This window comes from Nonomuraea sp. NPDC049695 (assembly GCF_040674955.1).
In the GTDB taxonomy this organism is placed as follows: domain Bacteria; phylum Actinomycetota; class Actinomycetes; order Streptosporangiales; family Streptosporangiaceae; genus Nonomuraea; species Nonomuraea helvata.
Genome location: NZ_JBFANV010000019.1, coordinates 1 through 112710, shown reverse-complemented (window position 1 = coordinate 112710; position 112710 = coordinate 1). Strand labels below are relative to the sequence as shown.

The window sequence follows — 112710 nt, the reverse complement described above, 5'->3', positions numbered from 1 at the left end:
CGACGAGGGCGCGCAGCATGGCCGCGTAGGCCGCCGGGTCGAGGGGCGGCGAGGCGGGCAGCAGGTCGGTGGCGCGGGTGGAGCCCCACGGCGAGGACGCGCCGAGCGTGAACCAGAGCTCGGTGCCGTCGTCGACCTGGTCGAGCACGGCGTCCACCGCGGACCAGTCGTAGCGGCCGGGCTCGGGCTCGAGCTGGGACCAGTAGAAGAACACGCGTACCAGCCCGGCGCCCAGCTCCCTGGCCTGCGGCGCGAAGGTGTCGGGCTTGACGATGAGGCCGTACTGGAGGCCTCGTACCACTCCTAGTCGGATGTCCATGACCCGACGGTCGCCGGACGCCCTGGCAGAACGCTGGCAGCGCCCTGTCAGGGCGTGCGCAGGCGGACCGGGCCGAACAGGCCGGTGCTGCGCTGGCCGGGGAAGACGAAGTGCGTGGGGCTGACCTCGTCCAGGTACGGGGCGAGCGTGCCGAGGACGAGGACCTCGACGGTGTTCTCACCCTCGTCCAGCAGGACGTCGAAGGTGTAGGGCGAGCAGACCCTGATCCCGCAGGGCCGCCCGTTCACCGTCACCTCGGCCGTCCCCCGGACCCTGCCGAGGTCGACCACGCCCGGCCCGGCGGGAGCGGCGATCGTGGTGCGGTAGCGGACGCCGCCGCTGTAGCCGGACAGGCCGCGCTCCTCCCAGTCGCCGAGCCGCATGCGGCCGGGGCCGCAGGTGAAGCGGACGGGGCCGGTCAGCTCCCCGGTGACCTCGAGCTCCGTTCCGCGGATCCGTACGGGACCCGTCGCGTCCGCCTCGATCCCGGTCACGCCGGGCGGCGGGTCGAGCAGGAAGCGCTCGACGGCCGGACGGCCGCCGGGCACGGTGAACGTGGCGGGCAGGGCGGTGGGGAGACCGTCGAGCCAGCCGGCCTCGGGCAGCGGATGTGGCCGGGTACGCAGGTGGAGCGCGGCCGGGTCGCCGTGCTGGCGCCGACGTACGCGCGGGCGCGACGTCCAGCCGGGTCCGGAGACCGCGAGCCCGTCCACGAGCACCCAGCCGCCGGACTCCACGGTGATCGTGTTGTCACCGGGCCGGAGCAGCCGGGTCACGTCGTAGCGGCGCACCCGGGGGATGTCCGCCTCCTCGTACGGGTCGAACCCGCCCTGTCTGCCCGCCTCCTCCCCGTTGACCAGCACCCGGCAGAACGCGGTCGAGGCCACCTGCACCGGCTCGTACGGCGGCTCGCCGACGTGCACGGTGGTCTCCATGGGCCCGCTGATCCACTCGGGGCGGTCCGCGTCCGACGGGTCGGCGACCAGGCAGGCGTAGGCCCGCAGGTCGAGCCGCTCGTCGGGGATCAGTCGCAGCTCCAGCAGGTGTTCGCCGGGCGCGACCGGCGAACGCGAGACCGCGGCGTACCCGGAGTCGTCCAGCGGCAGCTCCTCGCCATCCAGCCACACGGTCTTGGCCGCCCCGGCCCCGACCGCGAGCCAGCCGGTGCCCGGGACGGTGAGCACGCTGCGGAAGCGCGCCTCCTCACCCGCCTCCACCTGCCCGAACGCCACGAACTCGCCCGGCACGTGGCCCTTCGGTCCGAGGGTCTCCCGGTGGACCGGGTCCTTGCGCAGCCCGCGCGAGGGCGACCACACCGAGGGCGTCCACGGCCCGGCTCCCACTCGCTGCTCCCCTCGGGGCGCGAAGGTGGCGTGCGCCGCTTCGCCGTCCGGGGTGCGCAGCGTCCAGCGCTCGACGGTGGCCTGCGTGCCGAAGTCCGCCCACGTGTCGTCGAGCGTCGGCACCAGCTCGACGTCCCACTCGTCACCGAGGTCCACCTCTTGGGGGTACGACGAAGGCGAGGACACCTCGGAGGCGGTCCCGTCGAAGATCAGCAGTGCGGCGGGCCCGTCGTCGAAGGGCACGACCACCTCCACCGCGTCGCCGTCGCGGGTGTGCGGCAGCGCCCGGGTCTCCCCGCTGAAGGGACTCGCCAGCAGCGGCGTCCCGGACACGCCCCGGACCTTGACCCGCATCTCCTTGGCGTAGCGCCCCGGGTCGAAGGAGACGGTGGCGTCCAGCCAGCCCAGCTCGACGCCGCGCTCCTCGGGCCGGCCCACGCCGATCCTGCTGGCCATGGGATGCGTGGCGGTCAGGAACACCAGCGTGGTCTCGCCGATCTCGCGCACCAGGGGCGGCACGGGTGCCTCGACCCGCCGTTCGAGCCCGGCCAGGGCCTCCCCCAGCTGCTCGCTCGTCTCCACGAAAGCGGCCGGCAGCCCTTCAGGCAGCGTGCCGACCGCGACCAGCAGCCCGCCGTCGGCGGCGAACTCCTTCAGCCGGGCGGCCACGTCCTCGTCGAGCACGGTGACGGCGGGCAGCACGATCGCCCGGTACGCCTCGGTGGAGACGGACAGCCGGCCGCCCTTGACGCTCGCCCGCCGTATCGAGTCCTCGTCGATCACGTCGGCGTCGAGGCAGAGCCGGTCGAGCACGCCGGGCACGGTCGCGAACCAGGCCATGTCGCCCACGATCTCGCGGTAGACCTCCTGGGACCGCGCGGCCTCGGGAGAGACCGCGTCCAGGGAGGTGCCAGCCTGCGACGTCGCGGAGGGCAGGACAACCGCGACGTCGCAGGCGTGGCGGCCCAGGGAGAGCGCCGCGCACAGGCGGGTGACCGCGTCGGCGAAGACGCGGTGGTGCCGCCAGTACGGCTGGCGCCAGTCGGTCGAAGGGGGCGCCCACTCCCACCAGCCGCGCCTGGTCGTGTAGTAGACGGCGTGCGGGTTGTAGAGGTTGGCGCCGGCCCGCAGCCAGGGCAGCAGCCAGTCGAAGGTCTCCTCGAGCGTGCCGCCCCAGCCGCTGGAGTGGAACGCCTCGATCCAGGTGCGCGGCCTGCCGTACAGGTGGGCGAGCGAGGAGTGCAGGCGCGCGTCGCCGTGGTGGTCGGAGCCGGGCGCGCTGAACCAGCGGTGGGTACGCGCGTAGTCGCCGTACAGCCGCACCCCGTCCACGGGATGCCCGGCGCGGGCCGGGTCCTGCTGGTCGCAGCCGTTGAGCAGGCCGTGGCGTTCGTGCCAGGCGGCCAGCGGCCGGAAGAACGCCTCCTCGGCCAGTTCGGCGCGGGTGAGCTGGTAGGCGTGCCAGTCCGGCTCGTCGAGCGAGAAGGGCCTGCCGCGCCGGGCCGCGTACTCCTCGGCGAACGTGGCGGACCAGGTGGGCAGGGTGGGCAGTTCGTCCTGGAACGACCCCGCGATCACCTTGCCGAACCAGTGGCCGACCCGGCGCTCGAACTCCCCGTGCACCCGGTCGAGCAGCACCGCGCAGGCGTCGCGGGACAGGTAGTCGAAGCCGCGCGTCGAGACGGACCCGTCGGCGGCCAGCCACTGACCGGCGAACTCCGGATGTTCCTGGACGAGCCGGGCCTGCAGGTCGGCGCCGGAGAAGCCGAGCTGGTCGTAGAACCACAGGTACGCGCCCAGCTCGAAGGCGTCGGCGCAGACCCCGTCCAGCAGCTCCCACCACGCCTCGGACAGGAACGGCGGGTCGTCGGCGTCGGAGCCGAACAGCGGCCCCGACGGCGCCAGGTTGAGGATGACGAGGTTGCGCACTCCCCCGGTGACCAGGCGCTCCATCTGCCAGCGCAGCCGGTCGCGGCGGAGCGGCTCGCCGCTCCACCACCAGATGGCCGCCGGGGAGAACTCCCGCGGCGGGTGGCGCAGCACCTCGAAGACGGTCATCCCTTGAGCCCGCTCGCGAAGCCCTTGATGACATAGCGCTGCAGCGCCAGGAAGACCAGCACGATCGGCAGGGCCCCCAGCACGAGCCCGGCGAAGACCAGGCCGTGGTCGGAGACGTACTGGCCGACGAAGGCGAAGACGCTGACCGGGACCGTCTCGAACCCGGAGCCGCCCAGGTAGAGCAGCGGGGTGAAGAAGTCGTTCCAGATGAAGACGGCGTTGAGGATGAGCACGGTGCCGGTGATGGGCCGCAGCAGCGGGAAGATCACCCGGGTGAAGGCGGTCAGGTGCGAGGCGCCGTCGATCTGGGCGGCGCTGGCGTAGTCGCGGGGCAGCGCGCGGATGAAGCCGGTGTAGAGGAAGACCGTGAAGGGCAGCTGGATGCCGGTGTAGAAGAGGATCATCCCGGCATGCGTGCCGATCAGCCCCAGGTCGGTCACCAGCTCGTAGAGCGGGATCATGCCGAGCTGGAACGGCAGCACGATGCCCAGCAGGAAGAGGATGTAGAGGCCGTACCCGAGCCGGGTCTGCACGCGGGCCAGGAAGTAGGCGGCGAACGAGCCGAGCGCGATGAGCGCGAGCAGGCTGACGACGGTGATCACCGTGCTGTTCACCAGCGAGGGGCCGAGCGCGGCGGCCGTCCACGCCTTGCCGAAGTTGGCCAGCGTGGGCGGGTTCGGCAGCGCCAGCGGCGTCTGGGAGATCTGCGCCGGGTCCTTCAGCGACAGGGAGACCAGCGTGTAGACGGGGAACAGGAACGCCACCGCCACCGCGATCATCACGATCTCCAGCAGGAACGTCCTTCTCATGCGGTCACCTCGCGGTTGCGCAGGTAGTAGACCTGGATGAGGGAGACGGCCGCCACGAACAGCGCCAGCACCAGCGCGATGGCGGTGCTGTAGCCGAACTTGCCGAACACGAACGCCTGCTTGTACAGCACTGTGGACAGGGTCTCCGTGGCGTAGCCGGGGCCGCCGTTCGTGGCGGCGAAGATCTGGTCGAAGAGCTTGAGCCCGCCGATCGTGGAGAGCATGAGGTTGATCGTCACAGCCGGGGCGAGCAGCGGCCAGGTGACGTAGCGGAAGCGCTGGAACGTGCCCGCTCCGTCGATCATCGCCGCCTCGTGCAGCTCCTTGGGCACGCCCTCCAGTCCGGCCAGGAAGATGACCATGGAGTAGCCGGCGTACTGCCAGACGACCATGCCGGCGATCGACCAGAGCGCGACCGACGGGTCGCCCAGCCAGTCCACCTGCAGGCCGAGCAGCCCGTTGAGGCCGGCTGACGGGTCGGGGTTGTAGACGTACTTCCACAGGAACGCCACCATGACCGGGCTGACGACCACGGGCGCGAAGAAGATCACCCGCAGCAGCGCCCGGCTCTTCAGCTTGGCGTTGACGCCCAGGGCCAGCAGCAGGCCGACGCCGTTCTGCACGGCCACGATGGCCACGGTGAGCAGCAGCGTGTTGCCGATCGAGCCCATGGCCTGCTCGTCGTGCAGGAGCGTGCCGAAGTTGGCCAGCCCGACGAAGGACATGTCCTGGCCGATGCCGCTCCAGTCCGTGAAGGCGTACACCACGCCGGCCGCGGCCGGGTAGAGCACGACCAGCGCGTAGACGACGAGGGCGGGCGCGGCGAACAGCCAGGACGGGGAGGCGGCGCTGAAGCGCCGCCTCCGCCGCGAGACCGCCGACCGGCGCCGCATGGTCAGGGAAGTCACTTCTTGTATGCCTCGTCCATCTTCTTCAGTGCCTCGTCGATGCTCGACTTGCCGGCCAGCAGCTCCTGGATCACCGCGAAGTGCACGGGCTGCACCTCGGCGTTGGGCCAGCGCTGGTCCATGAACGGCACCGCCCGGTCCTTGGTGAACGGCAGGAACGACTCCACGGCCGGGTCGATGGTGGACGAGGCGTCCTGGGTGAGCGGGATGGCGGCGATGGCCTTGGCCCAGGCGTTGATGTTCTCCTGCTTGCCGAGGAAGTCGATGAACGCCTTGGCCTGCTCGACGTTCTTGCTCTTGGCGTTCGCGCCGAGCCCGACGACCACGCCCGCCGGGATCCACACCTGGTTGGCGTCGTCGGCCCCGGGCACCGGGAACATCGACAGGTCGTCGGGCGAGGAGGCCGCCTTGCGGAAGTCGGGCAGCACGGCCGACACCTGGATCGCCATGCCGGCCTTGCCGGTGGCCACCATCGAGATCTGCTGCTCGAACGTGGTGCCGTTCGGCTTGTCGTTGAAGAAGCCGCGCTTCTGCAGCTCCAGGTACATCTCCATGGCCTGCCGCCAGCCCGACTGGGCGAACGTGGTCTGCCCGGCGAGCTGCTTGTCGTCGAACGTCGGGTCCTTGGCGTAGACGGTGGAGGGCACCAGCGCGTACGTGATGAGCTGGGTGACCCACGGCGTCTGCGCGCCCAGCGCGATCGGCACGATGCCGGCCTTCTTCAGCTTGTCGCAGACGGCGAGGAACTCCGTCCACGTGGTCGGCGGCGCGTCCACGCCCGCCTTCTGGAAGGCCTTCTTGTTGTAGACGGCGCCGATGACCGACGAGCCGGCGGAGTAGATGTAGGTCTTGCCGTCGAGCTGGAAGGCGGGCTTGAAGCCGGCTGGGATCGTCTGCGTCCACGCCTGGGCGGACAGGTCGGCCAGCAGGCCGGCCTTGGCGATCTGGCTCATGGACATGGCGCTGCCGTTGCCCGGATAGACCACGTGCAGGTCGGGGCCGTTGCCCGCGCCGAGCTGGGTCCGTACGGAGGTCTGCACCTGGTCGGTGGGGGCGTACGAGGCGGTGAGCCGCACGTCCGGCTTGACCTTCTGGTAGGCGGCGATCAGCTCGTCCAGCGGCGCCTTCTGGTCGGCCACGCCCACGGCCTTCAGGTCGACGGCCGCCGCCCCTCCTCCTCCGGTCGTGGCGGTGGTCTCGGGCTTGGTCGAGCAGGCGGTGGCCGCCGCCGCCACCGCGAGGCCCCCCATCATGCGGAAGAACTGGACCCGGCTCATTCGGGCGTCGCGCAGATCGGTCATGTCATGTCTCCTCGCCCGGCGCTGGGGAGCCGATACGAACGTTTTAATGACGGGCCTGTTAAGTTAACAGCCAACATTGTTAAATCTGAGGGATGTCGGGAGGCTACGAGTCGCCCGAGGCGGGTGTCAAGAGTAGGATCCGCAACCGTCGTAACGAGGGTGAGGGCTTTGGTGAAGTCGCGGCAGCACACCTCCGGCAAGTCCGCCCGGTGGCGGGACATGGCCGAGCACATCGTCCGGCGGGGCTCGGCCACGGTGACGGAGCTCGCGGAGAGCTTCGAGGTGAGCGTCATGACCGTGCACCGCGACCTCGACGAGCTCGAGCGCCAGGGCATGGTGCGCAAGGTCCGCGGCGGCGTCACCGCCCAGGCCTCCAACGTCTGGGAGAGCAACATCGCCTACCGGCTCCAGGCGCACACCCCGGAGAAGGACGCGATCGCCAGGGTGGTGGCCGGGCTGATCGAGCCGGGCAGCTCCGTCATGCTCGACGACTCCACCACGGCGCTGGCCGTGGCCCGCCACCTGGGCGAGCTCGCGCCGCTGACCGTCCTGACCAACTTCCTCGAGGCGATCAGGCTGCTCGCCGGCACGCCCGACATCCGGCTCATCGCGCTCGGCGGCGAGTACCACGCCACCCACGACTCGTTCCTCGGGCTCGGCTGCGTGGACGCGGTCGAGGCGGTCAGCACGGACGTGGTCGTGGTCTCCACCTCGGCGGTCTCCGACGAGTACGCCTTCCATCAGGAGCAGGAGATCGTGCTGGTCAAGCGGGCGATGCTGCGCTCCGGCACGCGGCGGATCCTGGCCGTGGACGGCTCCAAGCTGGCCAGGGTGGCCCTGCACAGGGTCGCGCCGCTCGACGACTTCGACGTCGTCGTGGTCGACTCGGGCGCGCCCGCCGAGATGCTGCAGCGGCTGCGCGACCGGCACCCGCGGGTCGAGGTCGCCGAGTTGTAACAAGATTCTCTGTGATTTGTAACTTAAGCCTTGTTAAGACCTTGCCTGCTTGCTACAAAGTGAGGGCTTTCGCCCGCTTTCGCCCCCCATATGAGGAAGCAGCATGCACACGCGCCGATCATTCCTCGGTCTCAGCGCTTTAGCCCTGGCGTTCAGCACCGACCTCGCCGACCCGTGGACGGCCGGCGCCACGGTCAAGGGCGACTATCCCTTCCAGCTCGGCGTCGCCTCCGGAGACCCGCTGCCCGACCGGGTGATCCTCTGGACCCGGCTGGCGGTCAGGCCGCTCGAGCCGCTGGGCGGGCTGCCGTACAACAAGATCAAGGTCGATTGGGAGATCGCGGAGGACGAGGGCTTCACCCGGCGCGCGGGGCACGGCTCCGTCTGGGCCGCCCCCGAGTACGGCCACTCGGTCCACGTGGACGCCAAGGGCCTGCGGCCCGGCCGCGAGTACTTCTACCGCTTCCGCACCGGCGGCGAGCTCAGCCCGGTGGGCCGCACCAGGACGGCGCCCGCGCCGAGGAGCAGCCCCGAGTCGCTCCGGCTGGCCTTCGCCTCGTGCGCGTCCTGGCAGGACGGCTACTACTCCGCCTACCGCCACCTCGCCGAGGAGCAGCCCGACGTGGTCTTCCACCTCGGGGACTACATCTACGAGTACGGCATCGTGCCCTCGGGCGGTAACCGCAACACGCCGGTGCCCGAGCAGTTCCGGGTGCAGTGCGACACGCTCGACCGCTACCGCGTCCAGTACGGCCTCTACAAGAGCGATCCCGACCTGCAGGCCGCGCACCATGCGGCGCCGTGGATCGTCACCTGGGACGACCATGAGGTGCTCGACAACTGGGCGGGCGCGTACGGCCCCGGCGGCGAGGTGACCGAGCAGGACTACCTGGTGATCCGGGCCAACGCCTTCCGCGCGTACTGGGAGAACATGCCCATCCGGGTGCCCGCCGTGCAGGGGCCCGACGCGCGGATCTACCGCCGCTTCTCCTTCGGGGACCTGGCCGAGTTCAACGTGCTGGACACCCGCCAGTACCGCGACGACCAGGTCTGCGGCGACGGGCAGCAGATCGACTGCGCGGAGCGGCTCGACCCGGCCCGCCAGATGCTCGGGGCCGAGCAGGAGAAGTGGCTGCTCGACGGCCTGGGCGCCTCCCGCGCCAAGTGGAACGTGCTGGCCCAGCAGATCGCCATGATCCAGCTCGACTACGACGCGGGGCCCGCGCAGAAGCTCAGCATGGACCTCTGGGACGGCTACAAGGCCGCCAAGGACCGCGTGCTGAACGGCATGGTCGAGCGGCAGGTCAGCAACCCCGTCGTGCTGACCGGCGACATCCACTACAACCTGGCCGGCGAGCTCAAGGCGAACTTCGACGACCCCTCGTCGCGCACGGTCGGCGTGGAGTTCGTCGGCACCTCGGTCACCAGCGGCGGCAACGGCAACGCGAGCACCGGCCTGCCCGCCGGCGGCACCGACCCGGTCAACCCGCATCTCCGCTTCTCCAGTTACCAGCGCGGCTACGTGTCCTGTGAGGTCACCAGGAGCCAGTGGCGGGCGGACTTCAAGGTGGTCCCGTACGTGGACCGGCCCGGCGCGCCGGTCTCCACCAGGGCCAGCCTCGTGACCCTCGACGGCGTGCCCGGCCTGCACGCGCTCTGACAGGAAGGACCGATCATGCGACTCCTCACCGCCGCGCTGGCCGCCGCCACCGTCCTGACCGCCACGGCCGCGGCCTGGCAGCCCACCGACCCCCCGTCGGTCCCCTCGGTCAAGATCAAGCCGGGGACCTCCAAGGGCACCGGCAGGCTGACCCCGATCGCCGGGTCCGACCGGGTGGTCGCCCCGCTCGGCGTGGACCCGGCCTGCCCTGCCAAGATCGAGATCGGCATGCGCAGCGACGCCAAGGCGCCCTCGTACGCGAACCTGTCCGTGGAGATCGACCAGCCGCTGACCGCCTCCCGCTCGATGCTGACCAGCTACCTGCCGCCCGGCTACGAGCTCGGGGCGAAGCTGCTGATCGCCGTCCCGCCCACCACCTCCGAGGGTTCGTACGCGCTACGGCTCAAGACCCCGAGCCAGACGCTGTCCGTACCGGTGCAGGTGGTGACCCTCGACCAGCTCGACAACGGCGGCAATGTCGCGCTCCGCCGTCCGGTCACCGCCTCGTCCCAGCACACCAACGCCAACTACCCGCCGTGCAGCGTCGCGGACGGCGACGCGGGCTCCAACGGCTGGGCCGGCGGCAACGGCTGGAACGACGCCACGGCCAGGGCCTGGCCCGACACGGTGGCGATCGCGCTCGGCGGCGCCAAGCAGATCTCCCGTGTGGACCTCTACACCCTGCACACCGAGCGCTACCCGGCCTCGATCTTCGGGCTGCGCGACTGGGACGTCCAGGCGGGGCTGAACGGCCAGTGGCAGACGGTGGCGCAGGTCCGCGGCAACACGGCGGGCAACGTCCGCTCCGACTTCACGCCGGTGACGGCGGACGCGGTCCGCATCGTCGCCCTGGCCTCGAACGGCGCCAACGACTACACCCGCATCACGGAGGTGGAGGTCCGCTAAGAGAAAAATCTTCGCCAGAGCGCTGAACCTGTCCATCGGGGGCCTTCCCGTTCGTCGTGAGGGTGTCACGAGAACAACGGAGCGCCCCCGAGTGGGCGCTGGACAGGAAGGCGCGTCATGCCCGATTTCCTCGCAGCCACCTATGCTCTGCGCCCGCGCAACGACTTCGCCCGCTCCGCGCTGCCCAACTCCCCGGTCAGGCAGCGGAAGACCAGGAGACTTCGGCTGCCTTTCGGGAACGTGCTCATCAGGCGTACCGTCGAGCCGGTCAACTAGGAGGAGCCATGCGGTACGTGATGTTCGTCTGCGACAACGACTCCGTCGGGGTGCCCATGGAGGACGCCGACCCCACCGCATGGGTGCGGGAGATGGACGGCCGGGGAGTACGCCTGCAGGGCGCCCGTCTGAGGCCCGGCAGTGATGCCACGACCGTCCGGGTGCGTGGCGATGAGGTGCTGCTGTCCGACGGGCCGTTCGCCGAGACGAAGGAGCAGATCGGCGGTTTCGACCTGATCGAGTGCGACAACCTCGACGAGGCGATCGAGATCGCGTCCAAGCACCCCTCCGCCAGGTTCGGCTGGGTCGAGGTGAGACCGCTGTGGGAGCAGTGAGCCTGGCGGGTGCGGAGAAGTCGTTGTGGCGGGAGTGACGGCTGAGGTCGAGGCGGCCGTCGCCGAGGCCTTCCATCAGGAGTGGGGCCGCATCGTCGCCACCCTCATCCGGGTGACCGGCGACTGGGATCTGGCCGAGGAGTGCGCACAGGAGGCCTTCGCGCTGGCGCTGGAGCGCTGGCCGCGCGACGGTCTCCCGAGCCGCCCCGGCGCCTGGCTCACCACGACGGCGCGCAACCGGGCCGTGGACCGGTTGCGCCGCAGGTCGATCGAGGCGGCCAAGCTGCGGGAGGTGGCCACGGCGGCGGCCGTCGAGACGTCCGGTGATGACGCCTTCGGCGCCGGCGACAGCGGCGTCCAGGACGACCGGCTACGGTTGATCTTCACCTGCTGCCACCCGGCGCTGCCGCTGGAGGCGCGGGTGGCTCTGACGCTGCGGACCCTGACCGGCATGACCACGGCCGAGATCGCCCGCGCCTTCCTGGTCACCGAGGCGACGATGGCCAAGCGCCTGGTCCGGGCCAAGGGCAAGATCAGCAATGCCGGCATCCCGTACCGGGTGCCGCCGGCCCACCTGCTGCCGGAGCGGACCGGCTCGGTGCTGGCCGTCCTGTATCTGCTGTTCAACGAGGGCTACTCCGCCAGCACGGGCAGCGACCTGGTGCGGTGGGACCTGTGCGCGGAGGCCATTCGTCTCGCCCGCCTGCTGGCGCGGCTCATGCCGGACGAGCCCGAGGCGTACGGCCTGCTCGCGCTCATGCTGCTGCACCACTCCCGCCGCGCCACCCGCGTCGACGCCGCCGGCGGCCTGGTGACCCTGGAGCGCCAGGACCGTACCCGATGGAACCGGGCCGAGATCGACGAGGGCGTCGCCGTCCTGGAGACGGCTCTCCGGCATGACAGGGCGGGACCGTACCAGTTGCAGGCCGCCATCGCCGCCTGCCATGCCACGGCCGCCGACGCGGCCGACACCGGCTGGACGCGGATCGCCGAGCTCTACCGGCAGCTGGTACGGGTCGTACCGTCGCCGATAGTACGGCTGAACCAGGCAGTCGCCGTCGCCATGGCCGACGGCCCCGCGGCGGGCCTCGAGCTGGTGGAGACCCTCCACGCCTCCGGCGAGCTGACCGGCTACCACCTGCTGCCCGCCACCCGCGCCGACCTGCTCCGCCGCCTCGACCGCCGCGCCGAGGCCGCCCGCGCCTACCGCGAGGCGCTCGACCTGGCTCCCACCGAGGCCGAGCGCCGCTACCTGGCCGACCGGCTCGCCGAGACCGTTCCCGGCGGCGAAGCCTGAGGTGACGCGCTTTTCGCCAGGGTGCTACGGAACGGCGCTCACCAGGCCGGCCGGACCTCGCTGAACAGCCGGAGCGTCACCGGCCGCAGCCGCCACCTGGGCCAGCGCAGCTGCAGCGGGGAGAACGAGGCAGCCAGAACGATCTTCAGGTACGAGTCTCCGGCACGCCCGAAGGGCACCTGGACGCAGAGCCCGGACACCCTGGTGACCGCCTCCCGACTGCCGAGTCGCAGCCGGCCGACCCCTCGCACCTCGGGTCCGCCGTCGAGGCTCACCGAGTCCCAGAAGAGGGGCTCAGGCATCCCCGGGAAGGCGAGCCGCAATCTGAAGCCCGCCAGCGATCCGGCCGGGCTCAGGTAGAAGGAGCCGTGGAAGGCACGCGTCCCGGCGCCCGTCGACAGGATCGCCTCGCTGGCGTCCATGGCGATCCGCCAGGCGCCGGGATCGGTGTAGGAAGCTGGGGCCAAGGTTCACCTCGCTGTGGAGTGCGCCGCACCTATCAGGCCCCGCCCGCTGAGACGACGCCTACTAGAGAAGACGTCATTCCTCCTTCAAGTGTGACATCTCCCCCGCCTTGGCCCGGTTGCCCCAGCCCTCCCTCGCGCAGGCACAAAAAAACGGGCCTGAGCCCGCACTGGTGCGGACCCAGACCCGTGACGCGCGTCAGGTCAGGCGGCGACGATGTTCTCCGCCTGCAGGCCCTTCTGGCCCTGGACGACGTCGAAGGACACCTTCTGGCCCTCGGTCAGCTCACGGTAGCCGCCGTTGGCGACGATGTTGGAGTAGTGGGCGAAGACGTCGGCGCCGCCGTCGTCCTGCGCGATGAAGCCGAAGCCCTTTTCGGCGTTAAACCACTTCACGGTTCCTGTAGCCATGTCGATCTCCTCAAGATACGTACGTTGATGGGCCGGAATTCACGACTCGAATCCCGTGTGTCGCCGTGTTGAGCCCATCCGGAGATGACCGGTTAAGAAAAAACGCGCCTGACGATCCTGCTCTGTCAGGCGCGCACAAAGTCTTTTATGGGTACCACAACTGCAACTCCTGTTAGTCTAGCACACGTCCCCGGTTACCCCGCCACCGGCAGGCTGCGGTCCAGACCGGTGATGCGCAGCAGCTTCGACATGAACGGGCGGGGCGAGGACAGGGCCACGGTGATGCCCATCGGCCGGGCGCGCTGCTGGATGCCGACCATGACGGCCAGGCCGGAGGCGTCGCAGAAGGACACCTCGGACAGGTCGAGGATGAGCAGGCTCGTGCTGGACTTCAGGATGTCCAGCAGGCGCGAGCGCAGCGCCGGGCTGGTGAACATGTCGAGCTCGCCGGACAGGCGGACGGTGGTCGGCGCCGACGGATCGCCTCTGCCGAGCGGGAAGGCGTCGACGACGGTCACGCGATGCTCCGATCGGCGAAGAGACGCAGCCGGTTCCCGGCGGGGCGCACCTTCCGCGTCCTGGTCGGCGACGTGTCCGCCCTCGTTCTCCCATCCGGCCAGGTCGTCGGCCTCAGGTGGGCCGGCGGGCCTGAGAGCGCCGGGCGGGCCCGCTGCCTGGTCGGGCACGGCGTCGCACGGAACGACCAGCAGCCTGACGGATCGACCTCCCTCGAGGGTCAGGACGATCAGGTGCGGATCGCCCCCGCGCAGGCAGTCCACTCGGATCTGCCGGTCACGGGCCGGGATGAGGTGCGGGATGTCGTCCCAGGCATCGGCATGCAGGCCGACGCGCACCGTGATCCGGCCCAGCCGCTGGTCGGCCGCGGCGATGAGGCCGGGCAACTCGGCTGCGGCGTCGCGGGAGTACGGCCACCACGTTCCGTCCCTGGCGCTCTGCCGGTCAAGAACGGGATCCAGCCAGAACCGGACCGTGGAGCGCGTCCCGGCGACGGCGCTCGACGGTGCGGGATGCAGTGTCGATGTCATGATCGTCGGCCTGTCTGGATCTGCACGGTCCCGATAGGGCCCAGGGCCGGGGGCGACGCCGACCTGAATGCCAACGTGCGAAAAGTCCTCGGTGTTTTCAGAATATCCCCGGATTCCGAAATCATATTCTTTCAGAAGTAAAATGCCGGTCAGCGGTGGTACGCGAGGCTGTGGACGGGGTGCTCGCCCTCCGTCTGCAGGCGGTATTCCTGTCCGGACCTGGCCCGGTTCTCCTCGATGACCCGCTCGGACGGCGCCTTGTCGCCGCCCATCAGCGCGTCCTGCATCTTCTGGAAACGCTCGTGGGCCTCCTGGACGTACCCGGTCCCCAGGGTGGTGTAGTCGATCTGGGTGGCGATCAGCTCGCGCAGGTACGCCTTGTTCGGCTCGAAGGTGACCGGGGCGGGCAGTTCGGGAGCGCACACCTGCTCGGGCTCGCGCCCGTCGTGCCGCTTGAACAGCTCGCCGGCCAGCCGCAGGTGCTCCAGCTCCATGTTGAGGTGGAGCTCCCAGATGTTCTTCACCCTGGGGTCGGACTCGGTCTCCATGAACGAGTAGTACATGTAGCACTCGTTGTACTCGTGGTTGAGCAGCATCTCCCACCAGCTCTCGCCCGGGTCCACCAGCGATTCGTAGTGGGTGACGTGCTCCTCCTCGATCAGGCCGATCTCCTGGTAGAGCTGGCGCGCGATCGGCTCCATGTACATGGGGCCGACGTTCATGTAGAAGTTCATGGTCTGCTGCTCGGCCGCCATGATCGTGAGCGCGTGCAGCTTGGAGATGGGCGCGGTGGTGCTCCGGTCGTACGGCTCGCGCACGTTGTCCACCGGGTCCCGATGATGCAGGTACGTCGGCCGCCCCGGCATCACCTCGGTCAGCCCGTCCACGATCTTCTCGGCCTTTCTGCGCTCGATCATCTCGTACAGGTTCGCGTACCGGTAGAGATGGTCGAAGTCCTCCAGCACCCCGAACTGGTAGGCCTGCTTCAGGTACCCGTCCGGCTCCATCCGCGCCACCCACGCCGTCAGGTCCACCGCCACCTGCTCATAGGCGAGCGTGGTCTCCAGCACCGACGAGACCCCCGGCAGCAGCCAGTTGACCACCTTCTGCTGCTGCGCCTCGATGTAACGCACCCGCGCCAGCTGCTGCTTGAGGTCGATGTTGGGGCAGTGGCGGGCCAGGTGGTGGCTGAAGAAGATCGCCTCCGTCTCGATCCCGTTCATCGCGATGATCCGGCACCGCGTGTACGGGTCGGCGTGGTCGGGATCGATCGGGTCGACGTTCAGCTCCCGCCAGTTACGCAGCTGATCGTCCAGCGGGATGCCCCGCTCCCGGAGTGGATTGAAGGTCATGTGAACAGCGCTCCTTCGAGGCAGGCCGACGAACGTCGGATTGCGGCCTACCCGGGGCAATCTCCGCACTACACCGCCGGAGGCCCCAGAGATGGCAATGCCCCCGAGACGGTCACCACCGCCACATCCCCACCCGTACCGGGACCCCGGGAGAGGCGTGCATGAGCGGCGGCCCGGAAGGCGCGGGCAGCCCGGCGGCCTGGAGCAGGCTCTGGTCCAGATCGGTCAGCTCGGCCCGGCGCAGCGGCCACGGCGGGTGCTCCACCGGCGCCGCCGCCAGCCGGCCGGCCACGCGGGTGAACAGCAGGAAACGGTCGGTCAGGAAGCTCGCGATCCCGTCGCGCTCCTCCCTTTCCACGGGCAGCCCCGCCTTCACGTCCGCGTCGCACCACGCCTCGCCGCGCCCCGGCCAGAGCCGGCTGCACCGGTAACGCGTGTGGGCGCCGTCGGAACGTACCGACATGTCGGACCAGAAGTACGGCAGCCAGTAGCCGGCGCGGCCTCCGAGCGCGGCGGCGAGCCGGCCGGCGTCCAGCGACAGGAACCAGATCCCGCTGCGCCCCCGGCCGTCGCGGACGTAGGTCCGCACGTTGGTCTCCGGGAACGTGGACAGCACCGGCACGGTGGGCGTGCCGGTCAGGCGTACCCCTTCCATGCGGAACGGCGTCAGCCCCACCCAGGCCGCCCCGTCGTAGGTCTCGACCGTGAGGCAGCCCGGCACCAGGCGCCGTACGAGGTCCGGCGGGTAGCGCCAATGGATGAAGGTGATGTCCGACCAGCGGTGGTACATCACCGGCCGGGCAACACGAGGAGACGGCACCCCGCATATCTGCCCGTCAACAGCATCGCCATTCCCGGGCAAAAGCGGAAAGGATTCTTCCGCAATGGGGCCTAGCGTTCTTCCCATGGCAGAGCAGAGAGAGATCCGCCCCTTCCGTATCGAGATCCCGCAGGCCGACCTGGACGACCTCCGGTCCCGGCTGGCCGCCACGCGCTGGCCGCGCTCGCCGCAGACCGCCGACTGGAGCCGCGGCGTTCCCGCCGCCCACCTGAAGCGGCTCGCCGACTACTGGGCCACCGAGTACGACTGGCGCGCGCAGGAGCGGGCGCTGAACGCGGTTCCGCAGTTCACGACCGAGATCGACGGACAGACGATCCACTTCTTCCACGCCCGCTCCCCCGAGCCGGACGCGCTCCCGCTCATCCTCACGCATGGCTGGCCGAGCTCCCCCGTGGAGTTCCTGAAGCTGATCGGCCCGCTGACCGACCCGCGCGCCCACGGCGGCGACCCGGCGGACGCCTTCCACGTGGTCGTGCCGTCGTTGCCCGGCTACGGCTTCTCGAACCCCATCGGCCAGGGCGGCTTCAACCTGTTCGGCGTGGCGCGGGCCTGGGCCGAGCTGATGAGCAGGCTCGGGTACGAGCGGTACGCGGCGCAGGGCACCGACGTCGGCACCGGGGTGATCGGGATGCTGCCGATGGTGGATCCGGGGCGCGTGGCCGGCCTGCACCTCACCGGCACCGGTGCCGCCCCGCCCTTCGGTCCCGCGCTCGAGCTCGAGGAGTTCTCGGCCGCCGACCGGGCCCGGGCGGAGCGGTTCAACAGGTTCAGGGAGGAGGGCATCGGCTACCTGCACATCCAGGCCACCCGGCCACAGACCCTGGCCTACTCGCTCAACGACTCCCCGGTCGGTCAGCTCGCCTGGATCGTGGAGAAGTTCGCCGAGTGGACCGACCCGGCCTCGGCGCTCCCCGAGGAGGCCGTCGATCTGGACCAGCTGCTCACCAACGTCAGCCTCTACTGGTTCACCGGGTCAGGGGCCTCCACCGCCCACGCGGTGTACGAGGGGATGCGGGCCTGGCGGGCCTTCGCGGCGCAGCAGGAGCCGGGCCCGCAGGCCGAGCACTCCGGCCCGCCGGTGGGGGTGGCCGTCTTCGCCGCGGACTCCACGATCCGCGCTCTCATGGACCCTAAGGGGGAGATCGGGCACTGGTCGGAGTACGACCGGGGCGGCCACTTCGCCGCGATGGAGGTTCCGGACCTGCTCGTCGACGATATCCGGACCTTCTACCGGGGCTTGCGCTGACCGGAACCTCACGCCGGGCGCCCGCCGTCACGCACGGGCAGCGCCGCTTCGAGCCGGTAGTGGCCGCCCCGGGACGTGGTCGTGAGGCGGCCGCCGCGGGCGGCGAGGCGCTCGGCGAGGTTGGCGACCCCCTGGCCGGGTTCGACGGTGCGGCCGGTGACGCCGTCGTCGGTCAGGCCGTCGTCGGTCACGCCGCCGTTGGTCACGCCGTTGTTGGTCACGCCGTCGTTGGTCAGGCGGAGGCGTACCTGGTCGTCGTCGGCTGACAGGACGATCGTCACGTGGCGTGCCTGGCTGTGCCGCAGCACGTTGGTGACGGCCTCGCGGACCACGACGGCGAGCAGGGCGTCGTCGGCGCCCTCCGGCGGGGGTCCGGTGTCGATCCGGACCGTCGCGCCGGAGGCCTCGAGGATCTCGCGCGCGGAGTCGAGCTCGGAGCGCAGCCGCAGCGCGGGCTCGCGCTCGCCGGGGATGGCACGCAGGTCGGCGAGGGCGTCGCGGGCCACGGTGACGATGCCGGCCAGCTCGGCCTCAGCACGGGCCGGGTCGCGGGCGGCCAGCTCGGCCTTCACGGTGATCGCGGACAGGCAGTAGCCGATCAGGTCGTGCACGTCCTGGGCGATCCTGCGCCGCTCCCGTGCCGCCGCCAGCCCGGCGAGCGCCAGCCGCGACTCGCGCACCTGGTAGACCAGCCGGGTCACCGCGGTCAGCCCGTAGAACATCGCCGACATGCCGCCCACCTCCAGCAGAGCGGCCGGTACGCCCGCGAGCGAGCCGTACCGGATCACGAGCACGATCGGCACGCTGCCCACCACGACCGCGTAGAGCGCCCACGCGATCCGCCACGAGGGGATCACGATCAGCAGCGCGGCGGCGGCCCACCCGACCAGCTGGTAGTACGGGCGGTGCGGCTCGAGCAGCGGCAGCCACGCGATCACCAGCTGGGCGGGCAGCGTCCAGGCGGCGTGCCGTGGCCACGTGCCGGGAGTGCGCGGCAGCGCGTGGTACGCCTGCAGGGCGACGACCGCGAGAACCGCGGCCCAGTACGCCACCCGCAGCCCGACCGGCACCTGCGCGCGGGCCACGACGATGATCGCGGCGACCGGGACCCACAGGTAGACGACGGTCAGGATGGGCACCGCGAGGCGCGGGGTCAGATCGCCGACCGGCGGCATGGGCGCCGGCTCGGGCCGCCGCCTGGCCTGCTGCGCGGCCTGCCGGGTCAGCGGCGGGATCTCCTCGGCGCGCCCGGCGGCGGCCAGCCCGATGACGCCGGACAGCACGGAGCCGAGCACGGTCTCCAGGGTGTGACCGGCCCGCTCGCGCTCCTCGGCCACCGTCCGGGCGGCCAGTTCGGCCCGGGTGGCGTGCAGCTCGTCGCGCAGGTCGCTGAGCCGGGTCAGGGCGAAGACGACCAGCCCCTGCGTGGCCGTGTTGCCGACGGCGTTGACCCAGACGTAGGGGTCGGCGCCGAGGTTCAGCAGGCCCGCGGCGGCCGCCACGCAGGCGAGGAGCACCCAGCGGAGCGGGCCGCGCGCGACCAGCAGCGCGGAGGCGGCGAAGAACGCCGAAGGGCCGCCGAACGGCACCGGCCCCGCCCAGGCGAACAGCACCGCCTGTCCCGCCACCAGCCACCAGCCCCGCAGCCGCCTGGTCCGCGGTAACGAGCACAGGACCTGCAGGCCGAGGGAGAGCAGGGCCGGCACGCCCGGCAGGCCGGCCGTCGGGGGGATCGTGAGAAGGACGAGCACCACCAGGATGATGAGCGTGGACACCCGTTCCCCACCGCGACACGATCTTCAGCGTTCCCGCCAAAGCATCCCACAGGCCGTGCCGCGCTCCCGCGTACGGGTTCAGCCGAAGACGCCTCCGACCATGCCGTAGCGGTACGCGACCACCATGAAGGCCACCGTGACGAGCGCGAACGCCGTGTACGAGATCCGTCCCGCCGGCCCCCACCACCCCTTCCACCAGGCGGCCACGGAACAGGCCGCGACCCCGCCGCTGAGGACGAACGCCGTCGAGGAGGAGATCAGGGCGACCGTGAGGAGCGGAGACCCGAGGAAGACGGCGTCGGTGGGCGCGACGGCGATCGTGGCGGCGAAGCCGTACGCGAAGACCAGGACGAGCGCGCTGGTGAGCCAGGCGAGCCACCACGCCGGCCGGTGCCGGGCCGGCCGCCGGCGGACCCTCCGTACGAGCGCCGCCACCGGCATCCCGAGCGCGGCGACCAGGAACGCGGTCAGCCCCGCGTAGACCAGCCACACATGGAGCGCGGCGCCGGAGCGCTGGAAGGTGGCCGCCTCCTCCTGGTGGCCGCCGGCGAGCAGGCCGTGGCCGTCGAAGGCGATGCGTTCCTGGCCGCCCCGCTCGGCGAACAGGCCGGGGCCGATGAGCTGCCACGTCTGGTCCGGCTTGGCGGGGTCGCGTGACAGGCCGGTCGTGGTGATCGTCCCGTCGCCCGTGGACTCCACGGTCACGGTGTTGAACAGCGTGCCGGCCCGCAGGAGGTCGCCGCGGATCCTGGTCGAGGTGTACGTGCCCGCGTACGCCGAGGTGTCCCCGCGCACCGGCCGCGGATCGTCCGCCCGGCCCGGGAAGTAGCGGTCGACGATCCGGGTGATCAGGTCGTTGGCGGCCGTCGTGGAGTCCTCGCCGTTGTAGACGACGTAGACGCCGCTCCTCTGGTCCGGCAGCAGGGCGAGGACGTGGTGGAAGCCGTTGATGTCGCCGCCCTTGGAGAAGATCCGGTGGCCGTTCCTGGACAGCTCCTCGAGGCCGTACCCCATGCCGGGGAGCCGCTCGTCCTGCGTGTAGTGGCGGCGCATCATGGTGGCGCCGATGTTCCCGCCCAGCCGGGGGTCGTCGCCGAGCAGCGCGGCCATCAGGCGGCCCATGTCGGCGGCGGTGGTGACGGGCCCGGTCCCGGAGGCGGGCGACCCGTAGTAGCGCTTGTACGGAACGTCCCCGTTGTACCCCTGGGCGAGGGTGGCGGTCAGCGGGCCGGGCAGCGGCGCGGCGAACGACGTGCCCGTCATGCCGAGCGGCGCCAGGATGTGCTGCCGTACGTACTCGGCGAACGGCTCTCCGGAGGCCACCTCCACCAGGTGGCCCGCGAGGTTGTAGGCGTAGTTGTCGTAGGCGAGCACGGTCCCCGGCGGGCGCACCCGTTCCGGCTGACCGTCCTCGACCACCTTCGCCAGAGGCGGGGCGGCGGCGGGATCGTCCCAGGACGAGCCGAGCACGTCGTCCTCGAACCCGGCCGTGTGGGTCAGCAGGTGCTCCAGGGTGACCGGCCGTCCGGGGAAGGTGTCCTTGATCTTGAAGCTCTTCAGGTACGTGTTGACGTCGGCGTGCAGGTCGAGCCTGCCCTGCTCGACCAGCTGGAGCGCGGCGATCGCGGTGAACGTCTTGGCCGTCGAGGCCGTGAAGAACCCCGTGCGGGCCGCGTCGACCGGGACGCGGTTCGCCAGGTCGGCGTAGCCGTATCCCTTGGCGAACACCTGCCGCCCGCCCGACACCACCGAGACCGCCGCGCCGGGGATCCCGTGCTCGGCGAGCTGCGCCGGCACCACCTCGTCGACCAGCGTCCCGACGCCTTCGAGGTCCGTGGCGGCGGCGGCCGTACCGCGGAGGCCGGACACCAGCAGCGCGGTCGTCAGGCCGAGGAACAGGGCTCTCTTCATACCTCCAAGATCGCGAGGCCGGACGGTCACGGACCAGTGCCTGGCACCTCGATCCGGTGTGTGAAATACACGAACCGGACACCGGAAATATCATGGTCCTTTCTGCTTCGGGGGGAGTCGAGGGTGATCCGGGTGCTGCTGGCCGAGGACATGCACCTCATCCGGGGCGCGCTGGCCTCGCTCCTGCGGCTGGAGCCCGACATCGAGGTCGTCGCCGAGGTGCCGTCCGGGGACGGGGTGGTGCCCGCGGCCCTGGAGCACCGGCCCGACGTCGCGGTGCTGGACGTGCAGATGCCCGTCATGGACGGGATCGAGGCCGCCGCCGAGCTCGGGAAACGGCTCCCCGGCTGCCGGGTGCTCATGCTCACCCAGCTGGGCCGCCCCGAGGTCCTGCGCAGGGCGCTCGCGGCCCGGGTCGGGGGCTTCATGCTGAAGGACGCTCCGCCCGCCGACCTCGCCGCGGCCGTGCGCCGCGTCCACGCCGGTGAGGCGGTGATCGATCCCGCCCTCGCCGCGGCGACCATCACGGCCAGGGAGAGCCCGCTGTCACCGCGCGAGGTGGACGTGCTGCGCCTGGCCGCCGGGGGCGACGACCTCGCGGAGATCGCGGCCGCGCTCCACCTGACGAAGGGCACCGTCCGCAACTACCTGGGGGCGATCGTCACCAAGCTCGACGCCCGCAACCGGCTGGACGCCGTCCGGATCGCCACCGAAGCCGGCTGGCTCTGAACATTTCGCAAAAGTCCGAAGAATGGCGGTATGAGCGGCGATCAGGGCTAGCCTGCCGTTCCATGATGTACGGCCCCCAACAGCCACCGTTCCACCCCTCGTATCCCCCGCACCAGCCGCCGCCCGCCTCCGCGCCGCCTCCCGTGGTGATCGACGTCGGCGGTGACGCCAAGGTGAAGGCGCTGATCGGCGGGTCCGTCGCGGGGGTCATCGGCCTCATCGCGATCTTCTCCGCGTTCACCGGGCAGACGACGGGCGGCTCGGGCTCCGCGGTCGTGGTGCTGATCCTCGGGCTGGTCTTCCTGTTCATCGGGCTGCTGCCGATCATCGCCTGGCGCAAGATCAGCCGGCCGCGCCGGCTCGTCTTCGACGGCTTCGGCGTGCGCTGGGACGACCCTCAGGGCAGGCCGTGGGCCGTTGCGTGGAACGAGCTGTCCGGGGTGGGCATCTCGCGTACGCAGCAGCGCCGGGTCAAACTGGCCGACCACCTGATCCGCAGGACGATGGTCCGCCTCGACCTCTTCCCCGCCGACCAGGGCTTCCGCACGCGCCATCCGGACATGGAGCACCTGTGGGAGTTCCACACGGTCAAGAACGGCTACCGGCTCCCGCTGGGCTCGAATCCCAAGTACATCCCGGTCATCGAGCACGCGATGCGCCAGTACCGCCCGGCCGTCTACCTGGGCATCCGCGACGAAGGCTTCATGGTGGGCCTGGTCTGAGCCCCGGCCCGCCGCCTCGTCAGCCGAAGTCGATGAAGACGGTCTCCTTCTCGCCCTGCAGGTGGATGTCGAACCGGTAGACGCCCTCGCGCTCCTCCACCGGCACCAGCGTCCGCCTGCGCTCCGGGGGCAGCGAGTCGAGGAAGGCGTCCTGGCCGAAGTAGATGCGGGTGTAGAGGTGGTGGAGCAGGCCGCGGGCGAACACGCAGACGCTGATGTACCCGGTGCCCGGCGGCAGCGTGCGCAGGGTCCAGCGGCCGTCGCCGTCGGTGGGCACCCGGCCGAAACCGGTGAAGTCGACGCCGTGCCTGCCGAGCGGCGTGCCGCTCACCGGGTCGCGCCGCAGCGTGCCCGGCGCCCCCCGCAGGCTGCCGGACGGGTCGGCCTGCCAGAACTCCAGCAGCGCGTCGGGCACCGGCTCGCCCGCGCCGTCGTACACGTAGCCGTGGACAGTGATGCCCCCGTCGGCGATGTCGCCCCCGCGGGGGATCGGGAGCGCGAAGCCGTAGAACGGGCCCACGGTCTGGGAGGGGGTGGGGTTCATCGGCCCTCCTCCATCCAGGTCGCGGCGGGACCGTCCAGCACGATGTCCCACCGGTAGCCGAGTGTCCACTCCGGCACGGACAGGCCGTGGTCGTAGGCGCAGACCAGCCGCTGCCTGGCCCGCTCGTCGGTGACGGAGTTGAGCACGGGGTCGTACGGGAACAGCGGATCGTTCGGGAAGTACATCTGCGTCACCAGCCGCTGCGTGAAGGCCGTGCCGAACACGGAGAAGTGGATGTGCGCGGGCCGCCAGGCGTTGACGTGGTTGCGCCACGGGTAGGCGCCGGGCTTGATCGTGGTGAACGTGTAGCGGCCCTCGTCGTCGGTCAGGCAGCGGCCCACGCCGGTGAAGTTGGGGTCGAGCGGCGCGGGATGGTCGTCACGCTGGTGCAGGTAGCGGCCGGAGGCGTTGGCCTGCCAGATCTCCACCAGCTGGCCGCGCACCGGGCGGCCGTCGCGGTCCAGCACCCGCCCCTGCACGGTGATCCGCTCCCCCAGCGGCTCGCCGAGGTGCTGCCTGGTCAGGTCCGAGTCGAACGGGCTGACGTCGGCGACGCCGAAGACCGGCCCGGTCAGCTCGGCCGCCTCCGGGTCCTTCAGCGCGACGAGCGGCTGCTTGGGGTGGCGCAGCACGCTGCTGCGGTAGGGGGCGAAGTCCCGATCGGGGTGGTCGGCCGCCGCTCCGCCGCGGGCCGCGTGCACCTCGGCGATCTCGCGGTCGATGTCGGCTTGGGTGAGGGGCAAGGTCATGTACGGCTACCTTTCCAGGACTTCCAGGACGACGACCGGGCTCATGTGCGGCTACCGTTCCAGGACGACGGCCAGGCCCTGGCCGACGCCGATGCAGAGGGACGCGAGCCCGGTGCCGGAGCCGGCGGCGGCGAGCCGGTGGGCCACGGCGCCGGTGATGCGGGCGCCGGAGGCGCCGAGCGGATGGCCCAGGGCGATGGCGCCGCCGTCGGGGTTGACGATGGCGGGATCGAGCTCGGGCAGCTCGGCCAGGCAGCCGAGCACCTGCGCGGCGAACGCCTCGTTCAGCTCGACGGTCCCGAGGTCGCCGAACCCCTTGCCCGCCTTGGCCAGGGCCTTCCGCGACGCCTCGACCGGGCCGAGCCCGAAGTAGCGGGGCTCGAGCGCGCTCGCGGCGCTCGCGGTGATCCGCGCGAGCGGCTCGCGGCCGCGCAGCCCGGCCTCGTCGGTCAGCAGCAGCGCCGCCGCGCCGTCGTTGAGCGGCGAGGCGTTGCCCGCGGTGACGGTGCCGTCCGCGCGGAAGACGGGTTTGAGCCGGGCGAGCTTGTCCAGGCCGGTGTCCTCGCGGATGCCCTCGTCCCTGGTCAGGCCGGCGATGGGAGCGATCTCGCGCTCGAACGACGCCTTGGCCGCCTTCTGGTGGCTGCCCAGCGCGTACGCGTCCTGCTCCGCCCTGGCGATGCCGTGCCTGTCGGCGATCAGCTCGGCGCCCTCGCCCAGGGGCACGGTGTGCTCGGCGGGCATCTTCGGGTTGACCAGCCGCCAGCCGAGCGTCGTGGAGACCAGCTCCTGCCCGCCCGCGGGGAAGGCCCTGTCCGGCTTGGGCAGCACCCACGGGGCCCGCGTCATCGACTCCACGCCGCCGGCGATCACGGTGGAGGCGTCGCCGAGGGCGATCATCCGGTACGCCTGGATGACGGCCTCCATGCCGGACCCGCACAGCCGGTTCACGGTCGCGCCCGGCGTGGTCACGGGCAGCCCGGCAAGGAGCGCGGCCATGCGGGCGACGTTGCGGTTCTCCTCGCCCGCCCCGTTGGCGTTGCCGAGGATCACCTCGTCGGGGGCCTCGACGTCGTTGCGCTCGGCGATGGCCCTGACGACGTGCGCGGCCAGGTCGTCGGGCCGGATCCCGGCCAGCGCCCCGCCATGGCGGCCGAACGGCGTGCGGACCGCGTCCACGACGTACACGGTCTTCATGCGAGAACCTCCGTCTCCGTACGGTCGCGCAGCTCGGCCACGCTCACCCCGGGCGCGGTCTCCACCAGCCTCAGCCCGTCGCCGGTGACGTCCAGCACGCCGAGGTCGGTGATGATCCGGTGTACGCACCCCTTCCCCGTGAGCGGCAGCGAGCACTCCTCGACGATCTTCGGCGTGCCGTCCTTGGCGGTGTGCTCCATGATCACGACGACCCGCCGCGCGCCGTGGACCAGGTCCATCGCCCCGCCCATGCCCTTGACCAGCTTGCCGGGGACCATCCAGTTGGCCAGGTCGCCGCGTGCGGAGACCTGCATCGCGCCCAGCACCGCCACGTCGATGTGCCCGCCGCGGATCATCCCGAACGACAGCGACGAGTCGAAGAACGCCGCGCCGGGGAGCACGGTGACCGTCTCCTTGCCCGCGTTGATCAGGTCGGGGTCCAGCGCGTCGGGGGCCGGGTAGGGGCCGACGCCGAGGACGCCGTTCTCCGAGTGCAGGATCACGTCCACGTCCGGCGGCAGGAACGACGGGATGCGGGTGGGCAGACCGATGCCGAGGTTGACGTAGTCGCCGTCGCGCAGCTCGGCGGCGGCCCGCGCGACCATCTCGTCCCTGGTCCAGCTCACGAGGTGGTCCTCCGCTCGATGCCCTTGTCGGCCGCCTGCTCGGGGGTGAGGACGAGGACCCGCTGGACGAACACGCCGGGCAGGTGGACCTCGTCCGGTTCCAGCTCGGTCAGCTCCTCGACCTCGGCGATCGTGACCCGCCCGGCCATCGCGGCGAGGGGGTTGAAGTTGCGTGCGGCCTTGTTGAAGACGAGGTTGCCGTACCGGTCACCCTTGGCCGCCCTGACCAGCGCGAAGTCGGTGGTGATGCTGCGCTCCAGCACGTACTGGCGGCCGTCGAACTCGCGGACCTCCTTCGGCGGGGAGGCCGCCGCGACCGTGCCGTCCGGGTGGTGGCGCAGCGGCAGGCCGCCGTCGGCGACCGGCGTGCCGACCCCGGCGGGGGTGTAGAAGGCGGGGATGCCGGCGCCGCCCGCGCGCAGCCGCTCGGCCAGGCTGCCCTGCGGGGTCAGCTCGACCTCCAGCTCCCCTGCCAGGTACTGCCGGGCGAACTCCTTGTTGTCGCCGATGTACGAGGCGGTCACGCGGGCGATGCGCCCGGCCGCCAGCAGGACCCCCAGGCCGCCGCCGTCCACTCCGCAGTTGTTCGACACCACGCCGATGCCGGTCACGCCGGTGTGGTGAAGAGCCTGGATCAGCACGTTGGGGATGCCGCTGAGGCCGAAGCCGCCGACCGCGAACGACGCGCCGTCGCGCACGCCCGCCAGTGCCTCCTCGGTGGTCGCGACCACCTTGTCTCTCCGCACGACGCTCCATTCACCCGGGAGTGTTCGCATAGTGAATATTAGTTCACTATTGTGCTGTCGAGTATGCGTACGGGACCGCGTTCATGTCAAAGCCCTTGATCGGGCGGAGAGGAGGGCCGGATGGAGGCCGCAGGCACCCTGGAGCGCGGCCTGACCGTGCTCAGGGCACTCGTCGCCGGCCAGGCCGGGCGGGCGCGCGCCACCGATCTCGTACGCGCCACCGGCCTGGCCAGATCGACCGTCGACCGCGTCCTGGCCACGCTGGTCCGCCTCGGCTACGTCCGGGCCGAGGGGCGGGACATGCTGCCTGCGCCGCCGCTGATGGAGCTGGGCGAGGCCTATCTCGCCTGTGACGGACTGCGCGACTCGCTCGCGCCGCCGGCGGAGCGGCTCGCGGAGGAGCTGGACGAGTCCGTGTCGCTGGCCGTCCAGGACGGTGAAGGGGTGCGTTTCATCGGCCAGTTCACCCGGCGGCGCACCATGTCGGTCGCCTTCCGGGTCGGCGACCTGCTGCCCGCCACCCGCTGCGCCGCCGGCCTGGCCCTGCTCGATCCGTCGGCGCCGTGGGCCGAGGACGACCAGCTCATCGAGCCCGGCCTGATCGCGGTCGCGGTGCCCGTACGGGATCCGGAGGGGCGAGCGGTCTGCGCGGTGAGCGTCGTCAGCCACACCAGCCGGCACACCGCCGCCGGACTGCGCGACTCCGTGCTCCCCCGACTGCGCAAGACGGTCGCGGCCATGGAGGCGGCCCTGGCGGAGCCGCCGTCCCCGCCCCGCCCGCGGCCGGCCGCCCCGGATGTCTCGCGCGCCACCAAACAGGAGCTGGGTGCGGAGTTCCTGCAGTCGCTGGCCCGCGGGCTGGCCGTGCTGGTGTCGCTCGGCTCGGCCCGCGGGGGGCTCAGCCTGGCCGATGCCGCCAAGGCGACCGGGCTGCCGAGGGCCACCGCGAGGCGGTCGCTGCAGGTCCTGGAGCGGATGGGCTACGCCGCCTCCCGCGGCTCCCGCTTCGCGCTGCTCCCCAAGGTGATGGAGCTGGGCTACGCCTCCCTGTCGGAGCGCACGTTCGGCGAGGTCGTCCAGCCGCACCTGGCCGACCTGGTGGCCCGGGTGCACCAGTCGGCCTCGGTCGCGGTGCTGTCCGGCGACGACGTCCTGTACGTGGCGCGCGTGCCCACGGTGAGCATCATGACCGTCGACATCACGGTCGGCACCCGCTTCCCGGCGTACGCCACCTCCATGGGCCGGGTGCTCCTGGCGGACCAGCCCGAGGAGCGCCTGGCCGGCATCACGCCGGAGCGGCTGACCCGCCACACGATCACGTCACCCGCCGGGTTGCGTGCCGCCGTCCGGCAGGCCGCCGAGGACGGCTATGCCCTGGTCGACCAGGAGCTGGAGGAGGGAGTGCGGTCGATCGCCGTGCCGGTCCGCGGCCGGGACGGACGGGTGGTCGCGGCCGTCAACGTCGCCACCCACGCCAGCCGCGCGAGCCGGGACGACCTGCTCCGCGACGTACTGCCCGCGCTGACCGAGACCGCCGCCAGGATGACGGCCGACCTTCGGCACATCCCCGCGGGACCGTGACGCCGGCCTCAGCAGATCAGTCGCGTACGCCCATCGCCCCTCTCGGCGGCGCGATCAGGCCGTACATGACCAGGGCGCAGAGCGCGATCGAGACGATGGACCACACGGGGAAGGCGACCATGAAGGCGAAGTGCCCGATCATGGCGAGCCCGGCCAGGATGACCCCGACCACGCGGGCCCACATCTGCCCGGCCAGCACGCCGACCCCGGTGGCGAACAGCAGCACGCCGAGCGCCAGCCAGATCCAGCCCCACGCGGTGTAGTTCCACACCAGCAGCCGCCCGCCGGGCGTGACGAAGAAGTACGTCTTGAACAGGGCGATGACGCCTTCGATGATGTTGAAGACGCCCAGCACCATGGCGAGCGTGCCGGCGAATCCGAGCCAGCCGGAGAAACCGGCACCAGGGTGAAAGGCCCGTCCGAACGGTGTTGACGTCGTCATGATCGTCTCCTTCCCGGTGAGTGGAAACCTCCGGGCGATGCATCCATGCCCGAAATGCCCGGCAGCAACAATGCCCGTCGGCAAAGCTATGTCTCCACCTGGGCAAAGGCGGATCAAAATCGAGCCAAGAGCCTTTTACTTATTTTTCTGAAAAAAGAGAGACCCTTGGCCGACATATCCGTTTGAAAAACGACAAAGTGCAGTGGTAACCGTTCACCGAATAATGTGGGTTGTGGAGGCTCGGCCACCCGCGACGCGGTGACCCGAGCACCTGAGTCGTTGGAGCATTCATGACCATGACCGCACCGACCGTCTCGTGTCGGCTGCCCGCGGAGCTCAACAGCTTCGTCGGCCGGCGGCACGAGATCGCCGAGGTCAAGCGGCTGCTGTGCGAAGCCAGGCTGGTGACGCTCGTGGGCGTGGGCGGCGTCGGCAAGACGCGCCTGGCCCTGCGGACCGCGTACGACCTGCGGCGCAGCTTCCACGACGGTGTGTGGCTGGTGGAGCTGGCGGCGCTGGAGAGCCCCGACCTGCTCGCGCAGACGGTGGCGGAGAGCCTGGAGATCCAGGACCGTTCCGTACGACCGTCCCTCGAGGTGCTCGTCGACCACCTGCGTGACAAGCAGCTGCTCCTGATCCTGGACAACTGCGAGCACCTGATGGAGGAGTGCGCCGTGATGGCGGAGACGCTCATGCGCTCCGTGCCCGAACTGCGGATCCTGGCGACCAGCCGGCAGTCGCTCGGCGTCGCCGGGGAGCAGACGATGCCCGTGCCGACGCTGCCCATCCCCGACTGCAACGGCTCGTGTCCTTCCACCGAGTCGCTGAAGAAGTTCGACGCGATCCGGCTGTTCGAGGAGCGGGCCCAGGCCGTGCTCCCGGGATTCGAGGTGTCCGAGGCCAACCAGGAGATCGTGGCGCGCATCTGCCGGCGGCTCGACGGCATCCCGCTGGCCATCGAACTGGCGGCCGTGCGGCTGCGGGCGATCTCCGTGGAGCAGTTGCTGGCCCGGCTCGACGACCGGTTCCGGCTGCTCACGACGGGCTCGCGTACGGCCATGCCGCGCCAGCAGACGCTGCGGGCGCTGATCGAGTGGAGCTACGGACTCTGCACCGAACAGGAGCGGCTGCTGTGGGCCCGGCTGTCGGTGTTCTCCGGCGGTCTCGACCTGGAGGCGGCCGAGCAGGTGTGCTCGGGGGACGGCATACTCGCCGACGAGATCGTCGACCTGGTGGTCGGCCTGGTGGGCAAGTCGGTGCTGGCCCGCGAGGAGCACGGGCCGACGGTGCGCTACCGGTTGCTGGAGACGATCCGCCAGTACGGCCGCGAACGGCTGCGCGAGTCCGGCGAGGAGGCGGAGCTCAAGGCCCGGCACCGCGACTGGTGCCACGATCTCGTGACGCGCGCGCAGCGCGAATGGTTCGGCCCCAACCAGGTGGCCTGGTTCAGGCGCCTGCACATCGAGCACGGCAACCTCCGCACGGCGCTCGACCACTGCCTCACGGCGCCGGGCGAGGCGGAGCGCGGCCTGGCCATCGCCACGGCGCTGCGGTTCTACTGGATCGCGGCCGCCTCGCTGCGCGAGGGGCGCGGCTGGCTCGACCGCCTGCTCGCCGCCGACGGCGAGCCGACCTCCGCCCGCGCCGGCGGCCTGTGCCTCAACTCGCGGCTGGCGGTCCTGCAGAGCGACTTCGCGTCGGCGACGCGGATGCTGGAGGAGTGCCACAGCCTGGCCACGCGGCTCGGTGACGCGCGCATCCTCGCCGGCGCCGCGTACGTCTCCGGCCTCGCGGCCCTGATCCAGTGCGACTTCACCGGCGCGGTCACCTTCCTGAGCAAGGCGGTCGAAGCCCACCGCGAGGCCGGCGAGGCCATGGGCATGGTGAACGCGCTGCTCTACCTCGCCACCGCCCATTCGCTGCTCGGCCACTCCGATCAGGCCGAGGCCCAGTACAAGGAGTGCCTGGCACTCTGCGAGGCGCGCGAGGACCACTGGTTCAGGTCGTACACGCTGTGGGTGTACGGGATCGAGCTGTGGCGGCAGGGCGACACGGCCAGGGCGGTCGAGATGGAGCGGGAGGCCATCCGGCTCAAGCGGCCCTTCGACGACCGGCTGGGCATCGCCCTGTGCATCGAGGCGCTGGCGTGGATGGCCGCCGACGGCACGACCGAGCGGGCCGCGGTGCTGTTCGGCGCCTCTCAGGAGAGCTGGCGCTCGTTCGGCGCTCCCCTGCTCGAGTACCTGTCCGGCTACCACGACGCCTCCGAGGCGCTGGCGCGGGAGCGCCTCGGCGGGCGCGCGTTCGAGGCCGGGTTCCGCAAGGGCACCGGACTCACCTCCGCCGAGGCGATCGCGTACGCCATGTGCGAGAGCGCCCAGGTGGCCGAGCCGGCGCCCAAGGCGACCTCGCCGCTCACGCGGCGGGAGATGGAGATCGCCCAGCTCGTCGCCCAGGGCATGACCAACAAGGCGATCGCGTCCCAGCTGGTCATCGCGCAGCGCACGGCCGAGGGGCACGTCGAGCACATTCTGAACAAGCTCGGGTTCAACTCCCGGGCCCAGATCGCGGCCTGGGTCTGCGAGCAAGGAGAGCTCCTCGCCGGGAGGACCCCATGAAGGCCGGCTCCGGCCTGCTGACCGACAAATCCAGCTTCGTCGGCCGGACGCATGAGCTGTGCGCGGTGCGGAAGATGCTGAGCAAGGCCCGGCTGCTCACCCTGACCGGCGTGGGCGGCGTCGGCAAGACCCGGCTGGCGCTCAGGGCCGCGGACGTCCTGCGGGAGGCGTACCAGGACGGCGTGGAGGTGGTCCAGCTCGCCACGCTGGAGACCGGCGACCTGCTCGAGCCGGCGGTCGCCACGGCGCTCGGGCTGCGCGACGGCAGCCCTGACCTCATGACCGTGCTGCAGGACTACCTGGCGGGCCGGCGGATGCTGCTGGTCCTGGACAACTGCGAGCATCTGAGCGCGTTCTGCGCCCCGTTCGTGGAACGGCTGCTGCGGGTCGCCCCGCGGCTGCAGATCCTGGCGACCAGCCGGCAGAGCCTGGGGGCGTACGGCGAGCAGGTGCTGAGGGTCGCCCCCATGCCGATCCCGACCCCCGGGGCCACCCTGCGGGAGATCGCCCGCCAGGACTCCGTGCGCCTGTTCGTGGAGCGCGCCGGGGGCGTCGTGCCCGGCTTCACGCTGCACTCCGGCAACATGGCGTGCGCGGCTCGGCTGGTGCAGCGCCTCGAAGGGATCCCGCTGGCGATCGAGCTGGCCGCGGTACGGCTGCGCACCCTGCCGCTCGAGGAGCTGACGCGCGAGCTGGACGAGCGGTTCGACGTACTGGCCGCGAAGGCTCCCACCGCGCTGCCCCGCCACCAGACGCTGCGCGCGACCATCGACTGGAGCTTCCGCCTCTGCTCGACCGGCGAGCGGCGGCTCTGGGGCCGGCTCGGGATGTTCCCCGCCGGGGCCGACCTGGAGACCGCGGAGGCGGTGTGCTCGGGCGAGGGCATCGACCGCCTCGACGTGCTCGATCACCTGGCCGGGCTGGTGGACAAATCGGTCCTGGTCAAGGACGGGCCCTGCTACCGCCTGCCGGAGAGCCTGCGCGCCTACGGCTGCGAACAGGTGTCGCCCGCCGAGCTGCGGCAGCTGCGCAGGCGCTACGTCGACCATTACCGGAACCTCGTGGAGCGGCACCGGGTCGACGAGATGGTCCCCGAGCAGGTGGATCGCTACCTGCTGCTGCAGCGGGAGCTGCCCAACATCCGCGTCGCCCTCGAGGCGTGCGTGAGTGAGCCGGCGCTGGCTCCCGTGGGAGCGGGCGCCGCGGCGGCGATGTGGTGCTTCTGGCTGCTCGCCGGCTCCCTCACCGAGGGCCGCTACTGGCTGGAGCGCGCCCTCGAGCATGTGCCGGACGAACACCCGGTACGGGCTGCCGCGCTCTGGGCCGACAGCATGCTCGCCATCCGCCAGTGCGACCTCGTGGCGGGGATGCCGAAGCTGCACGATTCCATGGCCATGGCCCGCGAGGCGGGAGACCAGAAGCTGCTGGCGCACGCCGTCCGCACCGCGGGCGTCGCGGCGTTCCTCGCCCACGACGCCCGGCGCGGCCTCGCGCTGATGCGGGAGTCCCTCGACATCCACCGCTCCATCGGCGACCTCGACGGTGTCATGTTCGCCCTCTATGTCGGTTCCACGTACGGCTCCAGCGAGGACCCGCGCCAGGCCGCCGAGTACGGCCGGCAGCTCCTGACCCTGTGCGAGCGGCAGAACGCCCTGGTCTTCCGCGCGTACGCCCAGCTGGCGCTCGGCGTCGCCCACTGGAACCTGGGAAACACCGCGCAGGCCGAGGCGCTGGTGACGACGGCCACCGAGTTCACCGCGGGGATCAACGACAGGTGGTGCCTCACCCAGTGCCTGGAGGTGCTGGCGTGGATCGCGGGCGCGCGGGAGGAGCACGACAGGGCCGCCGAGCTGCTGGGAGCGGCGCACGCGATGTGGCAGGCGGTGGGGGCCTCGCCCGAGTGGATGAACTATCACACGAAGTGGCACGAGCGCTGCACGCGACAGGCGCGCCGCGCGCTGGGCGGGCCGGCGTTCGCGGCGGCCTTCCGCCAGGGGGCGAGGCTCAGTCCGGAGCGCGCCGTGGCGTACGCGCTGGGCGGCACCGCACAGACGCGCGCCGGACGACCGGGTATGTGAGACCTGCCGGCGCCGAAACGCGCCGCACGGCGGTGCGTGTGAGACCTTCCCGACGAAGGCCGCGCGGTCAGGGTCGGGGCGAGAGGCGGAAGACGCGCAGCTCGCGGCCGGAGCGGTCGGTGTAGCCCTGGTAGAGCGGCCAGAAGCGGGTGAGCGCCCGCCACGCCTCCTCGCGGTCGGCGCCGGCCAGCAGACTGGCCGTCACGGGGATGACGCGCCCGCGGAAGGTCACCGTGGCCTGCGGGGTCTTGAGCAGGTTTCCGCTCCAGGCGGGGTGGTGCTCCCGGCCGAAGTTGCTGCCGACCACCAGGAAGGTGCCGCCGTCCTCGGGCAGGCAGGCCAGCGGGCTCTCGCGGGGCTGCCCCGACTTGCTGCCCGTCGTGGTGAGCAGCAGGTGGGGGATCATCTGGTCGCCCATCAGGACCCGGCCGCCGGTCACGCGGTTGACGAAGCGGTCGAGAGGCGGGACGATCTTGGGCGCGACCCGGGCGAAGCCCCTGGTGCCCGCGAGCCACTGGAAGAACGGGCGCAGCCCGGCGCTGACCCGAGCCCTTACCCCGCCGCTGGGCTGCTGCTCGACCACGGTGACCTCACGTCCGGTTCAGGGGTGGCACTGCTGACGGGGGCCAAGAATACTTCCCAACCAAGCGATAGGTCTACTCCGGATCGGCGCAGCACCGCTCAGGCGGCCGGCCGGTCGATCCGGTAGAGGTAGTGAGCGGGCCCGTGGATCGGGTTGTCCGGTTCGAGATCGCACTCCGCGATCCGGCGCATCCCGGCCTTCTCCAGCGCCCGCCACGAGGCGCGGTTGGCCGCGGAGACCGGCACCATCACGCAGGAGGCGTCCGGCAGCTCCTCCCACGTCCGCTCCACGACCGAACGGATCATCTCCGTCCCGAGTCCCCGGCCGACCTGGTTCGGATCGCCGATGAGGTAGTCGATGGAGACCGTGCCGTCAGGGACGGGGACGACGGCCGCCAGCTCGTCCAGGTAGTGCGGGTAGTCCGCCAGCCGCGACCGCTGGACCAGGCCGAGCGGCCGCCCGTCGAGGAACACGAGCAGGTCCTCGGACGGCTCCTCTCCCCTGGCGGCGGGGCCGAAGTCGCGCGCCACCGCCTCCGCCGAGGTCTCGTGGTTCCACCACAGCGCCACGTGCGGCCGCTCCAGCCACGTGCGCAGCAGGGGGAAGTCCTCCTGGCCGAGTCGACGCCATGTGATCATCAGGACGCTCCGGGCGTGAGGTGCCGGCGAACGACGCTGACGCTAGCAACGCACGCCAACCGTCAGCATCCGATTATTTGATCAAAGGTCACGCCAGGCCGGTCAGCGGTGCGGACCAGGAGCCGATGAGCTGCAGGGCGGTTTCGGACGGGGAGCCGGCCTCGGCGGTGTAGGTGATGAGCACCTGGTCGGGTTCGTCCGGGATGCGGAACGTCTCGTGGTCCAGGGTCAGCTCCCCCACCAGCGGATGATGGAAGGTCTTGCGGCCGTGGGTCTTGTCGACGACGTCGTGCTCGGCCCACCAGTGGCGGAAGTCCTCGCTCTTCATCGACAGCTCGCCGACGAGCGCGGCCAGCACCGGGTCGCCGGGGTACGCGCCGGCCTTGAGCCGCAGGTACGACACGGTCTCCTTGGCCTTGATGGTCCAGTCCGCGTACAGGTCCTGGATACCGGGGTCCAGGAAGATCATCCGGCCCCAGTTGCGCTGCTCCGCGGGCAGCGCGTCGAAGTCGGTGAACAGCGCGCGGGCCATCTGGTTCCAGGCCAGAACGTCGCAGCGCCTGCCCACGATGTAGGCGGGGACGTCACGCGCCATCTCCAGCAGCCGCCGCAGCCCCGGCCTGACCCGCTCCGGCGGCGGCGCGTGCCGGGCCGCGCGCCGGCCCGGGCCGCTCAGATCGCGCAGGTGCGCGCGCTCGGCCGCGTCCAGCCGCAGCGCGTTGGCGACCGCGTCCAGGACCTCGGCCGACACGCCGGGCGCCCGTCCCTGCTCCAGTCGTACGTAGTAGTCGACGCTCACCCCCGCGAGCTGGGCCAGCTCCTCGCGCCGCAGCCCGGGAACCCGCCTCCGGCCCGTCGAACGCAGGCCGACCTCGTCGGGGCTGACGCGGGCACGGCGACTACGCAAGAAAGCCGACAACTCTGCACGTCGATCCATATGGCCAAGTATGTCGGAATAGGCGGCCCTCAGGGTGGTCCTGTCCGACCCACCCTGCCACGCTCCCCCACCGCCGCCCAACGTCAGCCACGCCCGCCGCCCGACGTCAGCGACGCCCGCCGCCGCCCGTGGTCAGCCACGTCCACCGCCTGCGCTACCCAGCGCATAGGCCCGCCATGGCCTCCCACAGCGGCGGGCAGCGACCACGCCGGTCGCCGACAACGCAGCCACCTTGGACACGCCCACCACCGGACGCGCCGAACACGCCAACCGCGGATTTACCGATGGCGCCGCTCCACGGCCAACCACCGCCGGACACCCCGGTGCACGCGCTCCGGCGACGTCCGGTGGGCCATCGGGCAAGACGCCCCGGGGTAGCGCCTGCGCGGGATGAGAGGCGACGAGCCGAAGGGCGGGTCGCCGTGGCCCTTGGCGCAAAGGCGGGTTCAGCGCCCCGCGTCCGTGGCCGAGGACCTGGGCCGGGCGCCGAGGGCGCCGAGCAGGTAGTGGCGCTGGCGCAGGGTGAGGTCGCCGATGCTGGCGCCGCTGCCGATCCCGCCCTTCCGCAGCACTCTGGTGATCTCGGCGGCGCTGCGCCCCGGCAGGGCCCGCAGCAGCGACTCGACGTCGGCGCTGATGGTCGTCAGCTCGCTGCGTGACAGCAGGGCCTCCACGCCGAGCTGCCCGCCCGCGACGGCGGCGCGCAGCTCGGAGGCCGTCATCGGCATCGGCTCGCGCGGGGGTTCGGGCCGGGGGGACGGAGTGGGGGTGGGTTGGACGAGCAGCCCGCCCGTCTCACCGGCGGCGGCGATGGGCACGGCCAGCTCGGGCAGGTCCTCGACGAGAACGGTCTGCGCCGCGACCAGCAGGCCGCCCACGGAGAGCACGCCCGCCGCGGCGACGGCCACATGGCGCCGCACCAGCCGGCCGCTGCTGCGGGCGATCTTCAGCCCGATCACGGCGGTACGCACGAGCACACCGGTGAGCAGGCCGAGCAGGATCGGCACGCTCTGCGGGGGGATCGGCGCCACCGCGGCCAGCACGACACCGGCCGCGGGGCTGAGACAGGAGAGCGCCAGCCAGGGAGCGCGTCGTTTGCTGGCCATGTCGAGCATGGCCGTCATGGCCAGCCCCTCACCGGCCGAGTGGATCATGAGCGCGGCCACGACGATGGCCGATGCCGCCAGCACCAGGGTGGCGCCCTCGATCATGCGGTGCAGGCTCAGCGCGACGGCGGTGCCCACACCTCCGTACACCGCGGCGCTGACGGCCTGCTTGACGCGCCTGTGCAGGCCGGGGGCGTGCTGTCCGCGCTGCCCGACCTCGTGCGGGTGGCCGTGGCGGGTGAAGTACGTGATGATGGCGAAGCCCACCACCCCGGCCAGCGCCACAAGCCACAGCGGCACTTCGGTGGCGTGGGCCTCACGCCAGGCGTCGGGCATCACGTCGGTCAGGGCGGTGACGAGCATGAGCGCCGAGGCGACGGCCAGCCAAATGCTGATCTTGGCGGCGTTGCGCTGGGCCAGATGGGCTCCGGCCAGCGTGGACAGCGCCACCAGGCCCACGGCGGCCCACACCGTCCAGGCGGGCATGGCGGCGTCAAGGCCCGTGTCCTGCAGCGCCGACTGCAGTGCCGGCCCCCCGAGCGGCAAGGACATGTCACAGCCTTTCTGGCGAGAGTGCGTACGGAAACGGCGGTGCGATACGGAACGGCAGTGCGTACGGAACGGCGGTGCGGTAGGGAACGGCGGTGCCGTACGGAACGGCTCGATCAGGGCGCGGCGACGGGACCGGTGCGCGCGCCGTGGCCGCTGTGCGCGACGACACCGCCGTGCGGGCCGTCGCCGGGACGCGCGCCGTCGACGATGCGCGCCACGGGACCGGTGTGCGCATCGGCGTCCACGTGCGCCACGGGACCGCTGCGCACCCCATCGCCCGCGTGCGCGACGGGACCGGCATGCGGGCCACCGCCCGGGTGCGCGGCAGGACCGGACGTGGCGCGGTCAGACGCGGCCTGGCCGGACGTGGCCTGGCCGAGCGTGGCGTGGTCGGGCGTGGCGTGGTCGGGCGTGGCGTGGTCGGGCGTGGCGGGGTCGTCCAGGGCGCCGCGTAGCCGGCCGAGCTGGGCGCGCAGGCTGTCCTGCAGTTGCCGGCCGTGGTGGGACAGCACCGCGTCGAACTGGTCGAGCTGCTCCTCGACGGCCACGCGGGCGGTCCGGGTCAGCGCCTCTGCCGCCGCGGCGGCCTCGCGCCGCAGCCGCTGGGCCTCGGCGCGGGCCTCGGCGAGGATCTGGCGGGCCTCCTGCCGCGCGGTCTCCACCGTCTCCTGCGCCGCCCGCTCCGCTTCGGCGAGGGACAGGCTCGGCGGGACGGGGATGTTGGCGAGACGCTCGCGCAGGTGGGCGTTGTCCTGCCAGAGCAGGCCGAGCGTCGTCTCCACGCTGGCCAGGAACGCGTCCACCTCGGCCAGGTCGTACCCGGCACGCAGCCGGACCACGCTGAAGACCTGATGGTGCACGGCGGCGGGGGTCAGCAGGGCGAGCTGACCGGGGCCCGCCGCATGGACCGGCAGCGCGCCGGGGTCGTCGCCGACAGCGTGACTGAACGGGAGCTGGAGGCGATGGTCGTGTTCTTCGTGCTTGACGTGCATGACGGCGCTTCACCGAGCCCTTCGGCGCGACCTTTACCGTTTGACCAGGAAACTTATACGCTCAGTAGTTGACACGTTACCTTGTGCTTAAACGTCCGGGCAGCCGCTGACGGGTAAAGCCACCCGGATGATCTGTGACCGGAGTCACATTCACGACCTGTCCCCTGGAGGCGTTCTCGTTCGTCCTGTCGCCGTAAACCGGCTTCAAGGAAGGTTCGAGACCATGAATCAAGTGATCGTCATCGAGTTCGTCTCACTCGACGGGGTCGTCGAGGACCCGGACGGGAGCGATGGGAGGCCGTGGGGAGGATGGGCGTTCCGCTACGGGCCCGAGTCCGTGGCCGGCGACAAGTTCGCTCTCGGGGAGGTGCTGGACTCCGGCGCCATGCTGCTCGGCCGGGCCACCTGGGAGCTCTTCTCCCGCATCTGGCCTTCCAGGGACGACGAGTTCTCCAGGAAGATGAACGCCCTCCCCAAGCTCGTCGTCTCGCGATCGCTGGAGAGCGTCGAGAAATGGAGCAACTCCGCCCTCCTGCGGGGCGACCTGGTCGAGGAGGTGGCCGAGCGGAAGAAGCGCCAGACTATCGTGGTGGCCGGCAGCGCCGGCGTCGTCGACGTGCTGAGGGCCCACGACCTGATCGACGAGTACCGTCTGCTGGTGTTCCCGGTGGTGCTCGGCCAGGGGCGCCGGCTGTTCGACCGGCCGGGGCAGCCCGCCGGGCTGAGCCTCGAGTCCGCCGAGCGGGTGGGCCAGGCCGTCCGCCTGGTCTACCGCCGCGAACCAGCCCAAGGAGACCACCAGTGAGATACGCACTGCTCATCAACGAACGTCCCGAGGCCTACGACGGCCTCAGCGCGGACGAGCGCGCCGCCATCAGCGCCGAGTACGTCACGCTGATGAAGGACGAACGCATGCTCGGAGGCGAACGGCTGCAGCCGGCCGAGACCGCGACCACCGTACGGGTCCAGGACGGCGAGACGCTGGTGACCGACGGGCCGTTCGCCGACACCAAGGAGATCTTCGGCGGGTTCTACATCGTCGAGGCCGGCGACCTCGACGAGGCGCTCGAGCTCGCCGCCCGGATCCCGGCCACCCGCCTGGGCGGTTCGGTCGAGGTGCGGCCGCTGGTGGAGCTCTAGCCGGTGCTCGAGGAGATCTTCCGCGACCAGTGGGCACGCGTGTTCGCCGCCCTGGTGAGCTACACCGGCGACATCGACGTCGCCGAGGAGGCCGCGCAGGAGGCGTTCGTCATCGCCGCCGAGCGCTGGAGCCGCGACGGGCTCCCGGCCAATCCGGGAGCCTGGCTCGTGGTGACGGGGCGCAACCGGGCGATCGACCGCCTGCGCCGCGACCGTACCCATGCGGACAAGCTCCGGCGGCTGGAACGGCCGGAGCCCGGCGAGGAGGCGGCGATGGACGAGACGTCGATTCCCGACGAACGGCTCGAGCTGTTCTTCATGTGCTGCCATCCGGCGCTCGCGGCGGAGGCCCAGGTCGCGCTCACCCTGCGGGCGCTGGGCGGCCTGTCGACGCCGGAGATCGCCCGGGCGTTCCTGGTGAGCGAGGAGGCGATGAAGCGGCGGCTCTCCCGCGCCCGCACCAAGATCCGGGCGGCCGGGATCCCGTTCGCGATCCCCCGCGAGGACCGCCTGCCCGCCCGGCTGGGCGCGGTGCTCGCGGTGCTCTACCTGATCTTCAATCAGGGGTACGGCGACGGCCGGGCCGACCTGACGGCCGAGGCGATCCGGCTGGCCCGGACACTCCTCGACCTCATGCCCGGCGAACCCGAGCCCGCCGGGCTGCTGGCGCTGATGCTGCTGCACGACTCGCGGCGGGCGGCCCGGGTCCGCGACGGCGAGATCGTCCTGCTCCACGAGCAGGATCGCGGCCTGTGGGACACCGCGCAGATCGGGGAAGGCCAGGCGCTGCTGGACCGCGCGCTCGCGCGCGGCGCTCGCGGCGCCTACACGGTGCAGGCGGCCATCGCCGCGCTCCAGGCCGAGGAGCGCGTCGACTGGCCGGCCGTGGCCGCGCTCTACGACCGGCTGCGTGAGCTGACGGGCTCCGCGGTCGTGGAGCTCAACCGCGCGGTGGCGATCGCCGAGGTCGAGGGGCCGCGCGCGGCCCTGGCGATCGTCGACGCGCTCCCCCTCGACGGCTACCGCTATTTCCACTCCACCCGGGCCGAGCTCCTGCGGCGCCTGGACGACATCGAGGGGGCGCGGGCGGCGTACGAGAGGGCGCTCGCGCTGGCCACGACCGAGGCCGAGCGCCGATTCCTGAAGCGCCGTCTCGATCAGCTCTTGCCCTGACTTTACTGACCTGTCAGTATCGGCAGCGTGAGCGATCAACGCGAGCTCAGCGCCGCCGGGCAGCGGCTGCTGGAGGTGGCCACGGAGGTCTTCTACGCCGAAGGCATCCGCGCGACCGGCGTCGACTCGCTGGTGGCCCGTGCCCAGGTGTCCAAGCCCACGCTGTACGCCCAGTTCGGGTCCAAGGAGCAACTGGTGGCGGCCGTGCTGGACCGGCGGCGGGCCGCGCGGCAGGCGGCCATGACCGCGTTCCTCCAGCAGTGCGCGGCGAACGGAGCCGAGCGGCTGCTGGCGGTCTTCGACTGGCTCGCGGAGGGGCACGGCCAGGAGGGGTTCCGCGGCTGCCCGTTCACCAACGCCGCGGTGGAGCTGCCCGACGCGGGGCATCCCGCGCGTGAGGTCATCTCGGCCTACAAGGACTGGCTGCGCTCCACGCTGACCCGTCTGGCGGCCGAGGCCGGCCTGCCGCGGCCGGAGGAGGTCGGCTTCGGGCTGCTCCTTCTCATCGACGGGGCCAACGCGCGGGTGGTGGTCGACGGTGATCGTACGGCGATGCGCAGGGCCAAGCAGGTGGCGGCCAGGATGATCGGAGCAGACCATGAATGAGCTGAAGCCGGGCCTCGAGCACACGTTCCGGTTCCGGGTGCCGGAGAGCAAGATCGTCGCGGCGCTCTATCCGGAGTCGCCGGAGTTCGCGGTCATGCCGCCGGTGTTCGCCACCGGGTTCCTCGTCGGGCTGATCGAGTGGACGTGCGTCCAGGCCGTCGTGCCGTACCTGGACTGGCCGCGCGAGCAGACGGTCGGCACGCACGTCGACCTCAGCCACGCGGCCGCCACGCCGCCCGGCCTCGAGGTGACCTGCCGCGTGCGGCTCACCGGGGTGGAGGGGCGGCGGCTGCGGTTCGAGGTGGCCGCCGACGACGGGCACGACGTGATCAGCACCGGCACCCACGAACGCGCCGTCATCGACGCCGCCCGCTTCACCGGGCGCGCCCGCTCCAAGGGGGCGCCGGCGTAGGACGTCGCGCAGGCGCTGGCGCCAGTCCCCACCCGGGGCGATCAGCACGCTATGGGTGCGGCAGGCGTGGGCGACCGCGCCGCGCGACGGCGGCCCGGCACAGCGCGTCCGGCTGCACACCTCCAGCGACTACGACCCCACCGCGTGACGGCGGCCCGCACCCGCCCCCGCGGGCCTCACCCGTTCGTGCTCGCAGTGTCGAGGCACCGGCGGATGGCGGTTCTGGCCCGCTTGTAGGCGTTCGGGTCGTCGTGCAGCAGGGAGAGGGCGTTGGCCGTCTCCATGAACGCGATGAGCTCGAACGCGAGCTGGTCGGGATCCGTGTCGCCGGCGAGCTCGCCGAGCTGGCGGGCGTCGTCGACGGCGCGCGCCACGAAGCGGGTCCAGTCGAGGCTCGCCGCGGCGGCGGCGTCCCGCACCCGGCCCGGGCGGGCGTCGAACTCCGCGTTGACGGCGAAGAAGAAGCAGCCGCCCGGGAAGACCCGCCGCTGCGAGTAGCTCAGCCAGTTCTCGCACAGCCGGCGCACCCTGCCCAGGCCCGGCGGCACGGTCAGCGCGGGCTGGACGACCTCCTCGACGTACACGGCCGCCGCGGCGCGGATCGTGGCGAGCTGCAGCTCTTCCTTGGAGCCGAAGTAACCGAACAGGCCGCTCTTGCTCACGCCGAGGTCCGTGGCCAGCCGGCCGATCGACAGCCCTTCCAGCCCGTCCCGCGAGGCGATGTCCGCCGCCCTGCGCAGGATCACGCTGCGTGTCCGTTCGTCCCGCGGCCTTCCCGGCATCTCTCACCCCTCCATGCACGAACGTTCGGTTCACCATAGCCGCTTGACCTTTGACTCAGCACCCTCCTATTCTCGGCACGAACGTTCGTACTTAGAAAGGCGGATGATGACTCGACCCCCAGCCGTGGAGCTCCGGGACCTGCATCGGTGCGCGCTGGACCTCGCCAGGAGAGCGATCGCCCAGGTCGCCACCGTGGACCTCGACCGGCCCACGCCGTGCACGGAATGGAACCTGGGCGACCTGCTGCGGCACATGGTGGGTGAGAACCACGGCTTCGCCGCCGCCGCGGACCCACTGGCGCAGCGGTCCACCCGGGACGGCGACGACCTCGGAGACGACCCGTTCGGCGCCTTCCACGACTCCGCGGCCGCGGTCACGAAGGCGTTCGCCGCCCCTGACTTCTACGACCGCCAGGTCGAGATCGGCGAGTTCGGCGTCTTCCCCGGACGGGTCGCGATCAGCATGCACCTGGTCGACTGCCTCGTGCACGGCTGGGACGTCGCCACCAGCATCGGCGCCTCCTACCGGCCCGACCCCGAGCTGGTCGCGTCCGCGCTGGCGATGGCCTCCCGGTGGCCGGACACGCCGAAGAGCCGCGGTCCGGGCGCCGCGTTCGACACCAGGGTTCCGGTGCCCGACGACGCCCCGGACTTCCAGCGGCTGCTCGGCCTGCTGGGCCGCGACCCGTCGTGGGCGGCGCCATGCTGACGAGCCGCTGGACACCTGGACAGGCGGCCGGCACCACCGGGTCGGTGCTGGTCAGCGTCACCGACTTCCAGGCCGACCGGCTGCGCGACCTGCCCGGCGTCTACCGGGCCGGACTCGCCCTGCGCCGGGCCTGGCCCGAACTGGACGGCGCGGTCGGCATGTGGCTCTGGACGGAGCCGCTGCGCGGCAGGTGCGGCTCGGTGTCGATCTGGCTGGACGAGCAGGCCCTTCGTGGGTTCGTCGGCTGGCCGGAGCACGTCGCCATCGTGCGGCGTTACCGCGGGCGGGGCCGGCTCAGGTCCACCACGTGGACGACCAGCCCGTCCGACCGCGACATCTGGGCCAAGGCCCGGGCCTACCTGTCCGAAGAGACCAGGACACCGTGACCGGCGGGCACGAGGTGCTGCGCGTCCTGGCCGACCGGGTCAGCCGCGGCAGCCGTCCCAGGCAGCGGCAGGACGGCCACCGGGTGGCCCTGGCCATCGAGGGCGGCGGCATGCGTGGCACGATCTCCGCCGGCATGGCCCTGGCCCTGCATGAGAGCGGGGTGGCGCACGCCTTCGACGCGGTCTACGGAGCGTCGGCTGGGGCCATCACCGGGGCCTGGCTGCTCAGCGGCACTCCCGAGCAGCTGGCCGGCTGGGCCGAACCCGGCTACGCCAAGGCGATGATCCGTCCGTCCAACCTCCTGCGCGGCCGGCCGATGGTCGACGTGCGCAACCTGGTCGAGCACCTGTACTGCGAGGTGGCCCGGATGGACTTCGACGCCGTCCTGGCCAATCCCGTCGAGTACCACCCGCTGGCCACCGACGTCCACACCGGGCGGTCCACCGATCTGCGCCCCTATCTGACCGGCCCCGTCGAGCTGCGGCTGGCGCTGCGGGCCAGTGCGGCGCTGCCGTTCCTCGCCGGTCCGCCGGTCGAGCTGGCCGGGCGGTTCTACTACGACGCGGGACTCGCCGAGTCCATCCCGTACCGCACCGCCCTGGCGCAGGGCGCCAGCCACGTCCTGGTCCTGCGGTCGCGTCCCGCCGCGCCCGGGACGGCCGCCCGACGCGGGGCGCGGCCGTCCTACGGAGCGCGCCTGATCGCCGCGACCGTTCTGCGGGGGTATCCCGAGGCGCTGCACCGGAGTTACCTCACGCGCGCCCACCGCCTGCTGCACGACGACGCGGTGCTCACGCGGTACGACCAGCCGGCTCCGCCGGTGTCCCGCCTGCCCGTCGGCGGCCGGGCCCCGGCGGATCCGGCGGTCCTGTCCGTACGCCCCGGGCCCGGCACCCCCCGCATCGGTCGCCTCACCCGCGACGGCGAACCGCTCAAGGCCGCGCTCGAAGCCGGGCGCGCGGCGGTCGACCGGCTGTTACGCCCGCTCGGCCGGCTGACCGCCGGCTGACGATTCCCCCCGTCACTCCCCTGGAGGTCACACCATGGTCAAGTCGCTCCTGTACACCGGTCCGGCACTCGACGACCTGCACGAGCAGTACGCCAAGAAGGGCCGCATCGACGAACGGGCGGCGGTGCGCGCCCGCTGCGACGTCGCCATCGACGCGCCGGTCGAGACGGTCTGGGACGTGCTGGCCACCCCGGCCGCCTGGTCCCGTATCGACCCGGCGATCCACGACGTGCGGTTGGACGGTGCGGTCGCGCCGGACACGTCGTTCTCGTGGGTCAACGGCAAGGCGGCGATCCGGTCCCGGTTCGCGGTGGTCCGCCGGGATGAGGAGCTCACGTGGACGGGCGTGAGCTTCGGAGCCCGAGCCGTCCACCGGCACCTGCTGCTGCGCCGGGGCGACGGCGGCACGGACCTGGAGGTGAGCGAGTCCATGGCCGGGCCGCTGCTCGGCCTGTTCTTCGGCGAGGCCAAGCTGCAGGCGGCACTGACGTCCTGGGCGGCCGGCATCAAGCGGGCCGCGGAGGACATCCGGCGCGGCGTCGCCTCCTGAACGCCGACCGGGTTCTTGTCGCCACCGGGTGTACGGCGTACACCTTGATGGTTTACGGTGTACACCGTGAGCACTTCGAACACAGCGGAGAAGATCGCCGTCGCCGCGCAGACCGTTCTCGTGAGCGAGGGCGCTGATGCCGTGACCATGCGGCGGGTGGCCGACATGGTCGGCGTGTCCCCGATGGCCACCTACAAGCACTATCCGAGCCGCCAGGCACTTCTCGACGCGGTGGCCGAGCGGGCCTTCCGTGAGCTGGCCGAAGGGTGGGGAACCCGGGTCACGGGCGGCTCGTGGGAGGACCGGGCACTCGGCCTCATGCAGGACTTTCTCGACTTCGCCCTGGGGCAGCCGCATCTGTACGGGTTCCTCATGACCGAGCGCCGCCAGCGGGCTCGGCGCTTCCCGGACGACTTCGAAGGCGGCGGGTCGCCGTTCAGCATGGTCGTCGCACTGGTGGAGGAGGGCATGCGCGACGGGCTGGTGCGCAAGGACGATCCGCTGGAGGTGACGCTGGCGCTGACGTCGCCCATCCAAGGGCTCGTGCAGCTCTACCTCGGTGGCCGCATCGGTCTGGAGGAAGACGGTTTTCGCGGGTTGTGCGAGCGTACGGCGCGGAGGGTTCTCGATGGCGTCCGGTAGTGAGCGGCGGCCCCGCTGGAAGCGCAGGGCGTGGATCGCGGGTGGGGCGGCCCTGATCATCCTGGTCGCGGCGGCGGGGTACGGGGCCTGGTTCGGCAGTGAGCAGGGGATCGAGGTCGTGCACTACGGCACGAGCAACACCAGGGTGCTCACCGTGCAGGGCGATCTGGTGACGCTGGAGCAGACGCCCGAGTCCGGCAAGCCCGGCACGTACTGGCTGGAGTGCGGCGGCGCGTACTCGATGCTCGGCGACGTCGTCTCCCGTGCTCCGGGCCGGGTGACGCGCAAGGTGCTGCGAGGTCCGACCCCATCTGTGGGCACTCCCGGCTGGTTCGGCAACGTTCCGCCCGGCGATCCCGAGGTCGCCTGGGGGATCGGCTACTCCGAGATCATGGTGCCCACGGAGCTCGGGCCCGCGCCCGCCTGGTACGTGCCCGGCAAGGGCGCCACCTGGGTCGTCGCCGTCCACGGGCAGAACGGGCGACGCAAGGCGGAGCTGAAGATCCTGCCCGTCGTGCACCGGCTCGGGCTGCCCTTCCTGGACATCAGCTACCGCAACGACGAAGGGGCGCCGCCCTCGCCCGACGGGCTGCTGCACCTGGGCGACTCGGAGTGGCGCGACCTGGAGGCCGCCTTACGCCAGGCACAGACCATGGGGGCGCGGCGGTTCGTCCTGTACGGCACCTCGATGGGCGGCCAGATCATCGGGCAGTTCCTGGGCAGGTCATCGCTCGCGAACCTGGTCGACCGGGTCATCATGGACGCGCCCATGATCGACGTGCGGATGACCGGGGAGCAGGGCGTCAAGAACTTCCATCTGCCCGCCTTCCTGGCCGGGCTGTCGAACCAGGTCATCAAGTGGCGTACCGGGGTCGACACGGACCGGCTCAGCCTGATCCGCCACCCGCCGAAGATCAGGCCGCCCCTTCTGCTGATCCACACCGCGCCCGACACCGCCCACCCGATCCAGGAGGCGCGCGACCTCGTCGCCACCGGCAGGCGCCTGGGCTGGAAGATCCAGTTCGAGCCGTTCGCGCAGGGCGAGCACACCGAGGCGTGGAACGTGGACCGCGCCCGCTACGACCGGCTCGTACGCGACTTCCTGTCCCCGGCCCGGAGCGCCCCGTAGAGACCCTCAGACGCGGGGCTGAGTCACGAACGACAGCACGGCCTCGGCGAACGCGTCCGGCCGCTGCTCGGGCAGGCAGACGCCGGCGCCGTCGATCACCTGCAGCTCGCACCCCAGCGCCCGCGCCAGGGCGGGCTGGTCGGGCAGCGAGTACTTGTCCTCCGCCCCGCACAGCAGCAGCGTCCGGGTACGGACGAGCGGCAGCCGCGACGCCATCTCGTACGCGCCCACGGCGGCGTGACCGTCCTGGAGGCGGTCCACCACCTGGAGGGCGTCGATCACGAACCGCGTGAGGTCGTCCTCCTGGCCCGCGTCGTAGAAGGCGCGCCGCTGCCGCCACAGCTCGGTGACGTGAGCGCCGTCGGCCGCCGGCCGTACGTGATCGACCTGAGGCAGGTCGCGCACCCGCTCCCGGCGCCCGGGCGTGACGTGCGGCATCGCCGAGAGCACCAGCGCCGACAGCCGCGACGGGTCGCGGGCCGCCACCTCCAGCGCGATCACGGCGCCCGTGTGGTGCCCGACGAGGGCGACCTGGGAGAGGCCGAGCGCGTCGAGCACCGCCTCGACGCCGTCGGCGAAACGCTCGATGCTGAACTCGCCGGTGCCGGCCGACTGCCCGAAGCCGAGCGTGTCCATGGCCATGGCGTGCACGCGGCCGCCCGCGATCGGCAGCACGCGGATGTACTCGGTCCACGACCGCGGGGTCTGGTGCAGGAAGAGCACCGGGGGGCCGCTCCCGCATTCGGCGAGGTGCATCTGGCCCAACCGCGTGTCCACGTATCGACGCCGCACGCTTGTCATCGGTCACCACCGTTCCGCTGATGCCGGGTCTCCGCAGCGGATGCTAGCCGAGCCCCCGTCTCAGGGCTCGTCTCAGGGCTCCATCCCGGTGCGGAGCAGCGCCCACGCCCGTCCGGCGACCACGCGCCGGCGTGGCGCCGGGGTCCTGGCGAGGACCCCGGCGAGCATGCCGACGACCAGCACGAGGTCCTCGGCAGTGACGTCGTCGCGGACGGCGCCCGCGCGCCGGGCGGCGGGGAGCAGGTCTGCCAGGAGGTTGGCCACGCGGTCGCGTACCTCGAGGATGCGGGGGTCGGGGTCCACCGGGGGCGTGGTGACCATGTCGATGAACGCGGTCGAGGCGATGGTCTGCTCGGTCATCAGGGCCAGCACGTCCGTCAGTGTGGCGCCGGGCTCGGCGGCCAGCGCCTCCAGCTGGGTGACGCCGTCCTCGAACACGGCCATCGCGAGGCTGATGCGGTCGGGGAAGTGCCGGTAGAGGCTGCCCTGGCCGACCCCGGCCGCCCGGGCGACCATGCTGAGCGGCGCGTTGTATCCGGAGCTGGCGAACACCTCCCGCGCCGCGGCGATCAGCGCCGCGCGGTTCTCCGCGGCGGCGCTCGGTCCTCTGTTCGATCGACGGGTGCCCGGCACAGCGGCTATGGTAGCAACCGGACAAACATGTCCGGTTGGTTGCGCCGCACGTGGCGGGGCTCGGCACCCGCCGATCGAAAGGACGGACTCGTTGAGCAGCTTCGACAGCAAGGTGGCCCTGGTCACCGGAGCGGGGTCCGGGATCGGCCGGGCGATGGCCGTGGCGTTCGCGAAGGCGGGCGCCCTCGTCGTGGCCTGCGACGTCAATCCCGAAAGCGCCAAGCAGACCGCCGCCGCCCTCGGAGACACGGCCGTCGCGGTGGGCGCCGACATCGCCGACGAGAGCTCGGTCGCCGCACTGGTCGAGGCCGCGATCAGCGCGTACGGGCGCATCGACGTGCTGTGCAACAACGCCGGGATCATGGACACCATGGCCCTGCCCGCCGACATCCCCCTCGAGCTGTGGGAACGGGTGCTGCGGGTCAACCTGACCGGCACGTTCCTGGTCACGCACGCGGTCCTGCCGCACATGCTGCGCCAGGGCGGCGGCGCGATCGTCAACACCGCGTCGGAGGCCGGCATCCGCGGCGGCGCCGCCGGTGCCGCCTACACCGCCTCCAAGCACGGCGTGGTCGGCCTCACCCGCAGCGTGGCCTGGGCGTACGCCAACGACGGCATCCGTTGCAACGCCATCCTGCCTGGTCCCACCATGACCAACATCGCCACGAACGCGTCCTTCGACCCGGTCGGCGCCACCCGGCTCGGCCCCGTGCTCTCGCTCGGCGAGCGCATCGCCCAGCCGGAGCAGATGGCCGACGCCGCCGTCTTCCTCGCCTCCGACGCCGCCTCGTTCATCAACGGCGCGATCGTCCCGGTGGACGGCGGCTGGTCGGCGGCCTGACCGCCGATCATCGCGGGGGCGACGTGAGGGAGGCCGCCAGGTCAGGCGGGAGCCGGCTCGCCCCCTGCACGGCCGAGGCATGGTCGCGGACCAGGTCGTGGACCCTGTACCGGCCGGGGGCGGGCTCCTGCACGAGATGGGCGTCCGACAGCTGGTCCAGCAGCCGTCTGGCCTGTCGCCCGGTCGTGTTCAGCAGCGCGGCGGCCGCGTCGACGCCGAAGTCCGTGCTGGTGCGCGAGCCCAGCACCCGGTACGCGTGTCGTTGTTCGGTGGACAGCCTTGCGTAGGACAGGTCCAGGGCGGCGGCGACGCTGTGCCGTCCGGCCTTCAGTTCGGCCAGCGGGTCGTCCGTCAGCCGGTCCAGGAGATGCCGCACGCTCCAGGTGGGATGCGCCCGAAACCGGACGGCGGCGATGCGGACGGCGAGGGGCAGCAACCCGCAGCGCCGCACGACCTCGGTCAGGACATGCACCGGAGTGCCCATGACGCGCTCCCGCCCGGCCATGCGGGTGAACAGGGCGACCGCGTCCACCATCGGCAGTGTCTCCAGTGACAGGCTTCGGATGTCGTCCAGGCAGGTGAGGCGGCGACGGCTGGTGACGATCAACCGGCAGGTCGAGCCGGCGGGCAGCAGGGGAAGGATCTGCTGTTCGTCGGCGGCGTCGTCCAGCACGATCAGGATCTTGCGGTCGACCAGCACGCTGCGGTACAGCGCGGCACGGTCATCGATGTGCCGGGGAATGTGCTCGCCGGGCACGCCGAGCGTGCGGAGCAGGCGGGCAAGGGCTTCGCCCGGTTCGATCGGCGTCATCGACCGCGCATGGCCGTGGAGGTTCACGAAGAGCTGCCCGTCGGGATACCGCGGCGCGAGCCGGTGGGCGGCGCGCACGGCCAGCGCCGTCTTGCCCGTTCCTGCCATACCGTCAATGGCGACGACTGTCACGGTGTTCGCGCCCTGGTACGTCTCCAAGATCGCCAGCTCGCGTCTCCGGCCCACCAGCGTCGCGACATCGGCAGGCAACTGCCGGGGAACGGCCGGCGCCGCCGGCGGTGGGCCGCTCTCCTGCGGATCATCGCGGCGGGCGGGAACCGGCAGGCCGCGGGTGACGGCGACCAGCATCGCCTGCTCTTCGCCGTCCAGCCCCAGCGCCTCTGCCAGCAGCAGGACCGACCTGGTGCGAGGATGCCAGAGACTGCTGCTCTCCAGCCGGCGGACCGTCCGGACGTTGAGACCGGCTCTTTCGGCGAGTTGCTCCTGGGTCAGCAAGGCCCGCTTGCGCCACCCCCGCAGCAGCGCCCCCGCAGGCGGCTCCGCATCGGGCTCCCGCATGACGTCCACCAGCGGGGAAACGGCCGACAAGGCGGCCCAGGGCTTGCAGCCGGTCATGGCCGGAGCCGGTCCTCTCGTTGTGTTGATGATCGACACCCCCGTTCTCATCGTCGCCCTGCGGCGAAGACAGGTGTCCATCGAATCCAGGTTCGCGCCGTTCAAGCCACTGGTCAGACGACATTGGACGAAATCGGACGGCAGGCGTGGTCACGATTGGCCAGAATGAGCGCCATGGACGAGCGGGAGGAGGGCGGCCATTCGGACGACGTGTGCCCCTACCAAGGTCTTGCGCCGTTCGAGACGGCGAAAGCCGGGCTGTTCTTCGGGCGTACACGGGCGACGCTCAGCCTCCTCGAACGCCTGGGACGGCGTTGGGAAGAGCACGGATCCATCCTGCTGGTCTCGGGCGCCTCTGGTGTGGGCAAGTCGTCGCTGTTACGGGCGGGGCTGATACCGGCGCTGGCCGAAGGAAGGCTGCCGCTCGCCGGATCACAGCGTTGGCCGCGCCTGCTCATCACACCCACCGCGAAGCCGTTTCACGCGCTTGCCGAAGCGTGGGCACAGGCATTCGGCGGGCCCGCCGGAACAGTGGACGAGCAGCTGCGGGACGACCCACGGCGGGCCCTGTCCGAAACCCTCTCCCCGGCCGACCGTCTCATCCTGGTGGTCGACCAGTTCGAGGAACTGTTCACCCTGGTGACCGACGAGCAGGAGCGCCAGGCGTTCGTCAGGACCCTGGACACCATGGCCGAGGGCCCGCACGGCGCCGGAGTGATCATCGGTGTGCGCGCCGACTACTGGGACCGCTGCGCCGCCTACCCGCAGTTCGCCGAGGCCATCCAGGACGGTCAGGTCATCGTCGAGCCGATGACGGAGTCGGACCTGCGGCTGGCCATCACCGGCCCCGCAGCCGCGGGCGGCCTGGAGATCGAGCCCGGTCTGGTGGAGACCATCCTGGGCGAGCTGGGCGCCGACCGGGCCGCGGGCGATCGCTACGAGGCCGGGGCCCTGCCCCTGCTTTCGCAGGCTCTGCGCAACACCTGGGAGAGACGTGAGGACGGCACCCTGACCGTGCGGGGTTACGAGGAATCCGGCCGGGTCCGCGATTCCGTGCGCCGTACGGCCGAGGAGGTCCTCGGACGGCTGCCGCCTGAAGACCGCAAGACCGCGCTCAGGCTCTTCCGGCGGATGACATTGATCACCGCGGGAGGTCGGGTGGCGCGGCGCAGGGCGACGCTGGCCGAGATCCACGCCGCCGCGGCCGCACACTCCGCCGAGCGGCGGGACCAGGTCGAGGCGCTGCTGTCCGCGTTCGCCGGCCGACGCCTGCTCACCCTGCACGAGGACACCGCCGAGATCGCCCACGACGCGCTCCTGACCGCCTGGCCCACCCTGCGGCAGTGGCTCGAACCCGACCTCGCCGCGCAAGCGGTGTACGACCAGCTCGTCGAGGACGCCGCGCAGTGGGCCGACCATCACCGCGACCCCGCCTTCCTCTACCGGGGCGCCCGGCTGCTGGCCGTGGACGACAACCGGCCCCGCTGGGAGCGCGACCCCGACAGCTTCCCGCCGCCCGGCCCCACCGTGGAGCGCTTCCTCGCGGCGTCCGCGCGGGAGATGCGGCGAGCGGGCCGCCGCCGTCGTCTCGTCATGGCCGGACTCGCGGTGCTGTCGGTGCTCGCCCTCATCGCGGCCGGCGTCGCCGTCAGGGCCGCGAACGACGCCGATCTGCAGCGCAGGAAGGCGAGCTCCCGCCAGCTCGCGGCGCAGAGCGAGGTCACCGGCGACGCCCCCCTCGCCTCGATGCTCGCCGTGGCGGCCTGGCGGATCGCCGAGACCGACGAGGCCCGCAACCGCGTGCTGTCCGCGGCGACCCGCACCGCCCGGGGGAACCTCAGCGCGGACACGAAACCCCTGACGGCACTGGCGTTCACCCCCGACGGTTCGACCATCGTGACGGGAAGCGACGACGGCGCCGTGCGGTTCTGGGAGACGGCGTCGCGGCGGCAGCTCGGCGCCCCGATCACCCGCCGGAAGTTCGAGTGCTCGGGCATCAAGCTGGCCCTCAGCCCCGACGGCCGCACCCTGGCCACGGTGTGTCTCAGCACCATCCGGTTCTACGACGTGGCCACCCGTCGCGAGCTGGGCCCCCTGCTGGAGCACACGGAGGTCGTGTCGGCGATCGCGTACAACCCGGACGGGAAGACCTTCGTGACCGGCGACTACAGAGGCGTCGTCCAGCAGTGGGACGTGGCCACGCGCCGCCCGCACGGCGCTCCCATGGGCCGCCCCGACTACGGGCCCGGCCTTTCGAGCATCATCCACGGAGTGGCCTTCAACCGGGACGGGACGATCCTGGCCACCGCGAGCGAGGACAAGACCGCCCGCCTCTGGGACACCGCCACGTCCCGCCAGATCGGCGCCCCCTTCACCGGACACCGCCAGGCCGTCGGCGCGGTCGCCCTCAGCCCGGACGGCACCACGCTCGCGACCGTGGGCTCGGACCGGACGGGGCGCCTGTGGAGCACGGCCACGCACAAGCAGACAGGGGTGCTCAAGGACCGCGCCGCCGGTTACTACTCGATCGCCTTCAGCCCGGACGGCACCCGGATCGTCACCGGCGGCGACAGCGGCCGTACCGTCCTGTGGGACACGGCCGGCCGGCAGCAGTTGCTCGTGCTCGCCGACAACTACAGCAGCGTCAACAGCGTGGCGTTCAGCCCGGACGGGACGCTGGTCGCCGTCGCCTGCGGCGACGGCGTGGCACGGCTGGCAGACGCCCGGACCCACCTGCAGCTCGGGACCCCCATGCCCGCGCTGGGGGCCGTCGCGCTGAGCCCTGACGGACGGATCCTGGCCGCCGGCATGCCCGACGACAAGAATCCCGCGATCCAGCTCTGGGACGTCGCCACCCAGCGTCCCCTCGGCCCCCCGCTGAACCCCGGAGGTCCTCGCCGTGCGGTGTACCGGCTCAGCTTCACCCCCGACGGGCGGACGCTCCTGTCGGAAGGCGCCGACGGCCTGCGGCTCTGGGACGTCGCGAGCCGCCGCGAGATCGTCCATGAAAGGACACTCGCTGCCGCCAGGATCAGCGCGGACGGCAGGGTCGTCGCCGCCGAGAAGGACAAGTCCATCGTGTTCTGGGACTTCGCGCGCCGCAGTGAGACCGGGCCGCGCATCACCGTCCCCGACCACACCGACGTCATCACGGCGATGGCGATCAGCTTTGACGGCACGACCGTGGCCACCGCGGGCTTCGACAACCGGGTACGGCTCTTCGACGTGGCCACCCGCCGCGAGATCCAGGGCCCGTCGTACGGGGCCCAGGGCGGGTTCGTCAACGCCATGGCGTTCAGCCCCGACGGCAGGAGGCTGGCGTTCACGGCCTCCGACTACAGCGTGCGGCTGTGGGACGTGCCGCGCCGCCGCGCGGTCGGCATCGGCCTGCTCCCCGAGGACGGCTCGACGAACACGCTCGCCTTCAGCCCGGACGGCGAGATCCTCGTCACCGGTCTGTCCAACGGCGACGTGCAGCTGTGGGACCTGCGGACGTACCGGCGGCTCGGCTCCCCCATGACCGGCCACACCAAGGGCGTGACCGCGCTCTCCTACAGCCGGGACGGCACGACCGTCGCCACGGTGTCCGACGACAGGACAGCGCGGCTGTGGAACGTCCGCACGCCTCCCGACCTGGTGGTCGCGGCGTGCGCCAACGCGGGCCGCTCCCTCACCCGGGAGGAATGGGAGAATCTGGTACCGCAGGAGAAATACCGCGAGACGTGTCCGTGACCCTGGCCCCCACCACGGAGAGAGCGAGCATGTTCCTTCGAGGTTTCCGGCGACGGACAGGCAGGCCCGTCCCGGAGCTGGCCGCGCTGTTCCGTTCGATCATCGACGGCGGCCGGCAGTTCCACCCGCTCGCGTCCGACTTCCTGGAACACTTCATGGACGGCGCGGGCGCCTCCAGGACGATGTCCCTGCGCTGGCTGCGCTCGTTCAAAGTGATCAAGAAGGCCGAGCGCAAGAACCAGCGCCGCTTCGAACGTCAGCTCGCCCGGGAGGCGGGGCGGCTGCGCGACGGCGCCTCCACGTGGCTGCACGACCACTGGGACGCGCGGATCAACGCGTTCATCGGTACGGAGCTGTTCTACGTCAGCAGGGTGAGCCTGCTGCGCTCGCAGGGCTCGTTCGTCCTGACCCGGGACGGGCCGGAGGTGCGGATCTCCGGCACGGTTCGCCACCGCTGGTTCGATCCCTATGACTGGGATCGCGGCCGGTGGGTCTACATCCCCCGGCACGGGTTCGTTCCGATCGCGGTCGGCCGGGAGCTGGTCGAGGCCGACGAGGCACGCAACTTCCTGATGGAGTCACGCCATGTCCAGACATTGGAGGGCCTGTTCCTGGACGGCCGGTGGCCGCACCGCGGCAGGGCGAGGTTCGAGTGGTCGCTGGTGAGGACCGGGCGGTGATCGCGGACCGTCCCTCCCAGCCCGATCCCGCCCAGGCCGGCAGCGTGGCCGACTTCGTCCGGTCGCTGGTCGAGCTCAGACAATGGGCGGGGCAGCCGTCTCTGAGCAGGCTGCGCTCTCTCGGCGGCCAGACGGTGACCCCGGACGGAGCCATGGTCGATGCGCTGCCGAAGAGCACGACCTCGCACGTTCTGCGGCAGACCGACAGGCTGCCGCGGTGGGACTTCGTGAGAGCCTTCGTCACCGCCTGCTTACGCTCCTGCGACTTTCCGGCCGAGCTGATTCCCGGAGAGCTCGAACGCTGGCGAGCCGCCAGGACGACTCTGGCCGAACCGGTCACTCCACCCCCATCCGAAGAGCGGACGTCCCCGGCCATGCCGCCGGAGGCGATGGCGGAGCCTCCGCAGGATCACGCTCTCGAACTGCTGTCACGGCGAGTGGTCCGGGAAGAGGACCGGGCGCGCAAAGGGCTGCTGGGCGGCTACAACCTCGCGCCCGTCTCCTTCGGGCTGTACGCCGACCCGACCCGTCGCGACGACGCACCCGGCGAGGTCGCGGACGACCTGCACTCGATCGGCCGCCTCTTCACCGGCCTGCGCCCGCAGCGCCTGCTCGTCGTGGGCGCATCGGGATCGGGCAAGACGGTGCTCGCCATCGAACTGGTGCTGCGACTCCTGGAGCCCTTCGTGGCCGCCGAAGGACGGCCCGGTCACCCGCGGATGGTACCGGTGCGCCTGAACGCGGCCCGATGGACCTTGGGAAGGCCGTTCGAACCATGGCTGGCCGAGCAGCTGGTGCAGGACTTCGGGCTCGCGCTCCAGGACGCCCTGCGGCTGGTACGTGATCGCCGGGTGCTGCCGGTGGTGGACGGACTGGACGAGCTGGACCCCGAGCCGTCGATGGGCTCGCCTCGCCGGGCGATCGGACTGCTGAGCGAGCTCAACCGGTACAGCGACCTGTCCGGGCGGCGGCCGGGGGCGGTCGTCGTGACCTGTCGAGCCGATCGTCACGCCGAGCTGCGCGCGGCCGGGGTCGAGCTCGACAACGCCACCCGGATCCAGCTGCACGGCCTGACCACCGAACAGATCAGCACGTACCTGCACGCCCGCTGGCCGGACGGCCATCCCTGCGAGGGGCACCGCGACGACATCCACGCGGCACTGTCCGGACCGGCGGGGAAGGCCGTTCACACCGCTCTCGCCACACCCTGGCGGCTGTTGCTGACCGTCACCGCCGTGGAGGCCGGCGCAGACCCCGTCGAGCTGCTCCGTGTGGATCCGCGCACCGACCCGCGTGAGGGAGCGGGGTCGATCGGCCGGAGGTTGCTGGAGGCGTACGTCCCGGCGGCGACCGGCCTCACGCCCAGCGCCGCCCACGGCACTCCGTACCAGTCCCGTCAGGTGCGGTCGTGGCTCGTGCACCTCGCGGACCACCTGCGGTGGCAGGCCGCTCGCACCGCCGAGGAGGATCGCCCGCCGCCCGGTCTGACGGCGATCGACATCGTCCCCCACCTGCTGTGGCCGATCGGCGGCCGGCGCCGGGTCCAGGCGTTGCACTGCCTGTGCAGTGTGATCTTCGCGGTCATCGCCATGCTGGCCTTCTGGACGGGCTCGGCGGTCGACAGCCCTGGCGGCCTGCGTGCCGGACTCGACCCGGAACAGCTGCTCACCCTGGCCCTCATGGCGGGCTGGGTGGCCGTCGCGACCGGCCTGTCGCTGTCGCCGTGGCCGGCCGCCGCCGGTGGGCGGGCCAATGTCCCTCGCGGGCGGCGCATCACCGGCGGTCTGCTCGGGGCCTTGGCGGGCCTCCCCGTCGGAGTGCTCGGTGGCCTGGCCGGGCTGATGCTGACCGGAGAACGCGTCTTCGGTCCCGTCTTCGCCGTCGCCGCGGGGGGAACCGGAGGGCTGGCGCTCGGAGCGGTCATCGGGCTGACCGCCGCCGGTCGGCGGGGGGCCGAGCGGATGACCGTGTCCGAGGTGGTCCGCACCGAACTCGTCACCCTGGTGGGCTTCGGACTGTGCGGCGCGCTCACCGGGCTGGCGCCGCTGCGGCTGTCCCACGCCGGCCCGGTGCCGCTGGCCGTCGGCGTGACCGGGGCCTTCGTGCTGGCCTTCACGCTCGGAGTGCTGTTCAAGATCACCGCTGGGGGCTGGAGCAAGGACGCCGAGCTCGCCCACCCGCGGGAGGCCCTGCACCGCAACCTGACGATCGGGCTGGCTTTCGGCCTCACCGGCGGTGTGGCCGCGTTCCTGGTGTTCGTCATGAACCAGGACATCGTCGAGTCACTGGCGTGCGCGCTCGTCGGCGGCGTGACCTTCGGCCTGGCCTTCGGCGCGATCGCCTGGACCCGCACCATGATCGGGCTGGTGGTCGCGGCCATGCGCGGCCTGCTTCCGTTGCGGCTGTGGGACTTTCTCGACTGGGCCTGCGAGGCACGGCTGCTGCGCGTCGCCGGCGCCACCTACCAGTTCCGGCACCGCGAACTCCAGGACTTCCTGACTCCGTCCGAGAGCGCCGGGAAGGGCACCGGCCGCCTCCGGGCTGAGAGGAGGCGGGCCGGTGCGCGCTAGTGCGCGCTGACCTCGCGGTCGGCGTCGGCGGGCCGGTCGGGGGCCGCCAGGTGGGCGGCGGCGCGCCGGCCGGGGATGGCCAGGACGATGAGCGCCGCCAGCAGGGCCACGCCGCCGCCGATGATGAAGCCGGCGCGGAAGCCGGCCTCGGACGGCAGCGTCGCGGGACCGAACTTGATCGTCAGGTTGGCCAGCACCGCCCCGAGCACGGCGCTGGCACAGGACGTGCCGATCGAGCGCATCAGACTGTTGAGCCCGTTGGCGGCGGCCGTCTCCGTGAGCGGCACGGCGCTCATGATGATGGACGGCATGGCCGCGTACGCGAAGCCGATCCCCGCGGCGACCACCGCGGAGAAGACCAGGACTCCCCACGCGTGACCCATGAGGCCGAGTGCCATGAGGTAGCCGGCGGCGATGATGACGGTGCCGAGCAGCAGGGACGTCTTGGGCCCCCGCGCCGCGGACAGGCGCGCCGCCACGGGCGAGATCGCCATCATCATGAGCCCGGACGGCGCCATCCACAGGCCGGCCTCGACCATCGAACGGCCCAGGCCGTACCCGGTGGCCGCGGGCAGCTGCAGCAGCTGGGGCGTGATCAGCGACATCGCGTACATGGCGAAGCCGATGACGATCGAGGCCAGGTTGGTCATCAGCACCTGGCGGCGCACGCTGGTGCGCAGGTCGATCAGCGGCGCGGGACTGCGCAGCTCCCACCATCCCCACAGCAGCAGGATCACCGCCGCGGCGGCGAACATCCCGAGCGTGGTGCCGCTCGTCCAGCCCCAGTCGCTGCCCTTGGAGATCGGCAGCAGGAGCAGGACCAGGCCGGCCGCCAGCCCCGCCGCCCCGACGAAGTCGAAGCGTCCCGGCGACTTGACCGGCGACTCCGGCACGATCAGCAGGATCAGGACGCTCATCAACAGGCCGAGCCCGGCCGCGGCCCAGAACAGCGCGTGCCAGCTGACGTACTGGGCGACGAGCGCGGCGGCGGGCAGGCCGAGCGCGCCGCCCACGCCGAGCGAGGAGCTCATCAGCCCGATGGCCGAGCCGAGCCGCTCCGGCGGCAGCACGTCACGCATGATGGCGATGCCCAGCGGGATCACGCCCATGCCGAGCCCCTGCAGCGTACGGCCGATCACCATGGGGGCCAGCGAGTTGGCGGGCGCGCACACCAGGGAGCCGACGGCCAGCAGGAGCGCGCTGGCCATCATGACGCGGCGCTTGCCGTACAGGTCGCCGAGCCGTCCCGAGACGGGCATCGCCACCGCGCCGGCCAGCAGGGTCGCGGTGATGGCCCAGAAGGCGTCGGCGGGGGTGGTGTGCAGCAGCGTCGGCAGGGTGGCGATGAGCGGGACGATCAGGGTCTGCATCAGCGAGACCGTGATGCCCGCCGCGGCCAGCACACTGATGATCGCTCCGCTGCGCTGGGCGGCGCGCGTCGAACTCATGAGCTCTCCGAATCTCGCGTGGATATGCACGATGCATACGGTGTGTATCCTACAGTTCCCTATATAGAGGGATCTTCGAGAAGCGGTGGGGTGGGACTCGTGCGCGAGGAGATCGTTCACATCGAGCGCGAGCTCATGCTCATCGGTCGCTACAAGGAGCTGGCGGCGACGGCCGCGCCTGTCGAGGAGCGGCGGCTCGAGCGCGGCAGCAGCTACATCCTGCTCAGCCGGCTCGAGGCCGAGGGGCCGATGTCGATCGGCCAGCTCGCGCAGGCCTTCAGCCTCGACACCTCCACCGTCAACCGGCAGACCGCCGTCCTGCTCCGCGAGGGCCTGGCCGAGCGCATCCCCGACCCTGAGGGCGGGATGGCACGCAAGCTCCGCATCACCGACGAGGGCCTGCGCCGGGTCTCCGGGGAGCGCGAGTACCGGCTCAACGGCCTGGCCACGGTACTGAAGGACTGGTCCCTGGAGGAGCTGGCCTCCTTCGCCGAAGGCCTGGCGCACTTCAACGCCAGCATCGAGCACTAGCGGCGGGCAAGGCGGTCCCGTCAGCCGCGCACGCCCGCGACCTCGACGATGGTCTTCAGCAGATCCCGCGGCGGATCGGCCAGCCCCCGCCGTACGGCGTCCGCCAGCGGGACCGTCTGCACCGGCAGCTGATCCACGCGGACGTGCCCGCCGTGCAGCAGGGCGACCGCCCCGCGCACGTCGGTGTCCCACCGGTGCGAGGCCGACCCGACGACGCGCTTCTCCCCCAGCACCACGTCCAGCGCGGGAAGGGCGGCCGGTTCCGGCGTGACGCCGAGCAGCACGGTGGTGCCGCCGCGCCGGCAGAGCGACACCGCGCCCGTGACAGCGGCGGCCGTCCCCGCGCTCTCCACGACGACGTCGGCGCCACGCCCACCGGTCAGCTCGCGCACGGCGGCGTCCGCGGCGTCGCCGGGAGAGGCGGCGACCAGTCCGCATGAGCCGGCCAGCGCGCGGCGGCCCGGGTCCGGATCGACGGCGACGATCGCCGCCGCGCCGCGGCACCTGGCCACCTGGGCGACCAGCAGCCCGATCGCGCCGGCCCCCACGACCGCGACCACGGCGCCGGACACGTCACCGGCCTTGTCGAGCGCGCGTACGGCGACCGCCGCGGGCTCGGCGAAGACGGCGACCTCGGCGGACATGCCGCCGGGCAGGGGGACGCAGCGATCGGCCGGCGCCACCAGGTACTCCGCCAGCCCGCCGTCGTCCTGCAGCCCGAGCGCCGCCCCGCGCTCGCACAGCGGGTACTCCCCGCGAGCGCACCACCAGCACCGGCCGCAGCCCAGCACGACGTCGGGCACGACCGGGGTGCCGGGCGCGAGCGTGACGCCCTCGCCGGCCTCAGCGACCACGCCGACGATCTCGTGCCCGAGGGTGAGCGGCGCCGCCCGGCCGGTCAGCGGGTGCGGCGACACGGGCACCACGATCGGGCCCGCGTGGTACTCCTCGACGTCGCTGCCGCAGATGCCGCAGAGCGTGACCGCGATCAGCACCTCGCCGGGGCCGGGCCTGGGCACCTCGACGTCGTCCAGCCGGACGTCGCCGCGCCCGTACCAGCGCAGCGCCTTCATGTCCGCGTCCCGGTCAGCCGGGTCGTCACGCCTGGACGCCCGGTGAGGCCCTCGGCGAGCTCGACGCCCAGCCCCGGCCGCCCGTTCAGGCTCACCCGGCCGTTCTCCACCGGCGGCAGGCCGGTCGCCAGCTCCTCGTACCACGTGTGGCGGAACGCGCGCACGCTCTCCTGCACCAGCGCGTTGGGCTGGCTCAGGGCGAGGTGCACGCAGGCCGCAAAGGAGACGGGCCCGGTGCAGTCGTGCGGCGCGAACGGCAGGTCGTACGAGTCGGCGAGCGCGGCGATCTTGCGGGCCTCGGTCAGCCCGCCCGTCCAGCCGATGTCGACGATCGCGACGCGGATCGCCGAGCGCTCCAGCAGCGCGCGGAACGAGCGCTGCCCGGTCAGCGTCTCGCCGGTGGCGAGCGGCACGGACGTCGCGGACTGCAGCGTGGCGTAGGAGGCGTGGCCGTCGGACCGCAACGGGTCCTCGATCCAGTACGGGGCGAAGCGCTCGAGCTCTCCGACCAGGCCGAGCGCGGCGTGCAGGCTCCAGAGCCCGTGCAGCTCGACCATGACGTCCATCTCGGGGACGGCGTTCTTGATCTCGTCGAGCACCCGCAGGCCGGCACGCAGGTCGTCCCGCTCCAGCCGCATGCCGCCGGTGCGCTCGGCCGCTTCGTCGAACGGCCACACCTTCATGGCGCGCAGCCCCTCGTCCCACAGGTCCTTGGCCAGCTCGCCCGGCCGTTCGAGGAAGCCGCGCAGGTCCTCGTACCCCGACGTCTCCGCCAGGCCCCAGTTGGACACGGCCTGGCGCGGCTCGTTCTTGACGTACGAGGGCCCCGCGCAGGTGTTGTAGACCGGCAGGCTGTCCTGGTAGGGCCCGCCGAGCAGGGTGGCCACCGGCTGGCCCGCGGCCTTGCCGAGCAGGTCCCACACCGCCATGTCGATCGCCCCGTTGCCGCGGGTCTCCACGCCGCTGCCCTGGAAGCCCACGTGCCCGGTGAGCAGCCGGCGCAGCCGCTCCGGGCTGGGCAGCGGCGCGCCCACGAGCTGCGGCGCGACGGTCTCGTGCAGGTACGCCTCGACCGCCTCGGCCCCGAAGAACGACTCACCGAGGCCGGTCCGGCCGTCGTCGGTGTGCAGCCGTACCAGGAGCACGTTGGGCTGAATCGGGCATCGGATGGTTTCCAGGCCGGCGGCTCGGATGCTCATGGTTCGAGGACCATATCTGGTCAGACCAAGCGCCCACAAGAGAGAACCAGACCCTTGACAGGAATGCATCTTCAGGGGAAGGCTCGAGCAATCTGGTAAGACCAACGTCGGGACGGATGTTGAGACTATGACGTTGACCAACAGCCCCTTAGCGATCACCATGTGGGACTTCTCCTGGCTGGAGCGGCGCTGGGACGGCGCCGGCTACCAGGACTGGGACCGAGCGCTCGACGAGCTGGTCGAGCGGGGCTACGACGCGGTGCGCATCGACGCCTTCCCCCATCTGGTCGCGGCCGACCCGGAGCGGACCTGGCGGCTGCTGCCCGTGTGGCACTTCGAGGCGTGGGGGGCCACCGAGCCGGTCTCCGTACGCGTGCTGCCCGAGCTGCTGGAGTTCATCCAGGCCTGCGCGGCCCGGGGGCTGCGGGTGGCGCTGTCCTCCTGGTTCAGGAAGGACGAGCTCGACACCCGCTCGCGGATCCGGACCGCGGCCGACCTGGCCCGCATCTGGGACGTCACGCTCTCGGCGATCGAGCGCGCCGGCCTCGGCGACGCGATCTACTTCGTCGACCTGGTGAACGAGTGGCCGCTCGCCATGTGGGCGCCGTTCCTGTACGGCAACGACCCGGACGCCGAGACCCTGTCGCGCGGCCACGAGGTCGTGCGGAGCTGGACCCGCGAGGCCATCGGCACCCTGCGGGCGGCCCATCCCCACTACCGCTACACGCTGTCCATCTGCACCGAGACCACCGGCGCCGACGGCGAGGACCTGTCCGAGCTGGACCTGCTCGAGCCGCACGTGTGGATGACCCCGCAGGCCACCACCGACTTCTACGCCCGGATCGGCTACGACCTGCACCACTCCCAGTTCGACCCGCGCGCCTACGAGCCGCTGTCAGGCCCGGCCGAGCGCCTGTACCGGGCGGAGCCCGAGCGGTGGGCCGCCGTCCTGACGGAGCACATCGGAAAGGTCGCCGAGTGGTCGCGGTCGGCCGGCAAACCGCTGGTGACCACCGAGTGCTGGGGGATCGTCAACTACAAGGACGGCCCCGGCCGCGACTGGGGCTGGGTCAAGGAGCTGTGCGAGATCGGGGTACGCGCCGCGCTCGCCACCGGCCGCTGGGAGGCGCTGGCCACCAGCAACTTCTGCGGCCCCCAGTTCACCGGCATGTGGCGGGACATCGCCTGGCACCGGCGCATGACCGACGCCATCCACGCGGGGGTCACCGAGTTCGCGCCCGTCTCCTGAGAGGAACCGGACACATGACTGCAATCCCCCGCCGAGACCTCCTGCGCGGCGCCGCCCTGCTGGGGCTGGCGAGCCCGCTGGCCGCCTGCGGATCGGGCGGCGATCCGGTCGGCTCCAAGGAGGCCGGGCCGCAGGGCCCGATCACCGTCTGGATGCACCACGAGGAGGCGAACGACAAGTACTACAACGCCAAGATCGCCGAGTATCAGCGCCAGTTCCCGAAGGTGACGGTCAAGCCGCTGTACATCCCGGTCGCCAACCTCGACACCAAGCTCTCCACCGCGTTCACCACGGGCTCGCCGCCGGACCTCATCAAGGTCGGCGCCTGGACCCTCGCGGAGCGGGCCTCGAAGGGGCAGGTCGCGCCACTGCCGCCGGCGGAGTTCGGGGCGGGCTCTCTCGACGAGCTCAAGAGCAGGTTCGACACCAACGCCTTCGCCGCCCTGACCTACAAGGACCAGGTCTACGGAGTGCCGATCGACTTCAACTCGGTCCACCTGTGGTACCGCCGCGACCGCTTCGAGCAGGCCGGGCTCGACCCCGACAAGCCCCCGGCCACCTGGGAGGAGGTCGAGGAGTACGGCCGCAAGCTCACCACGGGCTCCCAGGTCGGCCTCCAGTGGCAGCTCGCCGACAACATCTGGGCGATGCTGAACTTCATCCCGCTGATCAACGGCCTGGGCGGGCGAATCGTCGACGAGACGTCGGGACGTGGCGGCCTGAACACCCCGGAGGGCATCCAGGCCCTGGAGTACTACGGCCGCCAGGGCAACCCGAGGCTGAGCGACCCGGTCGGCGCGTTCGGCCTGTTCGCCAAGGGCACCTCGGCCATGCTGGTGTCCGGCCGGTTCACCTCCAGCCTCATCCCGGAGCTCAATCCCAAGGCCAAACTGGGCGAGACCTTCGACAGCGCCGTGGTGCCCTCCTGGGCGGGCAAGGAGAGGGTGGCCTCCGGCTACTCGTGGGGGTGGCTGGTCGCCAAAAAGGCGAAAAATCCGTACACGGCTTGGCATTTCGTCAACTGGTTGTCCAGCTCCGCCAACGTCGACCAGCAGCTCGCCGCCACCGGCCTGGTCACGCCGACGGCCGGCTGGCAGAAGCTGCCCAGCGCCCGCGACAAGGCCAGCCAGCAACTGGAGGAGCAGCTCGCGTACACCGACTTCGGCCCGGTGCTGCCGCAGTGGACCGAGACGATCAAGGCGCTGCTCGACGCGCTCGAGTCCGTGATCCACAAGCAGCGGCCGGCCAGGGACGCCGCGGCCGCCTTCGACGCCGCCGTGGCGCGGATACTCAAATGACCCGCACCATGGCCCGCACCATGACCGGGAGCGAGGCCCGCGCCGGCGCGGGCCTCGCCGCCCCGGCGATCGTGTACTTCGTCCTGTTCTGGGCGCTGCCCGCGCTGGCCGCCCTCTACCTGAGCTTCACCTCGTACGACCTGTCGGGCACCCCGGAGTGGGTGGGCCTGGAGAACTACCGCCAGATGTGGGCGAACGACGAGTTCTGGGCCAGCGTGCGGGTGACCCTGCTCTACACGGTCTTCGCCGTGGGCCCGACGATCGTGATCGCCCTGGTCGTGGCCGTGCCGCTGGCCAAGCCAGGGCGGCTCCGCGCCTGGCTGCGCGGCCTCGTCTTCATCCCCGCGGTGATGCCGCTGGTCGGCGCCACGGTGCTGTGGCAGGTCATCTACTCGACCGGCGGTCTCGCCGACACCCTGGCGGGGGCCCACCCGTGGCTCACCGACTCCGGCTACGCCATCTGGGCGCTGCTCGTGATGGTCATCTGGAAGTACGTCGGCCTCTACGTGATCATCTTCGTGGCCGGGCTGCAGGCCCTGCCGGCGAACGTGTTCGAGGCCGCGGCCATCGACGGCGCCCGCGCGCTGCGTACGTTCTTCCTCGTCACCGTGCCGCTGCTGCGCCGCACGTTCACCTTCGTGATCGTGGTGGCCGTCACCGGGGCCATGCAGTCCTTCGTCCCCGCCTACCTGCTGACCAAGGGCGGGCCGGTCAACGCCACCCAGGTGCTGCCCCTCTACCTGTACAACAACGCGTTCTCCTACTCCCGGTTCGGCTACGCGTCGGCGATCGCGATCGTCCTGCTGGTGGCGCTGCTGGTCTTCGCCTTCACCCAGTTCAAGCTGATCAGGAGTGACGAGGAATGAGAATCAGCCGCGCGCTCACCACCGTGGCCCTCATCGGCTTCGTGGCGCTGATGTTGCTGCCGCTCTACTCCATGATCGCGCTCGCGTCGGCGCCGGACGACAGCGACCTGTCCGGGCTGCGTTTCCATGGTTTCGCGCTGTTCGACAACATCGGCCAGATCATGACCGACGGCCGGTTCCCGCGCTACCTGCTGAACAGCATCATGATCGCCTCCGCGGTCTCGGTGCTCGACGTGGCGATCTCGGCCGCCGCCGGGTACGCGCTGGCCCGGCTGCGCTTTCCCGGCAGGGCCGCCCTGCTCAACCTGGTGGTCATCGCGCTGTCCCTCACCCCGGCGGTCGTCATGATCCCGGTGTTCGTGGCGCTCAGCGAGATCGGCTGGCTCAACAGCTACCAGGGCCTCATCGCGCCGTTCCTGGCCAGCGCGCTCGGTGTCTTCCTGGTCCGCCAGTTCGCGCTGGGCATCCCGGCGCAGATGCTGCACGCCGCGCGCGTGGACGGCGCGGGCGAACTGCGCATCTTCTTCCTCATCGCGGTCCCGCTGCTGCGCCCCGCCCTGCTCACCGTGCTGCTGCTGCAGTTCCTGGCGCAGTGGGACAACCTGATCTGGCCGCTGATCGCCGCCAGTGAGCAGGAGCTGTGGACGCTGCCGCTCGCGCTGTCGTCGTTCGAGGGCGAGCACGGGATCGTCTACCACCTGCAGACCGCGGCCGCGCTGCTGTCGATCCTGCCGCCGCTGGCCCTGTTCGCCCTGCTGCAGCGCTACTACGTCTCGGGCCTCACCCTCGGAGGAATCAAGCGATGACCGACGGCATCCGCATCGAGCGGGTCACCAAGTGTTACGGCAGCCAGGTGCTGTTCACCGACATCGACCTGCACGTACGCGACGGGGAGTTCCTGGTGATCGTCGGCCCGTCCGGGTGCGGCAAGTCCACGCTGATGCGCATCGTCGCCGGGATCGAGCCGGTCAGCGCCGGCCGGGTGACGGTCGGCGGCCGTGACGTCACCCACGCCCACCCGGGCGATCGCGGGATCGGCATGGTGTTCCAGGACTACGCCCTCTACCCGCACCTCAGCGTCGAGGGCAACCTGGCGTTCGGGCTTCGCGCCCACCGCGTGCCGAAGGACGTCGTCCGGCAGCGGATCGCCGACACCAGCCGCGCGCTCGGGCTCGCCGACCAGCTCAGGAAGAAGCCGGGACAGCTCTCCGGCGGCCAGCGCCAGCGGGTCGCGCTGGGCCGGGCCATGATCCGGGAGCCGGCCGCGTACCTCATGGACGAGCCGCTGTCCAACCTGGACGCGGCGCTGCGGGTGCAGATGCGTGCCGAGCTGATCGAGTTCCACCGCCGCACCGAGGGGACCGTCCTGTACGTGACCCACGACCAGGTCGAGGCCATGACCATGGGCCACCGGGTCGCGGTGCTCAACGACGGCGAGTTCGCGCAGATCGGCACCCCGGCCGAGATCTACGAGCAGCCGGCCGACGAGTTCGTCGCCACGTTCCTCGGCAGCCCGCGGATGAACCTGCTCGACGCCACCGCGCGTGCGGACGCGGACCGGTTCGAGCTGTCCAGCGGCGACGTGCGCTGGCGGCTGCCGCGCGAGCTGCTGCCGGACGACCTGCCCGAGTCGGTGCGGATCGGCTTCAGGCCCGAGTCCGTACGTGTGCGTGCCGACACCGCGTCGCCGTCCTTCGAGCTCGAGGCGACGGTGTCGTACGGGGAGAATCTCGGCAACGAGCGCATCCTCCATCTCCGCGACCACAGTGGACGGGCGCTCGTCGCCCGCGTCCCGCCGCGGACCGGGCCGCGGGACGGGGAGCACGCGACCTTCCACGTGCCGCTCACCGATCTCCATCTCTTCGGGCCGGACGGGCGGGCGTGCTGGCACGGCACCGGGCTCGCCACCGGCGACGAGCCGCTACCGTGGTCGGCATGACCGCTGATGGCGGGAAGAAGCCGTCGCCCGAGAGCATGACCGCCGATGGCGGGAAGAGACCGTCGCCCGAGAGCACGACCGCCGATGGCGGGAAGAAGCCGTCACCTGAGAGCATGGCCGCGGAGACTGGTAAGACCACGCCGGGAGCGTTGATCGCCGTCCTGGAGGACCGGATCCTGACGGGCCACTGGGCCGCCGGCGTGCGGCTGCCGTCCGAGCGCGACCTGGCGACCGAGTTCGCGGTCAGCCGCCCGGTCATCAGGGAGGTGCTCCGGGCCCTGCAGGAGCGGGGGCTGATCGAGGTCTCGCCGCAGCGCGGCAGCTTCGTGCGCCGCTACACGGCGGAGAATCTGATGCGGCCGATGTATCTCGCGGCCCGCGCCGCCGGCGTGACCGCCCGCCAGCTCATGCGGGCGCGCGTCATGCTGGAGACCGAGGCCGCGGGCCTGGCCGCCGTCAACGCCACCAAGCGGGACCGCACCGACCTGCTCCGCGTCCACCAGCTCTTCGCCCTGCCGGGCGACGTGCACGCCAGGGCGCGGGTGGACCTCACCTTCCACGAGACCATCGCCAGGGCCTCGGGCAACCCGGTCATCCACATGATGTTCACCTCGATCCAGGACCTCACGTACGGGCTGATGCTGCGCAGCCTCAGCGACCGCGAGGTGCGCGAGGCCGGCGAGCCCCTGCACACCGTGATCCTGGAGCACATCCTCGACCGCGACCCCGACGGGGCGCGCGAGGCGATGCGCCGCCACCTCGGCCTCGCCGAGGAGTTCTACGGGCCCGACATGGACGCCAACCTCGCCGAGGTCATCGAGCACCGGCTCGCCTCGCCCGCGACGCCGTCCGCCGACGACCTCATGGCGGACCTGCGCTCCCCCTCGTGACGCCGCACGGCCCTGCTCGGGGCCGGTGAGCACCGGCGTGACGGCGGTCAGCCGGCGGCGCGGGAGGTGTCCTCCCAGTCGGCCCAGGTCTGCAGCCGCTGGGCGTACACGCCCTTGGCGATGTCGAAGGCCGTGCCCGACAGCAGCAGGCGCAGCGGCGGCTCGGCGGCGTCGGCGGCGGCGAGCACGGCCGGGACGGTGACATCCGGCCCCGGCGCGGTCATGCCGGCGCGCATCCTGGCCCTGGCCTCGCGGATGGGCTCGTAGACGGGGTTGGGCTCGGAGCGGACGGCCGAGTCGCCGGCCCAGTCGGTGGCGTACCCGCCCGGCTCGATGATGGTCACCTTGATCCCGGCGGGGGCGACCTCCTGGGCGAGCGATTCGGAGAAGGCCTCCAGCGCCCACTTGGAGGCGTGGTAGATGCCCAGGCCGGCGAACGCGGCGACGCCGCCGATGCTGGAGACCTGCATGATGTGCCCGCCGCCCTGCTCGCGCAGCAGCGGGATCGCCGCCTGGGTGACCCACAGCGCGCCGAACACGTTGGTCTCGAGCTGGGCGCGGGCCTCGGCCTCGGTGAGCTCCTCGACCATGCCGAAGTGGCCGTAGCCCGCGTTGTTGACGACGACGTCCAGGCGGCCGAAGTGGGCGTGGGCCTGCCGTACGGCGGCGAAGGCGGCCTCGCGGTCGGTGACGTCCAGGGCGATCGGCAGGATCGCCTCGCCGTGCCTTTCGACCAGGTCCTTGAGGGTCGCGGTGTCACGGGCAGTGGCGGCGACCTTGTCGCCGCGCTCCAGCGCGGCGATGGCCCAGCTGCGGCCGAAGCCGCGCGAAGTGCCGGTGATGAACCAGACCTTGCTCATGGTGAAGTGTCCTTCTGATGATCAGTGGGATGGGTCCGGGGCCAGCCCACGGCCGGCCCGGTCGAAGCATTCGCGGGCGAGCTGAAGGAACCGCTCGAATCCGTCCTCGGGCGACCAGGCGCCGTACGCGGTCCTCAGCACGGCGAGCGCGGTGTTGGCCTGCAGGGCGGCCTGCATCTCCGCGCCGGGCGGCGTACGGGAGGCGACCCACTCGCCAAGCTCGGCGTGGAACCGGTCGGAGTAGTCACGCTTGGACTCCGCCAGGGCCGGCGAGGCGGCCTTGAGCCGCTTCTGCACCGCCAGGCGGTCGGCCAGCAGCGACATGTAACCCAGCTGGATCTCCTGCAGCGAGACCCACAGCGGCTCGTCCTCCGGCCGGTCGTTCATGAGCTTGCGCCACGCGTCCGTCTCCATGGGGTCGGGGTCGAACACGGTGGCTTCCTTGGTGGCGAAGTAGTTGAAGAAGGTGCTGCGCGAGACGTTGGCCGCGGCGGCGATGTCGTCGACGTTGACCGCCTCGTAGCCCCGCTCGTTGATCAGCCGCAGCGCGGCGGCCCTGATGGACCGCCAGGTCTCCACCTTCTTGCGCTCGCGCAGCCCCAGCTTCTGCTCTTCGGTCACACCTTGACCATAGACCAAACTTGGACGCAGTTCAACTTTGGCTGCCGTCCAAGTCGGTCGCGGCGGTCGTCATCGGGCCTCCAGCGTGCCCAGTTCGTCGCTGACGAGCTCGCCGAGCGTGGCGAAGAACGCGGCGATGCCAGGAAGGTTGGCGCCCTTGGCGCGCGAGGCGGCGAAGTCCTCCGGGGATCGCCACTCCACCACGTCCAGCCATTCGTCGCCGGGCAACCGCACCAACCGGGCATCCAGGAAGCCCTCCCGGTCAGCGCGGAAATCCGCCACCATCCCGGGCCGGGCGGCCAACATCTCATCGACCCTGTCCGGCGCCACCCTGAACCGGGCCAACTCCACCGTGACCATCTCTGCCTCCATTGCCTCGTGCTCCAATAAGGGCGATCATATAGTCACTAATCTATACAGTCAAATTTAGTGACTATCTCTGGCGTTCATGAGAACCGCCGTGACGGCGGTGAGGACGATGAGGGCCGCGGCGGTCCAGAACGCCGCCTCGGCCCCGTCGAGGGCCGCCACCCCCGGCGTGCCGCCCGCACGACTGAAGAAGTGCAAGAACGCGGTGCCGAGCAGGGCGGTGCCGAGCGTGCCGCCGAACTGCTGGACGGCGTTGAGCAGACCCGCTGCCGAGCCGGTCTCGTGGGGGCGGACCTGCGACAGGGCCGTGGTGAAGAACGGGACGGTGAACAGCCCGTTCCCGAGCCCGCCCAGCGCCAGCGCGGCCGGAAGGGTCCAGCCGTGGGAGCCGGTACGGGCGGCGTGGTAGGCGGCGATGGCGCCGATCACCCCGGCGAGCAGGGCGGCCAGTCCCGCGAACATGAGCCTGGCCCCGTACCTGGGGAACAGGCGGGTGCCGCAGAGCCAGGAGCCGACGGCCATCGCGGCCGACCACGGCAGCAGGGTCAGGCCCGCCGCGAGGACGTCGGCGCCCAGGCCGAGCTGCACCTGCAGGACGATCACCACCGTCAAGCCGTTCATCGCCGCGAAGAAGAGCGTGGAGGTCGCCAGCGCGGCGGGAAAGGCCCGGCCGCGGAACAGGCTCGGCTCGATCAGCGCACTGCGGCCCCGGCGGGCGCGGCGGCGCTGCTGGCGGCCGAACGCCACCAGGACCGCGACGCCGGCGCCCAGTGCGGCCCAGCTCCAGACCGGCCAGCCGGCCGTGTTGCCCTGGATGAGGGGGTAGACGACCAGTCCGGTCCCGAGCATGGCCAGGGCGGTGCCGCTCAGGTCCAGGCGTACCGGCCGGGACGACCTGCTCTCCCGCAGTGCCGGAACGACGGCCAGGACGACGGCGGCGAGCGGGACGTTGACCAGGAACGCCGCCCGCCACGACGCGCCGAACAGGTCGGCGTGCGTGAGCACGGCCCCCAGCACCGGCCCGCAGATGGCGGCCAGACCCATCACCGGCCCTATGCTGCCCATCGCCTTGGCCAGCTCGGCCCCGTCGAACATGGACCGGATCAGCCCGATGGTCTGCGGAATGATCAGTGCGGCCGCGGCGCCCTGGATCGCGCGCGTGCCGATCAGCATCCCCGGCCCGGTGGCGCACGCGCACGCCACGGATGCCAGCGCGAAGGCCGCGACCCCCGCCGTGAACATCCGCCTGCGACCGGCCAGGTCCCCGAGACGCCCGCCGGGGATCAGCAGGACCGCGAACGGAAGCGTGTAGGCGGCGCTGAACCACTGGATATCGGATCCGGCGCCGCCGAAATCGTGGTGGATCACCGGTGCGGCCACCGTCACGATCGTGGCGTCCAGCAGGTTCATGGCCTCGGCGATCAACAGCGCGACCAGGGCGAGCCACCGCCACCGGTACGCCACCGCGGTCGCGGCCACCTCTTGTACGAGCATCGCTACTCCTTTGCCGGCTCGTGTTTCCAGGCAGCAGCGTGCGGCCAGGAGGCGGCGGCGTTCCAGCCACCGAGCTCTGTTGGCGGATTTCTTCCACCAGAGCCCGTCAGGCGAGAAAATACGACCATGCTCGATGATCTGGACCGGGGTCTGATCCATGCCCTGCACATCGACGGGCGAGCCCCGTTCAGCCGGATCGCGGAGGTGCTCGACGTGTCCACTCAGACCGTGGCGCGCCGCTACCGGCGGCTGCGCGCCGAGGCCGGGCTGCGCGTCGTCGGCCTCCCCGCACAGGACCACACCGGCCAGGCGCAATGGGCGGTCCGGCTCACCGCCGCACCGTCCGCCGCGCAGGCGCTGGCCCACGCTCTGGCCCGGCGGCCCGACACCTCCTGGGTCAAGCTGGCCTCCGGAGGCACGGAGATCTTCGCGATCGTCCAGGCGCCGCACGACAGCCGGCCGTCACGGTCGCTGCTGCTGCACGACATCCCCCGTACGTCCGGGATCACCGCGGTCTCCGCGCAGCTGCTGCTCCACACGTACCTGGGCGGCCCGACCGCGTGGCACGGACGTCTCCAGGCACTCGACGAGCGGCAGAGAGAGCGGCTGGCAGCACAGGCTCACACCACGGCCGGAGCCGCCTCGCCCACCGCCACGGATCACGCCTCACCCACCGCCGCCGGCCCAGCCTCGCTCACCGCCGCGGACCACGGCCTCATCGACGCCCTGCGCCACGACGGCCGGGCCGGCTACGCCGAGCTGGCCGCCGCGACCGGCTGGTCCCAGGCCACCGTGGCCCGCCGCCTGGCCGACCTGCGCGCCCGGGAGCTGGTCTTCTTCGACGTGGAGGTCCACGTCGCCGGGTACGGCGTCACCACCCAGGCCCTGCTGTGGATGACCGTCGCGCCGGCACACCTCGACCGGGTCGCGACCGCCCTCGCCTCCCACCACGAGCTCGCCGTCGTCGCCGCCACCACCGGCCAGACCAACCTGCTCGCCCACGCGCTCTGCCCCACCCCCGCCGACCTGCACCGCTACCTCACCCGCCGGCTCGGCGCGCTGGAGCGGATCAGCGCCCTGGAGACCGCACCCGTCCTGCACACCCTCAAGGCGGCCGGCCACTCGCCCCGGCACCCCACGCCGTACTGAGGCCCTGCCTGCTTCAGTCGCGGCGGAACGCCCGTACGGCCAGCACGAACGGAATGGGCCGACGCTGGGGCTCGTACACGCGATCGATGACCAGCCCCGCGTCGATGAAGGCGTTGATCAGGTCGGCCAGCGGCACGTGGCTCATCCCGACCCGCTCCCGGACCCCGCCCTTGCGCCACCACGGCGAGCTCCTGTGCCAGCCCTTGATCCGGTACGTGGGGTGGATGATCACCGCCTCGTCCGCGCGGGTCTCGATGTGCGGGCCGTTGAAGCACGGGTGCACGCCGTAGAACAGCAGCAACCCGCCCGGGCGCAGGACCCGCGCCGCCTCTTTCAGCAGCCCGGCGAAGTCGCCGATGTCGGTGGAGATCCAGAGCGCGGTGACGGCGTCGAACGTGCCGCCGGCGAAGGGCAGGTCCGTCGCGTCGCCCTGAAGGAGGGGGGCGCCGTCCCTGCTGCGGGCGAGACGCAGCTGGTCGCCGGAGCGGTCCAGGCCGACCACGGTCCGGCCGGTGGAGCGGATGACGTCGAGGTAGAGGCCGGTGCCGCAGCCCAGGTCCAGACAGAGCCCTTCGCCGGGGCCGAGAAGGTCGCCCAGGTCGGCGATGGTGGCGCCGGCGTTGGACCCGATGTACTCGTCGTACCACTCGGCCTGGCCGTCATACCGTGCGGTCATGATCTATTCATCCACGCTCTCCGGTCTGGACGGGGGCCGCCAGCACCCACGTGCGGTCCTCGGTGACGAAGCGCTCCAGCCTCAGCCCCTCGGCCGCCAGTGCGGCTGACAGCTCGTCGTCGGTGAGCCGCTTGGAGGCGAACGACTGCGTCCACACCTTGTCGTCACCGTACGTGTAGCGCATCGTGGCGTGGAAGAGGCCGGGGGCGACCTCCTCCACGGCCGCCATCGTGATCGTGATGTCGCCGTCCTGCCTGCCCCTGCCCACCTGCCACCGGTCGTGCCCCTCGGCGGGTATCCACTGGATCAGCACCGCGCCGCCGGGCTTGACGTGCCGCGCGCAGGCCGCGATCAGCTCGCGCCTGGCCGCGTCGTCCACGGTGTTGACGAGCTGGGAGGCCAGCGTGACCGTGCCGAACCGCCGGTCCAGCCGGAGCTCCTGCACCCGCGCCAGGACCGTCGTGGCGCCGCGCACGTGGGCGAGCATCTCAGCGGACTCGTCCACGGCCACGACCTCGAAGCCGAGCCCGACGAGCGGGTGCGTCACCCTGCCCACGCCCGCGCCCAGCTCCAGCACGGATCCGCCGGGCGGTGTCACCTGGGCGACGATCTCGGCCTCGCCCCCGGGGCTGAGCAGCGTGTAGAACTCGACCGGGGATCCGTCGGGGGTGATGGGGCCGGGGCCCGTGCCGGTGTTTTCCATGATCCGAAGCTACCTCGCGGCAGCCGGGGCCGCGCTGCCCGAGGGTTCCCGATCAGCGCATAGGCACGATCCGTCGTCTATGTGGTACGCGATACGCCGCTCTTCACCGCCGGCTCCGCGGCGGCACGCTCGAAGGACGGCTTCGGCGGGGCCAGCTCAGGCGCGCCCGAGTCCGTCACGGCCGGCCGTTCCTCCGGCTTCCGCTCCGAGGGACCGGCGGCCTGCTCACCGGCCTGAGCGGCCCCTCCTGAGCGTTCGAAGAAGCGCAGCAGCTCCACGGGCAGCGGCATGACCAGCGTGGAGGTCTTCTCCGCCGCCACCTCCACCACGGTCTGCAGCAGGCGCAGCTGAAGCGCGCCCGGAGTCTCGGTCATGATGGCCGAGGCGTCGGCGAGCTTCCGCGCCGCCTGGAACTCTCCCTCCGCGGTGATCACCCGGGCCCTGCGCTCGCGTTCGGCCTCGGCCTGGCGGGCGATGGACCGCTTCATGGGGTCGGGAAGATGGACGTCCTTGATCTCCACGCGGTCGATGTGGATGCCCCAGCCCAGCGCGGGGCTGTCGATCATCAGGGCCAGGCCCCTGTTCAGCTCCTCGCGGTTGGAGAGCAGGTCGTCCAGATCGCTCTTGCCGATGATCGAGCGCAGTGAGGTCTGCGCCACCTGCTCGATCGCGAACAGGTAGTTCTGCACCGAGATGGCCGCCCGCAGCGGCTCCTCGACCCGGAAGTAGGCGACGGCGTCGACCTGTACGGAGACGTTGTCGCGGGTGATGCCCTCCTGCGTGGGCACCGGCATCGTGATGATCTGCACGTTCACCTTCTTCATCCGGTCCACGACCGGGATGAGCAAGGTGAGCCCCGGCTGTCGGATCTCCCGCTGGACCTTGCCGAAGCGGAAGACCACGCCACGTTCGATCTGGTTGACGATCCTGATGCTCCCGACCGCCAGCCAGATGGTGATCAGGACGATCAGTCCGAGCACAATATTGATGATCATGATCTTGCCCCTCCCTTCAAGGTTAGATCCGGCTACGCACGGCCGTCGGCAAGGAACTGGTCAAGTCCTGTCCAGCAGGAGGACAGGGCGAGTCCGAGGGCGGCCGGCTTCCCATCTGTCTAGATCCAGCCGCGCTCCCGGGCGGCCAGCCCCGCCTGGAAGCGGGTGACGGCGTTCAGGTCGTGCATGACGGCGTGGATGCGGCGCTGCACCGTACGCAGCCCGAGCCCCAGCGCCCGGGCGATGGCCTCGTCCGTCAGACCGCCTGCGAGCAGCACGAGCAGATCCCTCGTCAGCTCGTCGGGCTCGTCGGGCTCGTCGGGCTCGTCGGGGGCGGCGGCGGGCCGGGCTGCCGCGCGTAAGGGGAACCCCCGCCGCCACTCCAGCTCGAACAGCGCGATCAGCGCGTCGAGCAGGGCGGACTGGTGCAGGATGAACGCCGCGTCGATGGAGTACGCCCCGTTGCGAATGGGGATCAGCGCGAGCGAGTCGTCGGCGATCCACATCTTGGCCGCCGCCCCGGCCACCACGCGGGCCTTCTCGCCACGTGCCATGGCGTCCTGGATAAGCCGCATCTTGCCGGGGATCGCCAGGGACTCGAGGTCGTACACGCTGCGGTAGTCGATGCCCGACTTGAGCATCCGCCGCTCGCGCTCGACGTTGTCGGCGTGCCCGTGCATGACGTACGGGGGCTTGTCGATGTTGCGGAACATGGTCTGCGCGCTGTCCTGCAGCGCGTACGCCCTGCTGATGATGTTGTCCGTCCCCGTGACGACCTCGACCTGCTCGGCCGGATGCGTCGCGTAGCGGGAGGCCAGGTGGAACGACGTGGTGAGCTCGTGGATCGCCTGCCGCACCTGGTGGAGCTCCTCCTCCTGGCGGGTGAGCAGCGGCCTGATGGCGATGTCGGGGGCGACGGCGACGTAACGGGCGCGGCGGCCCGGCAGCCTGCTGGCCAGTCCGCGCCGCGCGAAGGCCGCCAGCGTGCGGGCCGCCAGGAGCGTGGAGACGCCGCAGTGCGTGGCGAGTTCGGCGGCGGACGACCGCGGGTTCTCGACGAGCGTCGCGTACAGACGGCTCTCGGCCGGTGACAGGCCGATCGCTTCGAGCATCGGCGACACCTTTCTCCCGGTGACGGGGATGGCGGGTTACCGCCACCTGGCGGGTTTTGGCCCGTTCGGCGGACTTGTGCCCTGACTGAATCCCAGATTAGGTCAGCGAGGAAACGATCTCATCGCGCGCGCGACGATGGCGGGCGTTTCCCCTGTCTGAAGAAAGGTGTGTGCATGCTGTCCACCCCCCGGCGCCGCAGACTGGCCGCGTTATTCGCGGCCGTGCTCGCCGTACCGCTCGCCGCGGTCCCAGAAGCGGCCACAGCGACCACCACGGTGACGGCCGCGACGACACCGGCCACCAAGGCGAACGCGCCGGTAACCGGTACTCCGCCGGTCAGGATCACGCTGATCACCGGGGACACCGTCGTCTACGCGAAGGACGGCGCGGGCCGCGCGTCGGCCACCCTGGAGCCCGGCGCCGGCCGGGAGGCGCGGACGTACCAGGCCGAGCAGGACGAGCACGGCTACTACGTGATCCCCGCTGACGCCGGGCCTTACGTCAGCAAGGGCCTGCTGGACAAGGAGCTGTTCAACGTCGACTACCTGGCGGCCAACGGGTACGGCGACGCCAAGGCCGCGCAGATCCCGCTCATCGTCCAGTACCAGCCCCAGACCAAGGCCGCCGACCTGGCGGGCAAGGCCAGGTCGCTGAAGGGCGGCGCGGAGCCGATGGTGCTGGAGAGCATCGACGGCGCCGCGATCAAGGTGGACAAGAAGCAGGCCGGCACGTTCTGGCAGTCGCTCGGAGGAGGCCGGCAGAGCGCCAAGGCCCTGACGAGCGACGTGCGCAAGGTGTGGCTCGACGGCAAGGTCAAGGCGCTCGACGACGTCAGCAACCCGCAGGTCGGCGCCCCCACGGCCTGGGCGGCCGGCTACGACGGCACGGGCGCCACGGTGGGCGTCATCGACACCGGCATCGACAGCGCGCATCCCGACCTGCAGGGCAGGGTCACCGCGGCCCGTAACTTCGTCCCGGAGGGCAGCCCGGGCGGCGGCAACCCCGACGAGGTCACCGACCGGGTCGGTCACGGCACCCACGTGGCCTCCACCATCGCGGGCAGCGGCGCCGCCTCGAACGGCAAGTACAAGGGCGTCGCCCCCGGCGCCCGGCTGACCATCGCCAAGGCGCTGGACGACACGGGCAGCGGCAGCAACTCCGAGATCATCGCGGCGATGCAGTGGCAGGCGGCCACCGAGCACGCCCGGGTGGTCAACATGAGCCTGGGCAGCAGCACCCCGACCGACGGCACAGACCCGCTGAGCCAGGCGGCCAACGAGCTGACCGCCGCGTACGGCACGCTCTTCGTGGTCGCGGCGGGCAACTCGGGCCCCGGCCGGTACACCGTCGCCTCCCCCGGCGCGGCGACCTCGGCGCTCACCGTCGGCGCGGTCGACTCGTCCGACAAGATCGCTTCGTTCTCCAGCCGCGGCCCGCGCCTGAGCGACGACTTCGCGATCAAGCCGGAGATCACCGCGCCCGGCGTGAACATCATCGCGGCGCGCGCGGCGGGCACCTCGCTGGGAGCCGGCAGCAGCGTCCCGGGCGGGGGCCCGATCGACGAGCACTACACCGCGGCGTCCGGCACCTCGATGGCCACGCCGCACGTGGCGGCCGCCGCGGGCATCCTCGCCGCCCAGCACCCCGACTGGACGCCCGACCAGATCAAGACCGCGCTGACGGGCACCGCGCAGCCGGGCGACGCCGCGGCCTACGACCAGGGCGCGGGCCGCCTCGACATCGGGCGGGCCGTCACCCAGCAGGTCTTCGCCGACCTGGCGACGGTGTACGCGGGGTTCAGCGACCCGTACACCGGCCAGACCCTGGCCAGGAAGGTGACCTTCCGCAACACCGGCAAGGAGCCCGTCACGCTGGCCCTGTCCTTGACGCTGAAGCGCGGCGACGCCCCGTCGCCGTCGGGGATGGCCACGCTCACCCCGTCGTCGCTGACGGTCCCCGCGGGTGGCACGGCGAGCGCCGACCTCACCATCGAGCCCACGCTCGGCGACCCCGGCTGGTACGAGGGCCGCGTGACGGCCACCGCGGGCACGGCCCGGCTGACGGCGCCCATCGCCCTCCACAAGGGGGCCAAGATGGACACCGTGCGCGTCAGGCTCATCGGCAAGCCGGAATGGACCCTCAATCCGGGCATCCTGTCCTCCGTCCGGGTCAGCGACACCGACCCGCTCCTCGAAGGCGAACCGATGTCCGTGGCCACCGACAACTGGCGGACCACTGACACGCCCGGCACGCTGGAGACCGAGCTCAAGCTCGCCCACGGCGGCGTCTACTCCATCGGCGACGCGCCCTGGTGGTACACCAAGCCGGACCGGCAACTCCAGTACGGCCTGCTGCTCGCCCCCGAGATCAAGCTCGACGGCGACACCACGGTGACCTTGGACGCGACCGATGTCGAGCCGATCCAGGTGAGCACGCCGCGCAGGTCCGAGCCGGTGTTCATGAACGTGATGACCGCCCGCACGACCGCCTCGGGCCGGCTGTACGCGGGCGCCTCGCTGCTCAGCTACGAGCCGGTCAACACGGGCGGATACTGGGTCTCTCGGGTGCGGAAGGCGCCCACGGTGGGCACCTACACGTTGCTGTTCGACCAGATCCGCCGCGCTCCCGAGGTCGAGCTGACCGTGCCGGGGCTCCAGCTCAACCCCCACTACGTCAGCGAGCACGACCCGCTGGTGCCCAAGTTCACCTCCGACAGGCGCCTGAGCCTGACCACGGGTGACGACATGCGCGGCGGCGCGGACATCCGCGGCAAGCTCGTCCACCTCCCGGCCAGGGACTCGCTCCAGCTCTTCCTGGCCGACATGGACCTGGCCATCAAGGCCGGAGCCGCGGGCGTGGTCACCAGCGACCGGTTCGCCTGGCTGCTCAGCGACTCGCACTACACGGCACAGGACAAGATCCCGGTGCTGTGGATCGACAGCGGCGAGGCCGACCGGCTCGGCAAGGCCCTGGCCCGCAAGCCGTACCCGAGCGCCGCTCTGCACTCCACGCCTACCACCCCGTTCGAGTACAAGCTGGCCTACTACGTGAAGGGGACCACGGCGGGCCGCCTGAACTTCGCTCCGAAGGCCCGGGACCTCACCGAGATCGACACCACCTACCACGCGCAGTTCCCCGCGGAGGCGGGCACGTGGGGGCCGAAGACGAACTTCACCGAGGTCAACCACACCTACTCGAACGAGCAGCGCCTCAGCGTCCGCGGCTCGCACGGCTTCGCCGGGCCCGCGGCGAGGACCGAGTACTACAACTCGCCCGGCCGGGACGTGCTGTGGGAGCGCGAGTACGTGTTCTTCGACCCCGCCACATACGGCACGCGCTTCGGGGTCTCCTCCCGTGGCTTCACCCGCGCCACCCACGAGCGGGAGGACTGGAACGAGGCCATCGTGCCCGCGCAGTTCACGACCGGCTCAGGCCTGCCGGACTGGGTCAGCCCGGCCCTCTACTGCGACGGCTGCCGCCAGGGCGACCGGCTGCGGCTGCGCGCGCTCAGCCCGGTCGGCTTCGGGTACTACTCCGACGCCTCCGATCCGAGCCACATGTACCAGGGCGCCCCGGGGACCGAGGAGATCCGCCTGTTCAGCGGCGACACCGAGGTCAAGCCGGAGTACGACGACCTGGGCGTGCCCTACTACACCGTCCCCGCCGGGTCGGGCACGTACCGGCTGACGGACTCGTGGAAGGACGCGTTCCCCGGGAAGCACTCCGGCTCCAGCGTCGAAACCACCTGGACGTTCCGCTCTGCCCGCCCGACGGGCAGCAACTCCCCGTACGCCTGCCTGGACACCGTGCTGTGGGACGACAAGGAGCCCTGCGCCCAGGTGCCGCTGATCCGGCCGAGGTACGAGCTCGGGCTGCCGGAGAACGACACGGTCCAGGGCGGCAGGCCGTTCGCCTTCACCGTCAACCTCGAGGGCGGCAGGTCGCCGTCGCTCCGGGGCGTCTGGATCTCGGGTGACAAGGGCGCGCACTGGACGCAGGCCGCTGTGCTGCCGGGCGGCAAGGTGCTCGTGCTCAACCCGAAGGGCCCGGGCAGCATCTCGATCAAGGTCGAGGCGAAGGACAGGGACGGCAACTCCGTCCAGCAGACCTTCTCCGACGCCTATCTCGTGAAGTGACCGCCGAAGCGGGGGCAGGGACACCCTGCCCCCGCTTCGCATTCCCTGGGATGAAAATTTCATCTCGATATCCGAAACTTTCGGTGCGGCTGGCCCTGCGCTTCGCCTGCCTAACCTGCGGAAATCAGACCTGGGCAAACCGTCAAGAGCACCGAATATTTCGGAGCAATATTGACTCCTTTCGGGGGGTTTTCCAGACTTGGCCCCCAAGCGGGCCGTCAGCACCCGCCCCAGCGGTGGTGACCGCCCCTGGAAAAGGAGGTCACGTTGGGCGCATCCCCCCGGACAAGCCATAGGCCGACGGTCGCCGCGCTCACCGCGGCCCTGGTCGTCGCCGCGGCCGTCCTCTTCGCGCTCGTCTCGCCGAACGCGGGCGCGGCAGGCTGCACCTCCCTGCCATCGTCGCTGCCCGCCCCCGGGTCGCTCCCGGCGGTCCCGGAGCTGCCCGACCCGTTCAAGACATGGGACGGCACCCGGCTGACCGACCCCTCGGAGTGGTCGTGCCGGCGGGCGCAGCTCAGCGAGCTGATCCAGTACTACGAGTACGGGCACCTGCCCCCCGCGCCCACCAGCGTCACCGGCACGCGCAACGGCAGCACCCTGACCGTGACCGTGCAGGCCAACGGCCGCTCGGCCTCGTTCAACGCGACCCTGCGGCTGCCCGCCGGCAACGGCCCGTTCCCCGCGCTCATCCTGCTCAACCCGCTGGCGGCCAGCGCCACCAACCGCGGGTACGCCGAGGTCAGCATCGATCCCAACAGCATCGCCGCCGACAGCACCTCCAAGACCGGCGCGTTCTGGACGCTGTACAACGACTCGAACGTGGACACCGGCGTGCTCATGGCCTGGGCATGGGGCGTCCACCGCACGCTGGACGCGATCAAGGCGGCGGTGCCCCAGATCGACGGCACCAAGGTCGGCGTGTCGGGCTACTCCCGCTATGGCAAGGCGGCCGTGGTCGCGGGCGCGTTCGACGAGCGGATCGCGCTGACCGTCCCCGGATCGTCGGGTACGGCCGGGATGGGCAACTACCGCTTCTTCTTCACCAACAACACCAACGACGAGAAGCTCGAGGACATCCTCGGCGCCGCCTACTGGTTCACGCCGCGCTTCGCGACGTTCCGCAACCAGGCCAACCGGCTGCCGTTCGACCAGAACTCGGTGGCGGCGCTGGTGGCGCCCCGGCCGCTGCTGGCCACCAACGGCACCGAGGGCTCGGACATGCGGACCAACCCCCAGGGCAGCGGCCTGACCTACCGGGCCGCCAAGATGGTCTACCAGTACCTCGGCGCCGGTGATCGGATCGGCATCGCCTACCGCCCGGGCGGCCACCAGATCGACATGAACGACTACAACGCGATCATGGACTTCGCCGACAAGTACCTCATGAACCGGCCGATCTCCCGCACGTTCGACAGCGTGCCCTATCCGGCGCCCACCCCGGCCCAGATCCCCTGGACCATCCCCACCGGCGGCACCCCCGGTCCGACCCTCACTCCCACGCCCACGCCGACCCCCACACCCACGCCGGTGCCGACCGGGTGCGCGGCGACGATCCAGACGGTCAACGCCTGGTCGGGAGGCTTCCAGTCCACGGTCACCGTCCGCGCAGGCAACTCGGCGATCAAGGGCTGGACGGTCGTCTGGAGCTGGCCAGGAGCTCAGAGCATCACCCAGGTCTGGGGCGGCGTCAGGTCAGGCACCGGAACGTCCGTCAACGTCCGCAACGAGTCCTGGAACGGCAGCCTCGCCGCCGATGCCAGCACCACCTTCGGCTTCATCGCCGGTGGGACCCCCGCCACACCGGCGCTCACCTGCACCGCCACCTGACCGATGACCGCGGGGACGCCGCATTCGGCGACCCCGCGGTCCGATGTTAGCGATAACAGTTTGCTGGGCCGTCATGCCCCCTTCCTCAGGGCGTACCCGACGAAAAGGAGCGACAAATGCGCCTACCCTGGCGATCTCGTGCGACCGCCTCCCGGCCGCCCGACGCGCCCTCACCCGGTCGGCGGGCCCTGCGCCGGCGGCTCGCGATCACCGCGGTTCCCCTCATGCTGATCGCGGCGGCCGGGCTGCTGAACGCGCAGGGCGCGCAGGCCGCCCTCGCGTGCCGGGTCGACTACACCGTCGGCTCCCAGTGGAACAGCGGCTTCAATGCCAACGTCACCATCAACAACCTGGGCGACGCGCTCAACGGCTGGCGGCTGTCCTGGTCCTTCGGCGCCGGCCAGCAGATCACCCAGCTCTGGAACGGCACCGTCTCCCAGTCGGGTTCGTCGGTGACGGTGAGCAACGCCGGCTACAACGCCGCCGTCCCTTCCGGCGGCACCGTCTCCTTCGGCTTCAACGGCTCCTGGAGCGGCTCCAACCCGGCGCCGACCGCGTTCTCGCTGAACGGCGTGGCCTGCACCGGCAGCCCCGGCGAGCCCACCCCGACGCCCACCCCGACCCCGACCCCGACCCCGACCCCGACGCCGACCCCGACCCCGACGCCGACCCCGACGCCGACGGGTGGCACCGGGACGCTTCCTTCGAGCTTCCGGTGGAGCTCCAGCGGCCAGCTGATCGCCCCGAAGTCGGACGCCACCCATAACATCGCGGGCATCAAGGACCCGTCGGTGGTCTACTACAACGGCAAGTGGCACGTGTTCGCCAGCACCGCCAACTCCTCGGGCTACAACCTGGTCTACACGAACTTCACCGACTGGTCACAGGCGGCTTCGGCCCCGCAGTACTACCTCGACCAGAGCGGCATCGGGACCGGTTACCGGGCGGCGCCGGAGGTGTTCTACTTCGCCCCGCAGAACAAGTGGTACCTGGTCTACCAGACCGGCAACGCGTCGTACTCCACCACCACCGACATCAGCAACCCCCGCTCCTGGAGCGCGCCGCAGCACTTCTACTCCGGCATGCCCGACATCATCCGGCAGAACATCGGCAACGGCTACTGGGTCGACATGTGGGTGATCTGCGACAACGCCAACTGCTACCTGTTCTCCTCCGACGACAACGGCCACCTGTACCGCTCGCAGACGACCGTGGCGAACTTCCCCAACGGCTTCTCCCAGCCGGTCATCGCCATGCAGGACTCCAACAAGAACAACCTGTTCGAGGCGTCCAACGTCTACAAGGTCAAGGGCACGAACCAGTACCTGATGCTGGTGGAGGCGATCGGCAGCGACGGCAAGCGCTACTTCCGCTCCTGGACGTCGACCGGCATCGGCGGTTCGTGGACGCCGCTGGCGGCCACCGAGAGCAACCCGTTCGCCCGGGCCAACAACGTCACCTTCGACGGCACGGCCTGGACCAGGGACATCAGCCACGGCGAGATGATCCGCGACGGCGTTGACCAGACCCTGACCATCAGCCCCTGCAACATGCGCTACCTCTACCAGGGCCTGAACCCCAGCGCCGGCGGCGACTACAACTCCCTGCCCTGGCGGCTGGGCCTGCTGACGCAGACCAACTCCACCTGCTGACTCCTTCATGGCCACGGCGGGCGCATCCCATGCGCCCGCCGTATGCCTGGCTCAGTGCAGGGAACCGGCGGCATGGCATCCGGCCGCCGAATCGACCAGGGTGTTGATCATGGGGGCCATCCGCTGAAGCTCCTCCAGATGGGCGCCGCTGAGCAGGGCCAGCTTGGCCTGGCCCGCCTCGGTCAGGGTCAGACGTACTTCCCGGCGGTCCCTGACCCGTCCGCGGTTGCGGCTGATCAGGCCGAGCCGCTCCACGCGATCGACCAGCTGTACGGCGCTGTGATGCCGGGTGCACAGGTAGTCGGCGACCTCTCCGATGGTGGGTCCGCGCGAGTCGGGATGCCCGCGGATGGCCAGCAGGAGCTGGTGCTGTGTCGAGGTGAGGCCCACTTCGGCCGCCCGCTCCTTACTCCACCGCAGGAAGCGGCGCAGCCCGACCCGGAACGAGAGGAGGTTCGCGTAGTCGCGCGCGGTCAGCCGTTCGGATCGTCGCCCCATACCAAAAACCTCTTAATGTGATAATATCACAGTAAGTGGTACATATCGGGCGGCCGGACGAGAGAGTACGGTTCTGGGGCCGCCACCATCCACGGCCGCCGATCTCACAACCTCAGGTACGCATGCCGGCGCATGCGCAAAGGTGGTGGAAGACATGGCTGGCGAGACAATGGGGATGCACCCCGACATCATGGAGCTGCGGGCCAAATACGAGCTCGCCGCAGAGGCCCCGACGCTCAGGGCGGTCACCGGTCTGACGTTCCTGGCCGGGCTCTATCTCGCGATCTCTCCGTGGGTCGTCGGGTTCAACGGTTTCACGACCCTGGCCGCGAACAATCTGATCGTCGGAATCGCGGTCGCGATGCTGGCTCTCGGGCTGGCCTCGGCATCGGAGCGGACTCACGGCATCGCCTGGATCACGCCTCTGATCGGCGTGTGGACGATCATCGCTCCCTGGGTCGTCAGTGGCAACGTGGCCAACACGGGGACGATCTGGAGCAACGTGGTGACCGGCGCGATCACCTTGCTCCTCGGGCTCGGCGCGATGTTCGGGATGAACCGATCCCGGGTTCGCCCGGTCCGCTCGACGAGCCCGCCCCGCTGACTCCCGGAGCGGCGCCCGCCACGGCTCCCCGGAAGGGCGCCCTCCACGGGCGGAAGCCGTTCCCGGCAGTGTCGGCTTCCGCCCGCCCGGGCCGGACCCGGCTCCATCACTACGATCAGTACGATCTGTCCAGGCGACGAACCTGGGACGGCGATGGCGAAACGTGTGACGATCAACGATGTGGCGCGGGCCGCCGGAGTCTCCCGGCAGACCGTGACCCGCGCCATCAACGACATGGGGCAGATCAGCGAACAGACCAAGCAGCGCGTGCTGGACGCCTGCCAGCGGCTCGGATACCGGCCGAGCCGGTTCGCCCGCAACCTGGTCGTGCGGAAGAAGACTCGCGCGATGGGTTATTTAGTGGCGACCTTCCGTAATCCGTACTTCACCGAGATCGCCGGCGACCTGCTCAACACCGCCGCCGAGCGCGGCTGGCACGTGGTGATGGCCTCCACCGAGACGGAGGACGAGGCGAGCGCGCTCGAGATGCTGTCAGGTCAGGTGGATCTGTTCATCGGGCACTTCAAGCTGGACGACGACGACCTCCTCGCAGCCGGCCGCGGCCTCCCGTTCGTGATGCTGGAACGGACGGGCAGCCTGCCCGGCATGCACTCCGTCGAAGTCGACCTGCGCGAAGGCGTCCGTGCGGCGATCGAGGCCCTGCGCGGCACGGGCGCGCGGCGCATCGGCATGATCGACTCCCCCCTGCGGGACTCCCCCACCTACGTGCCCTCCCCGCGGTGCGGGTACTTCGCGGAGTTCGCCGGTCCCGAGTCTGCGAAGATGGTCGCCTTCGGCGAGGAGTCCATGGCCGGCGGCGGTCAGGCGTTCGCCGAGCTCGTCGGCGCCCATCCGGACATGGACGCGGTGCTGGTCTTCAACGACCTCATGGCGATCGGCGCGGTGCAGGCCTCGCACGCGCTCGGCATCGACGTGCCCGGCCAGGTGCGGATCTGCGGCATCGACGGTCTCACCCTGGGCGAGGCCGTGCATCCGACATTGACCACGGTCTCCATCGATCGCCACGCGCTGGTGACCAACGCGCTGGACATCGCCGACGCGCTGGCCGCCGCCGACTTCGCCGAACTGCCACCGATGCGGCGTACGGTGCGCCCGCGCATGCTGTGGCGCGAATCCGCTTGACGCGAAGGCCCGCTGACGTGCGAAAAACGCCGCGTCCTACTCCGTGGGAGGAGTGCCGTGGGTGTGGAAGGACGCGATGGTCTTCAGACCCCATGCCTGCCCCTTGGCGCGTTCGGCCTCGGTCCAGGTGATCAACGGCCAGTCCGGCGCGAGCACGAGCCGGGTGAGCGGGTTGCACAGCTCGATGCGATTGCCGCCCGGCTCGTAGACGTACAGGAAGAACGTCTGCTGGATCGCGTGCTTGTGCGGCCCGGTCTCGATGAAGACGCCGCGGTCCAGGCAGAGGTCGGCGGCGCGCAGGATGTCCTCGCGGGTGTCGGTCGCGAAGGCGATGTGGTGCAGTCGCCCGTTCGAGCCGGTCCAGTCCTCGGTGTAGACGATGTCGTAGGACTTGTCGGTGAAGGTCAGCCAGCGGGCGCTGATCCTGCCGCCGTCGAGCTGGATCTGCTCGGTGGGCCTGGCTCCGAGCAGGTGCTCGGTGAACTCGGCGTTGGGGAGCACCGAGGCGGCCAGGTAGTTGACGTGGTCGAGCCGGCGTACGCCGACGCCGTGGCCGGGTTTTGCCTGCGGCTGGTTCTTCAGCCCTGGGCGCAGGTGTTCCGGCGCCTGGTACCACTCGCTCTCCCAGTACAGCGCGACCTCGTGTCCGTCCGGGTCGCGCGTGACGTACAGCGGCCCGATGCCCGGCTCGTCCTCCACCCACTCGCCGGCGTGCCCGGCCTCCTGCAGCGCCTTGACCCGGCGGTTCAGCGCCTCCTCGCTGGAGGTTCGCAACGCCGTACGGCGGACGCCGGAGGTGGAGTGCGCGACCAGGGTGAGGCTGTGGTGCTCGTAGTCGTCCCAGGTGCGCAACCAGACCGAATCCCCCGAACGGCCGTTCTCGGTCATGCCGAGGATCTCGGTGAAGAACCACACGCTGCGGTCGAGGTCGGGGGTGAGGAGCTGGACGTGGCCGAGGTGGGCGATGTCTCCCAGCGGCGGGGCCATGTGAAACCTCCCTAGGGGCGCGGAAAGACCGTGCCGTCGAAGATCTTGCGGGCGGTGCGGACGACGGCGGTGCGCGCCGCGTACGGTCCCTCGTCGAGGGCGATCTCGAGGTCGAGAAACCCTGTCGGGTGTTCGATGCGGATCCGCTCCCCCCGGACGTGGAGATCCTCACCGATGTTGCCCGGGATCAGCAGGCCCGCCGCGACGCTCGCCGCGCCGAGCACGCCGATGGCGGTGTGGCAGCGGACGGGGATGAAGGTCCGGGTGCAGACGGCGCCGCCGTCCCTCGCAGGCGCGATCAGGGTGAGCTTGGGCACGCTGGTACGGCTGACGTCACCGAGGCCCATCAGCTCGGCGGCCGCGAAGCGGATCTCGTGCAGCCTGGCCGCCAACGCCTGGTCGGCCTCCAGCTCGGCCGGGCTCTCATAGCCGGTGACGCCGAGGTCTGCCGCACGGATGAGCACCACCGGCATGCCGTTGTCCACGCACGTCACCTCGGCGCCTGCCACCTTGTCGCGGGCATGTCCCGTCGGCAGCAGGGGCGAGGCGGAGCCGGGGAACTCGATCACGACGGCGGCCGCCGTACCGGGCACGCCCGAAATTTCGGTCGAGCCGTCATAGCTGACCGCTCCGCCCGGCGTGGGGAAGGTGGCCACGGCCGGCTCGCCGGTGTTGAGCATGCGGATCCGGACGGAGGTCCGGCCGTCGGCGGCCGGGACCAGCCCCCGCTCGACTGCGAACGGGCCGACTCCGGCGAGGAGGTTGCCGCAGTTCTGCTGGTCTGCGACCTCCGGGGATTCGACGGCGACCTGCAGGAAGAGGTAGTCGACGTCGGCCTCGGGGTCCGTGCTTCTCGCGACCACCGCTACCTTGCTGGTCAGCGGGTGCGCGCCGCCCAGGCCGTCGATCTGGCGCGGGTCGGGGCTGCCCATGACGCGCAGCAACAGGTCGTCGCGGGCCGCGGGGTCGGCGGGAAGGTCGTCGGCGAGGAAGTAGGCGCCTTTGGAGGTGCCGCCGCGCATGAGCATGCAGCGCAGGCCGGTCATCCGTCGTGCTCCTCGGCTCTCACGTACCGCAGGCCGGTCATCCGTCGTGCTCCTCGGCCTTCACGTACCGCACGCCGAGTCGCTCCAGCGTCTCGCGCAGGCCGTACCGGTCGAGGCCGAGCTCGCCCGCGGCGAACGCCGCCCGCGAGGCCTCCTCCTTCGCCGTCCTCGCCACCGCCGCCTGCACGGCCGTGGCGACGAGATCGCGTGGTACGCACATCACGCCGTCGTCGTCGGCGAGGATCGCGTCACCCGGCCTGATCACCTGGCCGCCGACGACCACGGGCACGTTGACCGACCCGGGGCTGGCCTTGACCGTGCCCTGCGCGCAGACGGCCGCCGACCAGACGGGGAAACCCATCGCGCGCAGCTCCGCGGTGTCGCGCACGCCCGCGTTGATCACCAGACCGCGCACGCCGCGTGCCTGCAGCGCGGTGGCGAAGAGCTCGCCGAACAGGCCGTCCGTGCACGGCGACGTCGTCGTCACCACCATCAGGTCACCCTCGCGGCACTGCTCGACCGCCGCATGCACCATGAGGTTGTCGCCGGGCCGGCAGAGCACGGTGACCGCCGTGCCGCACACCCGCACACCCTGCTGGATGGGCCGCAATCCCGGGCCGAGGCAGCCGGTCCGGCCCAGGGCCTCATGCACCGTCGCCACGCCGTACCCCGCCAGCGCCGACACCGCGGCCGCCTCCGCCCGCGGCGGGTCGGTGACGATCACACCGGTGCTGTGTTCATTGATGACCTCGGCAAGCTCGGTCATGAGAGCACTGCCGTCACCTGGGGGTAAGGCCGCATGTAGGCCTCACCGTACGTCTTGTGCGGCAGTCCCAGGTTCGGGCCCGCGTTGCGCTTGAGCTGGACGCCTCGCCGTACCGCCAGATCGGTGTAGTAGTCCCACAGGTGCTTCTGGGCGGGTAGGCATTCCATCGCCTTCCGCTTGCTCTCGAACACCTCGGTGATGTCCAGCAGAACTTGGGGGATAAATCCCGACATTTCGGGTTGGTGGGGCTCGAAGAAGAACACCGGTGGCGCGCCGAGCGGCTCACCAGGCGCCGGGTACCCGATCGCCTGAGCCAGGACCCGGGCCTGCAGCGCCATGCGGCACGCGGCGGGGTGGTCGCCGTTGTACGGATCCTCCGCCGGATGCGTGAGCACGACGGTCGGCACCACCTCCCGGTAGATCTTCACCAGCTCGTCGTGGAGCTCGGGCGTCTCACGCAGCGGGTAGTCACCGGCGTCCAGGAAACGGATGTCACCGGCCCCGAGAGCGGCGGCCGCCTGCTCGGCCTCGGCGCGCCGGAGCGCCTTGATCTCTTCGAGGGTCCTGCCCTGCCGCCAGGCCTCGGCGGACTCGCCGCGCTCCCCGTACGACAGGCAGACGACGGTGACCCGCTCGCCCCGCGCGGCGGCCAGGGCGATCGCCCCGCCCGCCCGCCAGACGAAGTCGCCGGCGTGCGCGCTGACGACGAGGGTGGATTGCGTCATGGGTACTCCTCCTTCAGGGCGTTGACTCCTTTACGGCGTCGATTCCTTCAGGGCGTTGAATCCTTCAGCGCGTCGATGACGCTGGCCAGGTGGGCGTGCGCGGCGGCCTCGGCGGCCTGCGGGTCACGGGCCCGGATCGCCGCTATCAACGCCAGATGCTCATCAAGGGACTTCTGGGGACGCCCAGGGCGAAGTGCGAGCTGGAAGCGGTGCCGTACCAGCTGGGCATTGAGCCGCTCCAGCAGCTCCACCGCCACCTGCTGCCCGGAGATCCGGCGGACAGAGGCGTGCAGCTCGTGGTTGAGCGTCGAGTAGGTCAGCGGCTCACCGTTGGCCACCGCCTTCGCCATCGCCTCGCCCAACGCCGCGAGCTCGCTCAGCTGCTCGTCGGAGGCCTGCACCGCGGCCTTGGCGGCACACAGCCCTTCGAGCACCATCCTGCACTCGGTGATGGCGACCGCCTCCTCCAGCGAGACCACCCGCACCCGGGCGCCTCGATTGCGGATGCGCTCGACCAGCCCTTCGGCGGTCAGATCGATCAGCGCGGCCCGGATGCTGGCCCGGTTCACCCCGATCTGCTCGGCCAGCTCCTCCTCGACCAGGCGCTGGCCGGGGGCCATGTCGCCCCGCATGATGGCCTCACGCAAACTGGCGAGCGCTTGCTGCTTCGCCTCTTCGCCGCCGATCGGCATGGATGCCCTCCTCGATGAGTGCGTGTCGAGGCTAAATCTACGGCAACAAGATTGTCAACAATTTCATTCAGCATATTGCCAACATGTTTGCGGAGGGTTACCGTCGGCACACCCCACCCCCCGCGTCGAGAGGGGGAGATCGTGCGAAGAACCCCTGCAGTGAGGTGGGCCGCCGTCGCGCCGGCCCGCTCACGCCGCCGTGCCTGAGACCCCGTCTCTTCGAGAGGAACCCCCCATGTCGACAATCCCGTCCACCGCCGTCTCAGGGCGGCCCACCAGGCTGGTCGCCCTGGTGTTCAGCCTGTGCTGGCTCGTCGTCATGTTCGACGGCCTGGACATGTTCATGTACGGGGCCATACTGCCCAAGATGCTCGAGGATCCCGCCCTGGGCATGACCAGGCCCATGGGCGGCGTGGTCAACAGCTACGCCACCTTCGGCATGCTCATCGGCGCGCTCGTCGCGGGCACCGTCACCGACTGGCTCGGCCGCAAGAAGATCATCGCCTGGTGCTGCGTGCTGTTCTCGCTCGCGTCGGCCCTGTGCGCCGTGGCGCCGAGCGTCGGCGTGCTCGGCCTCGGCCGCTTCATCGCCGGCCTCGGCCTGGGCGGCCTGCTGCCCACCGCGATCGCGATGGTCAACGAGTACGCGCCCAGGGGCCGCGGCAGCTTCATGATCGGCGCGCTGATGACCGCCCACCACGCGGGCGGCATTCTGGCCTCACTGCTCAGCCTGTGGCTGGTCGCGGCCTTCGGCTGGCGCTCGATGTTCTGGGTCGGCGTCATCCCGCTGCTGATCGCCGTGCCGCTGGTGCTGTCGCTGCTGCCGGAATCCCTCGGCTTCCTCGTCGCCCGCGGCCGCCGGAGCGAGGCCGAGGCCCTGGCCCGCCGGCACGGGGTCGACCTGGCGGACTTCCCGGCCGCCCAGACCATCCGCCGGACGGCCGCCGACCGCTGGGTGGCCCTGCGCGGCCTGTTCGCCGGGTCCATGTGGGTGACCACCATCGTGTTCTGGCTGGCCTCCTTCGGCGGCCTGCTGCTTGTCTACGGCGTGAACACCTGGCTGCCGAGCATGATGCGCGACAGCGGATACAACCTGGGTGACGCGCTGGCCTTCCTGCTCGTGGCCAACGCCGGCGGCATCGTCGGGATGCTGGTCGCCGGCCGGATCGCCGACCGCTTCGGCGCCGCCCGCGTCTCGGCCGTCTGGTTCGCGCTCACCGCGGTGTGCACCTTCCTCCTGGGCCTCCACATGGCGCTGGCGCTCACGTACCTCGTCGTCTTCCTCACCGGCGTGTTCCTGAACAGCGCCCAGACGATGGTGTACGCGGCCGTCGCCGCCCGCTACCCGACCGAGAGCCGGGCCACCGCGCTCGGCTGGACGGCCGGGCTCGGCCGCTTCGGCGCCGTGGTCGGTCCCACGCTCGGCGGCGTCCTCACCGCAGGCGGCCACCAGAGCCTGGGCTTCACCGTGTTCGCCGTCACGGCCGTCTTCGGAGCGATCATGATCACTCTCACCCGCGTCGTGGGCAAGTCGTCCCAGCCGGCCGAGGCAGCGTCCTGACTCGAGGCCACCAGCTCGCCATGATGAGGTCGAGGCGGTCGATCTCCAGCTTGAGAAGCTGCTCGCTCGGAGGAGTCGCGCCCGTCGTCGGCATCACGCTCCTCGCGGCAAGTGCCGGGCAGGAAGTTCTCGAGATGCAGCCACGACCAGCGAACCTTTCGCGGGGACTTTGACGAAACTGCCCTGACGCGGCGGGTTTCTCAATCTGCGCAGCGCGTGGCAGCCGCATCGTGTAGGCAAGCTGTTCAACGAAGGTCGGGGATGCGTTCGCCACCCTTCGCAGGGCGCTGGGTCGGCGATGAAGCCGGCCACGCAACGTCGTCGATCGCGAGCCATGGCGCGACGGCCAGGGCCGTGGGCGTGAGCCCGGCAAACGTCGTGACCTCGCGGTGGAGGTGGGACTGGTCGACGTAGCCGCTCTCGGTGGCAACGCGGGCGGCGGCGTGACCCGCCGCGAGAAGGTGGGCGGCGTGGTCGAAGCGCACCAGTTGGGCGGCGCGTTTGGGGGTGATGCCGAGCTGGGACCGGAAGCGGGACCACAGGCGCTTGCGGCTCCAGCCGACCTCCTCCGCCAGGCCGTCGACCCGCACTCGCCCCCGGCTGGTGAGCGTCCGCCGCCAGGTGTAGGCGACCTGCGGATCGACCGGTGGGTGGGCGCCCAGCCGTCGGCCGAGGATGTCCACCGCGATGGTGAACCGTTCGTCCCACGACGCGGCGGCGCGCAGCCTGTCCACGGCTCGCCCGGCGTCGCGGCCCCAGACATCCTCAAGGGCTACCACCGTCCCGCTGAGCTCGGTCGATGCGCCGAACAACGCAGCCGCCGCGACCGGCTCCAGCCGGATCTGGAGCAACTGTCCGGCTCCCCGGCCAGTTGCCCGAAGATCGCCGGGGAGGAGCCCGACCACGACACTGCCGCGCTCGTGCCGGCCATGGGTTTCGTAGACGACGCCTTCTCCCTCGCTCAGATCGACGAGCAGGGTGACGGATGGGTACGCGACCATGGCGATGTCCACAAAGGTCGGGGCACGATGGCGGAACCCGGCCATGCTGACCCCCGGCAGCCGAACCGACGGGCGTGGGACTGCGACGTCCACCCACGCCCGGTCAGGTGGCGTCCCGGTCGACAACACCTGACCAGTCTAGGCCTCAGGGATCATGGGTGGGCTGTCAGCGGCCCGTTGCCGTGAAGCTCAGCAGCAGTTTGCTGGTCGTCTCGGGCGCTTCCAACATGGGTAGGTGCCCGACGCCGGGCATCAGCTCGACCCGCGCGTTCGGCACCGCGTCGTACTGGTGTGCCGACGACGGCTCCCAACGGGGGTCAGCAGCGCCGAAGATCACCAGCACCGGGACCTCAAGGGCGGCGAGACGCTCGGGCACGCTCCGCCCGGCGATGTACGCGGTGTTCCGGCGCAGCACCGTCCTCATCACGCGGTAGGTGATGCCCCGTACGTCGGCGACCACGTCGTCCGGGAGGTCCACCGGGCGAGCGGCCGTCGCGCTGATCCCCCTGCGGATCATCGCATCCGAACGCCTCGACCACATGAGCGGGCCCAAAGGCGGGGCCAACAGGACCCGAAGGATGAACGGCTGCCGAAGGAGCGCATCCGGACTTGGGCCGCTACTGATCAGTCCAAGCGAACCCACGAGGTCGGGACGTTGTTCGGCAAGCGCGGTGGCGACGTAGCCGCCGCTGGAGTGCCCGACCACGGCGACGTGACCAAGGCCGAGGTCGTCCAGCAGCGCCGCCACCTGGCCCGCCTGCGCAGGCACGTCGTACGACGGCGCGGGCGGGGACTGGCCGCAGCCCGGGAGGTCGACCCGGATGACATGATGGTGACCGGCCAGTGCCGGGACCACCGGGCTCCAGAAGCCGCCCGAGGCCCCCGATCCGTGGATGAGCAACAACGGCGGCGCCTGCCGCGGGCCGTCATGGACCACGTGCATCCCATGCGAGTGCGCAATGTCGTACTCAGTCATGCGGAGACTATGCACGGGCGGCCGACCATCAGTCTTGGACAAATGTTCCCGCGGAGTTGAAGACCGACGGCCCCGCCACCATCGTCGCAGTCCCCGGAGCGCGGCGCTGTCATCGGCAGATGAGGATGACATCGCCCTTCCAGCACGGGACACGATCGATCAGCCAGCACTGGGTGCCCGCGGGCAGGCGAGGGTCACCATGCCGAACACCTCGTCATACTCACGATCGTGTCGCCTATCCCCACAGGGTTTCGGTCCCCAATGTGCCCGATCCCAGTGACGTTTCACGCTCATGCCGAGCGACGGGTAACAACAGGCGGCCGAGGGCCGGGTGATGGCAGCATGACCGCGCCATCACCGACGACGGAGTTCACGCCGAACCAGAAGTCGTCCTTCTGACCAACTCCTGCCGAGGTTGCGGACGATCTCGTGTTGCACGCCGGTCCTGTCCGGTCACGGCGCTGGTTGTCCCAGCCAGATCCGGAGCTCGCGGAAGAGCTGGTTAGTGCGGTCATTGAACTGTTCGAGGTCCGCCTCAGTCCATCGGCGAGCAACGAGGCCAAGCCCCTGGCCCTGCGTCAGCACCTCCTCGATCGCGGTATGCCGTTGCAGCAGCCGCTCGGCAAGCGCTGGGTCCCAGGCACCGATAACCGCTTGGTGAGTGTGGCTGAGGATGAAGAATCGGCCGACCGCGGCCATGAGTTGTCCTCGCTGGGCGCGGGCGCGGCCTCGGCGCCAAGGCTCTGCGGTGAAGATGACCTGGCCCAGAGCATGGATCTCCGCTGCGAGGGCCTGGCAAGCCAGCACCGCGTTCTGATGGGCCGTCTGGCGTTGCGTCCGCCGGGCACTCATCATCACCACGGCCCAGGCCGTGAGCGCGGCCACCACGCCTCCGACCACAGCACTCAATGCCCCCTGCAGCAGGTTGGCCCACCAGTCCGTTTGTCCGGTCATATCCGTAGATCGTGCGGCTGTGCGGGCCGTAACAGGTTTGCCGGTGCCGGCAGCGGAGGCGGTGTCCGTCAGTGAGCGGGCCGATGACCGGTCATCACGGGCCCATCACTGCCGCCCCTGTGCGACCGGCGATGAGCCGTACGGCTACCGCCCGGAGTCTGCGGGCGGGAGGGCGAGCCTCTTCCGGATGGAGGTTTGGACCTCCTCCACGGATCGGCTGGCGTCGATGGTGAAGACGTACTCCTTGCGGCGGAGCAGATCGAGGATGGGGTCGGTCTTGTCGTGGTAGGTGCGCAGGCGCTCGGCCAGGGCGCCCTCGGTGTCGTCGGCCCGCCGTACGAGCTGGTGGCCGCAGACCTCGCAGATGCCCTCCTCGGCGGGGCGGTCGTAGATGAGGTTGTAGTCCATGCCGCAGTTGGGGCACAGCCGCCTGGCCAGCACGCGGCGCCTGACCTCTTCGTCCGGCAGGTCCAGGTGGATGACGCCGTCGATGTCATAGGACTCCAGGAAGAACTCGGCCTGGCGGCGGTTACGGGGGAAACCGTCGATGATGAAGCCGTAATTCCAGTCGTGCTGGTCCAGCCGGTCACGCACGACCTTCTCCACGTGGTCGTCGCCGATCAGCTCGCCCGCCGCCATGGTGCGCCGGACCAGGGCGCCCAGCTTGGTGTGCTGCTGCACGTGCCAGCGGAAGATGTCGCCCACGTTGATGTGGACGAGCTCGTATGCACGGGCCAGCAAAGCGCTCTGGGTGCCTTTGCCGCTGCCCTGGACGCCGATGATGAGGTATTTCCGCATGGTCAGATGAAATCACCGCTGGCGGCGATGGCGCGATCTACGGTCATCGGGTCACGTGACGGATTCGCCGGACGCAGAGCGGCCTTGTGTTTCGCGCTGCGACCAGCGCTCACCGGGGAGATCACCGCGCGGGACGCCTACGCGGGTCTGCGCCGCACTCCCCCGCGAGCACCGAGTCCGGCCTGTGGTGAACCGGCCGAGCCAGCAGGCGCACCAGCCGGGCGCGCGTGGTAGCACGTCAGGTCAGGTGAACATGGCGTGTGGAGCCCGGGACGGCGGTGGGCCATGGACGTCCGGTGGCGCTCACCCTCGGACTCTGCGGTGCAGAGGACGCGGCAGATGGGGCGTGGGACCGCCGGCGTCCGGCGGTCCCACGCTCATGCCGTTCGGTGGAACGCGACTCACCCGAGCGTGCCCAGCCGGTGCCCTACGGTGCGATCGACCAGAGCTGGCAGGTGTTGTTGAGCCACATCCACAGCCGGGCCGGCGTGCCGTTCGCGGTGCCGCAGTTCTGGTCGTCGAGCACCATGCCGCTGTTCTCGACCACCAGCTCATATCGGCCGTTGCCCGCGGGGATGACCGCCCACTGCTGGCACGTGTTGCCGAGCGGCGCCCACAGGTTGACGGCCGTGCCGAGGGCCACCCCGCAGTTGACCGCGTCGAGCACCTTGCCGGCGTTGACGTTGGTGATCGTCCACTTGTTGGCACCGACGCTGTTGAAGCGCCACTGCTGGCAGGTGTTGCCGAGCGCCTGCCACTGGTCGATCTGCGTGCCGTTGGCCGTGCCGCAGTTGACCGCGTCGAGCACCTTGCCGCTCGTGAGGTTCGTGAGCCGGTAGGTGGCCCCGTTCACGGGGAAGGTGACGCTCTTGCTGTAGCCGACGGAGACGACGTTGGCCTGCACGGCGTTCTCCGTGGCGTCGCTCGGATAGCCGCTGGTCATCACGCCTTCGAAGAACGATCCGACAGAGCCGTTGCTGTTGTCGCCGCCGATGCCGAGGATGATCGCGCCTTGCTTGGTCATCGGGCGGTAGCCGGCCTGGGTCGGCAGCGCTCCGTTGTACCGCGTCGCCAGGCTGCCGGACTGCGCGTTGCCGTCCTTGATGGCGTATGTCGAGGTGCCGTTGTTCTTCAGCATCGCCGTCACGAATGCGGAGCTACGGCCGGTGTTCGCGGTCCAGGAACCGTTGCCGCCGGCGAACAACCCGTTCTCGAGGTCCGCCGCGACACGCGGTCCGCCCGCGCACGGTGAGAACCAGCACAGCGTGCCGAAGTAGATCGCGTCCATGTCGCCGTTGCCGGTGTCCATGTTGTTGGTCTCGGCGTTGCCGTAGTCGAAGCAGCACCGGTCGTTGACATGGGTGCCCTCGGTCACCATGTACATGCCCTCGGGCTGGCTGCCGGTGGCGATGCCGTTCGTCGCGTTGTTGCGGTAGCCGTTGCCCGCGGAGATGTAGACGCCGTAGACCTTGTGGCCACCTGCCGTCACGGGCAGAGCCGCCGCGTTCGCCCCTTGGTCGGCTGTGGGATTGGCGCCGCCGCCGGGAGCGATCGTGAGGTCGTTGTGGCGCGACGTCTGGTCGTAGATGCGAACGATCGTGCAGTACGTGCCCGAGCAGAAGGAGTCCTGGGTCGCGGCGTTCGCATAGCCGCCGGCGCTGAGCACGCCGATGTTGGTCGTCGCACCGTCGGACCAGCGCCGCACCTGGTAGAGCGCCCCGCTGTAGGAGCCGAAGAGCGCACGGGTGGTGCTGTGAGCGGCGACGCACGGCGTGCCGCCGCTCGCGTAGATGTCGCAGGACAACGTGCCGGCCGCCTGTGCCGTGCCTGGCACGGCGACCAGCGCGGTGACGACGAGCGCAGCGGAGGAGGCGACGGTGAGGGCCGTTCGCCGCCAGTGGCGCAGAGACCAGAAACCCATAGTGTGCCTTTCGTGTGCTGCGAGACAGCGCAGTGCCCGGCGGTGACCATTGGGGTGGAGAACGACCTGTTAGCGCTAACATCTTTATCCATGAATTTGAATTGTTAGCGCTAACATTAATATCCAAACGCGTTCCGCTGTGTTTCGCCCAAAGTGTCATCAAGGACGCGGCGACTGTCAATACCCGGTGAAGATCGGCTTCTATTCCGCCATAACGTGCGACAGGAGAACGCAGTCGGTGGGTAACCGCAGAAGTGCCAATGGCCTGGCAGCCGGGGCCGCGCACACGTGTGCAGTGAGCCCCGGCCAGGCTATGCGCCGGGGTTCAGTCCGGGTCAGCGCAGCGCCAGGGCGAACTCGCTGTCTGGTCCTGTCCCCCTGCTTTCGGGGTTGGGGATGAGGCGGAGCCGGATACCTCCGAACGGCTGACGCTGCTGCTGCGAAGCCCATGCGGCCAGCGCCCCGATGGCGAGCTCGGCCGGGGTTCCGCTGACCCACTGCGCGGGCGTCTCCGGGTCGACGCATGCTTCCTGGTGCGCGGGCTCCGTACGCAGGGTGAGGTCGGGAAACCTGGCTGCGATCGCGTCGGCCTGGTCGTCGGGGACGGGCCAGCACCACTCGACCGGGCCGTCGCTGTCGCCGCTCACCTCGCCGTGGTAGATCATGAACGGCGCTCCGGCGACCCCCTCGATCCGTGGGACGCCACCGCGCCGCAGGCGGTGGATGAACAGTTCCCCACCTATGGGCACCAGTTCGTCCTGGTGCGCCCGGCGGATGACGCTGAGCAGGCTGCGTGCGGGCAGGTCGCGGACGGTGACCTCGTACATGGCGGACTTCTCTCCGTGAAGGCGGTCAACGAGGTGGCCGACCAGTTCGCGCTGGGCGGCGTGCTCGGCCTCGGTTCCGGCCCAGTAGGTGCGGATCTCCTCGGCGGCCGACGCCGCGTCCACGGCCAGGATGTCCCGGATCCGGGCCAATGGGACGCGGATCCGGCGCAGCGCGGCCACCAGGCGGGCCTGATCGAGTTGCGTCGCCGCGTACCAGCGGTATCCGGTGTCCGGGTCGACGCGGGCCGGCACCAGCAGCCCGAGTTCGTCGTACAGACGCAGCGCCTTGGGCGACAGACGAGACATACGCGCGAACTCACCGATGCTGACCAAGCCCATGGACGGCTCCCTCGTTCCGGGCGGTCGCCCGGTCATGACCACTGTGCGGCTTCCCCGAAGGTGAAGGTCAAGCGCTCGGCCAGGCGCATGGTCCGTGGGAGTTCCGGCGGCAGTCCGTCATGCACGCCTGCCGCAGATCATGGCGTCACGGGCGGTGGACGACCAGGCTGCAGCGGCCATTCACCGTCCGTCGACATGGTCGCGGCCGGGTGTCACACATGCCCCAGGACGGCCTGACCTGCGCACATTCCCCGTGCTGCCGTACGGGAACAGGAGGCAATGTGCGGCATCGGCGGGCCGGCGCACAACCTCGGACAGCCATTCGTGACCGTCCTGCAATCTTGCAGTAACGGCTTAATAACGTCCCATCTACTCGTGTTGCTATGCGGAATCCGCAGCCGAATACTGCTGCAACACGAGTAGATGGGACTTGCGCAGTGGTCACACGCCGCGATGTGGCGCGGCTGGCCGGCACTTCGGATGCCGTCGTCAGCTACGTGCTCAACAACGGGCCGAGGAACGTCGCCCCGCACACCCGCGAGCGGGTGCTGCGCGCGATCGAGGAGCTCGGCTATCGGCCGAACGCCGTCGCCCGCTCGCTGCGCACCAGCCGCACGCACACGATCGGGCTCGTCGTCCCCGACAACGCCAACCCCTTCTTCGCCGAGCTGGCCCGAGAGATCGAGGATGTCGCCTTCGAGCACGGCCTGACGCTGCTGCTCGGCAACGCGATGGACGACGAGGATCGCGAGGCCACCTACGTGCGGACCCTGATCGACCGCCAGGTGGACGGGCTGATCCTGATCCCCGCCCACGGCCCGCGCGCCTGGCGGTCTCAGCTGGCCGCCTCCGGGGTGCCGTGCATCGTGCTCGACCGCAAGCTCGACGACATCCCTGCCAGCCACCTGCTTGTCGACAACGAGGGCGGCGCGCACGAGGCGACCAGCCACCTGCTCTCGCACGGGCATCGGCGCATCGGCTGTGTGGCGGGGCCGAAGGACATCCACCCGACCGTCGACCGTGTCGCCGGCTGGTCGCGGGCGCTGACCGAGGCCGGTCTCGACCTGGACGCGATGCCGCTGGTCCACGGCCCGTTCGGGCGGCGGCAGGGTTACCTCAGCGGCCGGCGGCTCCTGTCGCGCGAGGCCCGGCCCACCGCGCTCTTCGTGACCAGCGACGAGCAGGCGATCGGCGTCATGCGCGCCGCGGCCGAGCTGGGGCTGAGCGTGCCCGGCGACGTCGCGCTGTGCTCGTTCGACGGCATCGCCGCCTCCTCCTACACCGTGCCCGCGCTCACCACCATGCGCCAGCCGATCGAGGAACTGGGCAGGGGGGCCGTGGAGCTGCTGGCGGCGCAGATCGGTGAATCGTCGGGAGGCGAGCGCGTGGTCCTGTCCGCCACGCTGATCAGGCGGGGTTCCTGCGGCTGCCCTGACCCGGTGGGCGGGCTCGACGATGCGTGAGCTGGAGCTGGTCGTCGTCGGCAGCCTCAACATGGATCTCACGGTCCAGGTGACGCGCCTGCCCGGCAGGGGCGAGACGGTCGCGGGTGCCGCCGTGGTGCGGGCCGCCGGAGGCAAGGGCGCCAACCAGGCGGTGGCCGCCGCCCGGCTGGGCGCGCGGGTCCGCCTGGTGGGCCAGGTCGGCGACGACGCGGTGGGCCGTGAGCTGCTCGCCGCCGTGGCGGGCGAGGGCGTGGACGTCTCAGGCGTACGTCAGGCCCCCGCCGACACCGGGCTGGCGATGATCGTGGTCGAGGACGGCGGCGAGAACATGATCACTATCGCCAGGGGCGCCAACGGGCTGCTGCGCCCCACCGACCTCGACCTCACCGGCGCCGACGCGCTCCTGCTGCAGCTGGAGATCCCGGTGGCCGCCTGTCTCGCCGCCGCCCGGCAGGCCAGGGCGCACGGCGTGCCGGTGATCCTCAACGCCGCCCCGTACGCGCACGGTCTTGACGAGCTGCTCACCCTGGTCGATCTGCTGATCGTCAACGAGGGCGAGGCCGCCGCCCTGTGCGGCGGCACCGACACCGCCGCCCTGCTCGCACTCGGACCGCGCGCCGCGGTGGTGACGCTGGGCGAGCACGGGGCGCGCGGCCAGGACGCCTCCGGCGCCTGCCAGGTGCCCTCCTTCCCGGTGCCCGCGGTGGACGCGGTCGGCGCCGGGGACACCTTCTGCGCGCAGCTCGCGCTCGCCTACGCGAGCGGCCTGCCCCTCGCCCAGGCCGTACGGCGGGCCTGCGCGGCCGGCGCGCTGGCCACCACCGGCCACGGCGCCCAGACCGCCATGCCCACCGGCGACCAAGTGGAAAGGCTGTTCGCCCGTGCGTCATGACGGCCTCTGGCATCCCCGCCTGCTGCAGATCCTGTCCGCAGCGGGACACACCGACCTCATCGTGGTGGCCGACCCAGGCCTGCCCGTCCCACCCGGCGTCGAGACGGTCGACCTCGTCTGGCGCAGAGGTGAACCTGCCTTCCTGCCCGTACTCGAAGCGGTGCTCGGCGAACTCGTCGTCGAGACCGCCTACGTCGCCGAGGAGTCGCCCCCTGGCTTCCTCGACGACCTGCTGCCAAGAACAGAACGAATCCCCCATACCCAGCTCAAGGAGCTCACCGGCCGGGCCCGCGCGGTCGTGCGGACCGGTGAGGCGACGCCGTACGCGAACGTCGTCCTCCGAGCGGGTGTTCCTTTCTGAAGGAGAAACACCGAATGAACAAGAAGATCGTCGTCGTGGCGGGTCTGGCCCTCGCGCTGACCGCCTGCGGCAAGGAAGGCGGCACCACCGCCGCGCCCGCCGCTGCCCCCAAGCCGGGTGAGAAGCCGGGCGTCTGCCTGGTGATGAAGTCGCTGGCCAACGAGTTCTTCCAGCAGATGCAGAAGGGCGCCGAGGAGCACGCCGCCAAGCGCGGCGACCTCACGCTCAGCGTCGTCGGCATCCAGAACGAGACCGACATCGACAACCAGGTCGCCGCCGTCGAGAAGTGCGTCACCCAGCAGGCCAAGGCCATCGTGATCGCCCCCGCCGACTCCCGCGCGCTGATCGCGCCGATCAAGCGCGCCGTCGACGCGGGCGTGAAGGTCGTCAACATCGACGTCCAGCTCGACGAGGGCGCGATGAAGGCCGCCGGCATCGGCGACAAGGTGCCGTTCGTCGGCCCCGACAACCGTGAGGGCGCCAAGCAGTCGGGCATGGAGCTGGTCAAGGCCGTCGGCAAGGACGCCGAGGTCGTCATCCTGGAAGGCAACCCCGGCGCGGCCAACGCCGCCCAGCGCAAGGCCGGCTTCGAGGACGCGATCAAGGAGGGCGGGCTCAAGCTCGTCGACTCCAAGACCGCGCACTGGGAGACCGACGAGGCGCACACCGTCTTCGGCAACATGCTCAGCGCGCACCCGAACATCAAGGGCGTGCTGGCCGGCAACGACAACATGGCGCTCGGCGCCCTGAAGGCGATCGAGGAGCAGGGCAAGAAGGACCAGATCAAGGTCGCCGCGTTCGACAACATCCCGGCCATCACCCAGTACGTCAAGGACGGCTCCGTCGTGGCGACCCTCGACCAGTACGGCGCGCAGCAGGCCGCCAACGGCATCGACTACGCCATGAAGATGATCGCCGGCGAGAACATCAGCGGCTGGCAGAAGACCGAGATCAAGCTCATCACCAAGGACAACGTCGGATGATGAAAGTCAGCGGCCTCGTCAAGCGCTTCCCCGGTGTGGTGGCGCTTGACGGGGTCGACCTCGACATCCGCGCGGGCGAGATCCACGCCCTCGTGGGCGAGAACGGCGCGGGCAAGTCCACGCTGGTCAAGGCCCTGGCCGGGATCCACGCGCCGGACGGCGGCACGATGACCATCGACGGCGCGCCGTACACCCCCGCCAGTGCGGCCGACGGTCTGGCCGCCGGGATCTCGGTGGTCCACCAGGAGCTGGCGCTGCTGCCGTACCTCACCGTGGCGGAGAACCTGTTCCTGCGCGCGCTGCCGCGCACGGCGGGCGTCGTCGACAGGAAGCGGCTGCACGCGGACGCGGCGCGGCTGCTGGCCGAGATCGGTCTGGACGTCTCGCCTGACACGCTGGTCGAGCGGCTCGGCATCGCGCAGATGCAGCTGGTGGAGATCGCGAAGGCGATCTCCACCGACTGCAAGCTGCTGATCATGGACGAGCCGACGGCCACGCTCACCTCGCGCGAGGCGGGACGCCTGTTCGGCATCCTGAGGGCGTTGCGCGAGCGCGGCGTGGCCGTCGTCTACATCTCCCACCACCTGCAGGAGGTGCTGGAGCTGGCCGACAGGGTCACGGTGCTGCGCAACGGGCGCAGCGTCGAGACCCGCGAGATGGCCGGCGTGACCGCGCCCGACCTGGTCAGGTTGATGGTGGGGCGCGACCTCGCGCAGGAGTTCCCCGCCAAGCCGCCGACGGAGCTGGGCGAGGTGGCACTGAAGGTGCGCGACCTCAGGGTCGCGGGCTTCGAGGGGCCGCTCTCCTTCTCGGTACGGCGCGGGGAGGTTGTGGGTCTCGCCGGGCTGGTCGGCTCCGGCCGTACCGAGGCGATGCGCGCGATCTTCGGTGCCGACCCGGCTTTGTCCGGAAATATCGAGCTTTACGGCGAGTCGGTGCACATTCGGCACCCCAAGGACGCGGTGCAGCACGGCATCAGCCTGCTCACCGAGGACCGCAAGTCGCAGGGCCTGGTCCTCGACCTGCCGATCAGCGCCAACGTCACGCTCGCCAAGCTGCGCGGATTCCTGGTGCCCTTCGGCCAGGAGCGCTCGCTCTCCGAGAGCCTCGGGCGGCGCCTGCACCTGCGCTCCGCGGGCGTCGGCCAGCACGTGCGCACCCTGTCGGGTGGCAACCAGCAGAAGGTCGTGCTGGCCAAGTGGCTCAACGCCGGATCCGACATCCTGATCGTGGACGAGCCCACCCGCGGCATCGACGTCGGCGCCAAGTACGAGATCCACGAGTTGCTGCTCGGCCTGGCCGCGGAAGGCAAGGCCCTGCTCGTGGTCTCCTCGGACCTGCCGGAGCTGATGGGCATCTGCGACCGCATCCTCGTCTTCTCCCGCGGCAAGATCGCCGGCGAGGTCGCCCGGGCGGACTTCGACGCCGAGCACATCCTCACTCTGGCCTACTCGGGCTACCTCAAGAACGGTGAAACACAATGATCAAAAGGCTCGTGCTCGGCGAGGCCGGCATCGGCGTCGCCCTGGTGCTGCTCGCGGGCTTCTTCGTCATCGCCGCTCCGAACTTCGCGACCGAGCAGAACCTGCGCAACATCATGACCCAGATCACCCTGAACACCGTGCTCGCCGTCGGCATGACGTTCGTGATCCTGGTCGGTGGCATCGACCTGTCGGTCGGCTCGGCGATGGCGCTGTGCGCGGTCGTGTCGGGCACCATGATGGCCGGATCCGGCTCCGTCGTGACGCTGATCGGCGCGATCCTCGTGAGCGTGCTCGTCGGCGGCGTGGTCGGCTGGATCAACGGGTTCGTGTCAGAACAGTGGCGGGTGCCGTCGTTCATCGTCACCCTGGCCATGCTCAACGTCGCGCGCGGCGCCGCCGAGCGGTACACCGACGCGGCCACCATCTACGACCTGCCCGCCGCGCTCAACGACTTCGGCACCATCACGCTGCTGGGCATCCCCGCGGTCTTCTGGGTGGCGCTGCTGCTGGCGGGGGCCGGCTGGTTCGTGCTGTCGCGCACGGTCTTCGGGCGGCTGATCTACGCCACCGGCAACAACGAGGAAGCCGTCCGCCTGTCCGGCCACAAGACCTCCCGCATCAAGATCGCCGCGTTCATGATCGCCGGATTGACCGTCGGCATCGCGGCCGTTCTGTACATGGCCAGGCTCAACATCGCCAGCCCGATCCTGGGCCAGGGCTACGAGCTCAACGCGATCGCCGCCGTGGTCATCGGCGGAGCCAGCCTGATGGGCGGGCGCGGCTCCATGGCCGGGACGTTCCTCGGGGCATGTCTGCTCGGCGTGCTCACCAACGGGCTGCTGCTCATGGGCGTCTCCGACTTCGAACGGCAGATCATCACCGGGCTGGTGATCCTGGTCGCCGTGGTGCTGGACGCGTACCGGCTCCGCCTGGCCCGCAAGCTGGCCGTTACCCAACTGGCGCAGGCACCCGCACCGGCGATGATCCTCTCCTGACCACACCTCGGGACCTGACCGACAGGGTTTCAGCGGCGGGCAGGGGCGGCAGGCACGAAGTCTCCATGGCCGAGCACGCGGAGCAGGCTCAGGTGGTCGATCGCGGAGGTTCCCGGCGCGGGGGTGAAGATGATGAGCCGCTGGTCCTCTGCGGGGCTGAGCAGAGTCTCGCAGAGCAGGTCGATGGGGCCGACAGCGGAATGGGCCAGCCGCATCCGGCTGGAGCGCCGGACTGCCACCTCGTGCAGGTCCCACAGCCTGTCGAACTCCTCGCTCGTGGCCCGGAGCCGGTCGACCAGGCGGGTGGAGGGTTCGTCGCCACCGCGGCGGGCGTAGGAGGCGCGCAGGTCAGCGACGTGGCCCCGGCTGAGCACGTCGCGCTCGTCCGGGTGGAACGCCTGGCGTATCGCAGGATCGGTGAACCACCGCCAGATGAAGTTGCGGTCCTGTTCACGGATCGAGCAGATGCATCCGAGCAGCGCCTCTGCCATCGGGTTGCGGGCGAGCAGGTCACCGATGTCGTTGGTGATGTGCGCCGGAGTCTCGGTGAGCTGGTCGAGGAGGTAGAGCAGGCCGGGACTGACGTGGTCGTGGGCCAGCAGACCGGTCGGCGGACGGTGGCCGGACAGCAGGTACAGGTGATCGCGCTCGTCATCGGTCAGCCGGAGCGCGCGGGCCAGCGCGGCGAGGATCTGTGGTGAAGGTTGCGGGCTGCGCGCCTGTTCCAGGCGCATGTAGTAGTCGGCCGACATGCCCGCGAGCTGCGAGACCTCCTCTCGGCGCAGGCCGGGCGTGCGACGGCGGGGCCCGGCCGACAGCCCCGCTTCCTGGGGGCGCAGCCGTTCCCGGCAGCGGCGCAGGAAATCGGCGAGCTGGGCGCGGTCCATGTCCATGCCCCCCATGATTGCGCAGCTCCGGGACTGGCAGCGGGCCTCAGCCTAGGATCGCTGGTCCTAGGGAGACCCGTCCGATTCCGCCTTCTGCCCACCGTCGGCAACATGATCCGCGTACCGGGAATTCACCACGGAACCCGGAGTGGAGAAAGGGTCAGGGAGATCGAGATGGCGACTGAGACGATGAGAGCGGTGCGGTTCGACGGGTACGGCGGGATCGAGGTGCTGCGGGTCGCGGAAGTGGAGCGGCCGGTCCCCGGTCCGGGGCAGGTTCTGGTGAAGGTGGTGGCCGCCTCGATCAACCCGGGCGAGGCTGCGATCCGCCTGGGGGTGCTCCATGACAGATGGCCTGCCACCTTCCCCTCCGGTCAGGGCAGCGACCTGGCCGGAGTGGTGCTCACGGTCGGTGACGGGGTCGAGGGCTTCGCGGCGGGCGATGAGGTGTTCGGGTTCACCGACAACCGCGCCAGCCATGCCGAGTACGTCGTGGCGGAGGCGGCCGCACTGGTGCACCGGCCGCCGGAGGTGCCGTGGGAGCAGGCGGCCTCGCTGCACGTCGCGGGCTCGACGGCGTATGCGGAAACACGAGCGGTCGGCCTGCGCCCCGGCGACACGGTGGTGATCGCCGGAGCCGCCGGCGGGGTCGGGACGATCGCGACACAGCTCGCCGTCAACGCCGGCGCCACGGTGATCGGGCTGGCGAGCGAGCCGAACCACCAGTGGCTCCGCGACCACGGGGCCATCCCGATCGCCTACGGCGAGGGCGTCGCCGAGCGCATCAAGGCCGCGGCCGGCCACGTCGACGCCTTCATCGACAATTTCGGCGGCGGCTATGTGGAGCTCGCGCTCGAACTCGGCGTGGGCACCGACCGGATCAACACCGTCATCGACTACGCCGCGGTCGAGCGGCACGGGGTGAAGTTCGAAGGCAACACCGCCGGGGCCACGGTCGAGGTGCTGGCCGAGTTGGCCGACCTGATCCGTACAGGGCGGCTGGAGGTCCCGATCGCCGCCACTTATCCCCTGGACCGGGTCCAGGACGCCTACCGCGAGCTGGAGAAGCGCCACACCCGCGGCAAGATCGTCCTCAAGCCGTGACCGTGCTCGTACGGCACACGTGAGCTGGGCATCGTTGGACAGGGCGTACACCACGCGCCCGAGCCCGGACCGTTCGATCGCACCCCTGCACATGTCGCAGGGCCGGCAGCTGGTGTACCTGGTGGTGGCCGCCGCGGCGGCCGGGTCCAGGCGGCGGGCCGCCCACCGGGCCTGGGCGGCCGGCTTGATGGCCCCGCCGCTGGGAGACATCGCCCACCTCGGCCACGGTCGCGAGCGCGGCAGGCCGACTGGGGATGAAGCGTCTCGGCGGGGTCCTCGTCGAACGGGTCGAGCACGACGGTCTCGGCGCCGAGCACCAGCCGGGTCGCCAGGTCGCGGCCTCGATGGGCGGGCCTGCCTGGTGCCGCATCTGGTGGCGTTCGCCCCGTTGTGACGTATCGTCTGGTTGCTGTAGCGGGCGGCGCCGGGCGATCAGAATGATCACGTGGCTGAACACGTACGGGCACGCATGGGCCAGCGCCGCCTGACACCACACGAAGGCAGAAGATGACCACACAGATCAACCACGTCGACCACGAACTGATCCAGGCTGCGGCGCATGTCGCGGCCACACGCTGCCGGGGCGACAACCACACCATGGCGGCCGCGGCCCGCAATCGCGACGGCCGGATCGTCACGGCCGTGAACGCCTACCACTTCACCGGCGGCCCCTGTGCGGAGCTCGTCCTCATCGGCACGGCTGCCGCGCAGGGCGCCTACGACCTGGACACCATCGTCGCCGTGGGCGACCGCGACCGAGGGGTTGTGCCCCCATGCGGTCGCTGCCGCCAGGTCCTTCTCGACTACTTCCCAGCCCTCGAGGTCATCGTCGGCACAGGTGACGGACTCCGTACCGTCTCCATCACCGACCTGCTTCCCGAAAGCTACGTCTGGGCCGAGCACCAGCTCGATGCCGAGGAGAACGCACCGCTCAGCACGAGCTGACTCCCCGGACGATTGCCGGGCAAAGGTCCGGAAGGCTGGGTCACGCGGTCACGAAGGTCATCACACTTCGAGCGGGAAGCGTGACGGTGAAGGAGCCGTTCGACACGCCGGTCGTGCCCTGGGACGCGACGTTCCTGCCCGCATCGGTCAGCCAGGACGAGACCCTGGACGCGGTGCCGTTCCTCAGGGTGAACTGCTGGCTCACCGCGGAGGTCCCCTTGTTGATGGCGACGATGACGACCGTCGAGTTACCGCCCCGGTACGCCGATACGTAGACGTTCGACGCCGGGTTCGCCGTCGCATCGATCCGCACATATCCGGGGCGGACGAACCTGGCGAAGTGCGCCATGTTGGCGCCGCGCTTGCTGATCTGACCGTCCTCCCGCATGGGACCGTAGCTGCGCCGGATGTACCACCAGATGTACGCCTGGAACTCGGCGTCGACCATGGCGCGGTGGATGTGCTCCCCCACGTCGAGCGCCTGGGGCCAGAGGTCCGCCGAATCGGTGCTGTTGGGGTAGTAGACCTCGGTCATCCAGAGTTCTTTGCCCGCGCCCTTCTGCTTGAAGAGGGGGTAGGGGAAGTTCGCGAACGACGTGCCGTAGAGGTGAGCCCCGATGATGTCCACGTTGGCGAGCGCCGCGGAGTCGTTGAGGATCGGGTCCGACATGTTCTTCAGGTACTGGAAGGACTCGGGTGCGATGACCCTGGTGCCGATCGAGCCGGCGTTCTCCCGCAGGAACCGCACCATTTCGGTGGGAGTCCACCACGTCCAGTCATGCGCGTAATCGGGCTCGTTCTGCACCGATATGCCGTACAGGTTCACCCCGTTGTTCCGCAGGTACGTGGTGAAGTCGTTCAGGTGCTGGGCATAGGCGCCGTACATGTCGTACCTGAGCCGTCTCGCGTTGGTCTGACTGCCGCGCACGAAGGTCTCGACCATGCGGGCGGGGGGATTCCACGGTGACGCGATGACGGTCGCCCCGAGCTCGATCGCGCGCCTCGCCGTCGCCACATCACGGCTCCAGTCCGCCGAGTTCTCGGGGACGGGGATCCTCAGCACGGAGAACCCCAGCCGGCCCTCGCCGGTGCCGAACGCCGTTTCCCGCTGGGCAGCTGTCAGGTCGCCGATCCAGGCCGTGTGGGTCATGCCGCCGAAGCCTCGGATCGTCTGCCGCTGCGCCGACGGATCGATGACCACCGCGGCGGCCGACGTCGTGGCTGTGAGGATCGGCAGGGACCCCATCGCCGCCAGGACGGTTCTCCGGCTCGGGGAACTTGGCTCGCTGCTCACGGGCTCATTCGGACCTTGCGTCATGTCTCCTCCTTTTGGCCGGTGGTGCCGAACCGCGCCTATTTGGGAGCGCTCCCAAAACGGTGATGACTACGCACTCGTCGTTTTCGGCTAATGCTGCTGAACGTTGCCTCGGCCCACCCTTGGCGAGCCCGGAAAGGCGCCATTTGTTCGCGTTAACATCTTCTGCTGCAAGTTAAGCCCCCTACGGGGGCTCGTCAACCGTTTGATAAGGCAGTAACTTAATCAAGATCATGATGGGTCTCGGCTACGTCGCAGAGCGGCCGTACTCTGGCGGACCACCAGTTCCGTCCCCAACTCCACCCTTTTCTGCTGGAGTTGCTCCCCTTCAGCCAGGCTGATCAGCATGGTTGCGGCCGTGGCACCCATCTCGCGCAGCGGCTGGTGGATGGTGGTGAGCGGCGGTAGCGCCCAGCGCGAGACCGGCATGTCGTCGAAGCCGATCACGCTGAGGTCGTCGGGTACGCGTAACCGCAGCTCATGAGCCGCATGGTAGACACCGATGGCCTGCCCGTCGTTGGCGGCGAAAATCGCGGTGGGCGGCTCGGACAGTTTCATCAGTTGATGGGTGTGGGCTATCCCGTCCTCGATCTGAAACTTTCCTTCGCGGATGAGAGCCGGATCCACCGACATCCCCGCGGCCTCAAGAGCGGCGCGATAACCGTCCAGCCGGGCCCGGCTGGAGAGCGCGAATGCAGGTCCGGTGATCATCGCGATGCGCCGGTGGCCCAGTTCGAGCAGGTGACGGGTGGCCTCCAGGCCGCCGCTCCAGTTCGTGGCGGCCACGGATGGCACGCCGAGCCCCGGGTTGCCCGCAGGATCCAGCACCACCAGGGGAATCTCCTGGGTTGCCAGCCGTACGCGCTGATCGTCCTCCGGGCCCGAGAACACCGTGATCACACCGGTAGGACGGCGGGTGAGCAGGTCCCCGATCCATCTGGGCCCGGGAGTGTGCCGGCCGCCGAGTTCGGAGATCACCACGCTCAGGCCATGGGCCCATGCGACCTGCTGGACTCCTTTGACGATCTCCGTCGGGTAGTCTCCGGCAAGCTCGTGGAAGACGACTTCGATGAGGCTGGCCGGCTTGATGCGGCGACGCTGCCGGCGATAGCCGTGCTCCTCGATGAGCCTCTCGACGAGTGCGCGGGTCGCCGGCCCGACCTCCGACCGACCGTTGATGACCTTGGAGACCGTGGCGGTGGACACTCCTGCCAGTTCGGCCAGCTGAGTCAGGGTCAGTGGTACCGAAGGTGGCGATTCGCCCCTGAGGGGTTCTTCGGTCGAGGTCATATCGGGAGTGTATCCAGGTGCATTTCGGTCTCCGACCGAAGCCGTTTCTGCCGCTCCCCTGGGCGCGGAGTCAGCAAGTTAATGCCTTCCCGAACCGACTTTCCCTGGTGCCGACGGGTAACTCCGGTGAAACTTTCATTCGCGCGGGCAATGCGGCGCGGTCTCCCTCACGGACGAATGCCCAGGCGGGGCAGCGTTTCTGCAGTAACGCCCAGGTGGCAGGGATTGCCTCTCGTGGACGCCGACTCGGACAGTTGGCTGTGCTCCGCGACAATGTCATCACCGGAGAAGGCCGTGCAGCCCTGCAGGACCGAACGTTAGCGCTAACAGATTTCGTGGCCGCCATCCTCGATCCAGCAGCCAAGGAGCTTTGGATGTCACCCGTCATCCCCGGCGACCGCGCACGACCGACCGTTCCCCCGTTCGCCTGTACACCGATGCCGCGGCGGGACGTCCCGAGGCTCGCAGGTCGTGCTCGCCGACGGCAACGGCTCGAACGACAATCTCTGGAGGTTCCTGTGAGGCGCGTGCTCGCGGTTCTCTCGTTCCTGCTTCTCCTGGGCGTGTTCCTCACGCCCCAGGCGTCGGCCACCCCGGTCGACACGAACGCGCGGTACGTCCTGGTCAACCGCAACAGCGGCAACCAGCAGCAACGGCAACTCGTCGCCGGCGGCAACTACACCAACCCGGTCGTCTGGCAGGACTTCGCCGACGGCGACATCATCCGGGTCGGCGACACCTACTACTACTCGGCCTCGACGATGCACTACTCGCCGGGCGCGCCGATCCTGCGCTCCTACAACCTGGTCGACTGGGAGTACGCCGGACATTCGGTCCCGAGACTCGACTTCAACTCGGGCGCCTACGACCTCAACGGCGGCCGGGCGTACGTGAAGGGCATCTGGGCCTCGGCCTTCAACTACCGGCCCAGCAACAGCACCTACTACTGGATCGGCTGCGTCGAGTTCAACCGGACCTACGTCTACACCGCCTCAGCCGTCGACGGCACGTGGACCAAGCGTTCGCAGATCAACAACTGCTACTACGACGCCGGCCTGCTGATCGACACCAACGACACCATGTACGTCGCCTACGGCAACAGCACCATCAGTGTGGCCCAGCTCTCGGCCGACGGGCTCAGCCAGGTGCGCTCCCAGCAGGTGTTCCAGACTCCGAGTAACGTCGGCACGCTGGAGGGCTCCCGCTTCTACAAGCGGAACGGCTACTACTACATCTGGCTGACCCGCCCCGCCAACGGCCAGTACGTGCTCCGCTCCACGTCGCCGTGGGGTCCGTACGAGATGCGCCAGGTGCTGCTCAACATGCCCGGGCCCGTCTCCGGCGGCGGCGTGCCCCACCAGGGCGGGCTCGTCCAGACCCAGAACGGCGCCTGGTACTACATGTCGTTCGTCGACGCCTACCCCGGCGGCCGGGTGCCGGCGCTCGCGCCGATCACCTGGACCAACGACTGGCCGACCGTGCAGACCGTGAACGGCGGTTGGGGCGTCACCTACCCGAGGCCGGACATCCAGACCAGCCGGACCGTGGCCTCCATGATCGGCCCCGACGCCTTCACCTCGGGCAGCCTCGGGCCCCGCTGGGAGTGGAACCACAACCCCGACACCAGCCGCTTCTCCACCGGCAACGGCCTGCGCCTGCAGACCGCGACCGTCACCAACGACCTCTACAACGCACGGAACACGCTGACCCACCGCATCCAGGGCCCGTCGTCGACGGCGACGATCGAGCTCGACTACTCGCAGATGGCCAACGGCGACCGCGCCGGGCTGGCGATGCTGCGCGACCAGTCGGCCTGGATCGGCGTCAAACGCGACAACGGCGTCAACCGCGTGGTGATGACCAACGGCCTGACCATGAACAGCTCGTGGCAGACCACCGGTACCGGCACCGAGGCGGCGGGCGCGAACATCTCAGGCGGCCGGATCTGGTTGCGGGTCAACGCCGACATCAGGCCCGGCTCCGGCAGGCAGGCGCGCTTCTCCTACAGCACCGACGGCAGCACCTTCGTGAGCCTCGGCCCGGCCTTCACCTTGAACAACGCCTGGCAGTTCTTCATGGGCTACCGCTTCGGGATCTTCAACTACGCCACCCAGTCCCTCGGCGGCGCGGTCACCGTGCGCCGCTTCGACCTCACCACCCCCTGATCGGACAATCGGAGCAGATCATGAGATTCAAATCCATGGCCGTCCTCGTGACGGTGGCCACCTTACTGGCGAGCCTGTTCGTCGCCCTTCAGGCTCAGGTCGCCAACGCGGCCACCGTCGACACCAACGCCTGGTACGTCCTGGTCAACCGCAGCAGCGGCAAGGCCCTGGACGTCTACAACCTCTCGACCGCCGACGGCGGCCGCATCACCCAGTGGACCAGGAACGACCAGAACCAGCAGCAATGGCAGTTCGTCGACTCCGGCGGCGGCTACTACCGCATCAAGTCCCGCCATTCCGGCAAGGTGCTCGACGTCTACAACTTCTCCACCGCCAACGGCGGCGCGATCGTGCAATGGGCCGACGGCAACGGCACCAACCAGCAGTGGGGGCTGGCCGACAGCTCGGACGGCTACGTGAGGTTCATCTCGCGCCACAGCAACAAGGCCCTGGAGGTGCAGGGGGCCTCCACCGCCGACGGCGCGAACATCGTCCAGTACGACGACTGGGGCGGCACCAACCAGCAGTGGCAACTCGTCAAGGTCGACGGCGGCACCCAGAACCCGGGGTGCGACCTTCCGGCGACGTACCGCTGGACATCGACGGGCCCGCTGGCGACCCCGAAGTCGGGATGGGTCTCGCTCAAGGACTTCACCGTCGCCCCCTACAACGGCAGG

Annotated in this window: 104 protein-coding genes (1 of these 104 only partly in view); 51 read left to right on the top strand and 53 right to left on the bottom strand. The window is 70.8% G+C overall.

Translation table 11 applies throughout. The annotated features are described in order from the left end of the window. The 5 genes in view from AB0J64_RS19140 to AB0J64_RS19120 are tightly spaced (at most 47 nt apart) and all read right to left on the bottom strand, a layout consistent with a single transcriptional unit that may run on beyond the window. Nucleotides 1-319: the beginning of a hypothetical protein gene (locus tag AB0J64_RS19140; RefSeq protein ID WP_364028376.1), read on the bottom strand. The gene continues 1001 nt to the left of window position 1, outside the view; the window shows 319 of its 1320 coding nt (coding positions 1-319); it begins with the start codon at nucleotides 317-319; its stop codon lies off the left edge, out of view. Between the two features lie 47 nt (nucleotides 320-366). Next, nucleotides 367-3720, bottom strand: a complete 3354-nt coding sequence (locus AB0J64_RS19135; RefSeq protein ID WP_364028374.1) for a hypothetical protein — start codon at nucleotides 3718-3720, stop codon at nucleotides 367-369. Beyond that, entirely contained in the window at nucleotides 3717-4529 is an 813-nt protein-coding gene (locus AB0J64_RS19130) for a carbohydrate ABC transporter permease (RefSeq protein WP_344984512.1), read from the bottom strand. Before AB0J64_RS19130 ends, AB0J64_RS19135 begins: the two co-directional genes overlap by 4 nt. Beyond that, a complete protein-coding gene (locus tag AB0J64_RS19125; protein ID WP_344984516.1) occupies nucleotides 4526-5437 on the bottom strand; it encodes a sugar ABC transporter permease in 912 nt (303 codons plus the stop codon). The genes AB0J64_RS19130 and AB0J64_RS19125 overlap by 4 nt, the downstream gene beginning before the upstream one ends. Next, entirely contained in the window at nucleotides 5434-6738 is a 1305-nt protein-coding gene (locus tag AB0J64_RS19120) for an extracellular solute-binding protein (protein ID WP_364028372.1), read from the bottom strand. The genes AB0J64_RS19125 and AB0J64_RS19120 overlap by 4 nt, the downstream gene beginning before the upstream one ends. A gap of 171 nt (nucleotides 6739-6909) precedes the next feature. On the opposite strand from AB0J64_RS19120, the gene AB0J64_RS19115 reads away from it, so the two are divergent. The 6 genes from AB0J64_RS19115 to AB0J64_RS19090 all read left to right on the top strand — a co-directional run bounded on the left by AB0J64_RS19115 (nucleotide 6910) and on the right by AB0J64_RS19090 (nucleotide 12169). Further along, entirely contained in the window at nucleotides 6910-7695 is a 786-nt protein-coding gene (locus tag AB0J64_RS19115) for a DeoR/GlpR family DNA-binding transcription regulator (protein WP_364028370.1), read from the top strand. Nucleotides 7696-7798: 103 nt separating this feature from the next. Continuing rightward, the gene (locus AB0J64_RS19110) at nucleotides 7799-9355 is read left to right on the top strand and encodes an alkaline phosphatase D family protein (protein ID WP_364028368.1); all 1557 of its coding nucleotides are present in this window, start codon (nucleotides 7799-7801) and stop codon (nucleotides 9353-9355) included. A 15-nt stretch (nucleotides 9356-9370) separates the two neighbouring features. Continuing rightward, complete coding sequence (locus tag AB0J64_RS19105) at nucleotides 9371-10261, top strand: discoidin domain-containing protein (protein WP_364028366.1); 891 nt, start codon at nucleotides 9371-9373, stop codon at nucleotides 10259-10261. A 117-nt stretch (nucleotides 10262-10378) separates the two neighbouring features. Further along, entirely contained in the window at nucleotides 10379-10537 is a 159-nt protein-coding gene (locus AB0J64_RS19100) for a hypothetical protein (protein ID WP_364028364.1), read from the top strand. A gap of 8 nt (nucleotides 10538-10545) precedes the next feature. Beyond that, nucleotides 10546-10872: a YciI family protein gene (locus AB0J64_RS19095; RefSeq protein ID WP_364028362.1), complete on the top strand. Its 327-nt coding sequence runs from the start codon at nucleotides 10546-10548 to the stop codon at nucleotides 10870-10872. Nucleotides 10873-10897: 25 nt separating this feature from the next. After that, nucleotides 10898-12169, top strand: coding sequence for an RNA polymerase sigma factor (locus AB0J64_RS19090; protein WP_364028360.1), 1272 nt, complete (start codon nucleotides 10898-10900; stop codon nucleotides 12167-12169). Between the two features lie 38 nt (nucleotides 12170-12207). Here AB0J64_RS19090 and AB0J64_RS19085 read toward each other — a convergent pair whose 3' ends face one another. The 5 genes from AB0J64_RS19085 to AB0J64_RS19065 all read right to left on the bottom strand — a co-directional run bounded on the left by AB0J64_RS19085 (nucleotide 12208) and on the right by AB0J64_RS19065 (nucleotide 16232). Next, nucleotides 12208-12636 carry a hypothetical protein gene (locus tag AB0J64_RS19085; RefSeq protein WP_364028358.1) on the bottom strand — a complete coding sequence of 143 codons (429 nt, stop codon included), beginning with the start codon at nucleotides 12634-12636 and terminating at the stop codon, nucleotides 12208-12210. Nucleotides 12637-12837: 201 nt separating this feature from the next. Further along, nucleotides 12838-13044 carry a cold-shock protein gene (locus AB0J64_RS19080; RefSeq protein ID WP_344984526.1) on the bottom strand — a complete coding sequence of 69 codons (207 nt, stop codon included), beginning with the start codon at nucleotides 13042-13044 and terminating at the stop codon, nucleotides 12838-12840. Between the two features lie 194 nt (nucleotides 13045-13238). Next, nucleotides 13239-14090: an STAS domain-containing protein gene (locus AB0J64_RS19075; RefSeq protein ID WP_364028356.1), complete on the bottom strand. Its 852-nt coding sequence runs from the start codon at nucleotides 14088-14090 to the stop codon at nucleotides 13239-13241. Between the two features lie 149 nt (nucleotides 14091-14239). Beyond that, complete coding sequence (locus AB0J64_RS19070) at nucleotides 14240-15442, bottom strand: hypothetical protein (RefSeq protein WP_364028354.1); 1203 nt, start codon at nucleotides 15440-15442, stop codon at nucleotides 14240-14242. 112 nt (nucleotides 15443-15554) lie between these two features. Further along, nucleotides 15555-16232 carry a DUF2071 domain-containing protein gene (locus tag AB0J64_RS19065; protein ID WP_364028433.1) on the bottom strand — a complete coding sequence of 226 codons (678 nt, stop codon included), beginning with the start codon at nucleotides 16230-16232 and terminating at the stop codon, nucleotides 15555-15557. A 115-nt stretch (nucleotides 16233-16347) separates the two neighbouring features. Here AB0J64_RS19065 and AB0J64_RS19060 point away from each other — a divergent pair, with 115 nt between their 5' ends. Next, nucleotides 16348-17529: an epoxide hydrolase gene (locus AB0J64_RS19060; RefSeq protein WP_364028352.1), complete on the top strand. Its 1182-nt coding sequence runs from the start codon at nucleotides 16348-16350 to the stop codon at nucleotides 17527-17529. A gap of 8 nt (nucleotides 17530-17537) precedes the next feature. On the opposite strand, the gene AB0J64_RS19055 is transcribed toward AB0J64_RS19060, so the two are convergent. Together AB0J64_RS19055 and AB0J64_RS19050 are read right to left on the bottom strand one after the other, a co-directional pair. Further along, nucleotides 17538-19304 (bottom strand): histidine kinase, encoded by a 1767-nt coding sequence (locus AB0J64_RS19055; protein ID WP_364028350.1) that lies wholly within the window; start codon nucleotides 19302-19304, stop codon nucleotides 17538-17540. Between the two features lie 78 nt (nucleotides 19305-19382). After that, entirely contained in the window at nucleotides 19383-21215 is a 1833-nt protein-coding gene (locus AB0J64_RS19050) for a serine hydrolase domain-containing protein (protein ID WP_364028348.1), read from the bottom strand. A 123-nt stretch (nucleotides 21216-21338) separates the two neighbouring features. Between AB0J64_RS19050 and AB0J64_RS19045 the strand changes: the two genes are divergently transcribed. Further along, nucleotides 21339-21944, top strand: a complete 606-nt coding sequence (locus tag AB0J64_RS19045) for a response regulator transcription factor (RefSeq protein WP_364028346.1) — start codon at nucleotides 21339-21341, stop codon at nucleotides 21942-21944. 62 nt (nucleotides 21945-22006) lie between these two features. Then, entirely contained in the window at nucleotides 22007-22666 is a 660-nt protein-coding gene (locus AB0J64_RS19040; RefSeq protein ID WP_364028344.1) for a hypothetical protein, read from the top strand. 19 nt (nucleotides 22667-22685) lie between these two features. Here AB0J64_RS19040 and pcaG read toward each other — a convergent pair whose 3' ends face one another. From pcaG to AB0J64_RS19015, 5 genes are read right to left on the bottom strand one after another with little or no spacing between them, the layout of a single operon-like run. Continuing rightward, nucleotides 22686-23210, bottom strand: a complete 525-nt coding sequence (pcaG, locus tag AB0J64_RS19035; protein ID WP_364028343.1) for a protocatechuate 3,4-dioxygenase subunit alpha — start codon at nucleotides 23208-23210, stop codon at nucleotides 22686-22688. Continuing rightward, a complete protein-coding gene (pcaH, locus tag AB0J64_RS19030) occupies nucleotides 23207-23959 on the bottom strand; it encodes a protocatechuate 3,4-dioxygenase subunit beta (protein WP_364028341.1) in 753 nt (250 codons plus the stop codon). The genes pcaG and pcaH overlap by 4 nt, the downstream gene beginning before the upstream one ends. Nucleotides 23960-24010: 51 nt before the next feature. Beyond that, nucleotides 24011-25156, bottom strand: a complete 1146-nt coding sequence (locus AB0J64_RS19025; protein ID WP_364028339.1) for a thiolase family protein — start codon at nucleotides 25154-25156, stop codon at nucleotides 24011-24013. Then, on the bottom strand, nucleotides 25153-25782 hold the full coding sequence (locus tag AB0J64_RS19020; protein ID WP_364028337.1) for a CoA transferase subunit B: 630 nt from the start codon (nucleotides 25780-25782) through the stop codon (nucleotides 25153-25155). Before AB0J64_RS19020 ends, AB0J64_RS19025 begins: the two co-directional genes overlap by 4 nt. Further along, complete coding sequence (locus AB0J64_RS19015) at nucleotides 25779-26528, bottom strand: CoA transferase subunit A (RefSeq protein WP_364028335.1); 750 nt, start codon at nucleotides 26526-26528, stop codon at nucleotides 25779-25781. The genes AB0J64_RS19020 and AB0J64_RS19015 overlap by 4 nt, the downstream gene beginning before the upstream one ends. A gap of 120 nt (nucleotides 26529-26648) precedes the next feature. Between AB0J64_RS19015 and AB0J64_RS19010 the strand changes: the two genes are divergently transcribed. Continuing rightward, nucleotides 26649-28109, top strand: coding sequence for an IclR family transcriptional regulator C-terminal domain-containing protein (locus AB0J64_RS19010; protein ID WP_364028333.1), 1461 nt, complete (start codon nucleotides 26649-26651; stop codon nucleotides 28107-28109). 16 nt (nucleotides 28110-28125) lie between these two features. Here AB0J64_RS19010 and AB0J64_RS19005 read toward each other — a convergent pair whose 3' ends face one another. Beyond that, a complete protein-coding gene (locus AB0J64_RS19005) occupies nucleotides 28126-28551 on the bottom strand; it encodes a hypothetical protein (RefSeq protein ID WP_364028331.1) in 426 nt (141 codons plus the stop codon). Between the two features lie 290 nt (nucleotides 28552-28841). Here AB0J64_RS19005 and AB0J64_RS19000 point away from each other — a divergent pair, with 290 nt between their 5' ends. Together AB0J64_RS19000 and AB0J64_RS18995 are read left to right on the top strand one after the other, a co-directional pair. Beyond that, nucleotides 28842-31169 carry a LuxR C-terminal-related transcriptional regulator gene (locus AB0J64_RS19000; RefSeq protein WP_364028329.1) on the top strand — a complete coding sequence of 776 codons (2328 nt, stop codon included), beginning with the start codon at nucleotides 28842-28844 and terminating at the stop codon, nucleotides 31167-31169. Continuing rightward, nucleotides 31166-33247 carry an AAA family ATPase gene (locus AB0J64_RS18995; RefSeq protein WP_364028327.1) on the top strand — a complete coding sequence of 694 codons (2082 nt, stop codon included), beginning with the start codon at nucleotides 31166-31168 and terminating at the stop codon, nucleotides 33245-33247. The genes AB0J64_RS19000 and AB0J64_RS18995 overlap by 4 nt, the downstream gene beginning before the upstream one ends. Nucleotides 33248-33314: 67 nt before the next feature. On the opposite strand, the gene AB0J64_RS18990 is transcribed toward AB0J64_RS18995, so the two are convergent. From AB0J64_RS18990 to AB0J64_RS18970, 5 genes are all read right to left on the bottom strand, one after another. Further along, nucleotides 33315-33830: a nitroreductase family deazaflavin-dependent oxidoreductase gene (locus AB0J64_RS18990; protein WP_364028325.1), complete on the bottom strand. Its 516-nt coding sequence runs from the start codon at nucleotides 33828-33830 to the stop codon at nucleotides 33315-33317. A gap of 98 nt (nucleotides 33831-33928) precedes the next feature. Next, nucleotides 33929-34468 carry a GNAT family N-acetyltransferase gene (locus tag AB0J64_RS18985; RefSeq protein WP_364028323.1) on the bottom strand — a complete coding sequence of 180 codons (540 nt, stop codon included), beginning with the start codon at nucleotides 34466-34468 and terminating at the stop codon, nucleotides 33929-33931. A gap of 88 nt (nucleotides 34469-34556) precedes the next feature. Continuing rightward, nucleotides 34557-35405 carry a helix-turn-helix transcriptional regulator gene (locus AB0J64_RS18980; RefSeq protein WP_364028321.1) on the bottom strand — a complete coding sequence of 283 codons (849 nt, stop codon included), beginning with the start codon at nucleotides 35403-35405 and terminating at the stop codon, nucleotides 34557-34559. 446 nt (nucleotides 35406-35851) lie between these two features. Beyond that, nucleotides 35852-37063: a hypothetical protein gene (locus AB0J64_RS18975; RefSeq protein ID WP_364028319.1), complete on the bottom strand. Its 1212-nt coding sequence runs from the start codon at nucleotides 37061-37063 to the stop codon at nucleotides 35852-35854. 113 nt (nucleotides 37064-37176) lie between these two features. Next, nucleotides 37177-38055 (bottom strand): DivIVA domain-containing protein, encoded by an 879-nt coding sequence (locus AB0J64_RS18970; RefSeq protein ID WP_364028317.1) that lies wholly within the window; start codon nucleotides 38053-38055, stop codon nucleotides 37177-37179. Nucleotides 38056-38278: 223 nt separating this feature from the next. Between AB0J64_RS18970 and AB0J64_RS18965 the strand changes: the two genes are divergently transcribed. The 5 genes from AB0J64_RS18965 to AB0J64_RS18945 are packed head-to-tail and all read left to right on the top strand — an operon-like array spanning nucleotide 38279 to nucleotide 41386. After that, complete coding sequence (locus AB0J64_RS18965) at nucleotides 38279-38860, top strand: dihydrofolate reductase family protein (RefSeq protein WP_364028315.1); 582 nt, start codon at nucleotides 38279-38281, stop codon at nucleotides 38858-38860. Beyond that, nucleotides 38857-39195 (top strand): YciI family protein, encoded by a 339-nt coding sequence (locus tag AB0J64_RS18960; RefSeq protein ID WP_364028313.1) that lies wholly within the window; start codon nucleotides 38857-38859, stop codon nucleotides 39193-39195. The genes AB0J64_RS18965 and AB0J64_RS18960 overlap by 4 nt, the downstream gene beginning before the upstream one ends. 3 nt (nucleotides 39196-39198) lie before the next feature. Beyond that, a complete protein-coding gene (locus AB0J64_RS18955; protein WP_364028311.1) occupies nucleotides 39199-40368 on the top strand; it encodes a sigma-70 family RNA polymerase sigma factor in 1170 nt (389 codons plus the stop codon). A 27-nt stretch (nucleotides 40369-40395) separates the two neighbouring features. After that, entirely contained in the window at nucleotides 40396-40974 is a 579-nt protein-coding gene (locus AB0J64_RS18950) for a helix-turn-helix domain-containing protein (RefSeq protein ID WP_364028309.1), read from the top strand. Then, nucleotides 40967-41386, top strand: coding sequence for a thioesterase family protein (locus tag AB0J64_RS18945; protein WP_364028307.1), 420 nt, complete (start codon nucleotides 40967-40969; stop codon nucleotides 41384-41386). Before AB0J64_RS18950 ends, AB0J64_RS18945 begins: the two co-directional genes overlap by 8 nt. A gap of 176 nt (nucleotides 41387-41562) precedes the next feature. Here the strand turns inward: AB0J64_RS18945 and AB0J64_RS18940 are convergent, their stop codons facing one another. Then, nucleotides 41563-42132, bottom strand: coding sequence for a TetR/AcrR family transcriptional regulator (locus AB0J64_RS18940; RefSeq protein ID WP_364028305.1), 570 nt, complete (start codon nucleotides 42130-42132; stop codon nucleotides 41563-41565). A 139-nt stretch (nucleotides 42133-42271) separates the two neighbouring features. Here AB0J64_RS18940 and AB0J64_RS18935 point away from each other — a divergent pair, with 139 nt between their 5' ends. The 6 genes from AB0J64_RS18935 (at nucleotide 42272) to AB0J64_RS18910 (ending at nucleotide 46594) form a co-directional block, all read left to right on the top strand. Then, complete coding sequence (locus AB0J64_RS18935) at nucleotides 42272-42877, top strand: TIGR03086 family metal-binding protein (RefSeq protein ID WP_364028303.1); 606 nt, start codon at nucleotides 42272-42274, stop codon at nucleotides 42875-42877. Next, nucleotides 42871-43263, top strand: a complete 393-nt coding sequence (locus tag AB0J64_RS18930; protein WP_364028301.1) for a hypothetical protein — start codon at nucleotides 42871-42873, stop codon at nucleotides 43261-43263. The genes AB0J64_RS18935 and AB0J64_RS18930 overlap by 7 nt, the downstream gene beginning before the upstream one ends. Beyond that, the gene (locus tag AB0J64_RS18925) at nucleotides 43260-44273 is read left to right on the top strand and encodes a patatin-like phospholipase family protein (RefSeq protein WP_364028299.1); all 1014 of its coding nucleotides are present in this window, start codon (nucleotides 43260-43262) and stop codon (nucleotides 44271-44273) included. Before AB0J64_RS18930 ends, AB0J64_RS18925 begins: the two co-directional genes overlap by 4 nt. 34 nt (nucleotides 44274-44307) lie before the next feature. Continuing rightward, complete coding sequence (locus AB0J64_RS18920) at nucleotides 44308-44823, top strand: SRPBCC family protein (RefSeq protein ID WP_364028297.1); 516 nt, start codon at nucleotides 44308-44310, stop codon at nucleotides 44821-44823. A gap of 66 nt (nucleotides 44824-44889) precedes the next feature. Next, nucleotides 44890-45465 carry a TetR/AcrR family transcriptional regulator gene (locus AB0J64_RS18915; RefSeq protein WP_364028295.1) on the top strand — a complete coding sequence of 192 codons (576 nt, stop codon included), beginning with the start codon at nucleotides 44890-44892 and terminating at the stop codon, nucleotides 45463-45465. Then, nucleotides 45452-46594, top strand: coding sequence for a prolyl oligopeptidase family serine peptidase (locus AB0J64_RS18910; protein ID WP_364028293.1), 1143 nt, complete (start codon nucleotides 45452-45454; stop codon nucleotides 46592-46594). The genes AB0J64_RS18915 and AB0J64_RS18910 overlap by 14 nt, the downstream gene beginning before the upstream one ends. Nucleotides 46595-46600: 6 nt before the next feature. Here AB0J64_RS18910 and AB0J64_RS18905 read toward each other — a convergent pair whose 3' ends face one another. Together AB0J64_RS18905 and AB0J64_RS18900 are read right to left on the bottom strand one after the other, a co-directional pair. Next, nucleotides 46601-47371, bottom strand: coding sequence for an alpha/beta hydrolase (locus AB0J64_RS18905; protein WP_364028291.1), 771 nt, complete (start codon nucleotides 47369-47371; stop codon nucleotides 46601-46603). 96 nt (nucleotides 47372-47467) lie between these two features. Beyond that, entirely contained in the window at nucleotides 47468-48028 is a 561-nt protein-coding gene (locus tag AB0J64_RS18900) for a helix-turn-helix domain-containing protein (RefSeq protein WP_364028289.1), read from the bottom strand. Between the two features lie 91 nt (nucleotides 48029-48119). On the opposite strand from AB0J64_RS18900, the gene AB0J64_RS18895 reads away from it, so the two are divergent. After that, a complete protein-coding gene (locus AB0J64_RS18895; protein WP_364028287.1) occupies nucleotides 48120-48869 on the top strand; it encodes a glucose 1-dehydrogenase in 750 nt (249 codons plus the stop codon). A 7-nt stretch (nucleotides 48870-48876) separates the two neighbouring features. Here AB0J64_RS18895 and AB0J64_RS18890 read toward each other — a convergent pair whose 3' ends face one another. Then, complete coding sequence (locus tag AB0J64_RS18890) at nucleotides 48877-50256, bottom strand: NB-ARC domain-containing protein (protein ID WP_364028285.1); 1380 nt, start codon at nucleotides 50254-50256, stop codon at nucleotides 48877-48879. A 174-nt stretch (nucleotides 50257-50430) separates the two neighbouring features. Here AB0J64_RS18890 and AB0J64_RS18885 point away from each other — a divergent pair, with 174 nt between their 5' ends. From AB0J64_RS18885 to AB0J64_RS18875, 3 genes are read left to right on the top strand one after another with little or no spacing between them, the layout of a single operon-like run. Beyond that, nucleotides 50431-53988, top strand: coding sequence for a WD40 repeat domain-containing protein (locus AB0J64_RS18885; protein WP_364028283.1), 3558 nt, complete (start codon nucleotides 50431-50433; stop codon nucleotides 53986-53988). Then, nucleotides 53979-54668 carry a hypothetical protein gene (locus AB0J64_RS18880; protein ID WP_364028281.1) on the top strand — a complete coding sequence of 230 codons (690 nt, stop codon included), beginning with the start codon at nucleotides 53979-53981 and terminating at the stop codon, nucleotides 54666-54668. Before AB0J64_RS18885 ends, AB0J64_RS18880 begins: the two co-directional genes overlap by 10 nt. Beyond that, nucleotides 54665-57238, top strand: a complete 2574-nt coding sequence (locus AB0J64_RS18875; RefSeq protein WP_364028279.1) for an NACHT domain-containing protein — start codon at nucleotides 54665-54667, stop codon at nucleotides 57236-57238. The genes AB0J64_RS18880 and AB0J64_RS18875 overlap by 4 nt, the downstream gene beginning before the upstream one ends. Here AB0J64_RS18875 and AB0J64_RS18870 read toward each other — a convergent pair. Then, nucleotides 57235-58686 carry an MFS transporter gene (locus AB0J64_RS18870; protein WP_364028277.1) on the bottom strand — a complete coding sequence of 484 codons (1452 nt, stop codon included), beginning with the start codon at nucleotides 58684-58686 and terminating at the stop codon, nucleotides 57235-57237. The genes AB0J64_RS18875 and AB0J64_RS18870 overlap by 4 nt on opposite strands. Nucleotides 58687-58776: 90 nt before the next feature. Here AB0J64_RS18870 and AB0J64_RS18865 point away from each other — a divergent pair, with 90 nt between their 5' ends. After that, nucleotides 58777-59217 (top strand): MarR family transcriptional regulator, encoded by a 441-nt coding sequence (locus AB0J64_RS18865; RefSeq protein ID WP_364028275.1) that lies wholly within the window; start codon nucleotides 58777-58779, stop codon nucleotides 59215-59217. Nucleotides 59218-59237: 20 nt separating this feature from the next. On the opposite strand, the gene AB0J64_RS18860 is transcribed toward AB0J64_RS18865, so the two are convergent. Continuing rightward, nucleotides 59238-60290 (bottom strand): alcohol dehydrogenase catalytic domain-containing protein, encoded by a 1053-nt coding sequence (locus tag AB0J64_RS18860; protein ID WP_364028273.1) that lies wholly within the window; start codon nucleotides 60288-60290, stop codon nucleotides 59238-59240. Continuing rightward, the gene (locus AB0J64_RS18855; RefSeq protein WP_364028271.1) at nucleotides 60287-61489 is read right to left on the bottom strand and encodes a mandelate racemase/muconate lactonizing enzyme family protein; all 1203 of its coding nucleotides are present in this window, start codon (nucleotides 61487-61489) and stop codon (nucleotides 60287-60289) included. The genes AB0J64_RS18860 and AB0J64_RS18855 overlap by 4 nt, the downstream gene beginning before the upstream one ends. Before the next feature lie 127 nt (nucleotides 61490-61616). Between AB0J64_RS18855 and AB0J64_RS18850 the strand changes: the two genes are divergently transcribed. From AB0J64_RS18850 to AB0J64_RS18825, 6 genes are read left to right on the top strand one after another with little or no spacing between them, the layout of a single operon-like run. Continuing rightward, a complete protein-coding gene (locus AB0J64_RS18850; RefSeq protein WP_364028269.1) occupies nucleotides 61617-62738 on the top strand; it encodes a cellulase-like family protein in 1122 nt (373 codons plus the stop codon). A 14-nt stretch (nucleotides 62739-62752) separates the two neighbouring features. Continuing rightward, entirely contained in the window at nucleotides 62753-64036 is a 1284-nt protein-coding gene (locus AB0J64_RS18845; protein ID WP_364028267.1) for an extracellular solute-binding protein, read from the top strand. Then, nucleotides 64033-64902, top strand: coding sequence for a sugar ABC transporter permease (locus AB0J64_RS18840; protein WP_364028265.1), 870 nt, complete (start codon nucleotides 64033-64035; stop codon nucleotides 64900-64902). Before AB0J64_RS18845 ends, AB0J64_RS18840 begins: the two co-directional genes overlap by 4 nt. Continuing rightward, the gene (locus tag AB0J64_RS18835; RefSeq protein ID WP_364028263.1) at nucleotides 64899-65708 is read left to right on the top strand and encodes a carbohydrate ABC transporter permease; all 810 of its coding nucleotides are present in this window, start codon (nucleotides 64899-64901) and stop codon (nucleotides 65706-65708) included. Before AB0J64_RS18840 ends, AB0J64_RS18835 begins: the two co-directional genes overlap by 4 nt. Continuing rightward, nucleotides 65705-66841, top strand: a complete 1137-nt coding sequence (locus AB0J64_RS18830; RefSeq protein WP_364028261.1) for an ABC transporter ATP-binding protein — start codon at nucleotides 65705-65707, stop codon at nucleotides 66839-66841. The genes AB0J64_RS18835 and AB0J64_RS18830 overlap by 4 nt, the downstream gene beginning before the upstream one ends. Beyond that, complete coding sequence (locus AB0J64_RS18825; RefSeq protein ID WP_364028260.1) at nucleotides 66838-67731, top strand: FadR/GntR family transcriptional regulator; 894 nt, start codon at nucleotides 66838-66840, stop codon at nucleotides 67729-67731. Before AB0J64_RS18830 ends, AB0J64_RS18825 begins: the two co-directional genes overlap by 4 nt. Before the next feature lie 47 nt (nucleotides 67732-67778). Here AB0J64_RS18825 and AB0J64_RS18820 read toward each other — a convergent pair whose 3' ends face one another. From AB0J64_RS18820 to AB0J64_RS18805, 4 genes are all read right to left on the bottom strand, one after another. After that, nucleotides 67779-68591, bottom strand: a complete 813-nt coding sequence (locus tag AB0J64_RS18820) for an SDR family NAD(P)-dependent oxidoreductase (RefSeq protein WP_364028258.1) — start codon at nucleotides 68589-68591, stop codon at nucleotides 67779-67781. Nucleotides 68592-68612: 21 nt separating this feature from the next. Continuing rightward, a complete protein-coding gene (locus tag AB0J64_RS18815) occupies nucleotides 68613-69212 on the bottom strand; it encodes a helix-turn-helix domain-containing protein (protein ID WP_364028256.1) in 600 nt (199 codons plus the stop codon). Between the two features lie 69 nt (nucleotides 69213-69281). Continuing rightward, the gene (locus tag AB0J64_RS18810; protein ID WP_364028254.1) at nucleotides 69282-69572 is read right to left on the bottom strand and encodes an antibiotic biosynthesis monooxygenase; all 291 of its coding nucleotides are present in this window, start codon (nucleotides 69570-69572) and stop codon (nucleotides 69282-69284) included. A 66-nt stretch (nucleotides 69573-69638) separates the two neighbouring features. Then, a complete protein-coding gene (locus AB0J64_RS18805) occupies nucleotides 69639-71075 on the bottom strand; it encodes an MFS transporter (RefSeq protein WP_364028252.1) in 1437 nt (478 codons plus the stop codon). Between the two features lie 126 nt (nucleotides 71076-71201). Here AB0J64_RS18805 and AB0J64_RS18800 point away from each other — a divergent pair, with 126 nt between their 5' ends. Further along, nucleotides 71202-72224, top strand: coding sequence for an AsnC family transcriptional regulator (locus AB0J64_RS18800; protein ID WP_364028250.1), 1023 nt, complete (start codon nucleotides 71202-71204; stop codon nucleotides 72222-72224). Nucleotides 72225-72237: 13 nt separating this feature from the next. Here the strand turns inward: AB0J64_RS18800 and AB0J64_RS18795 are convergent, their stop codons facing one another. From AB0J64_RS18795 to AB0J64_RS18780, 4 genes are all read right to left on the bottom strand, one after another. Further along, complete coding sequence (locus AB0J64_RS18795; protein WP_364028248.1) at nucleotides 72238-72900, bottom strand: class I SAM-dependent methyltransferase; 663 nt, start codon at nucleotides 72898-72900, stop codon at nucleotides 72238-72240. Nucleotides 72901-72907: 7 nt separating this feature from the next. Then, a complete protein-coding gene (locus tag AB0J64_RS18790) occupies nucleotides 72908-73603 on the bottom strand; it encodes a class I SAM-dependent methyltransferase (RefSeq protein ID WP_364028246.1) in 696 nt (231 codons plus the stop codon). A gap of 77 nt (nucleotides 73604-73680) precedes the next feature. Then, nucleotides 73681-74598 (bottom strand): SPFH domain-containing protein, encoded by a 918-nt coding sequence (locus AB0J64_RS18785; RefSeq protein ID WP_364028244.1) that lies wholly within the window; start codon nucleotides 74596-74598, stop codon nucleotides 73681-73683. A gap of 119 nt (nucleotides 74599-74717) precedes the next feature. Continuing rightward, on the bottom strand, nucleotides 74718-75710 hold the full coding sequence (locus AB0J64_RS18780) for a helix-turn-helix domain-containing protein (RefSeq protein ID WP_364028242.1): 993 nt from the start codon (nucleotides 75708-75710) through the stop codon (nucleotides 74718-74720). A 174-nt stretch (nucleotides 75711-75884) separates the two neighbouring features. Here AB0J64_RS18780 and AB0J64_RS18775 point away from each other — a divergent pair, with 174 nt between their 5' ends. The 3 genes from AB0J64_RS18775 to AB0J64_RS18765 all read left to right on the top strand — a co-directional run bounded on the left by AB0J64_RS18775 (nucleotide 75885) and on the right by AB0J64_RS18765 (nucleotide 83329). After that, complete coding sequence (locus AB0J64_RS18775; RefSeq protein ID WP_364028240.1) at nucleotides 75885-79847, top strand: S8 family serine peptidase; 3963 nt, start codon at nucleotides 75885-75887, stop codon at nucleotides 79845-79847. A gap of 267 nt (nucleotides 79848-80114) precedes the next feature. Then, complete coding sequence (locus tag AB0J64_RS18770; RefSeq protein WP_364028238.1) at nucleotides 80115-81677, top strand: cellulose binding domain-containing protein; 1563 nt, start codon at nucleotides 80115-80117, stop codon at nucleotides 81675-81677. A gap of 116 nt (nucleotides 81678-81793) precedes the next feature. Continuing rightward, nucleotides 81794-83329: a non-reducing end alpha-L-arabinofuranosidase family hydrolase gene (locus AB0J64_RS18765; protein WP_364028236.1), complete on the top strand. Its 1536-nt coding sequence runs from the start codon at nucleotides 81794-81796 to the stop codon at nucleotides 83327-83329. Nucleotides 83330-83380: 51 nt separating this feature from the next. Here AB0J64_RS18765 and AB0J64_RS18760 read toward each other — a convergent pair whose 3' ends face one another. Then, nucleotides 83381-83827, bottom strand: a complete 447-nt coding sequence (locus AB0J64_RS18760; RefSeq protein WP_364028234.1) for a MarR family winged helix-turn-helix transcriptional regulator — start codon at nucleotides 83825-83827, stop codon at nucleotides 83381-83383. A 154-nt stretch (nucleotides 83828-83981) separates the two neighbouring features. Here AB0J64_RS18760 and AB0J64_RS18755 point away from each other — a divergent pair, with 154 nt between their 5' ends. Then, the gene (locus AB0J64_RS18755) at nucleotides 83982-84431 is read left to right on the top strand and encodes an SPW repeat protein (RefSeq protein ID WP_364028232.1); all 450 of its coding nucleotides are present in this window, start codon (nucleotides 83982-83984) and stop codon (nucleotides 84429-84431) included. Between the two features lie 165 nt (nucleotides 84432-84596). Beyond that, nucleotides 84597-85574, top strand: a complete 978-nt coding sequence (locus AB0J64_RS18750; RefSeq protein WP_364028230.1) for a LacI family DNA-binding transcriptional regulator — start codon at nucleotides 84597-84599, stop codon at nucleotides 85572-85574. A gap of 36 nt (nucleotides 85575-85610) precedes the next feature. Here the strand turns inward: AB0J64_RS18750 and AB0J64_RS18745 are convergent, their stop codons facing one another. From AB0J64_RS18745 to AB0J64_RS18725, 5 genes are read right to left on the bottom strand one after another with little or no spacing between them, the layout of a single operon-like run. Continuing rightward, complete coding sequence (locus AB0J64_RS18745; protein WP_364028228.1) at nucleotides 85611-86561, bottom strand: catechol 2,3-dioxygenase; 951 nt, start codon at nucleotides 86559-86561, stop codon at nucleotides 85611-85613. An 11-nt stretch (nucleotides 86562-86572) separates the two neighbouring features. After that, nucleotides 86573-87607, bottom strand: a complete 1035-nt coding sequence (locus AB0J64_RS18740) for a 4-oxalomesaconate tautomerase (protein ID WP_364028226.1) — start codon at nucleotides 87605-87607, stop codon at nucleotides 86573-86575. Nucleotides 87608-87644: 37 nt separating this feature from the next. After that, the gene (locus AB0J64_RS18735; RefSeq protein ID WP_364028224.1) at nucleotides 87645-88373 is read right to left on the bottom strand and encodes a 4-carboxy-4-hydroxy-2-oxoadipate aldolase/oxaloacetate decarboxylase; all 729 of its coding nucleotides are present in this window, start codon (nucleotides 88371-88373) and stop codon (nucleotides 87645-87647) included. Continuing rightward, the gene (locus tag AB0J64_RS18730; RefSeq protein WP_364028222.1) at nucleotides 88370-89098 is read right to left on the bottom strand and encodes a PIG-L deacetylase family protein; all 729 of its coding nucleotides are present in this window, start codon (nucleotides 89096-89098) and stop codon (nucleotides 88370-88372) included. The genes AB0J64_RS18735 and AB0J64_RS18730 overlap by 4 nt, the downstream gene beginning before the upstream one ends. A gap of 47 nt (nucleotides 89099-89145) precedes the next feature. Beyond that, on the bottom strand, nucleotides 89146-89790 hold the full coding sequence (locus tag AB0J64_RS18725) for a GntR family transcriptional regulator (RefSeq protein WP_364028220.1): 645 nt from the start codon (nucleotides 89788-89790) through the stop codon (nucleotides 89146-89148). 235 nt (nucleotides 89791-90025) lie between these two features. On the opposite strand from AB0J64_RS18725, the gene AB0J64_RS18720 reads away from it, so the two are divergent. Further along, a complete protein-coding gene (locus tag AB0J64_RS18720) occupies nucleotides 90026-91351 on the top strand; it encodes an aromatic acid/H+ symport family MFS transporter (protein ID WP_364028218.1) in 1326 nt (441 codons plus the stop codon). A 245-nt stretch (nucleotides 91352-91596) separates the two neighbouring features. On the opposite strand, the gene AB0J64_RS18715 is transcribed toward AB0J64_RS18720, so the two are convergent. The 6 genes from AB0J64_RS18715 to AB0J64_RS18690 all read right to left on the bottom strand — a co-directional run bounded on the left by AB0J64_RS18715 (nucleotide 91597) and on the right by AB0J64_RS18690 (nucleotide 98167). Then, the gene (locus tag AB0J64_RS18715; RefSeq protein ID WP_364028216.1) at nucleotides 91597-92397 is read right to left on the bottom strand and encodes a helix-turn-helix domain-containing protein; all 801 of its coding nucleotides are present in this window, start codon (nucleotides 92395-92397) and stop codon (nucleotides 91597-91599) included. A gap of 121 nt (nucleotides 92398-92518) precedes the next feature. After that, the gene (locus AB0J64_RS18710) at nucleotides 92519-93328 is read right to left on the bottom strand and encodes an alpha/beta hydrolase (RefSeq protein ID WP_364028214.1); all 810 of its coding nucleotides are present in this window, start codon (nucleotides 93326-93328) and stop codon (nucleotides 92519-92521) included. Between the two features lie 453 nt (nucleotides 93329-93781). Next, nucleotides 93782-94282 (bottom strand): hypothetical protein, encoded by a 501-nt coding sequence (locus tag AB0J64_RS18705; protein WP_364028212.1) that lies wholly within the window; start codon nucleotides 94280-94282, stop codon nucleotides 93782-93784. 144 nt (nucleotides 94283-94426) lie between these two features. Then, entirely contained in the window at nucleotides 94427-95080 is a 654-nt protein-coding gene (locus AB0J64_RS18700; RefSeq protein WP_364028210.1) for a nucleoside monophosphate kinase, read from the bottom strand. A gap of 427 nt (nucleotides 95081-95507) precedes the next feature. After that, nucleotides 95508-97001, bottom strand: a complete 1494-nt coding sequence (locus AB0J64_RS18695; RefSeq protein WP_364028208.1) for an arabinofuranosidase catalytic domain-containing protein — start codon at nucleotides 96999-97001, stop codon at nucleotides 95508-95510. A gap of 335 nt (nucleotides 97002-97336) precedes the next feature. Continuing rightward, nucleotides 97337-98167: a helix-turn-helix domain-containing protein gene (locus AB0J64_RS18690; protein ID WP_364028206.1), complete on the bottom strand. Its 831-nt coding sequence runs from the start codon at nucleotides 98165-98167 to the stop codon at nucleotides 97337-97339. A gap of 437 nt (nucleotides 98168-98604) precedes the next feature. Here AB0J64_RS18690 and AB0J64_RS18685 point away from each other — a divergent pair, with 437 nt between their 5' ends. From AB0J64_RS18685 to AB0J64_RS18660, 6 genes are read left to right on the top strand one after another with little or no spacing between them, the layout of a single operon-like run. Further along, nucleotides 98605-99630, top strand: coding sequence for a LacI family DNA-binding transcriptional regulator (locus tag AB0J64_RS18685; protein WP_364028204.1), 1026 nt, complete (start codon nucleotides 98605-98607; stop codon nucleotides 99628-99630). Further along, nucleotides 99623-100504, top strand: coding sequence for a ribokinase (locus tag AB0J64_RS18680; protein ID WP_364028202.1), 882 nt, complete (start codon nucleotides 99623-99625; stop codon nucleotides 100502-100504). The genes AB0J64_RS18685 and AB0J64_RS18680 overlap by 8 nt, the downstream gene beginning before the upstream one ends. Continuing rightward, nucleotides 100494-100865, top strand: a complete 372-nt coding sequence (locus AB0J64_RS18675; protein WP_364028200.1) for an RbsD/FucU domain-containing protein — start codon at nucleotides 100494-100496, stop codon at nucleotides 100863-100865. The genes AB0J64_RS18680 and AB0J64_RS18675 overlap by 11 nt, the downstream gene beginning before the upstream one ends. Nucleotides 100866-100879: 14 nt before the next feature. Next, entirely contained in the window at nucleotides 100880-101848 is a 969-nt protein-coding gene (locus AB0J64_RS18670; RefSeq protein ID WP_364028198.1) for a sugar ABC transporter substrate-binding protein, read from the top strand. After that, nucleotides 101845-103332, top strand: a complete 1488-nt coding sequence (locus AB0J64_RS18665) for a sugar ABC transporter ATP-binding protein (RefSeq protein WP_364028196.1) — start codon at nucleotides 101845-101847, stop codon at nucleotides 103330-103332. The genes AB0J64_RS18670 and AB0J64_RS18665 overlap by 4 nt, the downstream gene beginning before the upstream one ends. After that, entirely contained in the window at nucleotides 103329-104327 is a 999-nt protein-coding gene (locus AB0J64_RS18660) for an ABC transporter permease (RefSeq protein WP_364028194.1), read from the top strand. The genes AB0J64_RS18665 and AB0J64_RS18660 overlap by 4 nt, the downstream gene beginning before the upstream one ends. A 29-nt stretch (nucleotides 104328-104356) precedes the next feature. Here the strand turns inward: AB0J64_RS18660 and AB0J64_RS18655 are convergent, their stop codons facing one another. Further along, the gene (locus tag AB0J64_RS18655) at nucleotides 104357-105220 is read right to left on the bottom strand and encodes a helix-turn-helix transcriptional regulator (RefSeq protein ID WP_364028192.1); all 864 of its coding nucleotides are present in this window, start codon (nucleotides 105218-105220) and stop codon (nucleotides 104357-104359) included. A 168-nt stretch (nucleotides 105221-105388) separates the two neighbouring features. On the opposite strand from AB0J64_RS18655, the gene AB0J64_RS18650 reads away from it, so the two are divergent. Beyond that, complete coding sequence (locus AB0J64_RS18650) at nucleotides 105389-106318, top strand: NADP-dependent oxidoreductase (RefSeq protein WP_364028190.1); 930 nt, start codon at nucleotides 105389-105391, stop codon at nucleotides 106316-106318. Between the two features lie 507 nt (nucleotides 106319-106825). After that, the gene (locus AB0J64_RS18645) at nucleotides 106826-107263 is read left to right on the top strand and encodes a cytidine deaminase (RefSeq protein ID WP_364028188.1); all 438 of its coding nucleotides are present in this window, start codon (nucleotides 106826-106828) and stop codon (nucleotides 107261-107263) included. Between the two features lie 40 nt (nucleotides 107264-107303). Here the strand turns inward: AB0J64_RS18645 and AB0J64_RS18640 are convergent, their stop codons facing one another. Both AB0J64_RS18640 and AB0J64_RS18635 read right to left on the bottom strand, forming a co-directional pair. After that, nucleotides 107304-108581 carry a glycoside hydrolase family 30 beta sandwich domain-containing protein gene (locus AB0J64_RS18640; RefSeq protein ID WP_364028186.1) on the bottom strand — a complete coding sequence of 426 codons (1278 nt, stop codon included), beginning with the start codon at nucleotides 108579-108581 and terminating at the stop codon, nucleotides 107304-107306. A gap of 228 nt (nucleotides 108582-108809) precedes the next feature. Beyond that, nucleotides 108810-109868, bottom strand: coding sequence for a LacI family DNA-binding transcriptional regulator (locus AB0J64_RS18635; RefSeq protein ID WP_364028184.1), 1059 nt, complete (start codon nucleotides 109866-109868; stop codon nucleotides 108810-108812). A 527-nt stretch (nucleotides 109869-110395) separates the two neighbouring features. Here AB0J64_RS18635 and AB0J64_RS18630 point away from each other — a divergent pair. Next, nucleotides 110396-112033, top strand: a complete 1638-nt coding sequence (locus tag AB0J64_RS18630) for a glycoside hydrolase 43 family protein (RefSeq protein ID WP_364028182.1) — start codon at nucleotides 110396-110398, stop codon at nucleotides 112031-112033. A gap of 20 nt (nucleotides 112034-112053) precedes the next feature. Then, nucleotides 112054-112710, top strand: a 657-nt coding sequence (locus tag AB0J64_RS18625) for a non-reducing end alpha-L-arabinofuranosidase family hydrolase (RefSeq protein ID WP_364028180.1), incomplete at its 3' end; no start/stop codon positions are given.

Excerpts from the sequence above, each read along its gene's own strand:
- pcaG (WP_364028343.1), bottom strand. The coding sequence starts at position 23,210 with ATGAACCCCACCCCCTCCCAGACCGTGGGCCCGTTCTACGGCTTCGCG.
- AB0J64_RS18810 (WP_364028254.1), bottom strand. The coding sequence starts at position 69,572 with ATGGTCACGGTGGAGTTGGCCCGGTTCAGGGTGGCGCCGGACAGGGTC.
- AB0J64_RS18980 (WP_364028321.1), bottom strand. The coding sequence starts at position 35,405 with ATGGATCGACGTGCAGAGTTGTCGGCTTTCTTGCGTAGTCGCCGTGCC.
- AB0J64_RS18660 (WP_364028194.1), top strand. The coding sequence starts at position 103,329 with ATGATCAAAAGGCTCGTGCTCGGCGAGGCCGGCATCGGCGTCGCCCTG.
- AB0J64_RS18920 (WP_364028297.1), top strand. The coding sequence starts at position 44,308 with ATGGTCAAGTCGCTCCTGTACACCGGTCCGGCACTCGACGACCTGCAC.
- AB0J64_RS18760 (WP_364028234.1), bottom strand. The coding sequence starts at position 83,827 with ATGGGGCGACGATCCGAACGGCTGACCGCGCGCGACTACGCGAACCTC.
- AB0J64_RS18735 (WP_364028224.1), bottom strand. The coding sequence starts at position 88,373 with ATGACCGAGCTTGCCGAGGTCATCAATGAACACAGCACCGGTGTGATC.
- AB0J64_RS19005 (WP_364028331.1), bottom strand. The coding sequence starts at position 28,551 with ATGACGACGTCAACACCGTTCGGACGGGCCTTTCACCCTGGTGCCGGT.
- AB0J64_RS18720 (WP_364028218.1), top strand. The coding sequence starts at position 90,026 with ATGTCGACAATCCCGTCCACCGCCGTCTCAGGGCGGCCCACCAGGCTG.
- AB0J64_RS19025 (WP_364028339.1), bottom strand. The coding sequence starts at position 25,156 with ATGAAGACCGTGTACGTCGTGGACGCGGTCCGCACGCCGTTCGGCCGC.
- AB0J64_RS18855 (WP_364028271.1), bottom strand. The coding sequence starts at position 61,489 with ATGAGCATCCGAGCCGCCGGCCTGGAAACCATCCGATGCCCGATTCAG.
- AB0J64_RS18635 (WP_364028184.1), bottom strand. The coding sequence starts at position 109,868 with ATGACCTCGACCGAAGAACCCCTCAGGGGCGAATCGCCACCTTCGGTA.
- AB0J64_RS19040 (WP_364028344.1), top strand. The coding sequence starts at position 22,007 with ATGATGTACGGCCCCCAACAGCCACCGTTCCACCCCTCGTATCCCCCG.
- AB0J64_RS19010 (WP_364028333.1), top strand. The coding sequence starts at position 26,649 with ATGGAGGCCGCAGGCACCCTGGAGCGCGGCCTGACCGTGCTCAGGGCA.
- AB0J64_RS18655 (WP_364028192.1), bottom strand. The coding sequence starts at position 105,220 with ATGGACATGGACCGCGCCCAGCTCGCCGATTTCCTGCGCCGCTGCCGG.
- AB0J64_RS18690 (WP_364028206.1), bottom strand. The coding sequence starts at position 98,167 with ATGGGCTTGGTCAGCATCGGTGAGTTCGCGCGTATGTCTCGTCTGTCG.
- AB0J64_RS19080 (WP_344984526.1), bottom strand. The coding sequence starts at position 13,044 with ATGGCTACAGGAACCGTGAAGTGGTTTAACGCCGAAAAGGGCTTCGGC.
- AB0J64_RS18805 (WP_364028252.1), bottom strand. The coding sequence starts at position 71,075 with ATGCTCGTACAAGAGGTGGCCGCGACCGCGGTGGCGTACCGGTGGCGG.
- AB0J64_RS18790 (WP_364028246.1), bottom strand. The coding sequence starts at position 73,603 with ATGGAAAACACCGGCACGGGCCCCGGCCCCATCACCCCCGACGGATCC.
- AB0J64_RS18740 (WP_364028226.1), bottom strand. The coding sequence starts at position 87,607 with ATGACCGGCCTGCGCTGCATGCTCATGCGCGGCGGCACCTCCAAAGGC.
- AB0J64_RS18670 (WP_364028198.1), top strand. The coding sequence starts at position 100,880 with ATGAACAAGAAGATCGTCGTCGTGGCGGGTCTGGCCCTCGCGCTGACC.
- AB0J64_RS18795 (WP_364028248.1), bottom strand. The coding sequence starts at position 72,900 with ATGACCGCACGGTATGACGGCCAGGCCGAGTGGTACGACGAGTACATC.
- AB0J64_RS18930 (WP_364028301.1), top strand. The coding sequence starts at position 42,871 with ATGCTGACGAGCCGCTGGACACCTGGACAGGCGGCCGGCACCACCGGG.
- AB0J64_RS19135 (WP_364028374.1), bottom strand. The coding sequence starts at position 3,720 with ATGACCGTCTTCGAGGTGCTGCGCCACCCGCCGCGGGAGTTCTCCCCG.
- AB0J64_RS18755 (WP_364028232.1), top strand. The coding sequence starts at position 83,982 with ATGGCTGGCGAGACAATGGGGATGCACCCCGACATCATGGAGCTGCGG.
- AB0J64_RS18785 (WP_364028244.1), bottom strand. The coding sequence starts at position 74,598 with ATGATCATCAATATTGTGCTCGGACTGATCGTCCTGATCACCATCTGG.
- AB0J64_RS18710 (WP_364028214.1), bottom strand. The coding sequence starts at position 93,328 with ATGACTGAGTACGACATTGCGCACTCGCATGGGATGCACGTGGTCCAT.
- AB0J64_RS19110 (WP_364028368.1), top strand. The coding sequence starts at position 7,799 with ATGCACACGCGCCGATCATTCCTCGGTCTCAGCGCTTTAGCCCTGGCG.
- AB0J64_RS19095 (WP_364028362.1), top strand. The coding sequence starts at position 10,546 with ATGCGGTACGTGATGTTCGTCTGCGACAACGACTCCGTCGGGGTGCCC.
- AB0J64_RS18985 (WP_364028323.1), bottom strand. The coding sequence starts at position 34,468 with ATGATCACATGGCGTCGACTCGGCCAGGAGGACTTCCCCCTGCTGCGC.
- AB0J64_RS18645 (WP_364028188.1), top strand. The coding sequence starts at position 106,826 with ATGACCACACAGATCAACCACGTCGACCACGAACTGATCCAGGCTGCG.
- AB0J64_RS18845 (WP_364028267.1), top strand. The coding sequence starts at position 62,753 with ATGACTGCAATCCCCCGCCGAGACCTCCTGCGCGGCGCCGCCCTGCTG.
- AB0J64_RS18870 (WP_364028277.1), bottom strand. The coding sequence starts at position 58,686 with ATGAGTTCGACGCGCGCCGCCCAGCGCAGCGGAGCGATCATCAGTGTG.
- AB0J64_RS18995 (WP_364028327.1), top strand. The coding sequence starts at position 31,166 with ATGAAGGCCGGCTCCGGCCTGCTGACCGACAAATCCAGCTTCGTCGGC.
- AB0J64_RS18965 (WP_364028315.1), top strand. The coding sequence starts at position 38,279 with ATGAATCAAGTGATCGTCATCGAGTTCGTCTCACTCGACGGGGTCGTC.
- AB0J64_RS18715 (WP_364028216.1), bottom strand. The coding sequence starts at position 92,397 with ATGGCCGGGTTCCGCCATCGTGCCCCGACCTTTGTGGACATCGCCATG.
- AB0J64_RS18665 (WP_364028196.1), top strand. The coding sequence starts at position 101,845 with ATGATGAAAGTCAGCGGCCTCGTCAAGCGCTTCCCCGGTGTGGTGGCG.
- AB0J64_RS18725 (WP_364028220.1), bottom strand. The coding sequence starts at position 89,790 with ATGCCGATCGGCGGCGAAGAGGCGAAGCAGCAAGCGCTCGCCAGTTTG.
- AB0J64_RS18860 (WP_364028273.1), bottom strand. The coding sequence starts at position 60,290 with ATGAAGGCGCTGCGCTGGTACGGGCGCGGCGACGTCCGGCTGGACGAC.
- AB0J64_RS18935 (WP_364028303.1), top strand. The coding sequence starts at position 42,272 with ATGATGACTCGACCCCCAGCCGTGGAGCTCCGGGACCTGCATCGGTGC.
- AB0J64_RS18775 (WP_364028240.1), top strand. The coding sequence starts at position 75,885 with ATGCTGTCCACCCCCCGGCGCCGCAGACTGGCCGCGTTATTCGCGGCC.
- AB0J64_RS18800 (WP_364028250.1), top strand. The coding sequence starts at position 71,202 with ATGCTCGATGATCTGGACCGGGGTCTGATCCATGCCCTGCACATCGAC.
- AB0J64_RS18885 (WP_364028283.1), top strand. The coding sequence starts at position 50,431 with ATGGACGAGCGGGAGGAGGGCGGCCATTCGGACGACGTGTGCCCCTAC.
- AB0J64_RS18640 (WP_364028186.1), bottom strand. The coding sequence starts at position 108,581 with ATGACGCAAGGTCCGAATGAGCCCGTGAGCAGCGAGCCAAGTTCCCCG.
- AB0J64_RS18780 (WP_364028242.1), bottom strand. The coding sequence starts at position 75,710 with ATGCTCGAAGCGATCGGCCTGTCACCGGCCGAGAGCCGTCTGTACGCG.
- pcaH (WP_364028341.1), bottom strand. The coding sequence starts at position 23,959 with ATGACCTTGCCCCTCACCCAAGCCGACATCGACCGCGAGATCGCCGAG.
- AB0J64_RS19070 (WP_364028354.1), bottom strand. The coding sequence starts at position 15,442 with ATGACCTTCAATCCACTCCGGGAGCGGGGCATCCCGCTGGACGATCAG.
- AB0J64_RS18695 (WP_364028208.1), bottom strand. The coding sequence starts at position 97,001 with ATGGGTTTCTGGTCTCTGCGCCACTGGCGGCGAACGGCCCTCACCGTC.
- AB0J64_RS19105 (WP_364028366.1), top strand. The coding sequence starts at position 9,371 with ATGCGACTCCTCACCGCCGCGCTGGCCGCCGCCACCGTCCTGACCGCC.
- AB0J64_RS18730 (WP_364028222.1), bottom strand. The coding sequence starts at position 89,098 with ATGACGCAATCCACCCTCGTCGTCAGCGCGCACGCCGGCGACTTCGTC.
- AB0J64_RS18970 (WP_364028317.1), bottom strand. The coding sequence starts at position 38,055 with ATGCACGTCAAGCACGAAGAACACGACCATCGCCTCCAGCTCCCGTTC.
- AB0J64_RS18765 (WP_364028236.1), top strand. The coding sequence starts at position 81,794 with ATGCGCCTACCCTGGCGATCTCGTGCGACCGCCTCCCGGCCGCCCGAC.
- AB0J64_RS18835 (WP_364028263.1), top strand. The coding sequence starts at position 64,899 with ATGAGAATCAGCCGCGCGCTCACCACCGTGGCCCTCATCGGCTTCGTG.
- AB0J64_RS18820 (WP_364028258.1), bottom strand. The coding sequence starts at position 68,591 with ATGAGCAAGGTCTGGTTCATCACCGGCACTTCGCGCGGCTTCGGCCGC.
- AB0J64_RS19100 (WP_364028364.1), top strand. The coding sequence starts at position 10,379 with ATGCCCGATTTCCTCGCAGCCACCTATGCTCTGCGCCCGCGCAACGAC.
- AB0J64_RS18705 (WP_364028212.1), bottom strand. The coding sequence starts at position 94,282 with ATGACCGGACAAACGGACTGGTGGGCCAACCTGCTGCAGGGGGCATTG.
- AB0J64_RS18650 (WP_364028190.1), top strand. The coding sequence starts at position 105,389 with ATGGCGACTGAGACGATGAGAGCGGTGCGGTTCGACGGGTACGGCGGG.
- AB0J64_RS18945 (WP_364028307.1), top strand. The coding sequence starts at position 40,967 with ATGAATGAGCTGAAGCCGGGCCTCGAGCACACGTTCCGGTTCCGGGTG.
- AB0J64_RS19050 (WP_364028348.1), bottom strand. The coding sequence starts at position 21,215 with ATGAAGAGAGCCCTGTTCCTCGGCCTGACGACCGCGCTGCTGGTGTCC.
- AB0J64_RS18830 (WP_364028261.1), top strand. The coding sequence starts at position 65,705 with ATGACCGACGGCATCCGCATCGAGCGGGTCACCAAGTGTTACGGCAGC.
- AB0J64_RS19060 (WP_364028352.1), top strand. The coding sequence starts at position 16,348 with ATGGCAGAGCAGAGAGAGATCCGCCCCTTCCGTATCGAGATCCCGCAG.
- AB0J64_RS19120 (WP_364028372.1), bottom strand. The coding sequence starts at position 6,738 with ATGACCGATCTGCGCGACGCCCGAATGAGCCGGGTCCAGTTCTTCCGC.
- AB0J64_RS19130 (WP_344984512.1), bottom strand. The coding sequence starts at position 4,529 with ATGAGAAGGACGTTCCTGCTGGAGATCGTGATGATCGCGGTGGCGGTG.
- AB0J64_RS18850 (WP_364028269.1), top strand. The coding sequence starts at position 61,617 with ATGACGTTGACCAACAGCCCCTTAGCGATCACCATGTGGGACTTCTCC.
- AB0J64_RS18975 (WP_364028319.1), bottom strand. The coding sequence starts at position 37,063 with ATGTCCTTGCCGCTCGGGGGGCCGGCACTGCAGTCGGCGCTGCAGGAC.
- AB0J64_RS19000 (WP_364028329.1), top strand. The coding sequence starts at position 28,842 with ATGACCATGACCGCACCGACCGTCTCGTGTCGGCTGCCCGCGGAGCTC.
- AB0J64_RS18700 (WP_364028210.1), bottom strand. The coding sequence starts at position 95,080 with ATGCGGAAATACCTCATCATCGGCGTCCAGGGCAGCGGCAAAGGCACC.
- AB0J64_RS18910 (WP_364028293.1), top strand. The coding sequence starts at position 45,452 with ATGGCGTCCGGTAGTGAGCGGCGGCCCCGCTGGAAGCGCAGGGCGTGG.
- AB0J64_RS18890 (WP_364028285.1), bottom strand. The coding sequence starts at position 50,256 with ATGACCGGCTGCAAGCCCTGGGCCGCCTTGTCGGCCGTTTCCCCGCTG.
- AB0J64_RS19065 (WP_364028433.1), bottom strand. The coding sequence starts at position 16,232 with ATGTACCACCGCTGGTCGGACATCACCTTCATCCATTGGCGCTACCCG.
- AB0J64_RS18840 (WP_364028265.1), top strand. The coding sequence starts at position 64,033 with ATGACCCGCACCATGGCCCGCACCATGACCGGGAGCGAGGCCCGCGCC.
- AB0J64_RS18745 (WP_364028228.1), bottom strand. The coding sequence starts at position 86,561 with ATGGCCCCGCCGCTGGGAGACATCGCCCACCTCGGCCACGTCCAGCTC.
- AB0J64_RS18680 (WP_364028202.1), top strand. The coding sequence starts at position 99,623 with ATGCGTGAGCTGGAGCTGGTCGTCGTCGGCAGCCTCAACATGGATCTC.
- AB0J64_RS18825 (WP_364028260.1), top strand. The coding sequence starts at position 66,838 with ATGACCGCTGATGGCGGGAAGAAGCCGTCGCCCGAGAGCATGACCGCC.
- AB0J64_RS19075 (WP_364028356.1), bottom strand. The coding sequence starts at position 14,090 with ATGACATCGACACTGCATCCCGCACCGTCGAGCGCCGTCGCCGGGACG.